This window comes from Psychrobacter sp. NZS113 (assembly GCF_015864825.1).
Lineage (GTDB): Bacteria > Pseudomonadota > Gammaproteobacteria > Pseudomonadales > Moraxellaceae > Psychrobacter.
Genome location: NZ_JADYWL010000010.1, coordinates 1 through 97,045, shown reverse-complemented (window position 1 = coordinate 97,045; position 97,045 = coordinate 1). Strand labels below are relative to the sequence as shown.

Below are 97,045 nucleotides of genomic sequence, written 5' to 3'. Positions count from 1 at the left end.
CGACAATAGCGCGATGGCACCACCTGATCCCTTCCCGAACTCAGAAGTGAAACATCGTAGCGCCAATGGTAGTGTGGGTCCGCCCATGTGAGAGTAGGTCATCGTCAGCTCTCTATTCTAGATAAACCCCCTTTCGCTAACGCGAAAGGGGGTTTTCTTTTGCCTGGGGTTTGAGGGAATAGGCTGTTTTCCTGTTTTTAATGACTAAATGAGGCTAGATGCTTGGTTTGAACCTAATATATTTAATGGTCATACTAGGGAGTGTCATCAATATCAATAAATACTCATATAAATCTAATAAAAACTGCCAAATTTTGCTAAACAACTGAGGAATATTTCAATATTATTTGTACTATTTTCCCTTTCTAACTACAATTTATTTGATTTTTATCATGGAGATACGTTTTATTTTTAGGATTTTTAGTTCAGATAAGTATATGTATCATTATTGAATATATTACTGGTACTAATATCCTAAAATGATTTGACTTATATCATTATAGCTGCTAATTTTAATTGGTATTTTTATTACAGATTTGTAAAAATAACGTTTTAACTTTGTAGATAACTCGTTATTTTTTAATTTGAAGTAATGAATATAAGCTTTACTCCTACTCTTATAATTATCAAAAGGAATTGATAATGAAGTTAGCTCCTCTTTTTTCAATTGGTGCCTTAGCGGCTGCCAGTCTTTTAGGTTGTTCTAACCAATCTGCTGATACAACTGATGGCTCATCAGCAAACTCTCAAGAAACGACGGTCTTACGCTTCTCACATTTCTGGCCAGCAACCTCATCTATTAGCACAGAGGTCTTTGAACCTTGGGCTAAAAAAATAGAGGCAGATTCTGACGGGCGTCTAAAAATAGAATTGTATCCTTCCGCCGGTCTTGCTAAAGCAGATGTTACTTATGAATCTGCAGCAAAAGGCACGATAGATATTGGCTCACAAGCACATGGCTATACTAACGGTCGTTTCCCATTAACTCAAATTACTGAGCTTCCTGGTTTGTCCAATTCAGCAAGTCAAATGGGCTGTATGCTACAGACCCTTTATGACGATGGTACGCTTGCTAGTGAGTACGAAGATACTCATTTACTGTTTATGTACGGTGGAGGGCCTGGCGCGCTTCATACAACAGACAAGTTAATTCGAACGCCTGCAGACATGAAGGGTATGCGTATCCGCCGTCCTTCTGCAGTAGCAGGCGACATTATAGAAAGTGCTGGCGCTTCACCAGTAGGTTTACCTGCGAACGATATGTATACCTCTCTACAGCGCGGTGTCGTTGATGGTTTGAGTTTCCCTTGGGAAGCGGTAACGGCATTCAAGATTGACGAGATTACTAAATATCATACTAATATTCCTTTTTATAGTTCGGCGCTGATGGTGACTATGAATAAGGACAAGTACGACAATTTGCCTGATGACTTGAAGAAAGTCTTGGATGAAAACTCAGGAATGGCGCTTGCTAGTAAAGTTGGTGAAGTATTCGATAAGCACGATCAGATGGCCATTCAAGCTGCTAAAGACAAAGGTGATGAAATCATCGAAATTCCTGATCCACTAAATGATCCAGACTGGAAAGGACCGCTCGAAAAAGGAACGCAAAAATATCTAAGTGATGTCAAAGCTTTGGGGCTAGATGCCGATGGTATCTACGAAAAAGCAAAAGCCGCCAGTGCAGCCTGTAAGGTCTAATTCATTGGAGGTATCACATGGCATTTTTAGTAAAAATCAGCACCTTTATTTCTAGGCTATGCCAGTTCATCGGTGGCATTAGTCTTATCATTCTTGTTCTTGTAACTATGTTGGATGTGACAGCTCGTTATGTTTTTAAGCTCACTGGTGGTGAGTTTGGATTTACGGTCAAAGGTAGCGTGGAAATTGTGTCTTATTTCATGCTATTTGCTTTACTTGCTGCCTTTGCTGCTTTTGTGGAACGCTCACAAATCATTGTCGATGTCTTCACTCAAAAAATGTCAAAAGCTGTTAAAGGCTACATGATGGGCACTTTTATGATGGGTTTCTTCATCATCGGTATTGTGTTCACATGGGGACTTTATGAGAGTGCTTTTGATGCGATAGAGTATGGCAAAGTCACTCAAGATCTTCGAATATCTATGATGCCCATTTACGCTATCAGTGCCTTTTTAAGCATACTACTTGCCATTCGATCATTAATCGAATCCATTAATATCTTTAAAACAGGCGAGTTCTTTGACGCTGAGGAGACAGGGGCATGAGTCCAGAAATTATTGGCGCCATTGGTTTGTTGTGCATGATTGCGATGGTCATGCTGCGTGTTCCTGTTGCGCTCGCTATGTTAGGTGTTGGTTTGGTTGGCTTCGGTGCGGTGACAGCACCGATTGGTGCAGTGCAAATGCTTAAGGATTTACCGGTCGATGTTTTAGCAAAATATGATTTTAGTGCCATTCCTTTATTCATACTTATGGGTGTCTTTGCTTCTCATTCGGGTATGGCAGGAAAGCTGTTTGATGCGACTCGCACGATATTTGGTGGCGTGAGGGGTAGTCTAGGTATTGCTGGTATTGGCTCGTCCGGTATCTTTGCTTCAATCTCAGGGTCATCATTGGCGACTGCATCTACCATGACCAAGGTTGCATTGCCACAAATGGAAAAGTACGGTTATCAACCTGGTTTTGCTTGTGGTATTTTAGCAGCAGGTGGCACACTAGGTATCATGATTCCACCCAGCATTGCGTTACTGGTCTATGCAATCTTAACTCAGCAGTCTGTCGGTGATATGTTTATTGCTGGCTTTTTACCTGGTATGTTAGGGATGGTTATGTACTCAATCACTGTCATGGTTATGGTACGCTGGAAGCCGCATTTAGCGCGTCGCGGTGAGCCTACTTCGTTAAAAGCCAAGTTGCTATCGTTAACGGGACTCATACCATTTAGCTTTATTTTCATTGTGATTATCGCTGGTATTTTCTTTGGGTTATTTACCCCAACAGAAGGAGCAGCAGTCGGTGCGTTTGTTTCTTGGGCTTATGCTTTTGTCAAAGGTATGCGTCTAGATGGTTTAAAGCAGTCCCTGATTGAGACGCTCGCATTGTCAGCAGTGGTATTTTTTATGCTACTGGGTGCAGAAGCTTTGGGTTACTTTATTTCCGTCTCACGCTTGTCCTATACACTAGCAACTTGGATTGGTACGTTAGATGTCAGCCCAATGATCGTACTGATCTGTATCTTAATCATGTACTTCCTCTTAGGGTTGTTCATGGATGCTTTAGCAATGTTAGTAATCACTATTCCAGTGGTATATCCAATCATTGTGGCATTAGGGTTTGATCCAGTGTGGTTTGGTATTATCGCTGTATTGACAGTAGAGCTGGGACTTATTACACCACCGATGGGGATGAACATCTTTGTGATTAAAGCAATGGCACCACATATTAAGCTATCTGATATGTTCCGCGGAGTCGCGCCATTCATTGTCTCTGATCTGATTCGGCTGGTTATTTTAGTCGCTTTTCCAGCGATATCCTTAGTATTGTTAAGCTAACTCACACATAAAATAACATAGACGCACTGTTATAGATTATGTATAACGATAGAATAATTATAAGACAGAGTTTTACAGTAGTACTTTTACGATAATCCTGTCTTACAATAATTATTTTAAAATCATATGGATGCGAGAAATATTATGACTATTGCTAAAAATATTGAGATCAGCAGTACTTCTGAAACCAGTTTTGAAGATGCTATTCAACAAGGTATCGCGAGAATCTCTAAGACGGTTAAAAATGTTGAAGGTGCTTGGATAAAAGAACAAAAAGTGGGCGTCACTGATGGAAAAATTAGTAAGTATCATGTCATTATGATTGTAAGCTTTGTTATTGATGACGGTACTGACATCAGCTAAATGTTGATCAAAAATTAAAGAAAAGACTGCGATAGCAGTCTTTTTTTTGTCATAACAAATATATATTAACGTTTTTTCATTACTATGAGTAGCTACACGGCTAACCTATACATGTAGTAAAATAAATTCTATAACTTCCAATACTTATCATAGAAGCACACATTTATGGCTGTCGATTTTAGTAATACGCTCATTGTCGCAATTTCTGCAACCGCGCTTTTTGATTTAACTGAATCAGAAAATTATTTATTAGAATTATTAGAGCAGCGACCGACAAGTGCTATCAAAGAGTTTCGTGACTACATGACAGAGCGTGAAAATGATCCTTTAAATATTGGTGCTGGCTATCCACTAATTAAAGCATTGCTGAGTCTCAATCATTATTGTAATAACGACCAAATTCAAGATATAGAGACCGATGCTCCTTTAGTTGAAGTGGTCATTGTCTCAAAAAGCAGCCCAGACACTGGTATTCAGGTGCTCAATGCCATTCTTGCAGATGGTATTAATATTTCACGTTCAGCATTTATTTCAGGTAGCCCCGTTGCTCCTTATATCAAAGATTTCAATGTTGATTTATTTCTGACCACCAATCGTGATGATGCGCAGCAAGTTGCCGATGCCAATATTTGTGCTTGCGCAATCCTTGATGCGACACCTGTTAATACTTATGAGTTGGATACCGATCAATTACGTATTGCCTTCGATGGCGATGCAGTGCTGTTTGATGATTCAGGAGAATTGCTCTATAAACAAAAAGGCCTGCGTGCTTTTCATGATCGTGAAGTGCAAATGCGCGACTTACCTATTGAAAAAGGGCCTTATGCTGAGCTGTTAATCAAGTTATCGAGCCTGCAAGAGCGTCTGCCAGCTGGTCTGAAACTGTCTCCAATAAAAATTGCCTTAGTCACTGCTCGTAATGCACCTGCTGACCTGCGTGCTATTAAAACTCTGAGAAAGTGGGGTGTAAACGTCGATATGGCGTTCTTCTTAGGAGGGTTGGAAAAGACTGCAGTCTTGAGAACGTTTGCACCACATATCTTTTTTGATGATTCAATCAAGCATATTGATGCGGCACGTAGCTTCATTCCTACTGCGCTAGTTCCTTATCATTCGACATCCCTATTACATGGTGATAGCTACTTAACGGCTGATAAAGATGCTGCATTATTGTCATTCAAACCAGTAGAGCACCCACTATTTGCTGTAAACCCATAAGAAATGCTTGAAGAAATTAACTCAAAGGATAAAAAACAATATGAACTGGCAGCAATTATCTACCTTGTTCGTAGCTCGAATCAAGCAAGTTTTTGGTTTATATGCTTTTGTACTAATACCCATGTGGGGAATGTTTTTTCTGAATGAAGTGGCATTATTTGGACTGTGGAATATTTTTGGTATTGTGCCACGTGCCTTAGATGTGGGTAGCATGATAGGCGTTTTTGCTTCATGGACGATGCATGGTAATTATTCACATTTAATTGGCAACACGGTAACGTTATTACAAATTTTATTTTTATTCGGATTGTTTGAAAAAAACGCCTATCGAACCATACTTAAATTGATAGTGGCTTCTGGGTTAGTTACTTGGGTTATCGGTTCGCCATCCTCCATCCATATTGGTGCATCAGGGTTATGCTTTGCGATGCTCGGTTACATGATAGGAGGGGCTGTATTCGCACGGCGTTGGGGTTATTTGATTGCTTGCATCGTTATGGGGGCGGGGTATTGGCTCACTATCAAAGAGGGCTTGATGCCGCAAGAAGGTATTTCCTTTGCCGCGCATTTCGGTGGTTTGTGTGCAGGGCTATTGCTAGGTGCCAACTCTAAACATACTTATGCGGCAACGTCTCGTTAGTATCATCAATAAAAAAAGTGAATAAATAAGGCGGTATCTTAGATTTTTATTCATCTAAAATACCGCCTTATCCTCATACGTCTTTTTGAAAAATTTAATGCTAATGGATTTTCTGTCTTAACTGTCTTTTAATTCGTTAGCTTTGTTTATCAGTGCAAATTTTGATAAATAGGGGATCATCTGTGGCTAAATCTCGCCATGCAGTCGTTTGCTTTACATGCTCGTCAATTGATAGTGTATTGCCTTTTTCAGGTATAACGTAATCTGCACGCGCAGGAACACTACAATCGATAACTTGAGGGACTTTCTCTATACTTCTTCGTCTTTCAAATAAATACAAATTGAATAAGTGTATATCTGGGTTGTCTACTTGCACACTAGCATTTCCGATATCGGCAGCGATAAAACGTAATATTTGCGGCTTAGCGTAAGACCATGGGCGGAACCACTCCGAGCTTTCTGCTGTTTTGACGACTTCGACGCCTTCAGGTAGCTTTTCGACTTGTTGGCCATACCAGCTGTACTCCTGGTTTATCTGAAATGCAAACATACCAATAGCAGCAAATAAGGGAATCAGCCATTTAGGGGCACGTTTGCCTGCCAGTTTGCTGAGGTGAGTTATGATAAGTGCTAATCCAGCCATACCAAATGCGGCAGCGATGGTAGCGATAAACTCAAAAAGCATAAAATATTCCTTAATGCGTTAGATATGTTTAATTGAACCTATTAGATAAAGTGAAAATCTAAAATTTAGTTATTATAGCGATAGGATAAAAAAATCACCCACAAGCAATTACTGCCTGTGAGTGATATATAGTAACAGAAGATATATCCTCAGTTGTGAGCTTAGTGGTCGACTGCACCGCCAGCGCCACGTGGAGAACGTACGCTCTCAACCAGCTCTTGAATATGTGCTGGTGGTGGCGCAGTAGCATAAGATACAGCGAATGCTACGATGAAGTTAAGCAATGCACCAACCGCACCAAATGATAACGGTGAGATACCAAATAACCAGTACTCTTCAGTATCAGGGAAGTTGGCAGTACCACTGATGAAGAACCAACCTTTGAACATAAAGATATAGACAAGAACGACTGTTAAACCAGTCAACATACCTGCAATAGCGCCAAGATTGTTGATGCGTTTAGAGAAAATACCCATCATCAATACAGGGAACAATGAAGAGGCAGCAATACCGAAGGCCAGTGCTACGACCTGTGCGGCAAACCCTGGCGGATTCATCCCTAAGTAAGTCGCTATTACAATCGCCACACCCATAGTGATACGAGCATACTTCAACTCTTGTGCATCGGTAATATTTGGGTTTAAGTTACCTTTAATTAAATCATGACTAATGGCTGATGAAATTGCGAGCAGTAGGCCGGCAGCTGTTGATAGTGCTGCTGCCAAACCACCTGCAGCGATAAGACCAATAACCCATGGTGGAAGCTGTGCAATCTCTGGATTCGCCAGAACTAAGATATCAGCGTTAACATCAAGCTCGTTACCTGCCCATCCAGCGTCAGCAAAACGACCATCAAGCTCTGCATCATGTGCAATACGAGCAGTTTCTACTGCTGCAGTTGCTGCAGCAACATCGCCACCGTCAGCTTGAGCAGTATTAAGGGCGATCTGAGCGGCACCAAGTCCACTGTCGCTATATAACTGGATACGACCATCATTATTTAGATCGTTATATTTAATAAGACCTGTCTCTTCCCAAGTTTTCATCCAATCAGGACGTTCACTATTAAGAATAGGTTGATTCTCAACACCTTGTGGATAGATAGTATCTACTAAGTTTAAGCGCGCCATAGCACCTACTGCTGGAGCTGTGAAGTACAATAGTGAGATAAATACTAACGTCCAACCAGCAGTCCAACGAGCATCAGCCACTTTAGGTACAGTGAAAAAGCGAATAATAACGTGTGGTAGACCTGCTGTACCAATCATGAGCGTCAAGGTAAATAGCACCATGTTTAGCTTGTTAGGCACATCAGCAGTATATGAAGCAAAACCTAAGTCAGTCACAATTTGGTTAAGCTTAGTCAAAATAGGGACACCTGATTCGACATGGTTTGAGAACAAACCAAGACCTGGGATCGGGTTACCAGTTAATTCGAGTGAAATAAAGACAGCAGGAATAGTATAGGCAATCATCAGAACCACATACTGTGCAACCTGCGTATAGGTAATCCCTTTCATACCACCAAGTACGGCATAGAAAAAGACAACAATAGCAGCGATAATAAGACCAGTACTACTCTCAACTTCTAAGAAGCGCGAGAATGCAACACCAGCACCGGTCATCTGACCGATAACGTAAGTGGTCGATGCGGTAATCAAACAGACCACAGCAATCATAGCAGCCGTTTTTGAGTAAAAGCGATCGCCGATAAAGTCAGGAACCGTGAACTTACCGAACTTACGTAAATAAGGTGCTAAAAGCATCGCTAGTAGAACGTAACCACCAGTCCAACCCATCAAATAGGTAGAAGCGCCATAACCACTAGCAGCAATCAGACCTGCCATTGAGATAAATGACGCCGCACTCATCCAGTCAGCAGCGGTTGCCATACCGTTAACGACCGGATGGACACCACCACCAGCAACATAAAATTCACTGGTTGAACCAGCACGAGCCCAAATCGCGATACCGAAGTACAGTGCGAATGATAGACCCACAAAAATAAGATTAATTACAAATTGACTCATGGGGCTATTCCTCGTCTACGCCATATTGTTTATCTAATTTATTCATACGCCAAGCGTAAAAGAAAATTAGGATGATAAAAATACCAATAGATCCTTGCTGAGCAAACCAAAAGCCCAGATCAGTACCACCGATTTTGATACCAGCTAACAATGGACGAAACAAGATACCAAAGCCGTACGAGCATAGCGCCCAAATGACAAGGCAGCCTTGAATGAGACGAATATTGGCCTTCCAATATCCAGATGAATCGCTGTGGTTCTCCATAGGACAACTCCTTTTGTCTTACCTAAAATGTTATTGTCGGTCTCATTTTACTAAATCGTGATGGCTTCACATTTATCGATTACCGCGATATTATATCTATGGCAAAATTTGCTTGATAGACTGCGAATCCCAAATGATTTAATAGTGTTACTAAAAAGTACCAACAACGTGAGAAAGGTTTTGGCTATTTTTTATCACTCAAATGGTCATAAAAAATAGATACGTACTGTGTCAAACAGTGGGAAACGCAATACGTAACAGCATATTTTTACTGAAAGCTGATTGCCAAAAGTGATAAACGAATGCTTCAGTATTGCATTGGTCACTTTTATCAAAAATGTTGTATAGGAATAATAGGACTTATCGAGGAAGAGAAAGGGGGTAGGACAATCCACTGTCTTTTTTGCAATCTTGTCTTCCTGACAAGGGCCTGAACATTTTTAATGTTCCAAAAATTCATATCGATCAATAAATATTACATCAACATAAATGTCTAAAATGCATTTTGCCTATACTAAATAGAAGTAATGGCAATAATTGAGTGTGCATTTCAGCTATCTGTATAGCATCTAATACTATTATATATCCTGTTAACGGTTAAAATCGCAGGAAAATACGACAATAGTTAATAAGTGCTGTTAAATTGTTACTCAATACATTCTATATTATATCAAGTGTAAGTAACATTTATTTAATAAATATATTATCAGAATTAATAACCAAATGTGATAATTGTTAATCACTCAATACTATATCATGCACATGATATTTTGGTATCGAATATTTTGAACAAGATTTCTAAAGTCTTGCATCAGTCAAAATATGATATCGATACAACTCTTAGAGAAAATCTATAAAGTATTAATCGTTAATGAGGAGTCCGTATGAATGACGGAATAGCAGGTTGGTTTAATAGCATCGTAAACTATGGTGTCAGTATTATTTGGGGTAACAATGATTGGCTGATTGCCAGTAACCCTTGGTATGGATTGTTAGTGTTCGTACTGATTGGCGCAGGTCTTTACTTTACCATTATTACACGCTTTATTCAGTTTCGTCATTTTGGCCATATGTGGAAGCTATTACGCGTTTCTAATCAAGGGCGTAAAGATGGCGGTATTAGCTCGTTTGAAGCATTGATGACATCATTAGCAGCTCGTGTCGGCACAGGTAACTTGGCAGGGGTAGCCATTGCTATTTATCTTGGTGGTCCAGGCGCTGTGTTTTGGATGTGGATGACCGCAATCGTCGGTATGTCGACGAGCTTCATCGAATCAACGTTGGCTCAAGCATACAAAGTACCGCACAATGACAATGTCTATCGTGGTGGACCGGCTTACTATATCGAAAAAGGTCTGGGTAAGCGTTGGTTGGCGATATTTTTCTCATTATGTTTGCTTGTTGCTTTCGGCTTGGCGTTCAACGGCGTACAGTCAAATACCATCGCACAGGCAACGCATGAAGCCTTTGGTATTCCAACGTGGATGACAGGCTTGATACTAGTAGTCTTAGTAGCGCCAGTCGTATTCGGTGGCTTGCGTTCGGTTGCTCGTATTGCGGGTAAAATCGTACCAGTCATGGCTATTTTATATGTGTTATTGGCTTTATATATTATCGTTACCAACTTTAGCCAGTTCCCAGCAGCGATTGCTTTGATTGTAAAATCAGCATTTGGTTTTGAGCAAGCAGCAGGTGGTGTGATTGGTTATGGTATTGCTCAGGCAATGATCAATGGTATCAAACGTGGCTTATTCTCTAACGAAGCAGGTATGGGTTCAGCGCCTAATGCTGCGGCAACTGCAAAAAGCCATCCTGATCATCCCGCAGTGCAAGGGTTTATGCAAATGCTGGGTGTATTCATGGATACGCTCATTATTTGTACAGCAACAGCGTCGATTATCATATTGTCTGGTGTGGTCGATCCGAATGTTGAGCAAGAAGGTATTCAGTTGACACAGCTAGCATTATCACAGTATGTGGGTGACCTAGGCGTGATATTCGTTGCGATTGCTATTTTCTTCTTTTCGTTCACTTCTATCATTGCTAACTATAGCTATGGTGAGTCGAACCTTGAGTTTATCTCTGGTGCCAAAAACGCCAAGGTAATGATAATGGTTTTCCGATTTATGGTATTGGGCATGGTATTCATTGGTGCCGTTGCTAGCTTACCTGCTATTTGGAATTTCGCCGATTTATCAATGGGTCTGATGGCATTGGTCAACTTGGTGGCTATTGTCATGCTATCTCCAGTTGCGCTTAGAATTTTACGTGATTATGAACGTCAAATAAAAGAGGGTAAAACAGGGGATCAAATCAAGTTTAACCCTGATGATTTCGTGAAGCTGAAAGATGAAGCCAATCGTGATGCCTGGACAGATTAATTTCGATGATTAAATGAAATCTGTCAGTACAAAAAACCGCCCTTTCTATATGAGAAAGGGCGGTTTTTTATTGAACTGCTATAACGCTATAGTCGATTCAATTTAAAAGTAGTACAAGGCAACCGAGTGTAGATGTATATGTAATACTTCAAGCGAGGTTAACGCTGTAATACTTTTATAGTGGAATGACTATATAGGAGCAATAACTGCGTCAATCATCGATTACATATTTGGATAGTTAGGGCCACCGCCACCTTCGGGCGTTACCCAAGTGATGTTTTGCGAAGGATCTTTGATATCGCACGTTTTACAATGTACACAGTTTTGTGCATTGATAACAAACTTAGCACCTTCAGCATTTTTAACCACTTCATAGACACCGGCTGGGCAGTATAAACGCGCAGGCTCTGCATATAAAGGTAAGTTGATTGAGACAGGAACCGTTGGATCGGTCAGTTTCAAATGCGTCGGCTGATCTTCAGCATGGTTGGTATTAGAAATAAATACCGATGACAATTTATCAAAGACCAGTTTGCCATCAGGCTTGAGATAAGTTGGCTGATAAGCCTGACTAGCACGCTCTAGCTGATCGTAATCTGGTAGGTTGTCATGTAAGGTAAATGGCATTTTACCTTTTAATAGATTGTGCTCAATAAAGGTGAACGCACCGCCCATAAACAGACCCATGCGATGTATCGCAGGCGAGAAGTTACGTGACTCATAGTTGTCTTGATACAACCATGACTCTTTATACATGGTTGTATAAGCAACGACTTCGTCATGCTGACGATCAGCTTGTAAGGCTTCAAAGATAGCTTCAGCAGCCAACATACCGGACTTCATCGAAGTATGAGTACCCTTGATTTTGGCAGGGTTCAAGAAGCCAGCATCATCACCGACCAAAACACCACCTGGGAAGGTAAATTTCGGTAGTGAGTTAAGACCACCTTTGGTCAATGCACGTGCGCCGTAAGAAATACGTTTGCCGCCTTCTAGGACGTTTTTAATGACAGGGTGCGTCTTTAAGCGTTGCATCTCATCAAATGGCGACATATATGGGTTGTGGTAAGACAAGTCAGCGACAAGACCAAAACTGACTTGGTTGTTTTCATCAAAGTACAACCACCAGCCACCAGTAGAACCAGTTTCGGTCAATGGCCAGCCAAGACCGTGCATGACTACGCCTTGCTCATGCTTTTCAGGCACGACGTCCCACAGCTCTTTCAATCCAAGACCATAATGCTGAGGATCTGAATCTTTATCAAGATCAAAACGGCTGATCAAGCGTTTACCTAGGTGACCGCGGCTACCTTCAGCAAAGATAGTATATTTGGCAAGCAGCTCGTAACCAGGCTCAAAGCTTGGCTTAGCTTCGCCATCAGCAGCTACACCCATATCACCCGTTAAGACACCGCGTACAGAGCCATCGTCATTATATAAGATGTCATCGGCAGGAAAGCCTGGGAACATCATGACTTCTAGCTCTTCTGCTTGTACAGCCAACCAACGAACCACATTACCCAAGGAGACAATATAGTTACCGTCATTGTGCATCGGCCCTGGAATTAGAGAGTCAGGCACTTTAGTAGAGCGTGTGGCTGAGTTTAGATAATAAAAGCGATCTTCGGTCGCTGGCACGTTAAGCGGTGCGCCTTTTTCTTTCCAGTCTGGAATTAGCTCGTTCAAAGCACGTGGTTCGATGACGGCACCAGATAAGGTGTGCGCGCCAAATTCAGAGCCTTTTTCGACCACACATACCATAAACTCATCATTACCAGCTGCAATAGCAAGTTGGCGGAGACGAATAGCAGCAGAGAGACCAGCAGGTCCGCCACCAACGATGATGACATCGAACTCCATTGATTCACGTTCGATTTCAGGCTCTGCCGCCACAGGTTCTACGACTGGCTCTGGTGCTTTTTCGATAATAACTTCTTCAGCAAGTTGCTCTTCCACTGCGACTTCTCCGATTGGCACTTCTTCGACTGCCACTTCTTGTGTTGCAACTTCTGGCTCTGCTTTGTTCAGATTTGCTGTTTCTGGCTTATCAGTGTTCACAGTATTACCGTCGATGACTGCTTCTTGATTGTTTGGCTCTTGCATACCTACTCCTAAACTTTTAGTGGCTTATCTCAGGGCATCATTAGCTTAACAATTGAATAATAGAGTTGCGGCGCTAACGTTACTCAGACATATGGCTGCCCGATAAAAACTGTCTTTGCGGCATCAATTGATCACGCTGCTATTGAGATCAATTTACTTAAAGATATCAACACATAACGTAAAATGTGTCATTGACACAATAGCCACTTGATCGTTTTTATAAAAATAAAAAATCGTTACTCATTATAAAAGAAAAGTCCTATAAACACGATACGCATTTATGAGTATAGGTGTTAAGGTAATATCGAGCTAATGAGTGGTTTATGATGACATGGTCTCATCATACCCGAAACTAAAATTTATAGTAATAATAGATTTGCCAAACTTTGAATACTAGGTAAAGGATTATACAATGAATAACGATAATAATAGTGCTGCTAGTAATCGTAAAAATGGTGCTGAAGTCAATAACGACGTGTCACCTGACCTAAATAATATGGATGCGCTTAGCCTTTATTTAAAGTCTACTGCAGGGTCACGTAAGAGTCGCGCGATACCACCACTAGAGAACTGGCATCCTGAAAATGTGGCCGATATGGATTTGGTCATAAAGGCAAATGGCGAGTGGTGGCATGAAGGTGGGGAAATGACTAGAGAGTCATTAGTCAGCTTGTTTGCGACTATATTATGGAAAGAAGAAAACGAGGGCCTCATCGAGTACTTTTTGAAGACACCTGTGCAAAAAATCCGCATTCAAGTTGAAGATGCGCCACTGCTCATCAATGATGTCGGTATCGTCAATGAGGACAATAAAAGTTGGTTAGAGTTCACGACCACAACAGGCGATGTGGTGCGTTTAGATGATGAGCATCAAATCACATTAAAGGCGTATAATGCTAAAGATCGAAATATAACTGACCATACAACGTCTGATGTAGAGGTGGATGCTGATAGTTATCAGGGAAAAATATCCGAAACGCAAATACGTCCTTATATGCCTGTTAGGAACGGTTTGACAGCACTGATCGGTCGCAATACCTTTTATCATTTGACAGAAATTGGCGAGTTGAAAGAGCAAGATGGTGAGGTGATATTGACCTTACAAAGTGGTGGCAACTCCTATCAACTATCGATGCCAGCCGATTAACATTGCTGGTGAATTACGCTACACTTAATAGATAGAATGATTTTTACTCACTAAAAGATAGATAGCGGTATGATATAGGCGATTCAATTTAAAAGTAGTACAAAGCAACCGAGTGTAGATGTTTAATACTTCAAGCGAGGTTAACGCCGTAATACTTTTAAGATGAAATGACTATATTTAAATAAATTCTCGATTGAATAAGTAGTACAAAGATGACGATATGTGTATAAAAATGGCAGTAATTTAACTATGGATATTGCCGCACGTAATACCCCCAATACAACCAAATTACGCTCAGATGGCCTCAGTAGTAATGGCACTGAACGTATATCTAATGCTGCTATTATTAAAACTGGCATTAATACTACTGCGCATAATAGAAGTCGAAATGCGCCAATTGGACTGTTCGACTCTGGTCTCGGAGGACTGTCTGTCTATCTACACTTAGCGAAGCAGTTACCTACTGAGTGTTATGTTTATTATGCTGATACGCTGAATGTACCCTACGGCAATCGTGACAGTGCAGATATCGAAGCGCTAACGTTGACAGCGGTAGAGTGGCTGTATCAGCAAGGCTGTAAGCTTATCGTTATTGCGTGCAACAGTGCTTCAGCTTATGCATTGGAGACAGCAAGGCGTTATTATCCGCAGCTACCTATTGTTGGTTTGGTTCCTGCCTTAAAGCCAGCAGTAGTAGCCAGCAAAAGTGGCCGTGTTGCAGTATTGGCGACCAAAGCGACTTTGAATGGTACGTTGCTTAATGATGTTATTCATAACGTTGCCAAACCTAACCGTACAATAGTGACCAAGTATTTTGATCCACAATTGGTGCCTTGGGTAGAGGCTGGGATGCCAGAAGAGAGTGATACCGCAGTAGGTTTACGCCAGCAGCTACAAGTGTTTGCGAACGATGGTATTGATCAATTGGTGCTAGGCTGTACGCATTATCCGTTTTTTAGAGCATTCTTATTAGATGAAATTGCTCAGCAGCAGTTATCGATGCAGGTGGTCGACTCTGGACAAGCAATCGCTGAGCGTGTCAAACAACTATTGGTCGCAAACCAGCTGTCAGCATTGATTGAAGATGAACCAAATGGTCTCTCTGCTGTTGATAGCCCAGATACTGATATTCGACCACCATTGGTTTTTTATGCAACTAAATATGATAATAAAATGGATATTTTGATCACGCAGTTGCTTGGCAGCGAAGTCGTATTACAATACTATATTAAGTAAAGGTGACTGATACTGTCCATATGAAGCCCATAATCATACTTATATCATTAAAATAAATTGAGCCCAATTTTTATAAGACTGTGCTAGTCTGTGCAAAACAAAATATTTGTGCTCTATTTTATATCATATTCTTTTATATCATGACCTGATTTTAGAGGTGATTGTGCCAAACCGTCGCTACCATATTCATATCATATGCGCTGATAATGACCAGTTATTGGTCTTAGACAGCTTAGCGATATTTTTTCAGCCGTTTGCATTTTTGACTTATGATGTGTCGAGCCAATTACCGTCAGCCTCTTTATATGGTCGACAATGTATCGATTCCTGCGATTATGTGGCGATGATCGTTGGAGACAGCTACGGTACGGTACAAAGAACTGGTGTTAGTCAAATGCATTTGAGCTACTTGAATGCTAAAGCCAAAAGCAAACCCTTATTTGTGTTAGTCAAAAACCATCCCCAAGATGCGCTTATCAGCCGTCAACTACAAGAATTCATTAAGTTGGTGACTAGACAAGACAATCAATTATATTATTATGATACAGAAGCTGATATCGAAAAACTGATCGGAGAAGCTTACGACAATATTATGGTCAATCATAAGGTAACTGGTGGTTGGGTAAGGGCTAATGAGGAAACCATCAAATTTAGCAATCAATCAGTGGCTGAAAGGTTTGCGGATATATTATCTACCAATAAAACTGTTAAGAAAGAAAGTCCTGTTGTTGATGATTTTGTGGCGGATAGCGTAAGCCAACCAATTGTATTGACAGAGGTGATCGAAGTTAAGTATAGCGCCCAAGCTTATGAGGGTGGTAATTTAACAGATGTGATCAGACCGCTGGCATTAACGTGGGAAGAGATACTAATCTCACTAATGAAAATTCCATCGACCTTTTCTATCTATGGCCTGCAAAACACCATGAACCGCCTCATAGCATCAAAAGCTGAGCAAGATGTCAAACAAGACATGCCAAACGTCCACGCGGTCTCACGCTGCCAAATTTCTCAAAATGATTTAAATAAATTGCAGCGTCAACTGGTTGGGGCAAACTGGATACAGCTAACCACCTACGGTACACGAGCTTCACAAGAGCTTTGGAAGCTGACCTTTTATGCAAAGAATCTATGGAAAAATTCAGATTCTCAGCCACAATAATTAACCTGCTCTCCTATTAACACTTATTATTAGCTCTTCTTTTTGTTCGCCCTTCTTAGCAGTATTCATATTTCCTCAGTTCCAAAATATTCATTACGATAGGCGTTGTCAGTAATACATATAATTCTATGAATACGTTTTGTAATACAAAGCATACGAGCCAATGGTTGTGAATCCGCTCAAGACTGGTGATAATAAGACTGATTAGATGTTCATGATGAACACATTGCTTATATTAAAATTACAAACATATAGAACGTACAATAATATTGACCAATTAAGGAGAGCATGTAATGAGTAACTCTAAAAATGACGAATTGAGAAAAGAGCTGGATGGCTTAGAAAAAACGATGCATGATTCTGAACAGTTTCATACATTAGAAGAGCAAATAGCAGATATGAAACGCCGTGGTATCGATCCTAGCCAAGCTTATAAAGAATTGGATAGAAAAGAACAAGACGAAGATTGGGGCGATGCGACTTGGAAAGAGAATGGTAAGTGGGAACCGAAAACGCCTGCTGATTTAGATGATAAAGCGCGTGAAAACTGGAATGGTGATAACGGTAAGCCAAATCCACCACCTATCGTTTAAGTTGCTATTCTAGCCTTCAAAAAATATGACTTTCTGAAAAAACATAAAAAGGCCACGCTAATAATAGCGTGGCCTTTTTGTGTGCTCAAGATAAGATTATTTAACCCTACGAACCTTCGTCAACACGGACGAGCTTTACGACGCCATTAGCATCAGTAACGCGGCCATAGCGTGTGTTGCCAGATGTTGATGGTTGAGCAGCAGGCTGCGTCGAGTAAGTATTAGGCGTCGTCGTTTGCTGTTGAATTAGCTGTCCCATACGATCAGCAGGGGCAGGGTTTAAAGGTCTACTATTCGCAGGCTGGCCATATTGAGTTTGATTTGGCGTTGCATTGGCAACGATTGCACGATAGAATTTTTGCCCTGCACGACCATCTGCTGGAAAAATACCTTTGCTCGTCTGATACTGTTGAATAGCGGTACGGGTATTGTCACCGATGATGCCATCCACACCGCCAATATCGTAGCCAGCATTTAATAATGCTTGCTGAATTTCTTTAGATTGTTGGCGGCTGATACCAGGGTCATCTGTCGGCCACGCCGTAACAAAGTCAGTTTTTCTACTGTCTTCGCGGGTGATGAGATCTGATAAATGAGCGATGGCCAATGCATAGTTTTCTGACGCATTATATGAATAAAACGTGTCGAAGTTTTTACCGACCAAAAATGCAGGGCCTTCAATACCAGCGGGCAGTAATAGACCTGCGCTGCTCAAATCAGATGGTAGAGAGCCACCATTCGCGAGTGTTATGCCCTGATTGCTCCAATAGCTTATCGACTTTTTGTTCTTACGGTCAGACGCAGCCCAGAAACCACTTGGTAGTTTGACTTCATAACCCCAAGGCTCGCCTGAGCGGTAGCCGCGCTTACTCAAAAAGTTTGCGGTAGAGGCCAATGCATCAGGTACATTGTTGACTAAATCACGGCGTCCGTCACCATCAAAGTCGACAGCCAGCTCTAAAAAAGTACTCGGCATAAACTGCGTCTGTCCAAAAGCACCTGCCCAAGAGCCGGTCATGTCATTTGGCGCAATATCACCATTTTGGACAATTTTTAAGGCATTGGCATATTCACCTTGAAAGTAACTTTGGCGACGATCAAAGCAAGATAAAGTAGCTAAGGATTCAAACAGTGGTTTTGTACCGAGCGTTTGACCAAAGTTAGACTCAACGCCCCACACACCGAGTACATGTTCAGCTTTTACACCATAACGTGACTCTATTTGGCGTAGCGTGTCGCTCCATTGGCGCTTGGCGCGGATACCGTCTTCTACACGCTCTTTGTCCACTAGTACTGATAGATAATCCCAAACGTCCTTTTGGAACTCTGGCTGATAATTGAGTGATTGAATCACGCTAGGATCAGGCTGGGTAGGGCGGTAGTTATTAAAGGTGAAACTGTCTACACCGCTGAATTTGCTAGAGTTTTTTAGCCCATCTAGACATTGTTGAAATTCAGCATTGGATAAATCAGGTGCATCTGGTCTGGCAGCTTGGGCAGTGCTAGCAAAACTCAGCCCAACAGCGATGCTAAGCAGCGATAAAGTAGAAAACGGAGTCAAACGCATGAAAATATCCTATAAACATCGAAACAGTCATTGAAAAATAGAACAAAGTAGATAAAAGCAGTATTGACCTAGAGTAACCAATCTAAACAGTAAAGAAAAGGTATCGAAGGACTAAGATTGTGAATGGTTACTATAAATTGACGGTGGCGCAAGATTAGAAGAGGGTTTCTGATAAAAATTTTGAGATGAATAAAGTGATAAAGTCAGTACTGCTTCAGTCATTCATACTCTATTCAAACCTAGCTAATTCCCCAAAACCTTATCCAGCTCTTCAATAAAGCTATGAATACGTGCCGCATTTTTACCTAGGTCACTTTTGCCAATCCGTGACTTACTGCGGATATCAACCAAGCGTTCGCTATCATTGTCAGTCACACGTACTACTACATCATCTTTAAAACCGAACCAAGCAGTCGTCTCTGTCGCTTCAACGATGCCTTTATCTGCATCAGTATTAACAAGCTCCCAACCTAAATTCTCAACGGCTTGTCTGGATGCTTCAACCAATTCAGACTCAGATTGAGAGTAGGTCAATGTCTGTAGATCAGGATAGGCCGTGCGTTGTTGTTCAGCCGCTTCTGTACCTGCGTACTCTACTGGATTGGGTGCATCTGCACGTAGTGGCGCAATCGCGACAAACTCAGGTGGATTCATTAAATCAGTTGAAATGTCGTGAATCGGTGGTACGTTTTTGGCAGTAGTCATCATGCCGAGTGGAAGAGCGATAGCAATCGTAGAAAATATAACGGCTATTGCTGCGCTAGCTATGCTAACTGTCTTACGTTTAAATATAACTTGGATTACCAAGAGTACGAGCGCCGCGATACCAACAACCAGGCCAAATTTAAATCCTGTAAAGGCAGTGCCTAACTCTACAACCCCAAATCTATAAAGCGGTGCTGGCAGTGCAACCAGCAAAAATGCGATTAAACTTATGATACTGACTAAAACTTTCATGAGAACGCTCCGTTATTTTTAATAGCTGCTCAATCGCTGTGCTTAGCATTTTATTTGTTATTTAACAGCCAGACATGCTCTTTCACCGTTAAATCAGGTGTCGATCCTATAGAAGTAGGTTCGCCAGTCAGTTCGGTGATTTGATAATGCTGGCCATAATACTGTTGTACTTGTTCATCGTTAATTGAGAAGGGCGGCCCGTTTCTTTGACTCTGATCATAATTGAGCGTGATTAATAATTGCGGTGCACATCCTTTACCAGCAGTATCGCTAAGCTGCCGAACTTGCTCGCTATACTTCGCACGCATATCGGCTGGCAGGGCAATCAATGCAGCCTTGTCATATACGGCATCGATGTGGCCAATGTCTTTAGCTGTCAGTGCAAAAATATCAGCAACCCATAAAGTAATGGTTTGTCCCGACAACTGACCTCGATAATATTTGAGAGTAGGGCTATTTGTATACTTATGCACGGTGGGCACGATATTTTGTTCAGCAAAGAATTCTTGTACGGCTGTTTCTACTAATTCAACACCCACCACATCATAGCCTTGCGCTGCTAGCCATACCATATCTATCGACTTGCCGCATAAAGGTACAAAAATACAACCGCCTGCTGGTACGTTTAAATGGCTCATGTATTTTACTAATAATGGATTCACTGCAGACTGATTAAAACCGATGCGTTTTTCTTGCCAGCGTGTTTGCCAAAATTCATGGTTCATATGGTTATTCCTAAGATATCACTGTCATATATCATTGGTCACTATCATACCGCTAAATGCAATAAAAAAGCCAAGCGTATAAACCCTTGGCTTCTAAAGTAAATAGGACGACTTTCAGTGTTTAACTCACCATATACTGGCTGAATTCTTTACGTAATTTCGCAAGCTTTGGCGGAATTGCAAAGTTGCAATAGCCTTGTCCTGGGTTTCTATTAAAGAAGTCCTGATGTGCCTCTTCAGCTTTATAGAAATCAACGGCAGGATGTACTTCTGTGACCACGCTGACGCCCATATCGCGCAATTTATTAATGGTACGATCGACGGTTGGTTTTTGATCTGCGTCAGTGTAAAACACCACACTGCGGTATTGGCTACCGACATCATTACCTTGACGATCCATCGTAGTGGGATCATGAGTCGCAAAGAAAGCATCTAAGATGACCTCTAATGGCACGATAGTGTCATCAAACTCGACCTTAATCACTTCAACGTGTCCTGTGGTGCCGCTACAAACATCTTCGTAATTTGCAGATACGGCATCACCGCCCATATAGCCTGATACGACAGATTGCACGCCTTTCACTGATAAAAATACGGATTCGGTGCACCAAAAGCAACCGCCGCCTAATATGATGGTTTGCATAGTTTTTCCTATTATTATAGATATGAGTTAAGTGCTGTATTTGGTTGTGATGATTTCATTTTTCAATGTTTCTTTTTAATGTCTCACAGCCTTTAGCGCTACTTAATCAGCTTAGCAGGCGAGCCAAACGCGATAAGTAACAAACAGTAATGTTATAATGGGTTTTTGCTATAGGACATTCACCATAAACAAGTGACAGCGTTAACCTCGCATGCAATATTGCCGATACATCTGCACTCGGTTGCTTTGTACCTTTGTTAAATTGAATGAGCTATACGTTGCTTTGTCTCGCTTCATAATGACGAGCAACATCGCCAAATATTTCCTAATGTAAGTTCTATTATCCAAAAACGAGTCGCACCATGAGCCAATCTCAGACTACTATCAAACATGACACCTTATTTGACAAACCGTTTACCACACCGCTGGATAAAGCGTCGCGCTTTTCATTTGATGAGCAGGTAGTGGCTTGTTTTCCCGATATGATACGTCGCAGTGTACCCGGTTATGGTCAGGTGCTGGCGATGCTCCCTATATTTGCCCGTCGTCATTGCAAGTATCGTCAGCAAGGTAATAATGCTCAACGTGTCAGCCGTATTTATGATTTGGGTTGCTCACTTGGCGGGGCTACAATGGCGCTAGCAGGCGAATTTGAGGCGCAAGACTTGCAGATTAAGGCGATTGATATCTCACCGGCGATGACGACAGAGGCGACCACATTACTGAGTGAAAATTATTCTGAACACGATATCGAAGTGATTACCGCTGATATTAGAGATGTTGCGCTTGAACCATGCGATATGGTCATTTTAAATTTAACCTTACAGTTTTTACCAGCTGCCGATAGAGTCGCGGTATTAGAGAAGATTTATGCGGCATTAAGTGAAGGCGGCATATTAGTACTGACTGAAAAAACTCATGCATTTGATGAGCAGTATGATGCGTGGTTGGTTGAGCGTTATTATGATTTTAAACGTGCCAATGGTTATACCGAAATGGAAATTAGCGGTAAACGTAATGCATTAGAAAATGTCCTTATTACGGATACTTTAGATGAGCATCATGCACGTTTGGCACAAGTTGGTTTCAAACGTCATTTGACATGGTTCCAGTTTTTGAATTTTGTTTCTGTGGTGGCGTTTAAATAATCCTTACTTTTCACACAGTTATTTCTCAATCAACACGGTAACCTGCTTTTATGCTCAACGACACTATCATCAACGCTGAACGCGAATTGTATTTAACCTTGCTAGAGCTGGCACAGCAGCAGCCGATCGCTTATGAATGGCTTAAGCAATTACCAACATGGTTAAATGCTATCAAAGACAAAGCCAATTATGCACACGCACCTGCCTACCAAGCGTCAGTCGCTCGTTTGCCAACATTAACCGTCAATAATGTCGATCTAAACAGCGATACATTGACGATTGACGCCAGTCTTAATGAGTCTGAGCGTAAACAAGCAACGGCACTGTTAAAGCAGCTGATGCCATGGCGTAAAGGGCCCTTTCAGATTGGCGGTCAAATCGGCAGTCAGATCGGCAATGATGAATCAGTTATTAAGATTGATACCGAGTGGCACAGTGACTGGAAGTGGCAACGCGTTGCACCGCATTTGGGTGAATTAAAAGGTCGCCGAGTATTAGATGTGGGCGGTGGTTCAGGTTATCACGGTTGGCGTATGGCAGGGGCAGGGGCGGATACGGTCATTATCGTTGATCCATCATGCTTGTTTTACCATCAGTTTATGGCGATTCGTCATTTCGTTGGTGCGGCAGATGCTCATACTTATGCTCATGCTAAGGACAGGGGCCGCTACCGTACACATTACATCCCCGTACCGCTAGAAGCATTACCTGCGCACAGTCAGTTGTTTGACACCGTATTTAGTATGGGTGTGCTTTATCATCGCCAGTCACCTTTTGAGCATCTGCAACAGCTCAGAGGACAATTGGTCAAAGGTGGTGAATTGGTGCTTGAGACATTGGTCGTTGAAGGCGATGCCAATACCGTACTGGTGCCACATAACCGTTATGCGCAGATGAACAACGTGTATTTCTTACCATCAGTCGCAGCGTTAACTGGCTGGCTAGAAAAAGCTGGATTCTCAGATGTGCGCTGCGTCGATGTAGCAGTGACTTCGACGGAAGAGCAGCGCAAAACAGAATGGATGACTTATCATTCGCTAGCAGACTTCTTGGACCCTAATGACTCGACTAAAACCATGGAAGGATATCCTGCCCCGATGCGCGCGACATTAATTGCCAAAAGATAGTTTTTTAGGGTAGTAGAAATGCCATCAGTCAACATAAATAGTCGCTATAACAGACCCTAACACAAGGAAGAAGAATTGTGAAACTAGTAATGGCTTTGATGACGTTCAGTTTATTTTCGCTACCTGCTGTAGCATCAGATGCGTATGGTGATCCATTTGAAGGTTGGGGCTTTGTTAAAGACGATTGGCAAGTGGTCTGTGATAACACTTTGACTTGCCGCGCAGCGGGCTACGCTGAAGAAAGTGCTAATAGCGATCCAGTCTCAATATTAATAGTTGTAGAGCCGAAGAAAGCCTTGCCAAAAGTATATGTAGACTTTATATATTCAGATGATGAGTTTTACCAGTCATCATCTGATGACAGCTCGAATACTGTTATTGGTACTGAATCTAGCCATACTGAGTTATGGCTAAATGACAAAAATTACGGCGCTATCAATAGTAGAAGTGATGATGATTCTAGGCATATGCTAGATGAAAATCAAACCAAGCAATTGCTTCGTCACGCTCGCCTGAATACAAAAATAGAAGTAAGAGTAGGTAGTGATCGCTGGACGATTAGTGACAAAGGTATGGGAGCGGTGTTGCTTAAACTTGATGAAGTACAAGGCAGAGTGGGTACGTCAATAGCATTGGTGAGTAAGAATCATGCTAGTAAGCAAACACCAAAATCTGCTAAGCCAACACCTGTGATAAAAAAAGCATTCGCTTATTCAGAAAAAGACAATAAGACACTATCCGCATCAAAACAGGCTTACTTTCAGGCCAATATAAACAAGTGGGTAAATATTAATGACCCTCTTTTAGTAGGTTCAGAAGAGAAAATGGGAGATTGTGAACTGGTCAACCCGAAAACTGAGGCATATCAACAGATGGCTGAGTATGGTTCTAGTATGCTTGATTGGGAGTTTATCCCTATTGATGCTACTCATACTTTAGCTGTCCATAGCTGTTGGATGGGTGCTTACAACGCAGCTAGTGGATATTGGCTTATAGATAATGCAAAACCTCGTAACCCTCAGCTAATTACCACCGCAGGCAATGATTATTCTGATGGTGAGATTTGGGCAGTACATAAAGATCGAGGATTGGGTGACTGCTGGAATCGTCTAGTTTGGGTTTGGGATGGTCAAACTTTTGCCAAATCAGAAGATTCTAGCTCAGGAATGTGCCGAGGCTTTGCGGGTGGTGCATGGGATTTACCAACCTATGTCAGCGAGGTTATAAAATAGGCAAGGTTATAAAAAGTGACTAACGCTGATTAGATTAACCACTTTTTGAAAGCGACTTCCATGACAATCTTGATGATGAAGCCAACACAGCCTGCGCCAAGCGCTACGAAAATCCAAAATGTACCGGCGCGTCCAGCTTGAGATTCTTTAGAGATATCCCACATAATAAAAAACAAGAAAGCGATAAAGATTGGCAATAAAAGGTACAATCCCCAACTAGTAACAGTACTGGCAGCAATAGCAAACATGGCATGATCCTATAAGAAAATAGTAACGCCTCTTATATATCTGAGAAGAGTCGTACGAACCATTATTATAACGTGGAAGCAGGCAGGTATAAACGACTGCCCAGTATCAAGCAACAGTAACGCTACAATCAATAAGGCTGATATCTCAGTGGTAATCCATTAAGTAGTTACTTTGAGTATCGGCTGTTACACGGCTTTCTCATGTTTTATAGTTAGTAAAAGTATAAATTACGTCTTTCATCTCTATCAACTATTAGAGCTGACTGTCTTAACCGTAAGATTTTAGTACTAATTTCGGTGCAAATGGTGCAATAAAGCGTAAAGATTGTTATATTTACAGGTTACTTATCTTTTTGTATTATTTTATCCCCTGCAATGTCGGTCGCTATTATAATGAGCAGTTATTAACTGCTTGCACTCGTCACATTTTCACATCGTTTTTGTTGTTTATTTAATTGAGTTCAAATCCCTATGTCACAAGCCCAAATTGATACACTTGCATCACTATTCAACGATGCTATTCATACCTTGCAAGCCGACGGCACACTGCCTACTGACTGGCAAAACAATAGCCAAATCACCCGTACTAAAGACCTTAGTCATGGCGATTTTGCCAGTAATATCGCGTTGACTGCTGCCAAAGCTGCCAAGGCCAACCCACGCCAGCTTGCCGAACAAATCGTCAATGCGCTACCTGAAAACCAAGACATCCGCCAAGTAGAAATCGCAGGGCCAGGGTTTATCAATGTCTTTTTAAACGCTGAAGCCAAATTTGCGGTATTGGACGATATTTTTACCTTACAAGATCGTTTTGGTTTAAGTGATCAGTTTGAAGGGCAAAAAATCCAAGTTGAGTTCGTCTCTGCCAATCCAACATCTAGCTTGCATGTCGGTCACGGACGCGGTGCTGCATTTGGCATGAGCGTGTCTAATCTGCTAGAAGCGATTGGTTATGACGTCACGCGTGAATATTATGTCAACGACGCTGGTCGTCAAATGGACATTCTAGCGACCAGTACGTATTTGCGTTATTTAGAAACCAATGGCGAGCAAGTGACGTTTCCTGTCAATGCCTATCAAGGCGACTATGTCAGTGATATTGCACAGACTTTAAAGACGCAACATGCTGATAGCTATGTGCATAGCTTTGCAGACATTGCCAAAGACGTGCCTGCCGACGCTCAGTTTGAGATAAATGCAGACGGCGAAAAAGTTCTATTATCAGGCGACAAAGAAGCGCATATTGATGGGCTAATTGCCAATAGCAAATCATTGCTTGGTGAGGGATATGAGCTGTTCTTGAATGCAGCATTGAGCAGTATTTTGGCTGATATCAAAGACGACTTAAATGACTTTGGTGTTAGCTATGAGTGCTGGTTTAGCGAGCGCTCTATCGATAGTGAGATTGAGCCAGTTCTACAGATATTAGATGACAAAGGTTACTTGTACGAAAAAGACGGCAATATCTGGTTTAAATCGACCGATTTTGGTGATGAAAAAGACCGTGTGGTACGCCGTGCTAATGGTCAGTCAACGTATTTTGCCTCTGATATTGCGTATCATAAGAATAAATTTGATCGTGGTTTTGACAAAGTCATTAACGTTTGGGGCGCAGACCACCATGGTTATGTCCCACGTGTAAAAGCAGCATTAACAGCACTGGGTATCGATGCAGAACGTTTAGACGTGGTACTCGTACAGTTTGTCGCATTATGGCGTGGCAGTGAAAAAGTACAAATGTCATCACGTTCAGGTCAGTTCGTCACTTTGCGCGAGCTGCGTGCAGAAGTCGGCAATGACGCAGCACGCTTTTACTATGTCGCACGTAAGCCTGAAGTGCATGTTGATTTTGACTTAGAGCTTGCCAAGTCGCAAAGCAAAGACAATCAAGTATATTACATTCAATATGCGCATGCGCGTGTTTGCCGTGTACTAGAAAAACTGGCAACCTATGATTTAACTGTAGATGATGCTGTTGGCTTAGCGCATCAGAATCTGCTCAGCGCACCTAATGAAGACGAGCTGATTAAACTACTAGCAGGATATCCAGCGACACTATTACGTGCAGCGACAGGTTATGAGCCGCATGTATTGACTAACTACCTAAAAGAGTTGGCAGCGCTGTTTCATGGTTGGTATGACAGCAACCGTATTTTGCCAGTGAGCTTGACCTCAGGTGAGACACCTAGTCAAGAAGAGATGGATTTGATGCAAGCACGTCTGCGTTTATCTAAAGCAGTGCGACAGGTATTGTCCAATGGGCTTAGTTTGTTAGGATTGTCTGCACCGTCTAGCATGTAGTCGCTTGCTAATAAGTAGTCAGCTGCTAACATGTAGTAACTTTATAATATGTAGTATTATGAGTATAGACGATTGATAGCAATAATTTGATAATGATAGATAGATTCAGTAGGGAGAACCAGATCCATGCTAGCCAAAAAACCTAAAGGTGCGACTGAAAAGCGCAAAACAAGTAGCGTATCAGGCTTGTTATGGATGTTTGTCGGAGCAGTACTGACATTGATGATCGGGGTATTTATATACCTCTCACCATTATTTAACTTCAGTCCTGCTGATAGCAGTGCCGACAATGATCCTGATCGTCAGGTACAGCCGCGAGTCGAGACTGATACCGATAATGGCGATTATGAGTTTTATGATATTTTACCCAATCAAGAGATGGCGACTATCCCTGATGAAGATTTTGGTGAAATAAACAATGATCGCATCGGTGGTATCGAGGCCTTTGAGCCTGATATCGTGGTCACTCAGCCAAATGATGCTTCAGCGACTAGCAACGAAGATACAGGCAATTTTGGCATTACTGAAAACACCGTGATCGAACCTAGCCGTGGCAACGCTGCGAGTGATGATATCGTGATCGTTGAAGAAGATGCGACCTATGATGGCTCAGCACCGACCAATAGCACCAGTAGTGCAACCAATCGCGCAAGTGGTGCAGGTACTGCCAGTGTTCAGGCTGCCAAGCCTGCTGCGACTTACATTTTGCAGATAAACAGCTTTGGCGATGCAGATGAAGCGGATCGTCGCCGTGCACAGGTATTGATGGCTGGTGTCGATGCTAGAGTCGCCAAGAATACAACGGGTAATGGTGAGCCTATTTATCAAGTAATCTCACGGCCAATGAGTAATCGTCAAGCAGTGACGACTGCTCAGCAGCGCTTACAGAATAATGGTATTGACTCCATCATCGTTGAGCAGCGCCGTTAGATTGAGTTGCTGTATTAGTTCTAATGGTTTATTTATAAAAAAGCGTCGTAATGACGCTTTTTTTGTCTCTTATTTTTAGTAACGCTATTTTACCTTGTGTTTTTATTATATCTTATCATTACTTCCTCAACGAGTATGGCTATGACTGTATCTGACTCAACACCTGCATCTACTGGCGTTATCAAATCTTTTTTTCAGAAGTATTTTATCGATGCTTTTACTGGTATGGCTCTAGGTCTCTTTGTCACATTGATAGCGGGTCTTATCATCTCACAAATTGGTGGCTGGTTAGATCTGCCTGCGTTGGTTGCAGTCGGTAAGCTAGCATCAATATTGATGGGGGCGGGTATCGGTGTAGGCATTGCCTACTACCTAAAAGCACCAACGCTTGTCATGCTAAGTTGCTTGGTAGCAGGTATGCTGGGCGCACATTCTGAAGCTTTGATGGCAGGGACGCTTTTTACCCCGCAAGTAGGCGGGCCTGCGACATTTGTAGCATTACCTGGCAATCCGATAGGAGCATATTTAACCTCCGTATTTGCTTATCGTGCTGGTACTTGGGTCGCTGGCAAGACTAAGTTGGATATTTTATTAATTCCTTTATTGGTCTGTGCCGTCGCATTAGCCGTTTGTGCGCTACTGAATCCACCGGTCGTTGCTGCTGTCGCGGCTATTGGTCAAGGTATTCAAGCAGCCACTGAGTTACAGCCTTTATTAATGGGTGTTGTCATCGCAGTCGTGGTCGGTATCTTGCTGACCATGCCCACTTCAAGCGCGGCTATCTGTATTGCTATTGGGCTGGGCGGTGTGGCTGGCGGTGCGGCAGTAGTCGGCTGTGCAGCACATATGATTGGCTTTGCGATTGCCAGTTTCAAAGACAACGGTGTAAGTGGCGTGATATCTCAAGGTTTGGGCACTAGTATGTTGCAAATCCCCAATGTGCTAAAAAAGCCATTGATTCTACTGCCCGCCGTTGTCGCCAGTGCTATCGTCGGCCCTATCGCTACAGTAGGGTTCGGGCTTGCCTGTACTGCTACAGGGGCAGGTATGGGCACTGCTGGTTTGGTTGGTGTGTTTGGGGTCATTGAAGCGTCGCAAGAAATCATGAGTACAGGTCAGCTGTGGACAGCGATTGTTTTATTGATGTTTGTATTACCTGCAGTGATTGCTGGCATGGTTGCTTACATGATGCGCCGTATGGGTTGGTTGTTAGATGGTGATATGAAATTGCCATAAGATAGTCCAATCCATATCAATCCGCTACATAGTCATCCTCGCTAAGCATACTAATGTATAACTTGCACTCGGTTTCCTTGTATCGAAATCATATGGATTTAACTGTCGTTCTGAGGACTGGTTTTGTGGGATTAACTTGGAGAGCACCAATCTATAGCTAGCGATGGGTTAAAATACTTATAAAAAAAGCGTCTAGCAAACTTTGCTAGACGCTTTTTTGTTGTAATCACTTATTAATCATAATTAGTGATGTTAACGGCACGATAAATTAAGAGATTTCAGGCGTTTTACCTTCATTGATGACGTCTGCATCAACCATAACGGTCTTTGCGTTCTCCATAGAAGGGAGCTCATACATGGTTTCAAGCAATGCATTCTCTACGATAGAACGTAGACCACGTGCACCAGTTTTACGCTCCATGGCTTTTTTGGCGATGGCATCTAGTGCTTCTTGCGTAAAATTAATCTCAGCACCTTCCATATCGAACAAGTACTTATACTGTTTTACCAGTGCGTTCTTAGGTTCAGTTAGGATCTGTACCAATGCTTCTTCATCAAGCTCTTGTAATGCAGCGAGTACAGGTAGACGACCAATCAACTCAGGGATAAGACCAAATTTGATCAAATCTTCTGGCTCAACTTGCTGTAGCAAATCTGAACTACGACGGCTATCATCTTTTGAGCTGACATCGGCGTTGAAACCGATACCGCCTTTTTCAGTACGCTGCTGAATGACCGCATCAAGACCAGCAAATGCACCACCAACGATGATAAGAATATTGCTGGTATCGACTTGAATCAGTTCTTGCTGTGGATGCTTACGACCACCGTGTGGAGGGATAGCAGCCACGGTACCTTCGATAAGCTTGAGCAATGCTTGCTGTACGCCTTCGCCTGACACATCACGGGTAATCGAAGGGTTGTCGCCTTTTTTACTGATTTTGTCGATTTCATCGATATAGATGATACCTTGCTCAGCTTTTGCCACATCATAGTCAGACGCTTGAAGTAACTTTTGCACGATGTTTTCAACGTCTTCACCGACATAACCTGCTTCAGTCAAGGTCGTGGCATCAGCCATAGCAAAAGGCACATCAAGCAGACGCGCTAAGGTTTGTGCCAGTAATGTCTTACCTGAGCCTGTTGGGCCTATAAGCAAGATGTTACTTTTTGCCAGTTCAACCATCGCATCATCAGCGCCAATCTTTGCTTTTTTGCTGTCATTAGCCAATGTTTGGCTAACTTTTAGGCGTTTATAATGGTTATAAACGGCAACAGCCAATGCTTTTTTGGCAGCGTCTTGACCGATGACATATTCATCAAGCTTGGCACGCAGCTCTTTAGGCGTCGGTAATTTTTTATTGACCCAAGAGGTGTCGATTTCGCTATCGTCATCGCCGTTTTCAGCGCTGTCAGCGATTAGATCGGTACATAATTCAATACATTCATTACAGATATTGGCATCATCAGCGGCAATCAGCTGCTGCACATCGCTTTTGGCTTTGCCACAAAACGAGCACTGCGGGGTATTGTCTTCTGCCATAAAAGGCGCTCCTAAAATTTTAAAACTTACAAATATTTTGATTGTTTGCATCAATGCCAAAACGCATCGTGCTCAGGCAGTTGATGCTTATCAAGGCTGTTATAGGCTAATTATAAAGAAGTAGGGCGGCGCTCTAATACTTCGTCAACCAAACCGTATTCTTTTGCTTCGTCTGCATCCAACCAATAATCACGCTCAACGTCTTTTTCGATTTTTTCTACTGGTTGACCAGTACGCTCAGCCAATATCTTGTTCAAACGTGCACGAGTTTTTAAGATTTCACGAGCATTAATTTCGATATCAGTTGCTTGACCTTGCGCGCCACCTGAAGGCTGATGAATCATGACGCGAGCATTGGCAAGTGAATAACGCTTGCCTTTTTGGCCAGCTGCCAACAAGAATGAACCCATGCTGTAAGCACCGCCCATACAAATGGTTGATACTTCAGGCTTGATAAAATTCATCGTGTCAAAGATAGCCAAACCAGCACTCACTGAACCGCCTGGTGAGTTGATATATAGGTGGATATCTTTGTCAGGGTTTTCAGCTTCTAAGAATAGTAACTGTGCGACGATAAGATTGGCCATATTGTCTTCGACCTGACCGGTCAAAAAGATAACGCGCTCACGTAATAGACGTGAAAAAATATCAAACGAGCGTTCACCGCGTGATGATTGTTCAACCACCATAGGCACTAATGCAGCTTGAGGTGCACTTTGGGTATATTGCATGTCATTGTGCGCACTCATCAGCATATCAAAATGCGGGTTGGCAGTGATGCGATCATAATCTGTCATAAAGATGTCCTGTTTATAAGTACATAAAATAAAGGGATTGGGATTAGCGAACGGTTAAGATTTTATGGGTGCTTATCATGATAAATACTACCGCTTGTTGTTAACACTGGCTAGATGCAATGGTACGATCTAGATGTCGCTAAAAATAATTGAGCTAATGGTAACTTTTTTATCGTGGCAATAGTAACTTTTTAATGTGAAAAATAATAAATGACTCCCTATTAATAAGGTGTTTGTATACATTTATCAAGGGGCCTGCCTACAAACCCTTTATAAAGATAGCAGATAGTCTGTCTCAGTATTGAGTACAAGCTACTAACTATTCGTGAATATGATGCTACATCACAGATAAAGATAGTGCTAAAAAACGGTGCATTTGTGATAGCAAATTGTACAATTTTGGTGCAAATTAGAGCATGCTAAGAAAATAAAAATAGTTGATATCTATTTGACGCGTCGTGAAAACGAGGTGGCTGATATGACGGAAAGCTTCAGTGCTCAAAAATCAAGTAATATCATTAATTTGCATAGTATGGATTGTTTACTCTGATAGCCAGTGTCAGTAAGTTGGCATAATGATTGTATATATAGGGTGACGTTGTTTGATATATATATGGCTGCATAAGTTTTTTCATTGTCACTTTTGATATTGTTGCTTTCTCTAATTCTTTATATCAATTGCCTATATAGTCGATTCAATTTAAAAGTAGTACAGGGCAGCCGAGTGTAGATGTATATTTAATACTTCAAGCGAGGTTAACGCAGTAACACTTTTATAGTGGAATGACTATACCACCGGGTTTTGTATGATCGGCTTAATGCTTGACCTCTCAGTATCACAATGGTGTGTTATATTTAACGTTCAATACGCCCTAATTAGTAGATGAGTATATGAAATGAGTTGGGCCTCTTCTTTAGCTTTAGATTTTGACGCCGTAAAACGTACGAATACTATCAAAGGTATAGCCACGGCTGAGTCAAAAACTCGGCTTTATCATCGTAAGCATACGGGCGCTTTGATGGTACAGCGTCCTTTATACCCTGAGCCGCATGTGCAGCAGGGTATTTGTCATATATTGATGCTATATCCTCCAGCAGGTATCGCAGGTGGTGATACCTTGACTATGGACCTGCGTTTAGACAGCGACAGTCATGCTGTCATCACGACACCCGGAGCGGGTAAATGGTATGGCAAAGACAGTGTCAGCCAAAAAAGCAAAACCTCGCATCGACAGTCGCCCAAGCAAAGCGCTTGTGATAAAAAATCGCTAGTAGAACAAGGCATTATGCATAGTGATGATACTGACCACATAAGCTCAGTGCCAAACAACATGGCTGAATATGCTAGCCAAAAGGTATGCGCCACATTAGATACAAATGCTCGCCTAGAATGGTTGCCGCAAGAGAGCATTATTTATAATGAAGCCAATATGCATGCGACGAGTCGTTTTGAACTAAAGGATTCGTCCAGTCTCCTGACATGGGAGATTGGTGTCTTTGGGCGGCAGGCCTATAATGAACAGTTTTTGCAAGGGTATTACCATACAGGATTGAATATCTACCGAGAAGGTAAAGTCATCGTTGCTGAACGTGTGGCCCAGTCTGCCCAAAGTCGCTGGTTTACATCGCATTTAGGGCTAGCAGGACAGCATATCTATGGGTCGTTTTGGGCTGTGCCGAACTTAAATGACGTACACAAAAATCCAATGACGCTGACATCAAAAATAGAAAAATCAACCGCGACTATTGAAGCGACGACCAAGCAAGCCTTAACCCGTTATTTGGACAGTACTATATTGGTATTACGGCAAGCAATTGCTGACGCGGATCTACCTGTCTATTGCACCCATAATTATCAAGCGATTAATATCCGCTACATTGGTTCAGATGTGCGCGGATGTTTTGAAGCGTTCTACCAGCTTAGAGAAGTCTTACGTAAGCACTGGTGGCAGCTTGATCCGTGTCGTCCACGGATTTGGGATACGTGATTTTTGATTAGATACTACTTAATTTGTTATAACGTTAATCTGATAAAAGAAGACGCAATCGCCATTTTTGTTAAGGCATTAAACGTTTGAAGTACGCTACTCTGCGACACAGAGCATTATAAATACAATAAGGAAGTCCCATGCATTTGACCCCAACAGAAAAAGACAAGCTCATGCTATTCACGGCTGGCATGGTGGCTGAACGCCGTAAAAACCGAGGTGTTAAGCTTAACTATCCCGAAGCCATTGCTTATATCAGCATGCTACTGATGGAAGGCGCAAGAGATGGCAAAAGAGTGGCCGAATTAATGAGTGAAGGTGCCACCTATCTGTCGACTGATGATGTGATGGATGGTGTGGCAGAGATGGTGGATGAAGTACAAATCGAGGCGACGTTCCCTGATGGTACCAAACTAGTTACGGTGCATAATCCAATCGTGTAGAACGGTATATAGTCATTCCACTATAAAGTTATTACTGCGTTAACCTCGTTTGAAGTATTAGATATACATCTACGCTCGGTTGCCTTGTACTACTTTTAAATTGAATCGACTATCTTATTAAACTGATAACTATAAAATAAGGCGACTCCCATGCAAGCAGGCGAATACCATATTCAAGATGGCGATATTATCTTAAACCAAGGGCGACAGGTACAGACCATTAGTGTTAGCAATACTGGCGATCGACCTATCCAAATCGGCTCGCATTATCACTTTTACGAAGTCAACGATGCCTTGAGCTTCGAGAGAGAGCAGACGCGTGGTTATCGCCTGAATATTATCCCTGGTACAGCGGTACGCTTTGAGCCGGGGCAGTCACGTGAAGTGGAACTGGTCGCTTATGCTGGTAAGCAAGAAGTATATGGCTTTGCAGGGCGAGTGATGGGTGCAGCTAGCTCAGACGCCGCATCAGATAATACGGATAATAAAACCCCGCCAGTTACCTCGCAGAAGAAAGTCAGTCGGCATATTTATGCTGAGCATTTTGGCCCGACGACAGGTGACAAGGTTCGCCTAGCCGACACGGAGTTGTGGCTACAGGTTGAGGCTGACTTAACGAGCCAATTGAGTACTGATACCGATCAAGCAGATACGCCGCAAAATGGTGAGCAGGCTAGCAAACCTACTGAGATAAAAGGTGAGGAAGTTAAATTCGGTGGTGGTAAAGTCATTCGTGATGGTATGGGTCAAGGGCAACTACTGGGTGCCGACGTTGCCGACACGGTCATTACCAATGCGTTGGTCATGGATTATACGGGCATCTATAAAGCAGATATCGGTATCAAAGACGGTCGCATTAGCGGTATTGGCAAAGCGGGCAACCCTGATATACAACCTGCCATCGATATTGCGATTGGCGGTGCTACTGAAATCATCTCTGGCGAAGGCAAAATTCTCACAGCAGGTGGCGTCGATAGCCATATTCACTTTATCGCGCCCCAGCAGTGCGAGACGGCGCTTATGTCAGGGGTTACGACGATGCTAGGCGGCGGTACAGGGCCTGCTCAAGGTACGCTCGCGACTACTTGTACACCAGGGGCATATCATATTGCCTCAATGCTAAAGTCTACCGACAGTATTCCTATGAATATCGGATTACTGGGCAAAGGTAATGTGAGCGTGCCAGAACCCATCGCTGAGCAAATAGAAGCAGGCGCAGTTGGACTAAAGCTACATGAAGATTGGGGTACCACTCCGCAAGCCATTGATAACTGTTTGAGTGTCGCGGAAGAGTATGATGTGCAAGTAGCTATTCATACTGATACCTTAAACGAAAGTGGTTATCTTGAGAGTACACTAGCAGCGTTCAAGAATCGCTGTATCCATACCTTCCATACCGAAGGCGCAGGCGGTGGTCATGCCCCTGATATCCTCAAAGCGATTGGCGAATCGCATGTTTTGCCATCCTCTACCAATCCAACGCGCCCTTATACCGTCAATACTATTGATGAGCATCTCGATATGCTGATGGTCTGTCATCATTTGAGCCCTGCTATCGCTGAAGACGTGGCCTTCGCTGAAAGCCGTATTCGTCAAGAAACCATCGCCGCAGAAGATATCTTGCATGATTTGGGCGCGATTTCGATGATGAGTAGTGACTCGCAAGCCATGGGGCGGGTAGGCGAGGTTGTTATTCGCACTTGGCAAACCGCGCACAAAATGAAAGTGCAACGCGGACATCTAGCACCTGATGCAACAGCGACCATAGAGGATGAGCAGCAACGTATTACTTTGACGAACTACGACCAAAGCGCGGATAACGATAATTTTCGTATCAAACGCTACATCGCAAAATACACCATCAATCCTGCGATTACTCATGGTATCAGCGATATGGTTGGCTCTATCGAAGTGGGGAAATGGGCCGATATGGTGTTATGGTCGCCCAAATTTTTTGGGGTAAAGCCTGAATGCATCATCAAAGGCGGACTCATCGCTGCTGTGCCGATGGGCGATATTAATGCCTCTATTCCCACCCCGCAACCCGTACATTATCGTCCTATGTTTGCCACGTATCCAAAATCGATCGCCCAGACCAGTATTACTTTTATGTCGCAAGCTGCCATCGATAAGCAAGTGGATAAGCAGCTTGGATTGACCAAAGTTATCGAGCCGGTACATGGTATTCGTAGTATCCGGAAAAGTGACATGCGCTTTAATAGCTACTGCCCTGATATGGATATTAACCCTGAGACTTATGAAGTACGTGCCGATGGCGAGATGCTAACCTGTGAACCTGTCGATGTATTGCCCATGGCACAGCGTTACTTTTTATTCTAAGCACTTTTTATTCTAAACACTTTGTTATTCCAAGTATTTTATTATCCTACGTATTGTGAGTTTTACGCCTTAAAAGTTTGAGCAACAACAGCCAGAGTATAATAATGATGAAGATATTTAATACCCGTTTAAATGCTCCAAATGACACTCAAAGAACACAATTAGCAAAACAGCATCAAACCGATAACTATCTACTTTTAGATTTTGATACTCGCCAGCATTCTAGATTTAAAGCCACTACGGTTGCAGGCGAGAGTGTCGGTATTGACTTACCTCGGACAGGTACTCTCAAAGGTGATGATGTGTTAATCAATGAGGCAGGTGAGTTGATTCAGGTTATCGCTAAGCCTCAGGTCGTCACCAAAGTTACCGCTGATGATGTTTTTACGTTAATGAAAGGGGCGTATCATTTAGGCAATCGGCACGTGCCACTGATGTTTGACCAAAGTTTTGACCACGGTGATGCAGGCTATGCGTTATATTTTGAGAATGACCATGTGCTGGCGCAAATGTTAGAGCGTCTTGGATTGCAAGTTGAAGATGCTTCGGTACCGTTTGAACCTGAAACAGGGGCATATCAGTTAGGACAAGGGCATTCACATGGCCATTCTCACTCTCACTCACATGCTCATTCGGATTCAAATAGTGAATCGCATAGCCATTCGCACAGCGACATACATGGCAATACGCATGGCGCATCAGATAGCCATGAATACAAACATGAAAATAACCACAGCCACAGCCATCATGATGAAATTGTAGGGCAGCCAAAGTGATGGTAGATATCAGTGCCCAGTCTGCCCAGCCGGATCAACTTGGTCAGCTGCTGATGCTGGCATCGAGCAATTTACCCATTGGTAGTTATACCTATTCGCAAGGGGTTGAGTCAGCGATTGAGTCAGGCGTAATCTCTGATGAAGCCAGTACGCTGGTATTTATGCAGGACTATCTAGCGCTTGCTGTTATCGGCTATGAGTTGCCAGTATTAGGGCTAATAATGCTAGCGCTTGGTCAAGGTAATGACGCGCTAGCTGCAAATCTAGCACACGATTATCATGCCAGCCTAGAGAGTAAGGAGTTTGTGCTTGAGTCTCAACAGCTGGCTCAAGCAATGGTATCTTGGCTTAATGAAGTGCTGAGCCTCGGTATACCTGCTGAGATACCTGAAGACGGATACTTGCCACTTTTTGCTCATATTGCACAGCATTGGCAGCTACCATTAGCACAATCAATGACCACGTATGGCTTCGCCCAACTAGAGAACATGGTATTGGCTGCGGTCAAGACGGTACCGTTAGGACAGATGGCAGGCCAGCGTATCCTGTGGCAGTTGCAAAGTGAGTTAGCAGCTCAGATTGATGCTGTTAGCGATAATTTACGACGTACCTTCAATGAGTTGATGACATCGCCAGATTCGCTTGAAGAGCAAGACTGTCAGCAGCTATGCCAAGACCTCTATGAGATGCTCAATATATCGAATAACTTACCCAATTTGGCTATCCTTTCAAGCATGCATGAGGAGCAATACAGTCGGTTGTTTCGCTCATAACTACACCCTTATTTCTATTTATACTTATTAATATACAAACTATTTTAGGAATTCAACATGTCTCTAACCCCGCTCAAACCAAAAAACTCTCAATCTATATCAGACTTACAGACTGATAATGACCGCCAAAATCAGCCCTCTGCTTTATCGTGCCTACGCCTTGGCATTGGTGGCCCTGTTGGTAGTGGTAAGACTGCATTGACGTTGCGCTTGTGCCAAAACATGCGTGACACGGTCAATATGGCAGTAGTGACCAACGACATCTATACCAAAGAAGATTCAGAGTTTTTGACTCGTAATGATGCCATGCCTGCTGAGCGTATTCGTGGCGTAGAAACAGGTGGCTGTCCGCATACAGCTATCCGCGAAGATGCGTCGATCAATCTGACTGCTATTGCCGAACTACAAGCAACTTTCGAAGATTTAGAGATGATTATCATCGAATCAGGTGGCGATAATTTGGCGGCAACGTTTAGCCCAGAACTGTCTGATTTGACCCTATACGTTATTGACGTCTCAGCAGGTGATAAAATACCTCGTAAAGGTGGGCCCGGAATTACCAAGTCTGATCTGTTGATTATTAATAAGACCGATCTTGCACCAATGGTAGGGGCTTCGCTAGAAGTCATGGCAAGAGATGCAAAAAAAATGCGTGGTGACAAACCTTTTATCTTTAGCAACATGAAAACAGGGGATGGATTGAATGAGATTATTGCCTTTATCAAAGAGCAGGGCATGCTTGCTTAGCCAATAGAAGCTCACTAACTATGAACAACAAGCTACGAACAACCAAATTATTAATATTAAGGAGCACTCCCATGACAGCCTCTACCAAGACAAAAACTATAACAAAAACGCATTTTTCACAGGCTCTATCCGCTCGTAGTATAGTGGCTGGCTCAGCGGTGATGATGACTTCATTAATGTTACCGTCACTGGCGCAGGCACATGCAGGGCATATTCATTCAACGACTGCGCACACATCATCGCTGTTAGGCACGTTGCAAGCAGGGTTGATGCATCCGCTGACTGGCTTTGATCATTTGTTTTTGGCAGTTGGTATGGGCATGTTGTTTTATGGATTGCAAAAGCAGCGCTTGGGTATGATGTCGTTGGCAGGAGGACTATCACTGGGAGCGGTATTAGCGACTATCGGTGCTTTGGTAGGTGGTGCTGCGTTTGGTTCGGCCGCTGGCATGGTTGAGATGGCGATACTATTGTCGGTCGCAGTATTGGCATTTGTGTTAATGGGTCAATGGCGCGGAAAAGCTGCATCATTAAATACATCAGTAGCGAGCACGCCAAATACAAGTTACGTCCCATTACTGAGTATGACTTTTGGCGGCTTGGCAGTATTTCATGGTATGGCGCATGCGATAGAATTGCCAGCACAGGTTAGCGCATCAGGTCAGTTAGGTTTTTATGCCGGTATGATGGTTTCTATGTTGGGGCTATATGCAGTGGGTATGGTGATTAATCAGCAGTTGCAACAGCGTTTGGGCGGTCATTTTTGGTTCCAACGTGGGTTGGTTATGCTAGGTTTAGGGGCCGTATTTATTCCTGTTTTAACTTAGGGTTTTATTACTATTTTGACCTAAACTGCTATTTATGTTTACCCATAAAAATACGGCCCCAATCGATGATCGGGGCCGTATTTTTATGAGCTAAGAACATGAGTGCTATCTGAAAGTAGGTATCCTAAAAACAGATAGCGCTCAGTCTAAACTACATGGCTTGCTGCTGTTGTTGCTGAGCAGCTAGCAAGTCTTGGTAGCTCACTTCTTTGTCAGTTACTTTACCTTGCTCGATTAGATAATCAACCACTTGGTCTTCTAGTACAACAGACTCAATGTTAGCGCGCTGTTGCTTATCAGTGGTGTAGTACTCGATCACTTCTGCTGGATCTTCGTAGTTTTCAGCTGCTTCTTTGATGAACGTCTCAACGCGTGCTTGATCTACTTCTAAGCCTTTGGTATCGATAACACGAGCAACGATGATGCCAAGACGGGCAGCACGTAGCGCTTGCTCTTCAAATAGCTCATTTGGTAGCATGTCTTTATCGAAGCTATCAGCATTGGCGCCGAACTGCTGAGAGAAACGTTGCATCATCATGTTGCGTTGACGCTCGATTTCTTGCTCTAGCATAGCGTTTGGTACGTCAAACTCATTCTTTTCTAGCAATGCGTCAAAAGTCGCTTGCTTAACTTGGCTACGCGCAGCGTTTTTGATTTCGCGTTCCATGTTTTTGCGTACGTCGTCTTTTAATTTTTCAACGCCGCCTTCTTTTACGCCGAATAGCTCAAGGAACGCATCGTCGATTTCAGGTAGCTTAGATTTTTCAACCAGTTTTACGTTGATTTTGAACTGAGCTTCTTTACCCGCTAGGTTTTCAGCTTGGTAATCTTCTGGGAAAGTTACTTCGATGATTTTTTCGTCGCCAGCTTTCATGCCTTTGATACCCGCTTCAAAACCAGGAATCATTTGGTTGCTACCGATAACCAATTTGAAGTCTTCAGCAGAGCCACCTTCGAATTTTTCGCCGTCGATAGAACCTTCAAAGTCAAAAGTCACTTGGTTGTCTTTCGCAGCCATGCCTTTTTTCTCAACGAATTCTTCACGTTGCTTTTGTAGGTTTTCGATCATGGTGTCAACGTCAGCTTCATCAACCTTAGCAGTATGACGCTCAACTTCGATTTCATCGATACCTTGTACGTCTACTTCTGGGAAGATTTCAACAGTCGCTTGATAAACCAAGAAATCATCTTCAAGTTTTACGTCGTCGATGTTAGGCATGCCAACAGCGCGGATGTCTTCAGATTTGATTGCTTCAAACACAGTATCACGGATCACATCGTTGATAACTTCTTGTTGAATGCCAGCACCGTACTGAGAGCGGATGTGTGACATAGGGACGTTACCTTTACGGAAACCGTCAATCTTGGCAGTTTTCGCAACTTGGCGAATACGGCCTTCGACTTTGTTTTGAATTTTTTCGACAGGTACTTTAACTGTCAATTGAGTTTCTTTGTTAGATAGCTTGTTGGTTGTGACTTGTAAATCTGTAGCCATGTTAATTACACCTTTAGGATTAGATAGTACTTAAAATTAAGCAGTACTTAGGATTAAATGGTAATAGACAAACCGAGCCTCAAAATACGGGCGTGTACAACGGATTGCCGTTGGAATAAATAGGGGACAATGATAGCCCGCAACGTCCATATCAGTGTCAGTAGCAATCGCTGCCAGCACAAAATATAAAACTGCTGAGGTTGTAAATGCTATCAAATATCAATAATAAACCGTTAATGCACCGCATAATAACGCTTTTTGGTGAATTATACAGACATATAACGGTTTTCGACAAAAATTTTAAAAGTAGAACAGTATAATCTATCTGATTATTAAAGTAAAAATTATCTGTTTGGTGTCATGTTTCCTTATGTTGCTTACCTTTATAGGAGCAATTATAAAGGCAGCTGTGCCAATAGCTGCTGAATGGCCTGACCGCGATGACTGATGCTGTTTTTATCAGCAGCGCTCAAGCTGGCCGCACTGGCTTGCAAGTCAGGTAACCAAAATAATGGGTCATAACCAAAACCACCGTCACCATGCGCTGTCTCTGAAATCTCACCATGCCATAATCCTTGAGCGATAATCGGTAGTGGGTCGTCAGCATGACGCACCATTACCAGTACACAAACAAATAACCCTTTAATAGGCTCGTTAGCGTGCTCAGTACGAATAGGCTGCAAGTCAGCGATGAGCTTTGCATTGTTTTTACTATCGTTACCATGCTCACCAGCATAGCGAGCAGAGTAGATACCCGGGGCGTTACCGAGTGCGGGCACACACAGCCCTGAGTCGTCAGCGATAGCAGGCAGTCCACTGATACGGCTGGCATGACGGGCTTTAATAATGGCGTTTTCGACGAAGCTCAGGCCGTCCTCGATCGCATCTTCGATATCGAGCTGACCTTGCGGGATGATGGTCACCTCTAGATTAGCCTCAGCGAATAACCGTTTAAATTCAGCCAGCTTGCCTTTGTTATTGCTGGCGAGCACCCATTGGGTACTTGGTGCTGATTGTGTCGAGTGTAGGGGAGTGTTGATAGTACTGGTGTTGCTCATAGTGTCTTTCCGTTAAATAATTACGTAGAGTCTGGTTAATCTGGTTTTTGTCTTTTGGCATTCTTTTACTGTTGATATAAACGTATTTACCAGTCATATTTGACTTGTCAGTTATCTTTTTGAAATAGGTTGCAATATCCGCTAATACATAGCCAATGGCTATACTGATTGTACGGTCTATAACATTTGGTAACTGATACTTTTGGTCATTGTTGCTATAATGCACACCAAGCTACAGCGAGTTATATCCTGTAACTTTTGAATATTTAATTAATAAATGCTCATGAAGTCAAACACTTGGCTTTTAAGCAAAGAATAATAGCAAGTAGTAACCGCTAGGTTCATTTTGGATTCATAATAATACGTGATATTGTATTGAGCAGTACCGTGTATCAAGTAATAAGATTCATTTCAAACAATAAACTCAGCCAATTTAGTCCGCTATTTTATAGTGTTTTTTACGGCGTAAAAATAGCGTAAGATTCAGTCTCTATAAGAAGTCTTTATAAACTAACGGCTAAACAGCAAGGATAAAATAACTATGTCAAACATTACATTGCCAGAACTACCATATGCAAAAGACGCACTAGAGCCACATATCAGTGCCGAGACGCTAGAGTATCATCACGATAAGCATCATAATGCGTACGTGACCAAGCTTAACGATTTGCTACCAGGTTCTGGTCTAGAAGACAAAACGTTGCCAGAAATCATCCTAGCGACTGCTAACGATGACAGCAAACAAGGTATGTTCAACCAAGCAGCTCAAGTATGGAACCACACGTTCTACTGGAACTGCATGACGCCAACGAACGGCGGCGGCGAACCTACTGGTGATCTAAAAGCTAAAATCGAAGAAGATTTCGGTAGCTATGACAAGTTCCGTGAAGAGTTCAAAAACGCAGCATTGACTCAGTTCGGTTCAGGTTGGGCATGGTTAGTCGCTGATAAAGTCGGTGGCAAACTGTCTATCGCTAAAACTGCTAACGCTGATACCCCACTTGCACATGACCAAATCGCTGTATTGACTTGTGATGTATGGGAACATGCGTACTATATCGACTATCGTAACCGTCGTCCTGACTACGTAGATACGTTCCTAGACAAGCTAGTGAACTGGGACTACGCAAATGCAAAATATAAAGGTCAAGACGCTGGCGTTGAAGAATAATATTCAACAGCTAAGTATTTGATTGAAAAAAGGACACCGCGAGGTGTCCTTTTTTTGTTTGGTCGTTTTGTTTTAGGTATTAATAGACATACCGTCAATATGATAACGCTATTAAGCGACACCGCCGTTTGCACCGATATTTTGTCCAGTGACCCAAGCCGCTTCTTCACTTACCAAAAATGATACGATACGGGCGATATCAATTGGTTCACCAATACGGTTAAAAGCTGACATGCTGGCGAGTTTTTCAACCGCTTCGTCTGTTTTACCTTGATTGAACAATTCGGTATCTGTTGGTCCAGGCGATACGGCATTGACGGTGATATTGCGTGCCCCAACTTCTTTAGAAAAAACTCTGGTCAGCTGCTCTACTGCGCCTTTAGTCGCGCAATAAGTACCATAAGTGGGTAGCATCATGCGAGTGGTGGTGCTTGAGAGGTTAACAATACGGCCACCATCATTGAGTTTGGTCGCTGCCTCACGCAATGTATTAAAGGTGCCTTTTACATTGATAGAGAAAATACGGTCAAAATCCTCATCGGTCGTCTCTGCAATGGGTTTATTAATCATCATACCTGCGCTATTGACCAAAATGTCTGGTTTGCCAAATTCACTAATGGTGGTCTCGAACAGCGTGGCGACTTGCTCAGTATTACTGACATCTGCTTGCACAGCGATAGCTTCACCGCCTGCCGATTTAATTTGGTTTACGATATCATTGGCTGCTGCGTCATCGTTTGCATAGTTAATAATTGTTTTGGCACCTGCTGCTGCTAGTAATATAGCTATCTGTGCGCCGATGCCTTTTGATGAACCAGTTACAATCGCGACTTTATTTTTTAGTGTTGTCATTATTATTCTCTCTATTGTTGTAGATGAATATCAGCACACCTATATGGCGCTTTGACTGATAATTTTTAACTAACGATATAGACGTTACCAGTGTGCAAAGACAATGAGTAGAGCGGTTACGTATAATTATTTTAGGATAAGCTTATCCATTGTGTCTACGCAGATGTAAAGCATAAAGGTTAATAGACTGACGTTGAAAAGTATTCTTTAGCTATTAAAGGTTTGGATGAGTAAAAAGGACGCTGAGAGGCGTCCTTTTTATTATGTTCGAAAGCTTCAATTCAAATTATATTTCTATAAAAGATCCATTTGATCACCAGATTGTGGAAAGCGCTTTTTAAACATTCTTTTAAATTCAGTAATTGTGTCAGAAATTTTTAATAAAGTTAAAACTTCTCTCATTTGGAGTCTGAGCTTTTCTACACCATACTCTTCTGTCATATGTTGATGAAATCTATTTTTCCTATTTCCTTTATCATCTATCTTTGGGTTTAATTTATCTAATTCTTCTAAAACTGCCCCATTTTCAAGAGGTTCGTAAACATATGACCTAGTAAATTTTGCAAAATGCTGTGGCTTATTGATGACTATAGCTCCAGACTTCCTTGTGGCAGTACTCTGACTACCGTATATTCGGTTTAATTCTCTATAAAACTCATCAGGAAATTCTTTCTGCCACTCTCTTTTTTCTTCTTCTAAATATTGCTGAACAAGTAAGCGCAGTGCATCTGGGCTACGTTCAGTTTGGTATCCTGTAGCCTCGTCAATTAATGCCACGACACCAATTTTGGCAAAAGCATTTAATATAGCTACTGATTGATGGTAAAGATCTTTTTGAGTCGAAGTAAGTTTTCCTGCATCATGTGCGCGCTTAATTGCTTTACAAACTTCTACGAGTACATCAGCCTCATAGGCATGATTTGGATCTGATCTCAAATAATTCAAAAGTATAGGATTTTCAATAGAGTTTTGTAGTCTGTCATCTATTTCAGATCCTAATCCTTTGCGACCTATGGTCCGCATAAATGAATTACCACCATCAGACTTTAAACCAATAGCTTTAGCCATTCCTTTTTTGTTAAACACCCTTCTACCATCTTCAAGTACATAACACTCAAGGTCTATACCACCTATATGCATAACACCTTTATGTGTTGCATTTACTGTTACAGGAGCTTTAGTTTTGGATGTAGACAACACAACACTATCTTTTATTGGTTCAATTACATTGATTTGTTCAGACATTTATCAGTTCCTTCGATGAATTACCTATCTATCATATAAGTTATCTACAGTTATAACGTTAGGCTAGCATGAAGCATAAGCTACGTTGTAAACATTTTTCAAGTGGATTCTTTATTTGCAGCTTATACCACCTCAAATCCAAATTTCCTTAATGACTTTCTAGGGATCGTATGTAATAAGCATGTGTTTTACTCTTGGTCAGCACTAATCCTCATTAATCAAAACCCAGCCGCTATCTATATCTATAGACGACTCATCAAACACTCTCGCAAATCCTTGTTTCACCAATTCAATACGCGATACTTCAGGTTCACCATCAACTTTGATAATGGGTGCATCTATAGGCGTAATAGATTGCCACGGCAACGCTTGTCCTGTTTTATTGGCCAATACAAAACTAAAAAATGCGGTATCACCTGCCATCATACGCAGGTCATCAACGACCAACTGGACGTCTTGTTTGTTCGGTTCAATAGAGTCATCAAGCATCGTTTGAGTTCGGTAGCCTGTCCAATCACCAGAGAACCAATCCAGCCTGTGTGCATAGGGCTGGCTCGCTGTTGGTAAGTTTGCGCGTAGCGTCTGCGAATTATCATACTGCGTCAGATAGCGATACTCAGGTAAGCGACTGTCTAAAACGCTACCGCGCATTTCAATCAATCTATTTTGATCGTCTTCAGCGACCGTACGCCACATCAGGATAGTAGGTAGCACAGGCATAGTTTTGATACGAGCTATATTGTCTATTTTGGCAGCTGCTAAGGTTTGCTCAGCTTTGTCTTGCGCGTAATATTTTAGACCTAACGAAAGCATCAGATACCCACTACTGATAACCAACATCCACATGGCAAGCCGTTGGCAATGGGCTAATATGCCAGTTTTAAAAATACCAAGCTTACTTCCTTTTATCATCCCTATAATCATTGCGATGAGCAGTGGCAACGTATATAGCGGATCGATGATAAAAATTGACGCAATGCTAAAAGGTGTCAGCGATAAAGACTCTTGTAGTGGCCACAGTAATTGCGTGCCATAGACCGTGAAGCTGTCTAAAAGTGGATGGGTCGTGAGCGCCAGCGTTATAGCCGTTGCCAAGCGCGTCGTAGAGTAAGGCAGTGGCATGTTGCGCCATGCATGATAGCGACTAATCAGCAAAGCGCCTACGATGCCAACTGCTGTCAGGACAATTAGTGAATGACTAAAACCACGGTGATAGGTCATATTACTGATGGGATCAGGATAATGTATTAAGACATCCAAATCGGGCAAAGTGCCCAGCATTGCCCCGTATAGATAGGCTTTGCGCCCTTGGTATTTACCCAGTATCGTACCTTGTACACTAGCGCCTAAAACAATCTGACTGAGTGAATCCATGGTTGTCTACTTGTATGGTTTTTTATTTGGTTTCTTGTTTGATTTCTTATTTGAGTGTGAGTAATGACTGACTATCACACAAGACAGTTTCTGGTTCAAAAAATCTCAAAGTGGTGAGCGGATAATGCTTCACGCAGCATCGCAATATTATAATAAGCATGCGCATTGACGGTGTTTTGAAAGAAAATATACAACGTATCAAAGTGCTGACGCTGATTGGCAATCGCTTGCGCCCAGTCCTGCATCTCCGCCTCGCTATAACGATAGTCATGACGGTCAGCTGCGCTCATCGCATCCCACCAGTTTAGATTATTACCATGCATGCGCAGATAGCCAGTGCGTTCAGTGAATATCAACCGTGACGGCGGTAGACCGCTGACTTTGGGGTAATCAACGCTACACCAAATGAGACCTTGCTGTACAAAACTATCGACCACTTGCGGCGTGTGCCAAGCGTTATGACGAAACTCAATGGTGAGTGGGTAGTCTTGAAACCAACTGACAAGCTCTGCTAGATAGAGACGATGCTCACGAGTACGATCAAAACCATGCGGAAACTGGAGTAATAATGGCGCTAAAGCATTTGCTTCGATAAGCGGAGATAAGGCGTTTAGAAATGCTTGTGCATGTTCGGCAGTACCTTTGCGTGCATGAGTAAAGTCTTGATGCAGCTTGACAGCAAATTTTAACTGACTGTCCGTTTGCACGTAGGCTTTATTGACCATACCAGCAAAGGCTTTTTGCCCGATAGGTGCGTAAAAGCTGCTGTTAATCTCGACAGCCCCATATTGCTTGGCATACTCACATAAAAAGTCCGTCTTTTTGGTGCCAGTAGGATACAGCGTACCGAGCATGTCAGTATCGCTATAGCCACCAGTGCCAAGATAAATACGCGGGGTAGGGGAACTGTCCATGTTGACCACTCACTGCCGTTTGGGTAATAAGGTTTGCTACGATATCTTTTATCGTTTGTAATTCGCTAAACTATTTCTTACGCGACCAAAGCCACTCAATCAATGCCAGTAGTGCATCAGTGTTTTGATTGTCGCTAAGCTCACGACTGATTGCCGCGCGTCCGTCATTAAACAGCGATTGCGCATAGCTGGTCGCCTTATCAACGCCCATGAATTTTACATAGGTAGACTTGTCCAGTTTTTCATCGCTACCAGCAGGCTTGCCAAGAGTATCGGTAGAGGTGGTCACATCTAAAATATCGTCTTGAACTTGAAAAGCCAGACCAATGTGTTGGGCGCATTCTTGTAGTGCCATGCGCTGAGGAGCCGTCGCGCCAGCACAGATGCCGCCCATGAGCATGGCCGCTTCAATTAATGCGCCTGTTTTGTCACGGTGAATGGCTTCTAAATCGGTTTGTGAAATGCTATCACTGGCTTCGGCATTGAGATCCAGCATTTGACCAGAGACCATACGTCTGGCACGTGGCGCAAATATAGCGAGCAGTTGGCTTGCGATCGCCGTATCGAATGGCGCAAAGGTAGGCAGCTCTGCGGTCAATACTTCAAAGGCTAATGTCTGTAGCACATCCCCTGCTAGCAGTGCTGTCGCTTCATCAAAGACGATATGAGCCGTCGGCTGACCACGGCGCAGGTCATCATCGTCCATACAGGGCAAGTCATCATGCACCAACGAATAGGTATGTAGCAGCTCTACTGCCAACGCTGCACGGCGCGCCATATCATAATCTGAGTCGTTTTCTAATAGTGACGCTAAGTCATCGCTGATTGCAGTGTTTTTATCAAACTTATTATCACTCTTCTTATCACTATGATCATTCACATTAGCGAAAGCGCTGGCAACCAGCAGTGGACGTACCAATTTACCTTGGCCAGTCATCACATAACGGCAGGCATCCAACAATGGGTTTGGTAGCTCGGCATAAGCAAACAGCACGTCGATATCTTGCGCCAATTGCGCGCGCACAGCACTATGGAATTTCTGGGTGCTGTTATCGGTATTGCTATCGATGCTATTTTCAGAGCGATTAAAAGACTTAAAGCTAGTAGGCATAACGCTTGGCGTAGAAGAAACAGTCATAATCCAACCATTTATCAGAGGAGTAATAAAATTATCGTTAGTGTAGCATGAACGATTATAGTGCTTGTGTGAGACACGCTAACAATCGATGGTTTTTTGCGTTTTTATACCGTGATTTGTCTGAAAGGAAATTAACTTCAGCCGACATATAACAACAAGATTTTGTTACGGACGGATGGTTTTACACACTGGTTGAATATGTTCTGATAAAAGAGCAAGCTAAGCGGAGTACACTAATCGTATCGCATCAACGGTCTATCATCTTTGAGGTGGTAGACATGAAAATAAGTAAGGCGGCATAAATTCAAAATAGTATTTCAGTGTACATTTACTCACTTAAAGCACGTTTGTCACTAGGTAAAGGGTTACTATCGACTTAAGAGTGACTTGCGAGTATGGTATTAGCTTGTGACAGTGAGGGTCATAATCCCCTACACTAATTGGCGTAGAGATAGTCTGATGATGAAAACATGGGTTTTATACCGGTATCTAAACTAAGTGGATAACTCATATAAAACCAAATATCAGTCAGTATTTATAACACCAACACTTGCAACAGCAGTACCTTGAAAGAAATTATATAAATGAAGCGCTGTATTTATTTGTGTTAAAGAAACAATAATGAGCACATAGCCATAAATACACAATGATAAGCGCTAGATAATAAAGACATCTTCACTGGTTAATCTGCCATGCTTTTTGTCATGATGACGTTATTTTTGTTTGTCATGATGAGAGTACAGATCAATCAGTGCTATTACTTACTTTACTAACAATAACCGGCTATTTTTTACAGTCTAAAAAGTAGCTTTATAAGTTATAAACTTTATAAGTCATAAATTTTATTACATCGTTTTTATTACAATAGAAAGGAGTTCCACATGGTATACCAAGGAAATCGCATCACGGTGACAATGCTAGAGGATGGCATCGCCAATATGCAGTACAACGCCGAAAATGAGAGCGTGAACAAATTTGATGCTGAGACCAATAAGCAGTTTGGTGAAGCGGTTAGCGCGCTAGAAAAAGCGGACGACGTAAAAGGTCTTATCGTTACTTCAGCCAAAGGCGTGTTTATCGCTGGTGCTGACATCACAGAATTCGTTGGTTCTTTTAAGAAGTCAGAAAGCGAGATCAAAGAGTGGGTCGTTCATGTCAATGACGCTTTCAATCGTTTTGAAGACCTACCATTCCCTAAAGTTGCTGCTATTAATGGTGCTGCCATGGGCGGTGGTTGTGAGATGACATTGGTTTGTGAATACCGTGTCATGAGCGACAAAGCGATTATCGGTCTACCAGAAACTCAATTGGGTATCTTCCCAGGTTTTGGTGGTACGGTTCGTAGTACGCGTATTATCGGTATCGATAATGCACTTGAGCTTATCGCGACTGGCGCTCCTAAAAAAGCATTGGCAGCATTAAAGCTAGGCTTGGTTGATGCGACGGTCCCTGCCGACGACTTGCAAGATGCAGCGATTGACTTGGTCAAAAAATGTATCTCAGGTGAGCTTGATTGGAAAGCAAAACGTGAAGAAAAACTGGTTCCTGTTAAGCTAAATCAGCTTGAGCAAGCCATGGCATTCAACAGTGCCAAAGGTATGATCTTTGCCAAAGCAAATCCTAAGCAGTACCCAGCACCAGCGCTAGCGATCGCAGCGATTGAGAAGCACGTGAATTTACCACGTGACAAAGCAATCGAAGTAGAAGCGGCTGGTTTTGCTAAAGCGGCTAAAACCCCACAAGCAGAAAGTTTGGTAGGTCTGTTCTTAAACGATCAATTGGTTAAAAAGTTAGCGAAGCAACACAGCAAAAAAGCACATGAAATCAATGAAGCCGCTGTACTAGGCGCTGGTATCATGGGTGGCGGTATTGCCTATCAAGCAGCCAGCAAAGGCTTGCCAATCATCATGAAAGACATCAAGTCTGAGCAATTAGACCTTGGTATGGGTGAAGCCAGCAAATTGCTTGGTAAAATGGTCGATCGCGGCAAAATGACCCCAGCAAAAATGGGCGAAACCTTAAGCCGTATCCGTCCAACGCTTAACTATGGTGATTTTGCTGAAACTGATATCGTTATCGAAGCGGTAGTCGAAAATCCAAACGTGAAGCGTGCGGTACTAAAAGAAGTAGAAGGCTTAGTAAAAGACGACTGTATCCTAGCGTCAAACACCTCAACCATTTCTATTACTTTCTTGGCTGAAGCCCTTGAGCGTCCAGAAAACTTCGTCGGTATGCATTTCTTCAACCCAGTACACCGTATGCCATTGGTTGAAGTTATCCGCGGTGAAAAATCATCTGAAGAAGCCGTTGCGACCACCGTTGCACTAGCGTCTAAAATGGGTAAAGTGCCAGTTGTGGTTAACGATTGCCCAGGTTTCCTCGTAAACCGTGTATTGTTCCCATACTTTGGCGCGTTTGATTTGTTGCTTAAGCAAGGTGCTGACTTTGCTCATGTCGATAAAGTCATGGAAAAATTCGGCTGGCCAATGGGCCCTGCGTATCTAATCGACGTTGTCGGTCTAGATACTGGTGTTCATGGCGCAGAAGTCATGGCAGAGGGTTTCCCTGATCGCATGAAGCCTGATTATAAAGGTGCTATTGAGCTTTTATATGAAAACAAACGCCTAGGTCAGAAAAACGGTGTTGGTTTCTATAAGTATGAAATGGACAAACGCGGCAAGCCAAAGAAAGTCGCTGACGAAGCCACTTATGAGCTGCTAAAAACCACGACAGATAGCGAAAAGCAAGAATTTGACGATCAAGCCATCATTGACCGCACTATGATTGCATTCTGCAACGAGACTGTTCGCTGCTTAGAAGACAACATCGTGAGCACGCCTGCTGAAGCTGATATGGCAATGATCATGGGCGTAGGTTTCCCACCATTCCGCGGTGGCCCTTGCCGTTATGTTGACCAAATGGGTCTAGAGAACTACTTGGCACTGTGTGAAAAATACGCATATCTAGGCAAAGCTTATGAAGCCCCGCAAAAGATTCGCGATATGGCAGCAGCGGGCGAGACCTTTTACGCGACAGCATAATAGGCAGTCACTACTAGGATGAAGTGCAGTACACATGCTCGATAAAATGATTAGTAATTAATTTATTATCAGTAACCTTAACCTTCTAAATTAGATAGGTGAGCATTGCGGTACTGCCACTGACAATAAAAATTGAAAAGGAAGATAGTATGACAATTTTAAGTCCAAAAGACGTGGTCATCGTAGATGGCGTACGCTCAGCGATGGGTAAAACGAAAAACGGTATGTTCCGCCACGTTCGCGCTGATAGCATGTCTGCTGAATTGGTACGTGCATTGGTCGAGCGTAATGACTTTGACCCACGTGACGTTGAAGACATCATTTGGGGTTGTGTCAACCAGACACTAGAGCAAGGCCTAAACATTGGTCGTAACATCGGTCTGCTAGCTGGTATTCCAAAAACTGCTGGTGGCCAAACGGTCAACCGTCTATGTGGCTCTTCTATGCAAGCGCTTCACACTGCTGCGGCGCAAATCATGACTAACCAAGGTGATATCTTTATCATCGGTGGTGTTGAGCATATGGGCCATGTCGGCATGATGCATGGTGTTGATCTAAACCCTGCAGCTTCTAAGCACTATGCAAAAGCCTCAAACATGATGGGCTTGACTGCTGAAATGCTAGGTCGTATGAATAACGTCACTCGCGAAGAGCAAGATGCCTTTGGCCTTGAGTCTCATCGCCGTGCATGGGCTGCGACCACTGAAGGTCGTTTTGACAATGAAATCATCGGCATCGAAGGTCATGATGCTTCTGGTCGCTTGCAACTATGTACTGTTGATGAAGTGATTCGTCCAGATGCGACCATGGAGCAAATGCAAAAGCTACGTCCAGCCTTTGATCCTAAAGGCGGTACGGTTACTGCTGCAACGTCATCTGCATTATCTGACGGTGCGTCTGCAATGCTAGTGATGAGCGCACAAAAAGCCAAGGAGCTAGGTCTAAAGCCTCGTGCCCGTATTCGTAGCATGGCAGTAGCTGGTTGTGATGCCGCTATCATGGGTTACGGTCCTGTACCTGCGACTCAAAAAGCACTTAAGCGTGCTGGCATGAGCATCGATGATATGCAAACCATCGAGCTAAACGAAGCATTCGCAGCGCAAGGCTTATCAGTACTTAAAGCATTGAACTTGACGGACAAGCAAGACATCGTCAACATTAATGGTGGTGCGATTGCACTGGGTCATCCACTAGGGTGTTCTGGCGCTCGTATCACGGTTACGTTGCTAAACGCAATGGAGCAGTCAGATACTGAAATCGGTCTAGCGACGATGTGTATCGGTCTTGGTCAAGGTATCGCTACTATTATTGAGCGTGTTTAATATTGTCTCACTGATGTGAACAGAATTGTTTGAATACTCAATAAGCAGCTATTTGCTAATAAATAAAACCTCTAGTCATCATGGCTGGAGGTTTTTTTATGGGCAACTCAATACTCAGCCAATTAGTGATTTGCGAGGTCAAAAATAACATAGGTATCATGATTAAGAATTATCTCCATTGACGCAATCATGAAACTGTGACTAAATAAGAGTTGGTTCAACAATGATATAACTAAAACGGATTTGAATTATAAACGTCAGTTGTACAAGGAGTGTGCTATGTCTACTATGATTACCGACCGTACCTATCGAATCGCTCGCGAAAACACGCAAGCCATGATTATTGATGTGCAAGAGCGTCTTACCCCGCATATTTATGACCACGAAAGTATCGTCAAAAAAACAGTGACGCTCATCAAAGGTCTGCAAGCGCTGAATGTTCCCATCATGCTCAATGAGCAGTATAAAAAAGGTCTCGGCGATACATTGCCGGAGATACGTGAAATATTAGAAGGTACTAATGCCAAAAGCTTTGAGAAAGTCACGTTTAGCGCTTGCGACAACAATGACTCATGGCACTATCTAGCACAGCAGAATCGCAGCATTGTTCTATTATTTGGGGTAGAAGCGCATGTCTGTGTGCTACAAACCGCACTGGATTTACTCGATAACGGTATGCAACCGGTCATCATTGGAGATGCGGTTGGCTCACGCTTTCCTTATGATAAGAAGCAAGCCATTCGCCGTATCCGCCGAGCAGGTGGCGTGATTACTACGGTCGAAACTATTTTGTTTGAACTGTGCCGTAGTAGTGAAGACCCTGCCTTTAAAACGATTAGCAATTTGATTAAGTAGATTGTGGCATGACGTATAGTTAAGCCGTTAGTATCATGCCTACACTTATAAGTTAGATATATTTGAATGGTTTTTATAAAAATAGCGCTTGATAGAATCAGCGCTATTTTTATTTCTAATATAAGTAAGATAAAGCGCAATCAATCCATAGAAAAACTAGAGAACAGTATGTCAGTAGTTAATCCAGCAGTATCAGCCAAACCTATCTTATTAACCGATTCAACGCACGCTGCAGACATCGAGATAAATGATGTTACGCATTTTTTATTAGAGTTGGATGCGCTCAAACGTGTCAATCGCCGCAGCTATGTGACGGCTACCACGCGCTTAGAAAACTCTGCTGAGCACTCTTGGCATTTGGCTATGGCATGTTGGTCCATCGCTGAGCAGTTTAAACTGGATGTTAATCATGAAAAATTACTAAAGCTAGCACTCGTACATGATTTGGGTGAGATTGATGCTGGTGATACTTTTTTATATGCCAGTACTCGTAGCACTGCACACGTAGAAGAGCGTGAGGGTATTGCTCGGTTACAAGCTGAACGTGGTAATGGTATTGCAAATTTAAGTGAGGTTTGGGAAGAGCAAGAGACGGGCGATAGTAAAGAGACGCAGCTGCTAAAAGTGATTGATCGTTTATTGCCTTTTTTACTTAATCTAAATACTGAAGGAAAAACATGGATTGAGCTGGGTATCACTCGCTCGCAAGTAAGCGGTGCACATGATTTTATTAAAGACAGCTTTCCTAGCATTCATGACTGGTTATCAGAAAATATCAAATACGCAACTCAGCAAGGGTGGTTGATTGATTTGTAAAGGGACAGCGTGATTGTTTAAACATTTTGCAACTTAGCTATCATTTGCACGTGCTACAGTACTGGTGATTGGTTCAACCAAAAAGAGATTGTTAAATGAGATTATCTGTAATTTATAGAACATTATGTACATCACTGGTCTTAGTCAGTGTATTGGGCTTGGCACAAATGGCTCAAGCCGCGACCCCTATCAGTAGTGGTAATAAATTGGCGAACGATGCCAAAAAGCAAATAGGGGTTACCACCAGTTACGATCCTGCTTATCGTAAATTAGAGTTTCCGCGTGGTGATGTGCCGATAGAAAGTGGTGTCTGCACTGATGTCATCATCAGAGCGTATCGTCTGCAAAACATTGATCTACAGCAATTGGTCAATCATGACATGAAGTCTAACTGGTCAAGCTATCCAAAGAATTGGGGACTGAAATCGACAGATAAAAACATCGATCACCGCCGTGTGCCCAATCTCGAAGTGTTTTTTGAGCGTCATGGGCAGACATTGTCGATTACGGACAAGGACAGCTTTCAAGCCGGAGACATCGTGTCATGGCGTTTGCCAAAAGATAATTTGCCGCACATAGGCATTGTCTCGGACAAGGTAGCTGATGATGGCACACCGATGATTATTCATAATATCGGTAGTGGTACGCAAGAGGAAAATATCCTATTTGCTTATCCTATTCATAAGCATTTTCGATATTAAAGTGCTTTGAATATATTTTAATACTGAAGCGCCTTAGTTATGAGTCGTTACTTTTAATAATTAGTAAAAAGTAATCAATAAAAAGCCCCGTTAAGCGTAAATCATAACGCTTAACGGGGCTTTTATTTTTCGCGGCTCTTGTTTTGTGAGTCAGTATTACATTTATTTGGTGTCGGCACTGCCCAATAATTGTCCCATTTGTACAACACTATTGGCCTTCATACTGTCTTGCCAAGCAGCTTTTGCGGCTTTTGGTAGTACGACAATGGCGGTTGAGCCTAAGTAAAAACGGCCCAGCTCATCGCCTTTCTCAAAGCTCATGTCATGGTTGGCTTCTTGGATATCATCAGTACGCGAAATCTTACCTGTCGCTACCGTCTCGATACCAGCGACAATCATCGCTCCGACCATCACCACGGCTGCTTTGCCATACTTAGTATCAAACATACAAACCAAACGCTCATTGCGTGCAAACAAATCAGGTATGTTAGCTGCAGTGGTCGTGTTGACTGAAAACAGCGTGCCAGGTATGTAACGGGTCTTAGTCAAAGTTCCCGCGAATGGCATATGGACACGATGATAGTTACTTGGTGCTAGATAAACCGTCGCAAAGCTACCATCAGCAAAATAATGGCCATCTTCGCTATTAGCAAGTAGCTGCCCGACATCGTAGTAGCGGCCTTTAGCTTGGAGTAATTTGTGGTCGTCAATCTGACCGAGTTGAGAGATAATACCATCCGCAGGGCTGACGATGCCGTCAGCAGTGGTATCGATAGGGCGAGCATCGTCTTTTAGTTCACGAGTGAAAAAATCATTGAAGCTTTCATAAGCATTGAGACTTTGGCGCTCATATTCGTCCAAGCTAACATTGTAAGCCTTAGCAAAACTACGGATAAAAGTACGTTTGACGTAAGGGTGGCGACTTGCGGCTAGACGGCCTGCAACTTTACTTAGCTGCTGCTGCGGGACAAGCTGTTGCAAGGTGGTGAATAAATTCATAATGAGGTTACCAAAATAGAGTTTGATGTAATAATTAATGGGCAAGTTAGTGGCAGCATTTTATCATGGACAGCATGTTATTGTATGAGCATAATCTGTAAGGAGTCAGTAAATGAAAGCACTTATACAACGAGTGAAGGGTGCGAGTGTTACCATCGATGAACATTGTGTCGGTACCATCGAGCAAGGTGTGTTGGCATATATTGGCTTAGGTCATGATGATACGCTACACAGCGCGCAGAGAATGGTCGATAAAATTCTGACTTATCGCATCTTTGAAAATGATGATGACCCTGCCAAATATGGTAAATTAGATAAAAACGTCCAGCAAGTAGCCGGTGGATTGCTATTAGTATCACAGTTCACTTTGATGGCAAAAACTGATAAAGGTCGTCGCCCTGACTTTGGTGGTGCAATGGCACCCGATATGGCACAGGCGTTGTTCGCACAATTGGTTGATTATGCCAAAACTCAACATATGAATGTGGCCACTGGACAGTTTGGCGCTGATATGCAGGTATCGAGCATCAATGACGGGCCGCTGAATTTTTTATTAGAGGTAAAGTAAACAATCGGATTCAATATTAGAGATAAGGCATTTCAAACAAATGTCATTAAGCTGTCATAATTAATCCGTTTAATAGATAAAATATAGCGAGCGCCTATCGCCTTGTTTATAAGTTGAGTTTCGTCATCTAACGCTGAGAATACCGTATGTATAGTGAGCAAATTTTGATTGTTGAAGATGAACCTGCGATTCGTGAGATGATCGTAATGACACTAGAAATGGCTGGGTTTGATAGCTTGCAGGCAGCTGATGTATCAGAGGCGCATCAGCAAGTCGTCGATCATAGGCCAGCGCTTATTTTGTTAGATTGGATGCTGCCCGGAGATAAAAGCGGCGTGGATTTTTGCCGAATGCTCAAAAACGATGAGATGCTCTCTGAGATACCAGTCATTATGCTGACGGCCAAAGGGGAAGAAGATAGCAAAGTTCACGGCCTTGATGCGGGTGCTGATGACTATATGACCAAGCCTTTTTCGACACGCGAATTGATATCAAGAATCAAAGCAGTGTTACGCCGTAGTAGTGCACTCAGTAGTGATAAGCCTATCGAAATAGGCAGTCTGAGCCTAGATACAAAGAGTCAGCGTGTGACAGCCACAGGCAAAGTCATCGAGGTTGGCCCCACTGAGTATCGATTATTAGCGTTCTTTATGAGTCACCCAGAGCGTGCCTATACGCGGACACAACTGCTAGATCAGGTATGGGGTGGCAACGTCTATATTGAGGATAGAACCATTGATGTACATATCAAGCGTTTGCGCACCTTACTACGCCCACATGACTGTGATAAGTTGATACAGACAGTTCGTGGTACAGGCTATCGGTTTTCTAGCTTTATTGAACCCAATTAATTGATAATAAAAGTGCCTTGGCAATCGTGACTCAATATAGCGAATAGTGGTAAGGACAATAGATGAGCAATACTATGCCAATAGAAAATAATCAACAGGGCACATTAGAGCCAACCTCTGAGCAAAATGCAACGGGTCAACTTAAAAAAATCAGCAGCGCCGTACAAGCGCTACGAGATGCGGTGATTTTACTCAATGACGATGATGGTTTAGAGTGGTGGAATCAAGCGGCAGAGGATTTGCTATTATTGCAAGTAATGGATAAAGGCCAAAGCATTTTTGACTTCATCAGCGCCCCCGAATTCCGTCAATATTATCAGTCGATCACGACACCTAATGATGGTGTTCATATAGAATCATGGCGAGATGCTAAGCGCTATCTAAAGTGTGAAATTACACCTTTCGGTGATGAAAAGCTGCTCATTATTTACGACGTGACACGATTGCATAACTTGGAAGAGATGCGCCGTGATTTTGTCGGGAATGTCTCGCATGAATTGCGTACGCCACTGACCGTCATGATGGGGTATTTAGAAAACTTCTCACATCAGCCAGATATGCCGCCGCATTGGCGTCGTGGTTTTGAGTTAATGACTCAGCAGACGGCTCGCATGAATAGAATTGTGAATGACTTGCTCCTGTTATCTCGTATTGAAATCGAAGAAGCTCATGAGCTGACATATATTGATATGACCAAGCTGCTGACTCATGTCTATGATGATGCGCAAGCATATAACCAATCGTATGGTCATACCATTCATTTGCAGATAGATACTTATGACGGGCTGCAAGGCTCAGAGATGTACCTAAATAGCGCGTTGTCCAACTTGGTGATCAATGCCATTAAATATACCCCAAAAGGTGGCAACATATCTATCAGCTGGACCAAGACGTCAGAAGGCTGCAAGTTTGCTGTTGAGGACAATGGTATTGGCATTGCACCGCAGCATATCGCACGTTTGACGGAGCGTTTTTATCGCATTGACAAAGGCCGTAGTCGTGCCACAGGTGGTACGGGTTTGGGCTTAGCGATTGTAAAACATGTCTTGTATCAACATGAGGCCAACTTGCAAATTGATTCGGTAGAAGGGGTTGGCTCCACATTTAGCATGGTATTTCCAACAGCTTACGTTCGATCTGCTCCGACGAGTTAAGACCAGAAATATTACTGACTTATAGACGGATAATATGCCCTAGTTCTTTTGCAAAAATGGATACGGATTCACAGCACTACCATTTATGTATATTCCATAATGGACATGGGGCGGTGTGCCTTTTGCATTGCCACTATCACCAACATAGCCAATGATATCGCCAGCATTTACCCAGTCGTTGGGAGCAATATCGGCATAGTCCTCTAAATGTGCATAGTAGTGTCCTGCGCCTCCAGGTCCAACGATGACCACCACGCGACCACCCAAATTGTTTTCCCCCACTTTTCGGACGATACCTTGCGTTGTCGATTGTATCGGTGTGCCTCGTGCGGCAAAAATATCAATACCTTCATGCGAGCGGCCTTGGCTACGCGCAGCGCCCCAAGTATCCGTTAGATTCTGCTCTGGTAACGGCGAGGGTAGACTGTCTTCTGTGGGCAGTGCTTGCTGCAATAGACTCAACTGCTGCCATTTTGACACAACAAACGACTGTGTTTGTTGACTGATACTTGGCAGTAGTTTGTCTAATATAAACAATAGCATCACCAACACAGCAGCTCTAATGAGTACGCTTAGTACACGGCGTAGGAGTGTGGGCTTGGCTCGCTGATGTTCATTGACAGGTAGCATAGGGCTCTCTTGGTTTTTTTATATTATGGAATACTATATTGTAGAAGTTCTATCCTTCATTTTCTGTATGACCTTGTTATATTTGGCTTTTATCCCAATAATCATAAATGTGACAAGCGTATTGCTATTCATTATGACGTTTCTATCAGGCCATTTCAGCTACTATTGATGACCATATTTTATGATTGATTTTGACACTGCTCTGATTATCGACACCGAAACAGATCAAGGCCGTGATCCACGACCTATTCAAGTTGCGACTATTAATGTGGCGACAGGATTTGAATGGATGAAATACTTTAATAGTGGCCGATCTATATCACCCGTTGTTATCAAGGTACATGGTATTACTGATGAGGATGTGGCTGGTCTTGAACGTTTTGAATTAGATCAATTTGAATTGCCTGAGTATTTGATTGGTCACAACGTACGTTTTGATTGGCGAGTGATTGGTAGTCCTTCTGCCAAACTCATATGTACTGTGCGGCTAGCGCGGGCAGCCTTTCCAGAATGGAGTGCTTATGGTCAGTCCAAGTGTATCGAGCAGCTATTAGGAAAGTCTGAGGCAAGTGTAATGACAGTTGCCGCTCATGATGCATTAGGCGATGCGCGCATGTGTTATTTGCTGTATCAGGCTTGCTGCGAACGTCTAGAGATTGCTCCGACGGATTTTTCGGCGGCGCATGCTATCTCTAATAAAGCGACCCCTGTGAGTAAAATGCCGTTTGGCAAGCATAAGGGCAAGCCAATTAAAGAAGTACCGATCAACTATGTTAAATGGATGATAGGCAATATTCATAACATGCAGCCGTCGCTGTATTCTGCGTTGACCAAGCGTATCAAAGCAGAAGAGAACGAAAATGCGGAAAAGTAAATAGAGCTGATTGAGTTTAAATGGGTTAGTAAAAAATGCTACTGCTTATTCAGCCAATCTACTGCCCTCTGCCATAGTTGTGGCGCTTTGGCATTGGTTTTACTACTAAAATAACGCATGTGGCCGATATGGTTTAGCCCGAAATCTTTGGGTTCTAAAAAGCGCTTTTCTACTGGCATTTTCGTAAATACGCGAATCATATCATCCATGTTTTTGCTATTGGCAATCTCGTCATCGCTAAATCCCAACCAAAGCGCTGGCATGCTCAGTTCATCATAGAAATGCGTGTGTATGCTCTTGCCAAAAGCGGTCTTGATATAGCCTGCGCCATTGCACCAATCACGCCACTGTCGAGCCACACCGCGCGGTAATGGCTCACCCATGCCAATTTTATCCGATGGTGTGTAGCCTAGCGTCAAGTTAGCGAGTGGAATGAATGCATCCATAAAGCCTATTGCCTTGAGTTTATACGGCATGTCCATGTTTTTGATACGCCCTGATGAGCAGGCAACGTTGAATACAGAATTGATAGTCTTATAATTGGGCATCAAACCAATGAGCTGACCGCCTGCACTATGACCAATTAAATGATAAGTCGCATCAGAGAACTCATCTTGTAGGGCATCAAGGACGGCTGGCATGTCATGGCGACCCCAACTAATCAAAGATGCATCACATTTAGATAAGTCAGAAGAAAGCGACTCGCCGATACCTTCGTTATCAAAAGTCAGCACCCCAAAGCCGTGTTCTGCTAAGTAGGTCGCAAAGCTATGGTAAAACTGGCGTTTGATACCAGTGGCTGGTGCTATCATAATCGCTGTTTTTATTGTTTCTGTAGGGCGATAGACAGTCGCTGCCAATACCTTATTACGGTCTGTCATGATGCTTAGAGAGTAAATCTCTGTTTGCGAGTCAGTATCCATTTTATTATTGAGAGTGCTATTGTCCATGGTTTGACCTTAGTGTGTTTTATCATTTTTGTGAGTGCGTTTGATGAGTAAAGAATCGCTAATCGTCTCGGGCATGTAGTTATTGCGTAGTGATAAATCGTTGCTGACATCTGATAGGATTGCTTATGTTAGAATAAATCCTGGTAAGGAAGGCACTCGAAGATGACTTCCAAGTTCTATTTTTTTTATTTTAAATGCTATTATCTATCAAGGTTTTCATAAAAATCTATTATTTGAATAATTAATATACATACACTTTTTAATAACTAAACTTTTAATCAATAGACATTCAATAAAAACAATCGATGTAACATTAAGGAAGCTATATGCAAATGAAGATTAACAACGATACGTATGAAGTTATCACTAGCCAAGACATCACTAATATTGAACAAGCAGTTGATAAGTCTGAATTGACGATGCCATTAGTGGCAGTGTATTGCGGATCACGTCTCGGTAATAAAGAAGTCTACGAGCAAGCAGCACGTGAGTTAGGTCGTGCGTTAGCCGATAATGGTATGGGTCTGGTCTACGGTGGTGCTAGTATTGGGCTGATGGGTGCGGTCGCAGATGAGGTCATTAATGGTGGTGCGCAAGCAGTTGGCGTGATCCCAACCTTTATGCTCAAACATGAGATTGCTCATGAGCAGCTAACTCGTTTGCACCTAACCGATACCATGCACACCCGAAAGACAGTGATGGCAGAGTATGCTGATGCCTTCATTACATTGCCTGGTGGTCTTGGTACATTAGAAGAAATCATGGAGATTGCTACTTGGCGTCAGTTATATCAGCATGAAAAGCCGATGATTATCCTCAATATCAATGGTTTTTATGATCGTATGGTTGAGCATTTAAAATATACTGCTGACCAAGGGTTTATGAAGCAAGAAGATCTTGAGCGTTTGGTGGTGTGCAATACGATTGATGAAGCCATTGACCTATTAAAAACCGTAGTAACCATCGATAGTGCTGTCGATACAGAAAAAATGGCTGGTAACTAAGGCTGGTTTTAAGCAGTATTTGGCTTATAATTGATTCAAGTTAAAAGTAGTACAAGGCAATCGAGTGTAGATCTACATAAAAAAGGAGAGGGTGGCTAATTACAAGCCACTCTCTCCTTTTTTCGTGCAGTTTTTAAAGTAGCTAATAATGAGGCTTAAGACAAGCCTGAAACCATGTCTGATTTATATGAAATGAACTATATAGCGTCTAGGGTCTTCTTAGGAATACTGTGATTCACGCCCGCCATTGCTAGAGGGAAACCACGTTCTTCAGCCAAACCACGAGCGACTCTATCAATAGTCATACTATCGTTATGCATCAGATAAGACCATTCATGAGCATCGCGATTGCGATTCGCAGGCGTGTCGGAATCAACCAAGCCAAGTTTAGTCAATTCGTCAACGATTTGATCGGCAGCGATCAGAGTCGAGGATGCTTTGACATTTTCAGCACGCGCATAACGTATATTGGAATATAAGCTCACATCGGCAACCCGCAAAGTGTCATCTTGCCCAGGTATTTGCTGCCCACCATATAACGCATTACCGACCGTACGCGCGCTATGGAAAGTCGGTACAAACTCAGCCACATAATCAATCGATTGTTGGCTGCGAGCTTGTAACGGGGCTTTGTCCCAACCATCTTCGATATAATGAACATATTGCGGTGGCAATTTCGGCTGTGCACTTTCTTTGCTAGAAGCGACCAGACCATCATCAAATAAAGTGATGAATTTACTCATGCCATGTATTTGAAAGTAGCCACCTGGATAAGGGGTTAGCTGCGCCATGCCTTCTGGTGTACCTCGATTGCCATAAACAATAATCTCTGGTATCTGCCCGCCAGCATTGTCCCAATGCGTAATATAAGAAGACTTAAACTCAACCATACGAGTCACTTTGACACCTACCATATCGTCGATTACACCAGTACGAAAGCCACAGGCATTGATCAAGTAATCTACTTCGATAGACTCAGTTTGAGGCTTTGATTCGAGAGCTGACTCGTGACCAGCAGCTTGTTGGTAGTCGATACGCCATTTGGTGACATGGTGATCCGCGTTTGAGCAGTTCTCGCAGTCGACAGGCATAACTTGCTGTACTTGAGTATCGGTAAAGACATGAGCATGGTCATAATCTGCTAGTGCCAATTGTGCAGAAGCCGCTAGGCGGAAGATATTCCAGCCGTACTCCTGTACAACAATCAATGGAAACTTAACTTTGTTCAGATCCAGATATTTGGCGACTGGTATCATCCATTCGTCAATGGTCGTTGGCACAGCAACTTGCTCACGCTCGGACAGTTCAATCAATTGCTCATGGCTATATAGCTGATAGTAGTCTTCCGGCTCACCCAGTACTTTATTACTGCTATCTTGAGCGATAAGCTCATGATAAGCATCGGTCAATATATTGAGACGAGGAAGCAAGTCCTCGGGCAGACCGCCATCTCGTGTCGGCACGGCAAATACGGTTGGACGTACATCGATGGTATAAGGATAAAGGCGCAAAATATCGATGCATTGTTTCAGTAGGGCAACACAGTCCTCGTCAGGTATCTCTCGATATAGGTTGCCACCTGCATGTAGATGACACATCGGTGGGCCATCAATCAGTGATTTGTTTTTTTCAAATAAATAGGTTTCAAGCCCTAACGCCGCCAGGCGAATAGCAATAGTCGCACCAGCCGTGCCACCACCTAGAATACCGACGCGTTTGGTAGGCTGCGTTTGATTTTTGATAACAGATTGAGTCATTTTCGTTGTTATATCCTTAATAGCATTCACAGCAAATAGTGCTCGATGTATTCATTAACTATCTTGTGTCTAAATAACTTATAACTGTTGATATGCGTGCAAAGTTGCCAAGTTCAATATATATATTGGGCCGCCGTAGAAATATTTCGTATTGTTTAGCAACTCTTAAACTCTATAGGGTTATTTTACGAAAAACTACAACTCATATGATGATAAATAAGTAAGTGAATACATGAGTTTTGTCAACGAGTAGGTAAGCCTGTCTACTCAGTGCGATGGATTTGTTGGCTTGTTCCGTAGGATATAGGCAGTTTTGTAAAGACCTTTCCGTATCAACACAACTGTCTACGTTCACATGCTATATTAAATAGCTTGAAGTCAAGATTGAGTCATTTTTGCTTCTACTTAAATCACAGATACTCAAATCATATGATTATCAGCAAATGCTAAATAAAGCTAACCATGACAAAAACAAGGACGTTATTATGAAACGTATGCTCATATTATCGGCGTTGACAGGTGTTTTGACGCTTACTGGTTGTTCAACGTTAAACAATGTAATGGGGAAAGACGGTTCTGGCATGCATGAAGTGCAGGCTACTAATAACAATACGGCACCCGTTACGAGCAAAAACGGTATGTTGGTCGATGCAAACAATCATATGACTCTATATACTTTTGATAAAGATTCTATGGGGAAATCAGAATGTGGCGCTGCCTGTTTGCTAGTATGGCCAGCATTTCTAGCACCTGACAATGCAAAAGCCTCAGGTCAGTTTGCTGCGTTCCAACGCGAAGACGGTAAGTATCAATGGGCCATGAATGGCAAGCCTTTGTATTTCTATGCCAATGATACTAAAGTGGGTGATAAAGATGGCGATAACAAGTTAGGTGTGTGGCATATCGTTACAATGAAATAAACATACTTAAACTTGAGTCGAAAAAAAGCAGCCATCATCGTGGCTGCTTTTTTATTTGTTGAGAGTAGGTGAGTCTGTTTATCAAACATTTACTAGAGATTCAGTGCCTTCAGCTTCCAACACAGTTTCTTTGGTTGGCTCTTTTCTATACAAAGGGAAAAAATCTGAGCTTAAATCGTTTTCAGTAAACCAACTGTTCGCAATCAATGCTGCGTATTTGGACGAATTGACAACAAGTCTATAGGTCTTAAACAACAGCTCTTGTGAGCTAAATCCTTTTTTGTACTCATACAACGAATCTAGGTTGGAGCCTACGCCACCACCAAGATGGAGCAAATTATAGTTGTTTTCTCTACCCCAGTTACGAGCAATATGAGTAATGAGTTTAGACGGCTGTAGATGTGTGTATGCGTTAAGCGTGCCACCGAGATGGAACTGCATAATGCCTGACTCTCTACAGATCGTGTATATCGATGAACCAATGGCCTTACCATCTTGATAAGCTGTTATTAGCAGTATTCTGTCTTGAAGGTTTTCAAATAAGTTGAAAAAATAGTTGTCATCAAAAAAGTAATATTGGCTGGCATTAACATGTTCCATCGTTTCTTTATAAATGTTCGAGAACACCATGGCACTTTCTTTGGTTAGGCGCTCAATTTTTGTGACAACCTCCATTTTCATGGCTTTTTTGATACCACGACGATGACGGTTTTGAGTCTCGCTCCAGTGTTCTTCTTCAGATTTTTTTAAGTCGGACATCAATGTCAGACCATGAGTGAGTGCTTTCCCAACGGTAGGAAGCCATTCTTTATTGATGATTGGATGCAATCGCATGAATAATGAAACACAGCCTTTTTCAAAGAGAAAGGTTCTTATGCCTTCTAGTACGATATCTAGCTGGGCATCGGTTAGCGTTTTGTCCATTACAGGACCACCGTAGCCATACGTAGAGGTAGCATCCCAATGCTCTGAATCTATCTCTCGTATGATAATAGGTAAAAACACTTTCTTATCTTTATAGTGGGCGACTATACCTTGAGGCATGCCTTTATCAACAACAGCTGATGCCGCAATCCAGCCAGATAAATGGTATATGTCAAAATGATAGTCTGATATTTGTTTGTCCCATTCTTTATCTATATCTATAAAATCAACTTTTACTGTATCCATTTTTCTGCTTCCTCAGTGTTATGTAATATATTCGTAAATTCACATATACGAATATAACAATAAATGTTGAGGTTCACAAGCTTATCAAAAGATTTTATGCGTTTTATTGAATATATTTAAAGAATGATGCAGTTATTTTTATATCAATAAAAAAAGCAGCCATCGAGTGGCTGCTTGTAGCTATTTTGGTACTTATCCTAGTATGCAGATTTAAGTCGAAATCTCATTGTTTGATAGTTTGTGAGAGATAGGTTTTGGTTAAGGCTGCTTTAAATTTAATAAGCCATATAAGAGTAGGGTGCCCATTGTCACGACTGCGGCTGATAGATACAGGCCAGGGTCATAGCTTCCATAAATTTTAACAATATAACCTGTACAGACGGGTGCAATGATTTGAGCCGCACCATACGATAACGTCATTGTCCCCATAAATTTAGCAGGATCACTGGGGAAGAATTTACCAGCCATCGTTAACACCAAGCTCACACAAGCGATGAAAGTACCGCCAAATAACACCGCACTGATTATGACCGTCGGTAAGCTGTCATTGGTTGCAGGCAATATGATGCCGATAATTTGTAAAAAATAAGCGGCAATTAGTGTCCTAAGATAGCCGAATCTTCGTGCAATACGATCCCATATAAGTGCAGCTGGGGTGGCGGCTAAACCAATTAATAAAAAGACAAAACCTCCTTGTCCTTGCAAGCCTTTTACACTCTCTACAATATCGACGATAAAGGTAGAGCTGACCGCATAACCATAACCTGCACAAAAATAGGCCAGCATCATAAGTGACTTAAATATTTTACTTGGTGGATTGTCCTTAACCACTTCTTGATTTTTACTTTCGGTAGAAGGGTGTGGCATCCACAACCACGCGGGCACAGCAAAGATGATCGCCAAAACAGAGAGTGCTAACCACTGCTGTTGCCAATCTGCTGATATTGATTGCATTGCCTCAAACAATAATGAGGTAATCACAATACTCAATCCAGCACCTGCGAAATGAATCCCGAGCTCAGCACGGTGGTTATTTTTTACTAGCCATTTCAATATCAATCCTGAAGCAATAATAAACCCGCCTGAAGCACAGGTTCCAGCGAGGAACCTTAATATCGCCCAAATGGTTATATCTGTCGTCAAAACCATGGCTGCAGAGGTGACTACACTCAAAATAAGATAAACACGATGTAAGTGATATTTATGATTTAGATTACGCATGCTCGCCGCAAGCAAAACGCCAAACATATACCCCATAAAGTTCGTACTGGCTAACCATCCGCCACCTAACTCTGTTAAACCTGCGCCTTCCTGCATGACGGGTAGCAATAGACTATACGAAAATCGAGCAACCCCTACGGTCACTATCAAACTGCAAATTCCAGCAATATATACTTGGACTTTCGTGAGTTCTATAGACATTTTTATTACTTCATATCGGAAAGTTATTAACAAAGAATACGTGACTCTGTTAATCTTAAAAATTGAATTATCTAGAACAAAGTATTCTCATTATAAGAACTATTTGATAAGTGAATAAGGATTTTCACATGGAGATTTTGACGTTAAAGACGTTTAAAGCGGTGGTGGATGAAGACGGGATTAAAGGGGCTGCTGAGAAATTGCATACCGTTCAGTCGAATATTACCAATCGTATTAAAAAACTCGAAAGAGAAATAGATACCAAGCTATTCAATATCATTGGTCGAAAGTTGCAGTTAACCCCGAGTGGGCGACAGCTGTGCGATTACGCCGATCAAATTTTAAAACTAGAGTACCAAGCCACAACGGCTATGTTGCGTAATAAAGACAGTTATGAATTAATAATCGGTATGCCTGAAACATTTGCTGCTGTTCATATGCCATTAGCACTGAAACAACTAAAGTTAAACCACTCTGAGATTCGCGCTAAAATTTATACAGATACTAGCGATAGGTTGGTATTGGCTGTATTAAATAATAAAGTGGACTGTGCGGCAATCGGCAATGCCCCCAAGCATAAAGATCTGGTGGTGATTCCTGTTGTCAGAGAAGAGCTGATGATGGTGACGCCACTGGGCAGTGAGCATGACGCTGTTTTATTCGTACGTGATGAAGGTTGTGGTTATAGGACACAGGCCATTATTTGGCAACAAGAAGCAGGCAGAGGGTGTGATGAGCTAATGCTGATGAGCAGCGCTGATGGTGTCTTAGGATGCGTCGCTGCAGGGTTAGGCTACACCATCATTGGTAAAAATATGGTGGTCGGTAGTCGATATGAAAAATCATTGGTCATGACGCCACTCAGTCATGGGTCAAAACAAGTTCAGCTATCGATTGTTTATCGTAAAGACAGCCCATTGGCATCAGGCGTATTGATGCTAGCCAAACTATTAACTGAATAATATGGCACGCTATGGTCTATTCACTATGTAGCTGCTACGTTATTTAGCTTGCTCGGCATATTAAAGTATAGAGGATTGACTATATCGACTTTTATTGCCTTTGGTACACTATTCTTTTGTGTTCTAGAACTGATTGATCTTTATCGAGATTGTATTGGCATATCATTACAGTCTTAGCACCTGACTGACTTGCATCGGACGTCGAAAACCGTTAAAATCGCGTTTTGATTTTCCCGCTGGGGAAAGGCTAAGTGAGCAGAGGAATGGTGTTGGGTGCTGGAATAAGCCAGTGATGCAGCTGCCATACTTATAAATGTCCTTAGTGCCTCAGTTACGTATGCCATTGCTGATTTGACACATCATTTAAGATGTTGCTCAAAAGCACTATACATACATCGGACATAGAGAGTTTATTATGCGTAAAGATATCCATCCTAATTACCAAGAAGTTTTATTCCACGACACTAACGCTGACGTTTTCTTTTTGACTCGTTCAACTGCTAAAACTAAAGCTACTCGTGAATACGAAGGTACAGAATATCCATACTACCCACTTGATATCTCAAGTGCGTCGCATCCATTCTATACTGGCGAACAACGCAAAACTTCTACTGAAGGCCGTGTTGCTAGCTTTAACAAACGCTTTGGTGCGTTTGGTGGCCGTAAGAAAGCTGCTGATACTGACGCTGCAGAATAATTTACACTTATTGTGTAAATATATTTCGCAAAGCAAGAAAAAACCGCTGATTATTCAGCGGTTTTTTTGTTTGAATTTTAGGGTAGTGTTTCTGAAAGGTGAAATTAAGACAAGCCTTAAGCAGTCGGAGTGTCTAATACTTGCACCATCAAATCTGACAACTGCTGTGCCCAATAGCCATACATTAGGCTGCTAGGATGAAAGCCGTCACTAGCAAACATCACGGCAATATCAATAGGTTTGCCATTAAAGTGCTCTTCTATCATTCGCGGAAAGTCAGTTTCCATGTAAGTAACACTGTCATGCGCGGCACAGACTTGCTGCAGTATCCTATCCAAAGTCGATGCTTTGGCACCAATAAAGTTATTGAGCGGAGTAGGTATTGCAGGCATTTGTGCCATTGGTGGTAGACTTGAAAAAATCAATTCTCGCACACCAAACTTGCGCTGAGCAATAGCAATGATATCTTCAATCTGCTGCTGCCATTTACGCGTAGAGACATTAGCAGTGGTGTCATTCACTCCGACACTCAATACCATGACATCCACCGCTTGGCTAGGAGCAGGTAGGATATATAACCTCCGCAAAATATCAAAGCTAGTGTGTCCAGTGGTTGCTTGCAACGACCATGTCAGCTCATCAAACTGAGTACGAATAGCAGGCTGCTGTTGCAAAGCAGGGATCAGCTTGCCTACTAGTGCTTCTTGCTGTGTCTGACTACCAACACCAGCGGCGGCTGAGTCACCAACGACCATGACGTTTAGCGTTTTTTTGACGGTATCTTTTTGAGTATTAGCAGAAAGGGTATTGGTAGATTGGTTTAATTGGACATGACCATGTCTTTCACCGTGTGGCTCAGGCAAGCGGATGGTATCGCGCTTAATCCTACGACCTTGATAAAGATAAACAGGGGCAAGGAGTACATCTCTTGCCACTGTCGCCATTTTATTGCTATTTATCATATTGCTACCATCCAGCACGCTCTCGAATAGCCGTTAGATTGTCTTCAATTAATAGTTGGCCATCGACATACACATCACGCAGCAGGTTTTCCGCATCGGCAGCTAAGTCATCAGCCTTGATGGTTTTTAGCTGTCCATCAATATTTTGAACTAAAGCCAAACGACCTTTTTTTGAGCGTTTCGAACGGCTAGTAATGGGATCTTTATAGATGTCTTTCCATGTGCCATTAATAGAGATGGAACTGGCTTTCATCGCCCAGCTCATGGTGTCACGGTTGACTTGCTGTAGTAAGCCACCGCCCATACCAAAGGTCACGTTTTCAACGCTAAACCCTGCTTTTAGTATGACATCAATTATCTTGGTTAAGCTTTGTGGACTGATACCATCACCTTGGATGACTCGTACGTAGTCAGGTAGTACTTTATAGCCTTTACTGTTAACGGTCGTTCCAAATTTCACTGCCAAGCGCTCTAACGCCTCGCGGACGACTTTGGTAGGCTCGCCACTGTCTGGTCTAATGACCAATGTGCCGCCCATGTTTTTTACGTCGTCTTTTAGGCTGCCACCCCAGATATTATCGATGGCGTTCCATAAGTCGTAGCTGTCTGAGACCACTGAGAAGCTTTTTCCTTCGCCACCAAACTGTTCAATCATATTGGCAAAGGCTGCTGTCTCACCATCACGGCCCCATGCGGTCATCGTGCTGTGTTCAGCTGCAGGGATAGAAAATGCTGGCATATCTTTATCCATTTGATACCAGCGACTGGCAGCCACTAACGCCGTCATTGAATCAGTGCCCGCAAAGTTTACCAAATGTGCCAAGCTGCCAAGTGCCACAGACTCCTGACTAGATGCACCGCGTGAGCCAAAATCATGCAGTCTGAACGTAAGTGATTCGGTGTTGTCTGCTGACTTTTCTAAAGCTTTACGAATGATGTCTTTGCAATAATGCGAGACGCTAGCAACCGTCGACGGATACCAGATAGCACGTAATAATGCAGTTTCGATATAGCTTGGCAGCCAGTAAAACTCAGGGTCGGTATTGATGACTTGGCAGACTACGTTAGACACTGGCACGATGCTGCCTTCAGGTACGGCTTCGATACGTAGTGGTAGATAACCATTGTGTTTGTCCACCAAATGCTCCCAACCAGCACGATTGAAAGTCAAGCCGTGCGCTTGTACAACCATCTCGGCTTCATCGATATCTTGGTGGGTAATAGGGGTGCTTAGGTATTCTTTGATAAATGCTTGCAAGCCAAAAAATACCACATCATAGTCGCCTTTACGCGCCTCAATGTAGCTTGACAGATATTCGCTACCGCTTGGATATTGCACCCAATGTGAGGTTTTATAGCTGTCGCTGTTAAGAATTAAATTATTTAGATTACTGGTATACATCACAGAACTCCTCTGCTTTGAAATGCCGCAGCTGCTTTGATAAAAAAACAGTTGCAGCGGTAAACCCTTGCCGTCTATCGACTCGGGCGGTGAAACCTTTTATACAAAAATGTGTGAAAAAGTGATAAATCAGGTTTAAAAATAAACAGACTAAGAAAATAAATTATATAGACTATAGTCGATTATAAGGTTGTAAATCATGTACTAGTCGGTCAACGTTATGTAAGTTTATAACCCAACCATCTTGGTAATAATCGCATAGTGGTCTTCGAACATCATGGTGGCATCAAGCTCTGCTAGCGGTAACCAAAAGGCCTTGGCTGCGTCATCGCCACCTTTTACTTTTGGTAGACCTTTTGGGTCATTTTTAAGCTGAAAGTAAAACGCTTGGGTAATCGTACGACCACGTGCCGAGCGATAGGGGTCGTCAAAGGTATGCTGACTGTGACAAGAGCCGCGCAATACTGGCTCAGGAACTTTGAGACGCGTTTCTTCACGCAGCTCACGGATACAAGCATCAAATAAGGTCTCTTTCGGATTTAAGAACCCACCAGGTAATGCCCACAATCCGCGCCCTGGCATGCTGCGGCGCTCTACCAACAGGATATGTCCAGACTGTACAATCAAAGCATCAGCCGTCATAAATGTAGGTGGATAGGGAGCTGACTCCCACTGTCTTTTATACTTATCAATGAAATCTGCTTCTTCATGCAGTTGATGATAGTCGTCAGTTTTTTTGAAGTCATTCAGCACTTTACGGGTGGATTCAGGCGTGCGCTCAGGCGTCGGCGTGGCTCCCATCAGATAGCTATCTCTAATAGGTGTGGCTGATAGATTGTGATAATTGGGTACCGAGACCGAGTCCCAGTTAGGGAATAGCGATAAGTAATACGATGAGCTGTCTTTTGAATGACCAATCAACCCAATATCGCTCTGCAAGTCACCAGTGACAGATTTTACGCCTGCTTGCACATATTGTAGCCAGCGGGTGTCGTTATAGAGGGCATCGTCTAGACCCACGCAGTGAATACGTGCCGCTTCCTCTGCTGAGTAGGCATCTTTAATCATGGCAGCGCGCTCAGCGACGCTAAATGGATTGCGTAAGCTACGTGGCAGGTTGGCTGAGCCAATGAGCATAATCACATCATCCGAGCGTTTTAATGCTTCGTCAATGACAGCTTTATGTCCACGATGGAACGGCTGAAAACGCCCAATGAAAACCAAATAACGATAGTGTTTTTTATCCTGACTATCTGCGCTTTTTTTATCTGAATTTTGCTCTGACAATTCACTCATAGACGCTAGCTTCCTACGACTTATTTTTATTGATTAAAAACTAATGATACCAATACTGACACAGCCTATGACTTGCTGACAAGTGGAAAGATGTTTGGGATGGTATAACTGTCAATGATTATGTGCATTGTGATGTGACGAGGTCAAACAAATGCACTTATGATTTCAATGGGAATGCTTTTCAATCCAAGCCATCACCGTTGGCCAAATTTCTTTGGCAGCGTTACGGCTGATCATAATGCGGCTATGAGTATAGTCGTCTAAATCACCATGGCTGAGCGCGTATTCGCGAAAGACATTGGTAGGATTTTTAAAATTATCAAATAGCAGCTGACAACCATGGGTAGGTGAGATAAAGCTGTCTCCTCTAGCACTGATGGCATAGACAGGTATCGTAATATTGGGCATATATTGTCGATAGTCCAAAGGCTCGTCGTCAGTGGCAGTTGTATCAGTGCTCGCTTGATTAACAATACTTACATTAAATGCACTTTCATTAAAGGTGCTTTGTTTTATGAAACTACTTTTAAAGTTTTTTTGTAGATTCCAGTCGTACCACTGACTCATCGTATAGTAGCTTTCGTCACAAGCGCCCATCTTTAATTTTCTGGCAGGAATACTGCCAAGCATTCGCGTAAATATCTTGGCTGCAATAATTTTCGCATGACTGATAGGCTTTGACGCTGCACCATAAGCTTGGCAGGCGAACATACTGATGCTGTTTATTTTATCGATGTAGCGTGGGTTTTGAACTAAAAACATAACCAAACCAATACCGCCGCCACTGTGAGTAATACAATGCAAATTATCGAATGTTAATTCGTCAAAAAAATAGCGGAAAGTCGCTTCATAGTCGTAAGTAGCCACCGTCTCAAAATTGAATTTTTCTTTTGGCATTGAGCTGTCACCATGACCGCGCCACTCCATGATATAGCAGTGATGTCCAAGGCCAGCGAGATATTCAGCAATTTTTAAGCAAGTTTGTTTGTCCGAAAAGGTCCCGTGAGTCAAAAATATATTTTGAGGTTTTATAATAGGCAAGCTATTTTCTAACGGGTTGGCTATCGTACTGTTTTCTATAGTATCAACTACTTTCCAAACGGCAATTTTCTCATCATCCTTGGTAGTTATTAGGTGCAACGTCCGTGTCATCATAAAAATCATCCTATCCGAAATATACGTAATATTTATACAAGGCAATCAAAAGTTACCATGCTCATAAAGCCAGTGCATAAAGTTATTCAAACTATCAATACTACGTCAAAACTAAATGACTTGCTCAGACGAGATGTGAACGGTATTGCATAGCGAAAATGCTGAGGATGCTTGATAAATGGTATAGCTGTCTTTATATAGAGAGTAGCTTGATATAGAGAATAGCTTGGCAGCCAACACAACTATTAAGCATGTTTATTTTTCATTGTTTAAATATTGAGTTACTTTGCCAGTAGGTAGCATCATTAAAAAAACCAATGACAACCATTTACAGTGGCCACCGTTCAATTCACAGTAGCGTGGTCGGAATTGATGCTTGATTCAGGTATAATGAGTGCTATAGACGAATTAAACTTTATACTCATGGCGGGCAGCGTCATATAATAATAAATCTCAAATATTGCTAGCCTGCACGTTTTATACAAGCCGTAAAATTTTAAACATTCAAATTCACGACACAGTAGCCATAATAGATATAGCGTTTGTGTCATAACGCATAGGAAACATTATGAGTGAGCATGACCAAGTTGATAGCCCAGTAGCGCCATCAGCAGACTATGAATCAGCGCTAGATACTGATCAGACTGAAGCAAAAAGTAATATTACTATTACTGAATCAGCCCAAGGGTACTTAGCGGATTTGTTATCTAAGCAAGATACAGACGGTATCGGCGTACGTATTTTCGTTGAGCATCCAGGCACCCCTCGTGCAGAATGCTGTATGGCATACAACCAGCCAGGCGAAGAAGACAGCGCTGATTTGCGTTTTACTTATGACAGCTTCTCTGCATTTATCGAAGCGGCATCAGTCCCTTATCTAGAAGATGCCGTTATCGATTACAATAAAGACCGTTTCGGTGGTCAGCTGACCTTCCGTGCACCAAACTCTAAAGTACCTAAAGTGGGTGCGGATGCCAGTGTGGAAGAGCGCATCAACTACGTATTGCAGTCAGAGATTAATCCAGGTCTAGCAGCGCATGGTGGTGATGTACAGTTGCTTGAACTGATTGATGAAGAAGGCGTTGGTCTTACAGCCGTATTAAAATTCGGCGGTGGTTGCCAAGGGTGCTCAGCAGTCGACATGACCTTGCGTCAAGGCGTTGAAGTACAGCTTAAGCAGCAAATACCAGAGTTGACCCAAGTCATTGATGAGACGGATCATACCCGTACTGAAAACGCTTATTACAAATAAAAGTCTAGCTGCAATTTGCAGACTTAAGTGCTAGCGAAGAGTTATTTTAATTAAAAAGCCAAGTTTTGATGAACTTGGCTTTTTTTATTGCTATGATTTGGTAGATTGTTTTTTAGCTGAATTTTCAGTGGTAGATTATTGATTAATAACTTTTATCGAAATAAAGGAATATATAATGAGTGATGCACAAGCAGACCAGCAAGCAGCCCAAAAATCAGAGACCCCTCAACGTCTTGAAACCTTAGCAATTCATGCCGGTTATAGCGTTGAACCCACCACCAAAGCCGTCGCAGTGCCTATCTATCATACCAGCTCGTATGCCTTTGATAATACTCAGCATGGCGCAGACCTGTTTGATTTAAAGGTCGCAGGTAATATTTATACCCGTATCATGAATCCAACCAACGCGGTGTTAGAAGAGCGCGTCGCAGCGCTTGAAGGTGGTATCGGTGCGCTTGCAGTGGCATCTGGTATGGCTGCCATCACTTATGCAATTCAAACCATCTGTGAAGCGGGTGACAATATCGTTGCTGTGTCGACCTTGTATGGTGGTACTTACAATTTATTTGCCCATGCATTGCCGCGTCAAGGCATCGAAGTACGCTTCTTTGACCACAAAAACCCTGAAGCGATTCGTGATTTAATCGATGATAAGACTAAAATGGTCTTTGCAGAAAGTATCGGTAACCCATTGGGTAATATCGTGGATATTCAGGCACTAAGTGATATTGCTCACGAATATGGCGTGCCAGTTGTAATTGATAGTACGGTTGCGACACCTGCGCTATGTCGTCCGTTTGAGTTTGGTGCTGATATTGTCATTCATTCATTGACCAAGTACATGAGTGGTACGGGGACGTCGATTGGTGGCGCAATTGTCGATAGTGGTAAATTCGCATGGGGTGATTATCCTGAGCGTTTTCCATTATTAAACACGCCAGATCACAGTTATCACGGTGTGAACTTTGTCAAAGACGTGGGCGCAGCGGCATTTATCGCTCGTGCTCGTGTGGCACCGCTGCGTAATACTGGCGCGGCACTTAGCCCATTGAATGCTTTTAGTATTTTACAAGGCTTGCAGACACTGGGTTTACGTATGGAGCGACATGTACAGAATGCGCAAGCAGTCGCTGAATATCTACGTGACCATGATAAAGTCGCTTGGGTGAAATATGCGGGTTTACCGGATCATCCTGAGCATGAGCTTGCTAAGAAGTACATGAAAGGCACGCCTTCTGCTATTTTGACCTTTGGGGTTAAAGGTGGTTTGGAAGCAGGTGCGCGCTTTATCGATGCGCTGCAACTGATTACGCGTTTGGTCAATATCGGTGATGCCAAATCATTGGCGTGTCATCCAGCGACGACCACGCATCGTCAGTTGAATGAGCAAGAGTTAGAGAATGCTGGTGTCAGCACTGATATGGTACGACTGTCGATTGGTATCGAACACATTGAAGATATCAAAGCAGATTTAGAGCAGGCACTAGCTTCAGCTTAATACTCGAAGGCTCTCATTGAACTGAGTAACTTGCTTATTGGGTGACAAACAAAAAGCCCATAGCGAATTCGCTATGGGCTTTTCTTATTAGCATCAAAAACGTCTATTTATATCATGCTGATAATACACGCTGAGCAATATCTCTATAATCTTGTGAATCTAATCTTGGTCCAAATTGCTGGATAACTTGTGCTGATATTTCGCTGGCAAGTCGACCACATTCTGGCAAGCTATAATGCTGCGATAACGCATACAAGAATGCACCCGAATAGTTATCACCTGCACCATTGGTATCTATAACGTTTGCTACCACAGGTGTAGCAACTTCATAAATTTCAATCTCTGATTTGTCATTAAGTTTATGGGCGATAGTCGCACCATTAGGGCCATCTGTCACTACTGCTGTGTGACAGTACTCAAGTAGCGCACGTGCGGCGGCTTTGACTTGTTTTTTATCCGTAAATAGCTTGGCTTCTTCGCTATTACAGAATATTACTTCAACTTTATTGCCTAGCATATTGAGTAAGCCATCTTTGGCAAACTGCACCACCGCAGGATCAGCAAAGCTCACCGCGATTTTCGCATTATGAATACCGGCTTGTTGACGTAATTGAGTCATCGCGGGTTGGATGCTCTCAGACATCGCCAGATAGCCTTCTAGATATAGCCAGTCTGCTTGCGTCAACGCATCAAAATCGACATTGTTGGCGACAATCTCACTTGAGGTACCAAGATAAGTCTGCATGGTACGCTCGCCATCTTCGGTGACGGCAACTACGCATGAGCCGGTCACACCGCCTGCATGGATAGATTTATCAGAGGTTGCGACGCCTGCTTCGTGTAAGTCTCTGAGGTAAAACGCTCCTTGATCATCATCACCGACACGGCACGCATAAAAAGGCTTACCACCTAGGCTGGCAAAGGTATACATCGCATTAGCAGCTGAGCCACCGCCTGCTTGTTTTGACGGGTCAATGTTAGCAAGTTTGAAATATGCGAGTAATTGTTGTTGTTCTTCGATACCAGCCAGCGTCATATGACCTTTGGTCAGCTCCGTCTCAGCTAATGCTGCATCAGACAGCACATATTCGTGATCAACCAACGCATTCCCTATCGCCATTACATCGTACATTGCTTACTTCTCCTCAATTAAGTGATAAACACACATTTTTATATTTAAAAGTTATTCAGCCTGTAGTTCAAGTAGGCGTTGATATAACGCATTCTTTTTGACGCCTGTGATATCAGAGCCCAATGCAGCGGCTTTTTTGACCGATAAATCCTCTAACAGTCTTTGCAGTAATTTGTCATGGATAGTGATATCGTCTGAATCCTGAGCTACATTCACGCCAGCGACCACTACGACTATTTCACCGCGTTGTTGATTGTCATCTGCTTTGACAAACTCAACCAACTCGCCAAGTGTACTCTTACGTACTGTCTCAAAGGTTTTGGTTAATTCACGGCAAAAAGCGACTTCGCGATCTGCACCAAATATCGTTGCCATATCTTCTAAGCTGGTGATAATACGATGCGGTGCTTCATAAAATATCAACGTCTCAGTACGTGAGTTTAGGGCAGCGAGCTGTTTTTGGCGACCATGTGTTTTTGCTGGCAAAAAACCAATAAAGCTAAAGCGATCTGATGGCAATCCTGCGACTGACAGTGCAGCGATGGCAGCAGAGGCACCAACGATAGGGGATACGGCGACGCCAGCAGCATGTGCTGCTTGTACCAATTGATAACCCGGGTCGCTGACTAATGGCGTCCCAGCATCACTAATCAAAGCGACTGAATGACCTTGCTCAATCATCTCAATAATCTTCGGTGTTTGAATCGCGCTATTATGCTCATGATACGCCCACAGCTTATTGTGGCCTTTTTGCTTTGAGGTGGTATCCGTATCTTCGGCACCACTGTTTTCATTATGACTAGATGTAGTTTTTGTATCGTCGGTTTTACTGCCTTTGGTATCAATACCAAAGTGTGATAATAGCTTGCCTGAGGTACGGGTGTCTTCACAGGCAATGATGGCGACTTGCTTTAGGACGTCAATCGCATGCGGCGTCATGTCGCTAAGATTACCAATCGGCGTGGCAACGATATATAGACAAGCTGGCATCGCGGTAGGGGTAGACATGAAAACCTCGGATCGTTAAAAAGAATATGGCACGGTTGCCCATATCATCATCTATTGTATTTTTCAGTCAAATAATGAGTGAGTAAATATCTGTCAATGACATAGCTAGGGCGTGCGAAAGTGGTTAGTTTAGCATGATGTGCTATGATAATTCTGAAATGTTAACCAGACCAATCGACATCATGGCGAACCATAAACCTTTGACACTCACTTCACCAAAACAGCGCCAAGGCAGCCTGTTTGAGCAGCACGCGTGTGAGTTTTTACTGGCACAAGGATTAAGGCTGATTACGCAAAATTGGCAGCAGCCAAAAGTGGGCGAGCTAGATTTGGTCATGATGGAAATAGGACAGGCGTGGTCAACGTTGGTATTCATCGAAGTTCGCCAACGCAAGCAGTCAGAATTTGGCGATGCAGCCATTAGCGTGACAGCGAGTAAGCAACGCAAAGTTATCAATACCGCTCGCTATTTTTTGCAGCAGCATCCTGAATATAGCGATTATGAATGCCGGTTTGATGTGATTGCTTATAATACGGCTAGCAATGTAAGCCAAACAAGCCAGCAGGTAGACATTCAACCAGAATGGTTTCAGGGTGCCTTCGTAGCAGATGCATGGTGACCATATATAGAAGCGGTCTAGCTAAACAATGGATAGACCCAATGAAACAGCACATAGAATTTGGTATCAAGCTATCGTTACTAAAAACATAACCGCCACCAGCAAAAATTCAGTAAAGTAGCTATGTTATAAGTAGCTGTATTACAAGTTGTTATAAGTAGCTATGTTAGAGCGTGTCATCAATTAGCGGATTAATACATTTAGTGGTCTTAAAATGGCTAAATTTTGCTAAACATCGTTAGAAATTTTGCCAATATGTACATATTCACGGCAATTTCTTCCTTGTTTATCTACAATTTTTCTCATTTTAAGCCTCACAATCTAATTGATGACACGCCCTAAAAGCCGTTAGATTGAAATTGCTCAACCCATTAAATTTATATAATTGTCACAATCATGTTCTAAGAGGTAAATCATGACACGGATGCATCTGCGCACTGCTATTTTTGGCTCATCACATCGTACAGCGATTGGCATGATATTACTGTCTAGTATCGCTGTTACTGGCTGTACGACCAACTACCTGACCAATAGCACAGAAGGCACGTACGGTGTGCCGATGACAGAGCGCACTATTCCGCAACGTCTGCTTGATCGCAGTATCGAACACACTGCCAAAATCAATGTCTATGGATTACAAGAAAACCTGCAACAAACCAGCCGTATGGACATTGATAGCTTTAACAGTGAAGTGCTATTGACAGGTGAAGTGCCTACTGAAGCCATCAAAACAGAAATAGAAAAAGTCGTCAGCTCTATGCCTGATGTACGCCGCGTTTATAACGAATTGAACGTCAGTGCCTCAAAAGGTTATAGCTCTACCGTGCAGGATGGTTATATTACTTCCAAACTGTTAGCAAAAGTGGCCGCTAGTGATGGTGTTAGTTCTTCACAGATTAAGGCAGTGAGCGATAACGGTGTGGTTTATATTATGGGACGTATGACACCCACTCAACAGAGTAATCTCATTGATATTGCCAACACGACGGTCGGTGTGACGGAACTGGTATTGCTTACGACGGTTGTAGACGATAGAGGGGTGAAGATAAACGAAGACGATATTATGACTGACAACAATTTGGGCAATGCTGATTCAACACCAGTCGTTGAAGGCGCTGTTGCTAACATTGATAGTACTCGTACAGCAACGCCAGTTATAGTGACAGAAGAGGGCACAACAGGTGAGCAGCCACAATCGAGTCCTTATATCGATCTGTATCAGGGACAGTAGTAGCCATCGCCATTATTTACGAATCAGAATTTACGAATCAGATAGATAAGTGATGGCTGTTAAGTGATTGGATTTTAATGACAAGAAGACTAAACAGTACTAACAGGAAAAACACGATAAATCCTTAGTGAACCAGTAGTATATAGACAGTCAGCAATAGAACAGCCCGCCAAATAATAAATGGTACTCTTAATAAATAATGGTAATTTTAGTGAATGGCATTTTATAAAGAGGCTGTAATAGTGCTTATCATTGTTTATGAATATAAGAGGGATACTGGTAAATGAAGAATTTCGAGAAACACGCACAACAGAGCGCAAACAGCCATAGCAATACATTCAATGAACAAGCCTCTAATAGCAAAGCGTCCTATAAAAAGCCACGCACGCTCAAATTTACAGGTGCGGGATTAACCGCAGTGCTAGCAATAGGTGGTATCGCGCTAGCATCACAGAGTGCACAAGCTGTATCCCCGCTAGCTATCGTCAATGGCATTACATCGAGTGGCGGTGTTGGCGTTAGTAAAGACATCCTCTACGGTGATGAGCCCTCACAAGATTTAGATGTTTATTATCCCAAGCCTTTGGCACAAGCAATGAAAGCTCAAACCGCGATTAACGATACTTATCCGATGGTCGTGTTCGTCTATGGTGGCTCATGGGAAAACGGTACCAAAGAAGACTATGCTTTCGTCGGTAAGAGTCTGGCAAAAGCAGGCTACGTGACCGCAGTGATTAACTATCGAAAGGCACCCGAACACCCATATCCTGATTATGTAAAAGACACGGCAAAAGCGATTGCATGGAGCTATGACAATGCCAAAAGTTTGCATGCAGATCCTCAGCGAATGGCTGTCATGGGACAATCGGCTGGTGCGTTTAATGCTGTAGCAGCAGTGTCTAACGAAGATTTCTTAGCACCTTATGGTATCAAACCAAAAGATATCAAAGCGGTGGTTGGTATCGCAGGTCCTTATAGCTATGACTTTAGGAAGTTTGATAGCGCTATTGCTTTTCCTGCCGATGCAACTCCTGACCAAGTCATGCCCGACAGACAGTTAAAGGGTGAGCAGCCGCCTTATCTATTATTGACTGCTGAAAATGACAAGATTGTCTATGATACCAATACCATTAATATGACCAAAGCACTTAAAGATTATGGTGCAAGAGTTGAAAACGGTGTTATCGAAGGCGCAAGCCATGCCACTAGTATCGGTGCGATGGCACCACCATTGCGTTGGTTGAACGATGTGCGCTCGCAAGTGCTGACCTATCTAGATAAAGAGCTGAAGTAGTTTCAAGTACTGATTACTAAGTCATGGCTGCTTTCATTGCTATGTAGGTATTGTATATATAGTTCAGATTTTCTTATGCACAGACAGTGCTGTAAGATGTTCAAACTCTTGTTATAATACCTGCATTCAAAATAAAACCCTTTTTTACCGCTATCAACAGGATATTCTATGAGCATGAACGCTGACGATCTGATTGCCTTTTTACAAACACACTTCCCAGACGCTTTTATTCAAGCTGCCAATCAAGGTAATAAGTTTGATGTACGTGTGGTTGATGCCAGTTTTGAGGGCAAGCGTGCCGTTCAACGTCAACAAGCGATTTATGCATTGGTCAATGATAAGATTGCGAGTGGCGATATTCATGCGCTCAATATTCAAGCATTAACGCCTACTGAGTGGGATATCCAGTCAAAAGGCTAAACTGTTCTATATATGATTGAACATTTTAAACCAACCATTTAGGTGGTTGGTTATAAGTTTAATTTTCACCATTTTTTACACTCATCGCTAGGTTGTCACTTCTATGGATCAATTTTTAATCACTGGTAGTAGTCGTATCGCAGGGGAAGTTACTATCTCAGGCGCCAAAAATGCCGCGTTGCCGTTACTTGCGGCTATGATATTAGCCGAGACTCCAACGACATTACACAATGTGCCATCGCTACAAGATGTGCGCACATTGATTGAATTGATTGGCGGCATGGGTATCAAAATCCAAAAACAGGGCGATACTGTTACGTGCGATACCAAAGATATCGATAATTTTTATGCACCGTATGATTTGGTTAAAACCATGCGTGCCTCAATTTTGGTATTAGGCCCATTGCTGGCACGTTTTGGCGAAGCAGAAGTGTCATTGCCAGGCGGTTGTGCCATTGGTTCACGCCCTGTTGATCAGCATCTCAAAGCCTTTGAAGCGATGGGTGCTACGATTAGCGTAGAGAATGGTTATGTCATAGCACAGGCACCAAAAGGTGGCAGGCTAATAGGCTGTAACTTCTCATTTGATATGATTACCGTGGGCGGTACTGAAAACGTAATCATGGCAGCAGCACTTGCTAAAGGCACGACTGTTTTAGGTAACTGTGCTCTAGAGCCAGAAGTGGTTGATTTGGCCAATATGCTGGTCGCGATGGGCGCTAAAATAAGCGGTATCGGTACATCAGTCATGACTATCGAAGGCGTTGAACGCTTGCATGGTTGTGAGTATTCAGTTGTACCAGATCGTATTGAGACAGGTTCTTACCTTGCTGGCGCGTTGATGACTCGCGGTGATGTATTGACCAAAAATACATCTGCACTATTATTAACGCCAGTGTTAGAAAAATTTGAAGCCATGGGCGCCGTGATTACCACTGGTGATGATTGGATTCGTGCGCAGATGAAAGGCCGTCCATTGGCTGTTGATATTCGCACCCAACCACATCCAGGTTTTCCGACTGATATGCAGGCGCAATTGATGGCGATTAGCTGTCTTGCGGATGGCACGAGTACTTTTATCGAAAATATCTTTGAAAATCGTTATATGCATGTCCCTGAGCTTAATCGTTTAGGCGCTTCTATTCAGGTTGATGGTCATACTGCTGTGGTCAAAGGTGTTGAAAAATTTACTGCTGCACCAGTAATGGCGACTGATTTGCGTGCTTCTATGTCATTGGTCATGGCGGCGGCGACGGCTGAAGGCGAAAGCTTGATCGACCGTATTTACCATATTGATCGTGGCTACGAAGACGTCGAAAACAAGCTGCGCGCGCTAGGTGTGAATATCGAACGTATTAATACCAACGATTAATATTAACTGGCTTATCCAGCATCAGTCCATCCATTACGGATGTGATTGGTGTTATCACGAAAAGCTTATTAATATACAACTAAAAGCCCCTTTCAGTGGGGCTGTCAACTGTACATGGATACGATGTCATTATGACTGAAGCAACCAAAGCCTTACCAACTAGCGGTGTATTAAACGAAGTAAATGATGAGTTTTCAGGCTTAACATTGGCATTATCAAAAGGCCGTATTCTAGAAGAAACCATGCCACTGCTACGCGCAGCTGGCGTTGAGCTATTAGAAGACCCTGAAGCCTCACGCAAGCTTATTTTCCCAACCTCAAATCCCAATGTGCGTGTATTGATTTTGCGTGCCAGCGATGTGCCGACCTATGTAGAACACGGTGCAGCTGATTTTGGTGTGGCAGGTAAAGACGTTTTGCTTGAGCATGGTGCCAATCATGTTTATGAATTGTTGGATTTGCAAATTGCTCAATGTAAGCTGATGACTGCTGGCGTAAAAGACGCGCCATTGCCAAATCGTCGCCTACGTATCGCCACCAAATATGTCAATGTGGCACGTGCCTACTTTGCTAGCCAAGGTCAGCAAGTAGATGTCATTAAGCTGTACGGCTCGATGGAACTTGCCCCATTGGTCGGCCTAGGCGATTTGATTGTGGATGTGGTCGATACTGGCAATACCTTACGTGCGAATGGGCTTGAAGCTCGTGATCACATTTGTGATGTCTCATCTCGTCTTATCGTCAATCAAGTCAGCTATAAGCGTAAATTCGCGCTACTTGAGCCGATTTTAGATAGCTTTAAAAACAGTATTGCTAGTGCATCGTAAGTCACTGGCAATCATTGGTAATATAAAGCATGGTTATGCAAATTTTTAAACCAGTTTAGTGCTCTATGATAGATATAGCGTGCTAAACTGGTTTTTTCATCTTTGCTTGTCAGAGAATAAAAGCCCAGTATAATCTGATGTATAAGGCATCAAATTATTGTTAATATTCAATACACGCTACCATTACATTATTAATTTCAGCCATAGGATTAGGTCATGCGCCAACTAAGTACTCAAGATGCCGATTTTGACAGTCAATTAACAGAGCTGCTTGCTTTTGAAACCGTTAATGATGCCGACTTGTTAAAGACCGTTGATGACATCATCGCGCAAGTACGCCATGAGGGCGATAGTGTGGTGCTAGCCTTGACTCAGCAATTTGATCAGCATCCAGCGACGACGATGCAAGAGCTAGAGCTATCCAAAGAATCACTTGCTGAGGCATTTGCCAATCTTGATGAGACCGTCAAGACGGCATTGACGACAGCGGCAACACGGGTACAGACATTTCATGAGCGCCAAGTACAAGAGACGTGGCAATATGAAGATGAGCTAGGCAATCGTCTAGGTCAAAAAGTCACACCGCTTGATCGTGTAGGTATTTATGTCCCTGGTGGTCTGGCCTCTTATCCATCGTCAGTATTGATGAACGCCATTCCTGCTAAAGTAGCAGGCGTCGCCGAAGTCATCATGGTGGTGCCAGCACCCAAAGGTGTACTAAACCCATTGGTATTGGCAGCAGCGCATTTGGCACAGGTTGATCGTGTCTTTACTATTGGTGGTGCACAAGCTGTGGCCGCATTGGCTTATGGTACCGCGACGATTCCAGCAGTGGATAAAATTACGGGGCCGGGAAACAAGTATGTGGCGGCTGCCAAACGTGCAGTATTCGGTCAAGTCGGCATCGATATGATTGCAGGTCCCTCTGAAGTATTGGTTTATGCAGAAGGTGAAGCGCAAGACCGTGCAGATTGGTTGGCGATGGATTTATTGTCACAAGCTGAGCACGACCGTATTGCCCAAGCTATTTTTGTGACGACCAGTGAGCAGCAGCTAGCTGAGGTCGCTGATGAGATTGAAAAAGCATTGGCAGAATTGCCAAAAGCTGATATCGCTCGTGATTCTTTGCAAAACCGTGGCGCGCTTATTCTAGTTAAAGACCGTCAAGAGGGCATTGCAGTGATCAATCGGGTGGCACCTGAGCATTTGGAGTTGTCAGTAGACAATCCTGATGAACTGCTCAATGATATTCGTCACGCTGGTGCCATCTTTATGGGCCGTCATACACCAGAGGCCATTGGTGACTACTGTGCAGGTCCTAACCATGTGTTGCCAACTTCTGGTACCGCGCGTTTTTCTTCACCACTAGGTGTCTATGACTTCCAAAAGAAATCATCTATTATCTATTGTAGTGAATCGGGTAGTAAACCGTTGGCCGAAACGGCAGATATTTTAGCGCAGCGTGAGGACTTAGATGCCCATGCGCGCTCAGCTCGTTATCGTTATCAGTAATATATTTTGAATACTGTACAATTTAATTTTGTCATTTATTTTGACATATTTTTTAATAATTTTTGTGGCTAATAGTAGGATAACTTATGAGTGAATTAAAGATAGACACGAGACTTTGGTCATCTAAAGCACGCAATTTGTCACCTTATACACCAGGTGAGCAGCCGCAACACGACAATTTATGCAAATTAAACACCAATGAAAACCCATTTCCACCTTCTCCAAAAGTAGGGCAAGCCATCGCTAAAGTGTTGGAACGCCAAGCAGATGATTTGCGCTTATATCCAGCACCTGAGTCTGATGAGTTGCGTAGTGCACTAGCAGGGTTATACAACCTCGATGTCAATCAGGTATTTGTCGGTAATGGTTCAGATGAAGTATTGGCATTAGTGTTTGCCAGCTTTTTCTTAAAAGAGCGCCCTGTTTTAGCACCTGATATTAGCTATAGTTTCTATCCAGTATATGCGCACACCTTTGGTATCGAACTGGTACAAATCGCCTTAGAAGCTGACTTCAGTCTCAGCCCAGATGCGTATCGTCAGCCTTGTAGTGGTATCATTATTGCCAATCCTAATGCACCAACTGGACTGCTACTATCGCTTGCAGATATCAGTAAGTTGGCTAGTGAGCACTCTAATTCAGTGATCGTGATTGATGAAGCTTATATCGATTTTGCACAGATAGAAGCGGATAGCTCAGGTACTACTGTCTCAGCGATAAGCTTAATCAATGATTATGACAATATTCTTGTGACGCAGACCTTTTCAAAGTCACGCTCGCTCGCTGGATTACGTGTCGGTATGGCCTTCGGTAACGCATCATTAATCGAAGCATTGACCCGTATGAAGAACAGCTTTAATAGCTATCCATTAGACAAGTTAGCGCAAGCGGGTGCGACGGCCAGTGTCTTAGATGTTGAATATTTTGAGAAAACGCGTCAGCAGGTTATTGACTTGCGTGAGTCACTCACAGCGGATCTAGTAGCCTTGGATTATAAAGTGCTGCCGTCACATGCCAACTTTGTATTTGTACGTCCAAAAGAGGGCAATGCAAGTGCTGTGGCCAGTGCGTTACGTGAGCAAGGCATTATCGTTCGCCATTTTGACAAACCGCGTATCAATGAGTATTTGCGTATTACGGTTGGTACAGCAGAGCAGAATGAGCGTTTAATAGATGCCTTAACAACCTTACATGCTGATACTGAAGTTACTGCTGACTAACGAATCGTCCTTGTTGTATTAATACTGATTAAAAAAAGCCTGCCAACATTGTGTTGAGCAGGCTCTATTTTTATGTATTTCTTAAAACAATATCTATAGTCAAAGAAGTCTAAAATGGATACAAGGCAGCCGACCGCAGATTGTACATATCGTACCTCTAGGGAGGGTAATGCTGTAGCCATTTAGTGGTTCTCTGACTATAATCCTATTTGCTCAGATTATCTTGGGCGAGTACCGACAGTAGATTACCTACTTTATCTAAACACTCTTGGTATTCAGCATCGCAATCAGACGCAACTGTAATACCACCTCCAGCCCATAAACTGACATGTTTTTCTCTATTCAAGTCATTATTTGATGAAGTGTTGGCTTGCAGCGTACGAATCAGTACATTCCATTGACCACTACCATCAAAATTCATATAACCCATAGTGCCGCAATAGGCACCACGTGGTGCGGTTTCTAGTTCAGATATAATCTCAACGGCACGTTTTTTTGGTGTGCCAGTAATAGATCCAGCGGGCAAACTGCCAAACAATACTGCCAACGGATGGGTATTTTCTTTGAGCTCAGCGGTGATGGTGCTGACCATATGATGTACATTGCTAAAGCTTTCTATTGCAAATAGCTGTGGTACTTTTACGCTACCAGTTTTGGCATATTTGCCCAAATCGTTACGCAATAAATCGACAATCATCACATTTTCAGCACGATCCTTTTCACTATCGCTTAGTTGGTTTTTATAGCGGTTATCTTGTTCACTCGTTGCACCACGCGGCATCGTACCTTTAATAGGTTTAGTAATGATGTGATGTTTGCCAGTGTTGGCATCTTTTTTGAAGGTAAAAAACAACTCAGGTGAGCAGCTTAATAATTCAAACGGATTCGTGGGTATATCAGGAGTGATTGTACTGTCATGCCTGCTATTAACTGACAGATATCCTGCAAAGGGCGCCTGTGTATTACGATATAGCGTAGGTAAATAATCAATCAGATTGGATATTGATCGGATATTGCTTGTTTTATGAGAGAGAAGACCACGCCATTCTTGCGTCAGATTGATTTGATAGCAGTCGCCTTGTTGTAAGTAGTCTTGAGTACGGTCAAATGCTTGTTGATAATCACGTTTGTGCCATCGTGCTTGTAATATTAAAGGAGCAGGTGTTGATGACTCAAGGTGTTTTTGACTCAGGCATGTGTCAGACAACGTTTTATCTAGTCTGTCTAGATATGAGATAAGCGCTACGACAGCTTTGTCACTACACTCATCATCAATAGTTTTGCCTGAGCTGTTAGCCGTTGTATTAACGGTTAACTGCCAACCAGTTTTGTTGGTTGCTTTAGGTGACAGGTAAATATCGTAATGACCCAATACCGCACAAGGCTGTGCTTCCAGTTCAATATTGGCAGCTGGACTTAGCTCATGAGCCGCAATGTCATAGCCGATAAACCCTATTAGACCATGATGATAATTGGGATTTTCAGTAATATCAGTTGTCGATGTTCCGTCATCAGTTTCAGTCTCATAAGCTTGGCTATAAGTCGTTAAGCTATTTTGCCATTCCTCATAGCTCATATAGGCCGTTGTGATGGCATTGCTATTATCGGCATTGTTAGTCGTTTCAACATCACGGCAATGTCGAATAACTTTATAATTAGCTGATTGCTCATCAGGTGACTGATTCTCAGCAGTATTAAAATAGACAGACCAGCTTACCTTAGGAAGTAAGCCGATTACGGGCCGTCCATCGTTATTCAGCCAAACCAGCTGCCAATTTGCTTTAGCATCTTGTGCTAGCAGATAGCGCTGTAAATGTGGCATTAATTCTGCAGCAGGCAGCTCACCAAAACGCCAGCTAGGATTAGTAGCTGGCGATAAGGCAGAATCTGTCTGCTCAGTAGTCTTATGGTTTTTTGCGTGCATCGGTTACGCGTCGAACTTTTTGATGATTAGCGTTGCGTTCGTACCACCAAAGCCAAAGCTGTTACTCATGAGTGTCTCAAGCTTAGTTTCACGCATTTGGGCGACGATATCAAAGCCTTCAGCAGCAGGGTCTAATTCTTCGATATTGATACTTGGTGCGATAAAGCCTTCTTGCAGCATTAGTAAGCAATATATTAATTCTTGAGCACCTACCGCACCTAAGCTATGACCAGTCATAGACTTGGTTGAGCTAAGAGCAGGTACTTTACTGACATCATTACCGAACACTTTAGCAATCGCTTTAAGCTCAGTGATGTCACCTAACGGTGTGCTAGTACCATGAGTGTTAATATAATCAACGCTCTCCAGACCAGCTTCGGCTAATGCTTGCTGCATGCAACGTACAGCGCCTTCACCGCTTGGCGCAACCATTTCAGCACCATCAGAACTGGCACCATAACCAACGATTTCAGCCAAAATATTGGCACCACGTGCTTGTGCATGCTCCAAACTCTCTACGACGACCATCGCGCCACCCGCTGCAATTACAAAACCATCACGGTCTTTGTCATACGCGCGCGAGGATTGTTTAGGCGTGTCATTATATTGAGTACTCATTGCACCCATTGCATCAAACATGCATGATTGAGTCCAATGCTCAGCTTCACTACCACCTGCTAGAACAACATCGGCTTTGCCTAGTTGAATAAGCTCGGCAGCATGACCGATACAATGCGTAGAAGTCGCACATGCAGACGAGATAGAGTAGGAGATACCGTGGATTTTTAGACCTGTTGCGAGCGCTGCTGATACTGAGCTGCCCATAGTCTTAGGTACTGCCATTGCGCCGACACCGCGTAGACCTTTCTCACGCATGGCGTCGACAGCAGCGACTACATTTTCTGTTGAAGCGCCGCCAGAGCTGGCAACCACACCGACACGTGGGTTTTGGCTGATGACATCAAGTGATAATCCAGATTGTTTGATGGCATCCAACGCACTAACATAAGCATAGAGACTGGCATCACTAAAAAACCTTTTAAGCTTACGGTCGATAGCAGACGTGTCTAGTACTGATTTATCAATACTACCACTTACCTGTGACTTAAACTCATGCTCAGCATAAGAGTCATTGAACGTAATACCAGACTGTCCTTGCTTAAGAGCAGCGGTAACAGTGGCTAAATCATGTCCGATACAAGAGACAATCCCTGCTCCAGTGATAACAACGCGGCGCATATTCTATTCCTTATAAATAACGATTTTTTGATAATTACTGTTAATAAATTATTGCTAATAACCGTTTTTAATATCTACTTCTATTGTTTGATCTCAAACGTACCACTCTCTTATAACCACAATGTGTTAAAGAAAGAGTATTTTTGAATATCAAATGCTTCTGTTGCAGCTATAATTGCTGTCATAATTAAATGATGTATGGTCTACATATACTGTCTAGACGTACTCTATAAAGGGTATTTCATAAATCCGAGTACAACTGTACTGTGAATTATGGCATATGATAACGTATCAAGCGTCCAAAATCTTTGTACAAGTGCAAAATAACGACAAAATAGCATTTAAGGTTAAAGGTTATCCAAAAACTAAATATATAAAAGGTAGTATGAAGAGGGCAGTCGTCGATACATCGACCACAAAGATATAAGGCTGTGCTTGAATATAACTAAACAAATAAACTTTAACATGGCATCAATTATCGATTCAGTTATACTTTTAGATACAAAGTTTGTAATGGCGATAACATTGTTCTCACTGACACTGAATACAGTCATTCGATAAGATAGCATATCAATTATAAGTAAAAATCTATTATTATAAAATCAATCACCACATTAAGGACATCACGATGGCAAAGCGTAGCATTCTTTCTAAAAGCATTAAGACAGTTGGTTCTCTGACCCGTAATAATTTAGAACGTATGGGTGCAATCATTGACGGTGTCAATGCTAAGACAAGCAAGCCGCGTCAATATAAAGCGGTTAACTTGGGCGACGAAGATTATCAGCAAGACTTGTTTCGTGAGCAAACACTAAAAGCAACTCAGCAATTACTAGGGCCACGTTTCGCTACTTATGGTAAATATGCCAAAAAAGTAGTGCCAAACAGTTTTTTTCAGACAACTGTTGATGGGGCTTTTGCGCAAATAGCAAAGCTTGCGTCTAACTGGAGTCAGATTGATTTGCCTAGTGAGCATCGTTTTGCAAATATTGCCAATTTAGATGACGAGGAGCGTTATGCGCTAGCCACGGATATTGCCAATCAAAACCGCGCACTTGCGACCATAGGTGGTTTGACAGGATTGGCGGGTCTGCCCGGATTGTTGGCTGATACGTTGTGGCTATTACTAGTATCATTACGTACCGTTTATCAATTGGCTGCAGTTTACAATAAACCACTGACAGGCAGTCAAGGTGTCAAAATGGCTTATGAGTTGCTATCAAATGCAGATCTAAGCAAGATGCAAGAAAAACAAGCGTTGCTTGCTGGTATCGGTATCGGCAAAGGCTTGCTTGATAATGCACAAAATAGTGGTTTGCATAACGAGCTAAAAAACCTAGGCCTAAAAAACAAAAACGTTAATTTCTATGCAGAACAGATTGATAATGTTGCCAGTCAGGTTGGCATTGATTTGGATCAAATCAACTTGTCATGGGTACGCCGTTTCCTACCAGCCACAGCTGTCGCCATTGGTATGCACTATAACAGTCAGTTAATTGATGAAGTCATTGGTGTGGCTCAAGCGACTTTCGCACCAGAAGCCAAACTGGCAAATCGTGCAATTACGGATGACAGCAGCAGCGAAGCAAAAGTAGATAAAGCTGCTAGCAACGATGAGCAAGAAAGTACTGGTAGTAATACCGAAGATAGCAATACCAAAAATAAAGAGGGCGTAGATGAATCGTCTGATAGCCAGTCAAGCGATGAAGCAGATAAGTCTGCTAATAAGCAAAGTAAATAAAGCTAATTTGAATATCTATCTATTTTTTAGTTTTCTGTATAAGGTTGTGCTTATAAGTCATTATAGGCCAATCGCTAATTATTAATATTGGTGGTATTATCTTTTAACTCTTGAAAATTTAGATAATATCGCCATTTACTTATCATAGATGTCTACTTATCATCAAACATCTTATTCAGACCATATGTGATATTGTTTTTATGCCAAGTTTAGTGACTTATTTTCTAGTTGGCTTTTAATTAAAAGCAGCTAAGTGGGTACAGCAACAGGCTGAATGCATATCTATCAAATGTTGTAAAGTACAATCACTCATAAGTGGTTGAAATAGCAGCAACAACTCTTTATAATACACTGTCCTAAAAATGGGTGCTCCGAAAATCTGTCATTAACGTCAGATGGATGGTGCATTACCCCATTTTTTTGTTTTATACCAAACGGGAGAAGGATGCCTCATGGCAACAACTAACCAATTGATTCGTAAAGGTCGCAAAACCATCAAGGAAAAGTCAAAAGTTCCTGCGTTGGAAGCGTGCCCACAGCGTCGCGGCGTATGCACTCGTGTATATACTACGACTCCTAAAAAACCTAACTCAGCCATGCGTAAAGTATGTCGTGTACGTTTGACTTCAGGCTATGAAGTATCAAGCTACATCGGCGGCGAAGGTCATAACTTACAAGAGCACAGTGTTGTTCTTATCCGTGGTGGTCGTGTAAAAGATCTGCCAGGTGTACGTTATCACACCGTTCGTGGTGCATTAGATTGCGCAGGCGTAAAAGACCGTAAGCAAGGTCGTTCTAAATATGGTGCTAAGAAGCCTAAAGTTTAATAACTAATCGTTATTAGATAAGCTTTTTATACCAAACATTAACTGTGCATGGGTCTGGTGTTGACAGTATTATTATATTAGTAATTCACTGTTAAAACATACCGCCGTGCAGTAAGGCTGACTGACAACTCGATATAACGCCACCTGATTAATAACTGGTGCGAGATTGTGAATGTCAGACACTCCTGAAGACAAGGAAATTTATTATGCCAAGACGTCGCGTCGTTGCTACCCGTGAGATCCTACCGGATCCTAAGTTTGGTAGCCAAACTGTTGCAAAATTCATCAACCATGTAATGAGTCATGGTAAAAAATCTACTGCTGAGCGTATCGTTTACGGTGCACTTGAAACAGTAAGCGAAAAACGTAAAATCGAAGATCCAGTATCTTTCTTCGAAGACGTTTTAGAAAATGTACGCCCAATGGTAGAAGTGAAAGCTCGCCGCGTTGGTGGTGCAACCTACCAAGTACCAATGGAAGTACGCCCCTCCCGTCGTACTGCCTTGGCTATGCGTTGGATAGCTGAAGCTGCTGCTAAGCGTTCTGAGAAATCAATGGCTTTGCGTTTAGCAGGCGAATTGAATGATGCTGCTGATGGCAAAGGCGCTGCTATGAAAAAGCGTGACGAAGTTCACCGCATGGCAGATGCTAACAAAGCATTCTCTCATTACCGCTTCTAAGCTACTGTTTACTAGTAGCTTTAGACTGGTTGGCTAAAGTCAGCCAGTCTTACACTGTTATTTATTCTATTGATTGCCGCCATCATTTATTTAGTTGCTAATAGCCAAAAGCTATTTATAACTGAGATGGCGGATATCTATCAAGATACTTCTCTAAAAAGACACTATTTAACTAATAACTAGGTTTAACGAGAGAGTATCCCAAATTTGATGCCACACTATTCTTAGTATTTGCTCTTTTTTTGTCCGTATTAGGCTTAATAATCAGTAAGTAATATTACGAAGTTGATTGCTTTGTCATGAAGCTGACCGCTTTGTCATAGAGTATGAGGTAGTGACACAATACATTATTATATACACGACTTTTCCTAGGAAAACACTATGGCTCGTAAAACTCCCCTAAAACGCTATCGCAATATTGGTATCTCAGCGCACATCGATGCTGGTAAGACAACCACTACCGAACGTGTTTTATTCTATACCGGTGTTAGCCACAAAATTGGCGAAGTACATGATGGCGCAGCCACCATGGACTGGATGGAGCAAGAACAAGAGCGTGGTATTACTATCACCTCAGCGGCAACTACTTGCTTCTGGTCAGGTATGGCAAAACAGTTTGATGAACATCGTATCAATATCATTGACACCCCAGGTCACGTTGACTTCACGATCGAAGTTGAACGTTCTATGCGTGTACTTGATGGCGCTTGCATGGTTTACTGTGCAGTAGGCGGCGTTCAGCCACAGTCTGAGACTGTTTGGCGTCAGGCTAACAAATACAAAGTTCCACGTCTTGCATTCGTAAACAAAATGGATCGCGTTGGTGCTGATTTTTATCGTGTAATCGAGCAAATCAAAACTCGTCTTGGCGGCAAGCCAGTACCATTGGTTATCCCAATTGGTAAAGAAGAAGATTTTGAAGGTGTTATCGATCTAGTAACCATGAAAGCTATCTATTGGGACGAAGCGTCTCAAGGCATGGAATACGACGAGCGCGATATTCCAACTGAACTACAAGACAAAGCGGAAGAGTATCGCGAGTATCTAGTAGAAAGTGCTGCTGAAGCAAACGAAGAGCTCATGAATGAGTATCTAGAAAACGGCGAATTGACTGTAGATCAAATTAACAGCGCTATCCGTGAGTTGACTATTGATAACCAAATCATCCCATTGCTTTGTGGTACTGCTTTTAAAAACAAAGGTGTACAGAAGATGTTGGATGCGGTTATTCAGTATCTTCCAGCACCAATGGATGTACCTGCTATCCGCGGTATTCTTGATGACAAAGATGAGTCAGAAGGCTTCCGTGAAGCATCTGATGATGTACCGTTCTCAGCACTAGCATTCAAAATCATGAATGACAAATTCGTTGGTAACTTAACCTTCGTTCGTGTTTATTCAGGTGTTTTGACTCAGGGCAGCAGTGTATATAACCCAGTTAAGATGAAGCGTGAGCGCGTTGGCCGTATCGTACAGATGATGGCTAACTCTCAAGAAGAGTTACAAGAAATCCGTACTGGTGACATCGCTGCATTGGTTGGTATGAAAGACGTAACAACTGGTGATACGCTATGTGATGAGCAAAATGTTATCACGCTTGAGCGCATGGAATTTCCAGATCCAGTTATCAGCCTAGCGGTTGAACCTAAGACTAAAGCTGACCAAGAAAGAATGTCAATCGCTTTAGGTCGTTTGGCTAAAGAAGATCCATCGTTCCGTGTACATACTGACGAAGAATCTGGTCAGACAATCATCAGTGGTATGGGTGAGCTGCATTTAGAAATTCTTGTTGACCGTATGAAGCGTGAATTCAACGTTGAAGCTAACATCGGTGCACCACAGGTTGCTTATCGTGAAACGATTCGTAACACTGTTGAACAAGAAGGCAAATTCGTACGTCAAACAGGTGGTCGTGGTAAGTTTGGTCATGTTTGGTTACGTCTTGAGCCACTTGATCCAGCTGGCGATACTGAGTATGAATTCGCTGAAGAAGTTGTTGGTGGTACTGTACCAAAAGAATTCCATGGTGCCGTTGATAAAGGTATCCAAGAGCGCATGAAAAACGGCGTACTTGCTGGTTACCCAGTAGTTGGCGTAAAAGCGACCTTATATGATGGTTCTTATCATGATGTCGATTCTGATGAATTGTCATTCAAGATGGCTGGTTCTATGGCCTTCAGAAAAGGTTTCATGGCAGCTGACCCAGCACTACTTGAGCCAGTAATGAAAGTAGAAGTTGAAACGCCTGAAGATTATATGGGCGACATCATGGGCGATCTTAGCCGTCGTCGTGGTTTAGTACAGGGTATGGAAGACTTACCTGGCGGTACTAAACAGATTCGTGCTGAAGTACCATTAGCGGAAATGTTTGGTTATGCCACACAAATGCGCTCAATGTCACAAGGCCGTGCTACTTATTCAATGGAATTCCAAAAGTACGCTGAGATTCCAAAATCAGTTGCTGCTGAAATCATCTCTAAGTTCAACAATAAAGATGATGACGAGTAAGTAAAAATTTATTAAAGACGGCAATATAGCTAATATCATTATATTGTCATCGAAAAATACGCCAATAACTTGTTAAAAGACTTGTTATTGGCTGTTATTTTCTTATAATATCTGCACATTAGTATGTGTGATTTTTTAACAATTATCTTAATGAGGTCAAGATTGCCTTAGTTGTCGTATTTATACGAGCCAAGCATTTGATCCCAAAAAAAGAGGAAATACCCATGGCAAAGGCCAAGTTTGAACGTCTAAAACCGCATGTCAACGTTGGTACCATCGGAC

At 42.6% G+C, this 97,045-nt stretch carries 84 protein-coding genes and 1 rRNA gene; 53 read left to right on the top strand and 32 right to left on the bottom strand.

Annotated features, from left to right (window positions below; genetic code table 11):
• The 7 genes from rrf to I6E61_RS13475 form a co-directional block, all read left to right on the top strand.
• A 5S ribosomal RNA gene (gene rrf, locus I6E61_RS13505) occupies nucleotides 1–110 on the top strand; the annotation flags it as partial.
• A gap of 532 nt (nucleotides 111–642) precedes the next feature.
• Nucleotides 643–1,701, top strand: coding sequence for a TRAP transporter substrate-binding protein (locus I6E61_RS13500; protein ID WP_197135221.1), 1,059 nt, complete (start codon nucleotides 643–645; stop codon nucleotides 1,699–1,701).
• A 17-nt stretch (nucleotides 1,702–1,718) separates the two neighbouring features.
• Nucleotides 1,719–2,246, top strand: coding sequence for a TRAP transporter small permease (locus tag I6E61_RS13495; protein ID WP_197135220.1), 528 nt, complete (start codon nucleotides 1,719–1,721; stop codon nucleotides 2,244–2,246).
• The gene (locus I6E61_RS13490) at nucleotides 2,243–3,532 is read left to right on the top strand and encodes a TRAP transporter large permease (RefSeq protein WP_197135219.1); all 1,290 of its coding nucleotides are present in this window, start codon (nucleotides 2,243–2,245) and stop codon (nucleotides 3,530–3,532) included. Before I6E61_RS13495 ends, I6E61_RS13490 begins: the two co-directional genes overlap by 4 nt.
• Nucleotides 3,533–3,676: 144 nt before the next feature.
• Entirely contained in the window at nucleotides 3,677–3,895 is a 219-nt protein-coding gene (locus I6E61_RS13485) for a dodecin family protein (RefSeq protein ID WP_057761866.1), read from the top strand.
• Between the two features lie 165 nt (nucleotides 3,896–4,060).
• Complete coding sequence (locus tag I6E61_RS13480; protein ID WP_197135218.1) at nucleotides 4,061–5,113, top strand: 5'-nucleotidase; 1,053 nt, start codon at nucleotides 4,061–4,063, stop codon at nucleotides 5,111–5,113.
• A gap of 40 nt (nucleotides 5,114–5,153) precedes the next feature.
• Entirely contained in the window at nucleotides 5,154–5,753 is a 600-nt protein-coding gene (locus I6E61_RS13475) for a rhomboid family intramembrane serine protease (RefSeq protein ID WP_197135217.1), read from the top strand.
• A 136-nt stretch (nucleotides 5,754–5,889) separates the two neighbouring features.
• Here I6E61_RS13475 and I6E61_RS13470 read toward each other — a convergent pair whose 3' ends face one another.
• The 3 genes from I6E61_RS13470 to I6E61_RS13460 form a co-directional block, all read right to left on the bottom strand.
• Nucleotides 5,890–6,438 (bottom strand): hypothetical protein, encoded by a 549-nt coding sequence (locus I6E61_RS13470; RefSeq protein WP_197135216.1) that lies wholly within the window; start codon nucleotides 6,436–6,438, stop codon nucleotides 5,890–5,892.
• A 161-nt stretch (nucleotides 6,439–6,599) separates the two neighbouring features.
• Entirely contained in the window at nucleotides 6,600–8,468 is a 1,869-nt protein-coding gene (locus I6E61_RS13465; protein ID WP_197135215.1) for a sodium:solute symporter family protein, read from the bottom strand.
• Nucleotides 8,469–8,472: 4 nt separating this feature from the next.
• Nucleotides 8,473–8,733: a DUF4212 domain-containing protein gene (locus I6E61_RS13460; protein ID WP_197135214.1), complete on the bottom strand. Its 261-nt coding sequence runs from the start codon at nucleotides 8,731–8,733 to the stop codon at nucleotides 8,473–8,475.
• 884 nt (nucleotides 8,734–9,617) lie between these two features.
• Here I6E61_RS13460 and I6E61_RS13455 point away from each other — a divergent pair.
• A complete protein-coding gene (locus I6E61_RS13455; RefSeq protein WP_197135213.1) occupies nucleotides 9,618–11,114 on the top strand; it encodes a sodium:alanine symporter family protein in 1,497 nt (498 codons plus the stop codon).
• A gap of 222 nt (nucleotides 11,115–11,336) precedes the next feature.
• Here I6E61_RS13455 and I6E61_RS13450 read toward each other — a convergent pair whose 3' ends face one another.
• Nucleotides 11,337–12,974: an electron transfer flavoprotein-ubiquinone oxidoreductase gene (locus tag I6E61_RS13450; RefSeq protein ID WP_197135229.1), complete on the bottom strand. Its 1,638-nt coding sequence runs from the start codon at nucleotides 12,972–12,974 to the stop codon at nucleotides 11,337–11,339.
• A 655-nt stretch (nucleotides 12,975–13,629) separates the two neighbouring features.
• On the opposite strand from I6E61_RS13450, the gene I6E61_RS13445 reads away from it, so the two are divergent.
• The 4 genes from I6E61_RS13445 to I6E61_RS13430 all read left to right on the top strand — a co-directional run bounded on the left by I6E61_RS13445 (nucleotide 13,630) and on the right by I6E61_RS13430 (nucleotide 17,355).
• Entirely contained in the window at nucleotides 13,630–14,364 is a 735-nt protein-coding gene (locus I6E61_RS13445) for a DUF1285 domain-containing protein (protein WP_197135212.1), read from the top strand.
• A 249-nt stretch (nucleotides 14,365–14,613) separates the two neighbouring features.
• Nucleotides 14,614–15,600 (top strand): glutamate racemase, encoded by a 987-nt coding sequence (gene murI / locus I6E61_RS13440; RefSeq protein WP_197135211.1) that lies wholly within the window; start codon nucleotides 14,614–14,616, stop codon nucleotides 15,598–15,600.
• A 163-nt stretch (nucleotides 15,601–15,763) separates the two neighbouring features.
• Nucleotides 15,764–16,762 (top strand): DUF4062 domain-containing protein, encoded by a 999-nt coding sequence (locus tag I6E61_RS13435; RefSeq protein ID WP_197135210.1) that lies wholly within the window; start codon nucleotides 15,764–15,766, stop codon nucleotides 16,760–16,762.
• A gap of 293 nt (nucleotides 16,763–17,055) precedes the next feature.
• On the top strand, nucleotides 17,056–17,355 hold the full coding sequence (locus I6E61_RS13430) for a hypothetical protein (protein ID WP_197135209.1): 300 nt from the start codon (nucleotides 17,056–17,058) through the stop codon (nucleotides 17,353–17,355).
• A gap of 106 nt (nucleotides 17,356–17,461) precedes the next feature.
• Here I6E61_RS13430 and I6E61_RS13425 read toward each other — a convergent pair whose 3' ends face one another.
• The 4 genes from I6E61_RS13425 to msrA form a co-directional block, all read right to left on the bottom strand.
• Complete coding sequence (locus I6E61_RS13425; RefSeq protein ID WP_197135208.1) at nucleotides 17,462–18,922, bottom strand: lytic murein transglycosylase; 1,461 nt, start codon at nucleotides 18,920–18,922, stop codon at nucleotides 17,462–17,464.
• A 243-nt stretch (nucleotides 18,923–19,165) separates the two neighbouring features.
• The gene (locus I6E61_RS13420; protein WP_197135207.1) at nucleotides 19,166–19,879 is read right to left on the bottom strand and encodes a DUF1499 domain-containing protein; all 714 of its coding nucleotides are present in this window, start codon (nucleotides 19,877–19,879) and stop codon (nucleotides 19,166–19,168) included.
• A gap of 50 nt (nucleotides 19,880–19,929) precedes the next feature.
• Complete coding sequence (gene tmpT, locus I6E61_RS13415; protein ID WP_194198216.1) at nucleotides 19,930–20,604, bottom strand: thiopurine S-methyltransferase; 675 nt, start codon at nucleotides 20,602–20,604, stop codon at nucleotides 19,930–19,932.
• A 121-nt stretch (nucleotides 20,605–20,725) separates the two neighbouring features.
• A complete protein-coding gene (msrA, locus tag I6E61_RS13410; protein ID WP_194198217.1) occupies nucleotides 20,726–21,247 on the bottom strand; it encodes a peptide-methionine (S)-S-oxide reductase MsrA in 522 nt (173 codons plus the stop codon).
• Nucleotides 21,248–21,609: 362 nt separating this feature from the next.
• On the opposite strand from msrA, the gene cmoA reads away from it, so the two are divergent.
• The 3 genes from cmoA (at nucleotide 21,610) to I6E61_RS13395 (ending at nucleotide 24,754) form a co-directional block, all read left to right on the top strand.
• Complete coding sequence (gene cmoA / locus I6E61_RS13405; RefSeq protein WP_197135206.1) at nucleotides 21,610–22,395, top strand: carboxy-S-adenosyl-L-methionine synthase CmoA; 786 nt, start codon at nucleotides 21,610–21,612, stop codon at nucleotides 22,393–22,395.
• A 50-nt stretch (nucleotides 22,396–22,445) separates the two neighbouring features.
• Nucleotides 22,446–23,522, top strand: coding sequence for a tRNA 5-methoxyuridine(34)/uridine 5-oxyacetic acid(34) synthase CmoB (gene cmoB / locus I6E61_RS13400; RefSeq protein WP_197135205.1), 1,077 nt, complete (start codon nucleotides 22,446–22,448; stop codon nucleotides 23,520–23,522).
• 77 nt (nucleotides 23,523–23,599) lie between these two features.
• Entirely contained in the window at nucleotides 23,600–24,754 is a 1,155-nt protein-coding gene (locus tag I6E61_RS13395) for a DUF1176 domain-containing protein (RefSeq protein WP_320158595.1), read from the top strand.
• Between the two features lie 29 nt (nucleotides 24,755–24,783).
• On the opposite strand, the gene I6E61_RS13390 is transcribed toward I6E61_RS13395, so the two are convergent.
• Nucleotides 24,784–25,002, bottom strand: a complete 219-nt coding sequence (locus I6E61_RS13390; protein ID WP_197135204.1) for a DUF2788 domain-containing protein — start codon at nucleotides 25,000–25,002, stop codon at nucleotides 24,784–24,786.
• Between the two features lie 471 nt (nucleotides 25,003–25,473).
• On the opposite strand from I6E61_RS13390, the gene argS reads away from it, so the two are divergent.
• From argS to I6E61_RS13375, 3 genes are all read left to right on the top strand, one after another.
• Entirely contained in the window at nucleotides 25,474–27,303 is a 1,830-nt protein-coding gene (gene argS, locus I6E61_RS13385) for an arginine--tRNA ligase (RefSeq protein ID WP_197135203.1), read from the top strand.
• Between the two features lie 126 nt (nucleotides 27,304–27,429).
• Nucleotides 27,430–28,233, top strand: coding sequence for an SPOR domain-containing protein (locus I6E61_RS13380; protein ID WP_197135202.1), 804 nt, complete (start codon nucleotides 27,430–27,432; stop codon nucleotides 28,231–28,233).
• Between the two features lie 141 nt (nucleotides 28,234–28,374).
• Complete coding sequence (locus tag I6E61_RS13375) at nucleotides 28,375–29,469, top strand: PTS transporter subunit IIC (RefSeq protein WP_197135201.1); 1,095 nt, start codon at nucleotides 28,375–28,377, stop codon at nucleotides 29,467–29,469.
• 268 nt (nucleotides 29,470–29,737) lie between these two features.
• Here I6E61_RS13375 and clpX read toward each other — a convergent pair whose 3' ends face one another.
• Nucleotides 29,738–31,012, bottom strand: coding sequence for an ATP-dependent protease ATP-binding subunit ClpX (gene clpX / locus I6E61_RS13370; RefSeq protein ID WP_197135200.1), 1,275 nt, complete (start codon nucleotides 31,010–31,012; stop codon nucleotides 29,738–29,740).
• A gap of 110 nt (nucleotides 31,013–31,122) precedes the next feature.
• Nucleotides 31,123–31,761, bottom strand: a complete 639-nt coding sequence (gene clpP, locus I6E61_RS13365; RefSeq protein WP_110924211.1) for an ATP-dependent Clp endopeptidase proteolytic subunit ClpP — start codon at nucleotides 31,759–31,761, stop codon at nucleotides 31,123–31,125.
• Nucleotides 31,762–32,705: 944 nt separating this feature from the next.
• On the opposite strand from clpP, the gene I6E61_RS13360 reads away from it, so the two are divergent.
• The 7 genes from I6E61_RS13360 (at nucleotide 32,706) to I6E61_RS13330 (ending at nucleotide 39,703) form a co-directional block, all read left to right on the top strand.
• On the top strand, nucleotides 32,706–33,797 hold the full coding sequence (locus I6E61_RS13360) for an urease accessory protein UreD (protein WP_197135199.1): 1,092 nt from the start codon (nucleotides 32,706–32,708) through the stop codon (nucleotides 33,795–33,797).
• 140 nt (nucleotides 33,798–33,937) lie between these two features.
• The gene (gene ureA, locus I6E61_RS13355; protein WP_194198228.1) at nucleotides 33,938–34,240 is read left to right on the top strand and encodes an urease subunit gamma; all 303 of its coding nucleotides are present in this window, start codon (nucleotides 33,938–33,940) and stop codon (nucleotides 34,238–34,240) included.
• Nucleotides 34,241–34,390: 150 nt separating this feature from the next.
• The gene (gene ureC / locus I6E61_RS13350) at nucleotides 34,391–36,580 is read left to right on the top strand and encodes an urease subunit alpha (RefSeq protein WP_197135198.1); all 2,190 of its coding nucleotides are present in this window, start codon (nucleotides 34,391–34,393) and stop codon (nucleotides 36,578–36,580) included.
• 104 nt (nucleotides 36,581–36,684) lie between these two features.
• Nucleotides 36,685–37,356, top strand: coding sequence for an urease accessory protein UreE (gene ureE / locus I6E61_RS13345; protein ID WP_227685939.1), 672 nt, complete (start codon nucleotides 36,685–36,687; stop codon nucleotides 37,354–37,356).
• Nucleotides 37,356–38,129, top strand: a complete 774-nt coding sequence (locus tag I6E61_RS13340) for an urease accessory protein UreF (RefSeq protein ID WP_197135197.1) — start codon at nucleotides 37,356–37,358, stop codon at nucleotides 38,127–38,129. The genes ureE and I6E61_RS13340 overlap by 1 nt, the downstream gene beginning before the upstream one ends.
• Before the next feature lie 57 nt (nucleotides 38,130–38,186).
• Nucleotides 38,187–38,876, top strand: a complete 690-nt coding sequence (gene ureG, locus I6E61_RS13335) for an urease accessory protein UreG (protein ID WP_197135196.1) — start codon at nucleotides 38,187–38,189, stop codon at nucleotides 38,874–38,876.
• Between the two features lie 71 nt (nucleotides 38,877–38,947).
• A complete protein-coding gene (locus tag I6E61_RS13330; RefSeq protein ID WP_197135195.1) occupies nucleotides 38,948–39,703 on the top strand; it encodes a HupE/UreJ family protein in 756 nt (251 codons plus the stop codon).
• A gap of 151 nt (nucleotides 39,704–39,854) precedes the next feature.
• Here I6E61_RS13330 and tig read toward each other — a convergent pair whose 3' ends face one another.
• On the bottom strand, nucleotides 39,855–41,198 hold the full coding sequence (tig, locus tag I6E61_RS13325; RefSeq protein WP_110924162.1) for a trigger factor: 1,344 nt from the start codon (nucleotides 41,196–41,198) through the stop codon (nucleotides 39,855–39,857).
• A gap of 395 nt (nucleotides 41,199–41,593) precedes the next feature.
• Entirely contained in the window at nucleotides 41,594–42,256 is a 663-nt protein-coding gene (gene rdgB, locus I6E61_RS13320; RefSeq protein WP_227685936.1) for an RdgB/HAM1 family non-canonical purine NTP pyrophosphatase, read from the bottom strand.
• 541 nt (nucleotides 42,257–42,797) lie between these two features.
• Here rdgB and I6E61_RS13315 point away from each other — a divergent pair.
• A complete protein-coding gene (locus I6E61_RS13315) occupies nucleotides 42,798–43,427 on the top strand; it encodes a superoxide dismutase (protein ID WP_197135194.1) in 630 nt (209 codons plus the stop codon).
• Nucleotides 43,428–43,538: 111 nt separating this feature from the next.
• Here the strand turns inward: I6E61_RS13315 and I6E61_RS13310 are convergent, their stop codons facing one another.
• The 5 genes from I6E61_RS13310 to I6E61_RS13290 form a co-directional block, all read right to left on the bottom strand.
• On the bottom strand, nucleotides 43,539–44,279 hold the full coding sequence (locus tag I6E61_RS13310) for an SDR family oxidoreductase (protein ID WP_197135193.1): 741 nt from the start codon (nucleotides 44,277–44,279) through the stop codon (nucleotides 43,539–43,541).
• A 294-nt stretch (nucleotides 44,280–44,573) separates the two neighbouring features.
• Nucleotides 44,574–45,524 carry a P63C domain-containing protein gene (locus tag I6E61_RS13305; protein ID WP_197135192.1) on the bottom strand — a complete coding sequence of 317 codons (951 nt, stop codon included), beginning with the start codon at nucleotides 45,522–45,524 and terminating at the stop codon, nucleotides 44,574–44,576.
• A 204-nt stretch (nucleotides 45,525–45,728) separates the two neighbouring features.
• A complete protein-coding gene (locus tag I6E61_RS13300; RefSeq protein WP_197135191.1) occupies nucleotides 45,729–46,898 on the bottom strand; it encodes a metal-dependent hydrolase in 1,170 nt (389 codons plus the stop codon).
• A 95-nt stretch (nucleotides 46,899–46,993) separates the two neighbouring features.
• Complete coding sequence (locus I6E61_RS13295) at nucleotides 46,994–47,812, bottom strand: DUF72 domain-containing protein (protein WP_197135190.1); 819 nt, start codon at nucleotides 47,810–47,812, stop codon at nucleotides 46,994–46,996.
• A 70-nt stretch (nucleotides 47,813–47,882) separates the two neighbouring features.
• On the bottom strand, nucleotides 47,883–48,950 hold the full coding sequence (locus I6E61_RS13290; RefSeq protein WP_197135189.1) for a polyprenyl synthetase family protein: 1,068 nt from the start codon (nucleotides 48,948–48,950) through the stop codon (nucleotides 47,883–47,885).
• Between the two features lie 881 nt (nucleotides 48,951–49,831).
• Between I6E61_RS13290 and fadB the strand changes: the two genes are divergently transcribed.
• The 5 genes from fadB (at nucleotide 49,832) to I6E61_RS13265 (ending at nucleotide 55,685) form a co-directional block, all read left to right on the top strand.
• The gene (gene fadB / locus I6E61_RS13285; RefSeq protein WP_197135188.1) at nucleotides 49,832–51,991 is read left to right on the top strand and encodes a fatty acid oxidation complex subunit alpha FadB; all 2,160 of its coding nucleotides are present in this window, start codon (nucleotides 49,832–49,834) and stop codon (nucleotides 51,989–51,991) included.
• A 149-nt stretch (nucleotides 51,992–52,140) separates the two neighbouring features.
• Nucleotides 52,141–53,313: an acetyl-CoA C-acyltransferase FadA gene (fadA, locus tag I6E61_RS13280; RefSeq protein WP_197135187.1), complete on the top strand. Its 1,173-nt coding sequence runs from the start codon at nucleotides 52,141–52,143 to the stop codon at nucleotides 53,311–53,313.
• Nucleotides 53,314–53,592: 279 nt separating this feature from the next.
• Nucleotides 53,593–54,168 (top strand): isochorismatase family protein, encoded by a 576-nt coding sequence (locus I6E61_RS13275; protein WP_197135186.1) that lies wholly within the window; start codon nucleotides 53,593–53,595, stop codon nucleotides 54,166–54,168.
• A gap of 168 nt (nucleotides 54,169–54,336) precedes the next feature.
• Nucleotides 54,337–54,984 carry an HD family hydrolase gene (locus I6E61_RS13270; RefSeq protein WP_197135185.1) on the top strand — a complete coding sequence of 216 codons (648 nt, stop codon included), beginning with the start codon at nucleotides 54,337–54,339 and terminating at the stop codon, nucleotides 54,982–54,984.
• Between the two features lie 95 nt (nucleotides 54,985–55,079).
• A complete protein-coding gene (locus I6E61_RS13265; protein WP_197135184.1) occupies nucleotides 55,080–55,685 on the top strand; it encodes a DUF1287 domain-containing protein in 606 nt (201 codons plus the stop codon).
• 162 nt (nucleotides 55,686–55,847) lie between these two features.
• Here the strand turns inward: I6E61_RS13265 and asd are convergent, their stop codons facing one another.
• Nucleotides 55,848–56,684, bottom strand: a complete 837-nt coding sequence (gene asd, locus I6E61_RS13260) for an archaetidylserine decarboxylase (RefSeq protein ID WP_197135183.1) — start codon at nucleotides 56,682–56,684, stop codon at nucleotides 55,848–55,850.
• A gap of 112 nt (nucleotides 56,685–56,796) precedes the next feature.
• Here asd and dtd point away from each other — a divergent pair, with 112 nt between their 5' ends.
• The 3 genes from dtd (at nucleotide 56,797) to phoR (ending at nucleotide 59,257) form a co-directional block, all read left to right on the top strand.
• Nucleotides 56,797–57,252: a D-aminoacyl-tRNA deacylase gene (gene dtd / locus I6E61_RS13255; RefSeq protein WP_197135182.1), complete on the top strand. Its 456-nt coding sequence runs from the start codon at nucleotides 56,797–56,799 to the stop codon at nucleotides 57,250–57,252.
• Nucleotides 57,253–57,398: 146 nt separating this feature from the next.
• Nucleotides 57,399–58,103: a phosphate regulon transcriptional regulator PhoB gene (gene phoB / locus I6E61_RS13250; protein ID WP_194198244.1), complete on the top strand. Its 705-nt coding sequence runs from the start codon at nucleotides 57,399–57,401 to the stop codon at nucleotides 58,101–58,103.
• 62 nt (nucleotides 58,104–58,165) lie between these two features.
• Entirely contained in the window at nucleotides 58,166–59,257 is a 1,092-nt protein-coding gene (gene phoR / locus I6E61_RS13245; protein WP_227685934.1) for a phosphate regulon sensor histidine kinase PhoR, read from the top strand.
• Between the two features lie 39 nt (nucleotides 59,258–59,296).
• Here phoR and I6E61_RS13240 read toward each other — a convergent pair whose 3' ends face one another.
• On the bottom strand, nucleotides 59,297–59,887 hold the full coding sequence (locus tag I6E61_RS13240; protein WP_197135181.1) for a M23 family metallopeptidase: 591 nt from the start codon (nucleotides 59,885–59,887) through the stop codon (nucleotides 59,297–59,299).
• A 181-nt stretch (nucleotides 59,888–60,068) separates the two neighbouring features.
• Here I6E61_RS13240 and I6E61_RS13235 point away from each other — a divergent pair, with 181 nt between their 5' ends.
• Nucleotides 60,069–60,761: a DUF3820 family protein gene (locus I6E61_RS13235; protein WP_197135180.1), complete on the top strand. Its 693-nt coding sequence runs from the start codon at nucleotides 60,069–60,071 to the stop codon at nucleotides 60,759–60,761.
• A gap of 38 nt (nucleotides 60,762–60,799) precedes the next feature.
• Here I6E61_RS13235 and I6E61_RS13230 read toward each other — a convergent pair whose 3' ends face one another.
• The gene (locus I6E61_RS13230; RefSeq protein ID WP_227685932.1) at nucleotides 60,800–61,711 is read right to left on the bottom strand and encodes an alpha/beta fold hydrolase; all 912 of its coding nucleotides are present in this window, start codon (nucleotides 61,709–61,711) and stop codon (nucleotides 60,800–60,802) included.
• Nucleotides 61,712–62,037: 326 nt separating this feature from the next.
• Here I6E61_RS13230 and I6E61_RS13225 point away from each other — a divergent pair, with 326 nt between their 5' ends.
• Nucleotides 62,038–62,715: a TIGR00730 family Rossman fold protein gene (locus I6E61_RS13225; protein WP_197135179.1), complete on the top strand. Its 678-nt coding sequence runs from the start codon at nucleotides 62,038–62,040 to the stop codon at nucleotides 62,713–62,715.
• Between the two features lie 197 nt (nucleotides 62,716–62,912).
• Here I6E61_RS13225 and I6E61_RS13220 read toward each other — a convergent pair whose 3' ends face one another.
• Nucleotides 62,913–64,472: an FAD-dependent oxidoreductase gene (locus I6E61_RS13220; RefSeq protein WP_197135178.1), complete on the bottom strand. Its 1,560-nt coding sequence runs from the start codon at nucleotides 64,470–64,472 to the stop codon at nucleotides 62,913–62,915.
• Nucleotides 64,473–64,957: 485 nt separating this feature from the next.
• Here I6E61_RS13220 and I6E61_RS13215 point away from each other — a divergent pair, with 485 nt between their 5' ends.
• Nucleotides 64,958–65,392, top strand: a complete 435-nt coding sequence (locus I6E61_RS13215; RefSeq protein ID WP_197135177.1) for a hypothetical protein — start codon at nucleotides 64,958–64,960, stop codon at nucleotides 65,390–65,392.
• 81 nt (nucleotides 65,393–65,473) lie between these two features.
• On the opposite strand, the gene I6E61_RS13210 is transcribed toward I6E61_RS13215, so the two are convergent.
• Both I6E61_RS13210 and I6E61_RS13205 read right to left on the bottom strand, forming a co-directional pair.
• The gene (locus I6E61_RS13210) at nucleotides 65,474–66,562 is read right to left on the bottom strand and encodes a peptidoglycan bridge formation glycyltransferase FemA/FemB family protein (protein WP_197135176.1); all 1,089 of its coding nucleotides are present in this window, start codon (nucleotides 66,560–66,562) and stop codon (nucleotides 65,474–65,476) included.
• A 258-nt stretch (nucleotides 66,563–66,820) separates the two neighbouring features.
• The gene (locus I6E61_RS13205; protein WP_197135175.1) at nucleotides 66,821–67,984 is read right to left on the bottom strand and encodes a YbfB/YjiJ family MFS transporter; all 1,164 of its coding nucleotides are present in this window, start codon (nucleotides 67,982–67,984) and stop codon (nucleotides 66,821–66,823) included.
• 128 nt (nucleotides 67,985–68,112) lie between these two features.
• Here I6E61_RS13205 and I6E61_RS13200 point away from each other — a divergent pair, with 128 nt between their 5' ends.
• Together I6E61_RS13200 and I6E61_RS13195 are read left to right on the top strand one after the other, a co-directional pair.
• Nucleotides 68,113–68,946: a LysR family transcriptional regulator gene (locus tag I6E61_RS13200; protein WP_197135174.1), complete on the top strand. Its 834-nt coding sequence runs from the start codon at nucleotides 68,113–68,115 to the stop codon at nucleotides 68,944–68,946.
• A 415-nt stretch (nucleotides 68,947–69,361) separates the two neighbouring features.
• A complete protein-coding gene (locus I6E61_RS13195; RefSeq protein WP_110924187.1) occupies nucleotides 69,362–69,643 on the top strand; it encodes a type B 50S ribosomal protein L31 in 282 nt (93 codons plus the stop codon).
• Nucleotides 69,644–69,759: 116 nt separating this feature from the next.
• On the opposite strand, the gene I6E61_RS13190 is transcribed toward I6E61_RS13195, so the two are convergent.
• From I6E61_RS13190 to I6E61_RS13175, 4 genes are all read right to left on the bottom strand, one after another.
• Nucleotides 69,760–70,605, bottom strand: coding sequence for an SGNH/GDSL hydrolase family protein (locus I6E61_RS13190; RefSeq protein WP_227685923.1), 846 nt, complete (start codon nucleotides 70,603–70,605; stop codon nucleotides 69,760–69,762).
• Between the two features lie 4 nt (nucleotides 70,606–70,609).
• A complete protein-coding gene (locus I6E61_RS13185; RefSeq protein WP_197135173.1) occupies nucleotides 70,610–72,007 on the bottom strand; it encodes a nicotinate phosphoribosyltransferase in 1,398 nt (465 codons plus the stop codon).
• Between the two features lie 228 nt (nucleotides 72,008–72,235).
• A complete protein-coding gene (locus I6E61_RS13180; RefSeq protein ID WP_197135172.1) occupies nucleotides 72,236–73,303 on the bottom strand; it encodes a bifunctional nicotinamide-nucleotide adenylyltransferase/Nudix hydroxylase in 1,068 nt (355 codons plus the stop codon).
• Nucleotides 73,304–73,468: 165 nt separating this feature from the next.
• Nucleotides 73,469–74,458, bottom strand: a complete 990-nt coding sequence (locus I6E61_RS13175) for an alpha/beta fold hydrolase (RefSeq protein WP_197135171.1) — start codon at nucleotides 74,456–74,458, stop codon at nucleotides 73,469–73,471.
• Between the two features lie 568 nt (nucleotides 74,459–75,026).
• Between I6E61_RS13175 and nfuA the strand changes: the two genes are divergently transcribed.
• Both nfuA and I6E61_RS13165 read left to right on the top strand, forming a co-directional pair.
• A complete protein-coding gene (gene nfuA, locus I6E61_RS13170) occupies nucleotides 75,027–75,710 on the top strand; it encodes a Fe-S biogenesis protein NfuA (protein WP_110924191.1) in 684 nt (227 codons plus the stop codon).
• A 175-nt stretch (nucleotides 75,711–75,885) separates the two neighbouring features.
• On the top strand, nucleotides 75,886–77,208 hold the full coding sequence (locus I6E61_RS13165; protein ID WP_197135170.1) for an O-acetylhomoserine aminocarboxypropyltransferase/cysteine synthase family protein: 1,323 nt from the start codon (nucleotides 75,886–75,888) through the stop codon (nucleotides 77,206–77,208).
• A gap of 112 nt (nucleotides 77,209–77,320) precedes the next feature.
• Here I6E61_RS13165 and I6E61_RS13160 read toward each other — a convergent pair whose 3' ends face one another.
• Complete coding sequence (locus I6E61_RS13160) at nucleotides 77,321–78,340, bottom strand: adenosine kinase (RefSeq protein WP_197135169.1); 1,020 nt, start codon at nucleotides 78,338–78,340, stop codon at nucleotides 77,321–77,323.
• A gap of 51 nt (nucleotides 78,341–78,391) precedes the next feature.
• Entirely contained in the window at nucleotides 78,392–79,348 is a 957-nt protein-coding gene (gene rsmI, locus I6E61_RS13155) for a 16S rRNA (cytidine(1402)-2'-O)-methyltransferase (RefSeq protein ID WP_197135168.1), read from the bottom strand.
• A 134-nt stretch (nucleotides 79,349–79,482) separates the two neighbouring features.
• Here rsmI and I6E61_RS13150 point away from each other — a divergent pair, with 134 nt between their 5' ends.
• From I6E61_RS13150 to hisC, 8 genes are all read left to right on the top strand, one after another.
• On the top strand, nucleotides 79,483–79,968 hold the full coding sequence (locus I6E61_RS13150) for a YraN family protein (RefSeq protein ID WP_197135167.1): 486 nt from the start codon (nucleotides 79,483–79,485) through the stop codon (nucleotides 79,966–79,968).
• Between the two features lie 415 nt (nucleotides 79,969–80,383).
• A complete protein-coding gene (locus I6E61_RS13145; protein ID WP_197135166.1) occupies nucleotides 80,384–81,199 on the top strand; it encodes a BON domain-containing protein in 816 nt (271 codons plus the stop codon).
• Between the two features lie 283 nt (nucleotides 81,200–81,482).
• On the top strand, nucleotides 81,483–82,493 hold the full coding sequence (locus I6E61_RS13140) for an alpha/beta hydrolase (protein WP_197135165.1): 1,011 nt from the start codon (nucleotides 81,483–81,485) through the stop codon (nucleotides 82,491–82,493).
• A 168-nt stretch (nucleotides 82,494–82,661) separates the two neighbouring features.
• Nucleotides 82,662–82,913, top strand: coding sequence for a BolA/IbaG family iron-sulfur metabolism protein (locus I6E61_RS13135; protein ID WP_320158594.1), 252 nt, complete (start codon nucleotides 82,662–82,664; stop codon nucleotides 82,911–82,913).
• Nucleotides 82,914–83,016: 103 nt separating this feature from the next.
• Complete coding sequence (gene murA / locus I6E61_RS13130) at nucleotides 83,017–84,285, top strand: UDP-N-acetylglucosamine 1-carboxyvinyltransferase (protein ID WP_197102461.1); 1,269 nt, start codon at nucleotides 83,017–83,019, stop codon at nucleotides 84,283–84,285.
• 131 nt (nucleotides 84,286–84,416) lie between these two features.
• Nucleotides 84,417–85,112, top strand: a complete 696-nt coding sequence (hisG, locus tag I6E61_RS13125) for an ATP phosphoribosyltransferase (RefSeq protein ID WP_197102459.1) — start codon at nucleotides 84,417–84,419, stop codon at nucleotides 85,110–85,112.
• 216 nt (nucleotides 85,113–85,328) lie between these two features.
• Nucleotides 85,329–86,624 (top strand): histidinol dehydrogenase, encoded by a 1,296-nt coding sequence (hisD, locus tag I6E61_RS13120; RefSeq protein WP_197135164.1) that lies wholly within the window; start codon nucleotides 85,329–85,331, stop codon nucleotides 86,622–86,624.
• Between the two features lie 86 nt (nucleotides 86,625–86,710).
• Nucleotides 86,711–87,844 carry a histidinol-phosphate transaminase gene (gene hisC, locus I6E61_RS13115; protein WP_197135163.1) on the top strand — a complete coding sequence of 378 codons (1,134 nt, stop codon included), beginning with the start codon at nucleotides 86,711–86,713 and terminating at the stop codon, nucleotides 87,842–87,844.
• A gap of 205 nt (nucleotides 87,845–88,049) precedes the next feature.
• Here hisC and I6E61_RS13110 read toward each other — a convergent pair whose 3' ends face one another.
• A complete protein-coding gene (locus tag I6E61_RS13110) occupies nucleotides 88,050–89,768 on the bottom strand; it encodes an anthranilate synthase component I family protein (protein ID WP_197135162.1) in 1,719 nt (572 codons plus the stop codon).
• 3 nt (nucleotides 89,769–89,771) lie between these two features.
• Nucleotides 89,772–91,007 (bottom strand): beta-ketoacyl-ACP synthase II, encoded by a 1,236-nt coding sequence (locus I6E61_RS13105; protein WP_197135161.1) that lies wholly within the window; start codon nucleotides 91,005–91,007, stop codon nucleotides 89,772–89,774.
• A 628-nt stretch (nucleotides 91,008–91,635) separates the two neighbouring features.
• On the opposite strand from I6E61_RS13105, the gene I6E61_RS13100 reads away from it, so the two are divergent.
• The 4 genes from I6E61_RS13100 (at nucleotide 91,636) to fusA (ending at nucleotide 96,763) form a co-directional block, all read left to right on the top strand.
• The gene (locus I6E61_RS13100) at nucleotides 91,636–92,748 is read left to right on the top strand and encodes an EcsC family protein (protein ID WP_197135160.1); all 1,113 of its coding nucleotides are present in this window, start codon (nucleotides 91,636–91,638) and stop codon (nucleotides 92,746–92,748) included.
• A gap of 452 nt (nucleotides 92,749–93,200) precedes the next feature.
• Entirely contained in the window at nucleotides 93,201–93,575 is a 375-nt protein-coding gene (rpsL, locus tag I6E61_RS13095; RefSeq protein WP_011281154.1) for a 30S ribosomal protein S12, read from the top strand.
• Between the two features lie 206 nt (nucleotides 93,576–93,781).
• Nucleotides 93,782–94,255, top strand: coding sequence for a 30S ribosomal protein S7 (rpsG, locus tag I6E61_RS13090; protein ID WP_110924207.1), 474 nt, complete (start codon nucleotides 93,782–93,784; stop codon nucleotides 94,253–94,255).
• Between the two features lie 381 nt (nucleotides 94,256–94,636).
• Complete coding sequence (gene fusA / locus I6E61_RS13085) at nucleotides 94,637–96,763, top strand: elongation factor G (RefSeq protein ID WP_197102445.1); 2,127 nt, start codon at nucleotides 94,637–94,639, stop codon at nucleotides 96,761–96,763.
• Nucleotides 96,764–97,045: the final 282 nt, after the last annotated feature.

Bases quoted from the DNA above. Each gene is read 5' to 3' on its own strand.
- I6E61_RS13500 (WP_197135221.1), top strand. From the start codon at position 643: ATGAAGTTAGCTCCTCTTTTTTCAATTGGTGCCTTAGCGGCTGCCAGT.
- I6E61_RS13495 (WP_197135220.1), top strand. From the start codon at position 1,719: ATGGCATTTTTAGTAAAAATCAGCACCTTTATTTCTAGGCTATGCCAG.
- I6E61_RS13490 (WP_197135219.1), top strand. From the start codon at position 2,243: ATGAGTCCAGAAATTATTGGCGCCATTGGTTTGTTGTGCATGATTGCG.
- I6E61_RS13485 (WP_057761866.1), top strand. From the start codon at position 3,677: ATGACTATTGCTAAAAATATTGAGATCAGCAGTACTTCTGAAACCAGT.
- I6E61_RS13480 (WP_197135218.1), top strand. From the start codon at position 4,061: ATGGCTGTCGATTTTAGTAATACGCTCATTGTCGCAATTTCTGCAACC.
- I6E61_RS13475 (WP_197135217.1), top strand. From the start codon at position 5,154: ATGAACTGGCAGCAATTATCTACCTTGTTCGTAGCTCGAATCAAGCAA.
- I6E61_RS13470 (WP_197135216.1), bottom strand. From the start codon at position 6,438: ATGCTTTTTGAGTTTATCGCTACCATCGCTGCCGCATTTGGTATGGCT.
- I6E61_RS13465 (WP_197135215.1), bottom strand. From the start codon at position 8,468: ATGAGTCAATTTGTAATTAATCTTATTTTTGTGGGTCTATCATTCGCA.
- I6E61_RS13460 (WP_197135214.1), bottom strand. From the start codon at position 8,733: ATGGAGAACCACAGCGATTCATCTGGATATTGGAAGGCCAATATTCGT.
- I6E61_RS13455 (WP_197135213.1), top strand. From the start codon at position 9,618: ATGAATGACGGAATAGCAGGTTGGTTTAATAGCATCGTAAACTATGGT.
- I6E61_RS13450 (WP_197135229.1), bottom strand. From the start codon at position 12,974: ATGGAGTTCGATGTCATCATCGTTGGTGGCGGACCTGCTGGTCTCTCT.
- I6E61_RS13445 (WP_197135212.1), top strand. From the start codon at position 13,630: ATGAATAACGATAATAATAGTGCTGCTAGTAATCGTAAAAATGGTGCT.
- murI (WP_197135211.1), top strand. From the start codon at position 14,614: ATGGATATTGCCGCACGTAATACCCCCAATACAACCAAATTACGCTCA.
- I6E61_RS13430 (WP_197135209.1), top strand. From the start codon at position 17,056: ATGAGTAACTCTAAAAATGACGAATTGAGAAAAGAGCTGGATGGCTTA.
- I6E61_RS13425 (WP_197135208.1), bottom strand. From the start codon at position 18,922: ATGCGTTTGACTCCGTTTTCTACTTTATCGCTGCTTAGCATCGCTGTT.
- I6E61_RS13420 (WP_197135207.1), bottom strand. From the start codon at position 19,879: ATGAAAGTTTTAGTCAGTATCATAAGTTTAATCGCATTTTTGCTGGTT.
- tmpT (WP_194198216.1), bottom strand. From the start codon at position 20,604: ATGAACCATGAATTTTGGCAAACACGCTGGCAAGAAAAACGCATCGGT.
- msrA (WP_194198217.1), bottom strand. From the start codon at position 21,247: ATGCAAACCATCATATTAGGCGGCGGTTGCTTTTGGTGCACCGAATCC.
- cmoA (WP_197135206.1), top strand. From the start codon at position 21,610: ATGAGCCAATCTCAGACTACTATCAAACATGACACCTTATTTGACAAA.
- cmoB (WP_197135205.1), top strand. From the start codon at position 22,446: ATGCTCAACGACACTATCATCAACGCTGAACGCGAATTGTATTTAACC.
- I6E61_RS13390 (WP_197135204.1), bottom strand. From the start codon at position 25,002: ATGTTTGCTATTGCTGCCAGTACTGTTACTAGTTGGGGATTGTACCTT.
- argS (WP_197135203.1), top strand. From the start codon at position 25,474: ATGTCACAAGCCCAAATTGATACACTTGCATCACTATTCAACGATGCT.
- I6E61_RS13380 (WP_197135202.1), top strand. From the start codon at position 27,430: ATGCTAGCCAAAAAACCTAAAGGTGCGACTGAAAAGCGCAAAACAAGT.
- I6E61_RS13375 (WP_197135201.1), top strand. From the start codon at position 28,375: ATGACTGTATCTGACTCAACACCTGCATCTACTGGCGTTATCAAATCT.
- clpX (WP_197135200.1), bottom strand. From the start codon at position 31,012: ATGGCAGAAGACAATACCCCGCAGTGCTCGTTTTGTGGCAAAGCCAAA.
- clpP (WP_110924211.1), bottom strand. From the start codon at position 31,761: ATGAGTGCGCACAATGACATGCAATATACCCAAAGTGCACCTCAAGCT.
- I6E61_RS13360 (WP_197135199.1), top strand. From the start codon at position 32,706: ATGAGTTGGGCCTCTTCTTTAGCTTTAGATTTTGACGCCGTAAAACGT.
- ureA (WP_194198228.1), top strand. From the start codon at position 33,938: ATGCATTTGACCCCAACAGAAAAAGACAAGCTCATGCTATTCACGGCT.
- ureC (WP_197135198.1), top strand. From the start codon at position 34,391: ATGCAAGCAGGCGAATACCATATTCAAGATGGCGATATTATCTTAAAC.
- ureE (WP_227685939.1), top strand. From the start codon at position 36,685: ATGATGAAGATATTTAATACCCGTTTAAATGCTCCAAATGACACTCAA.
- I6E61_RS13340 (WP_197135197.1), top strand. From the start codon at position 37,356: ATGGTAGATATCAGTGCCCAGTCTGCCCAGCCGGATCAACTTGGTCAG.
- ureG (WP_197135196.1), top strand. From the start codon at position 38,187: ATGTCTCTAACCCCGCTCAAACCAAAAAACTCTCAATCTATATCAGAC.
- I6E61_RS13330 (WP_197135195.1), top strand. From the start codon at position 38,948: ATGACAGCCTCTACCAAGACAAAAACTATAACAAAAACGCATTTTTCA.
- tig (WP_110924162.1), bottom strand. From the start codon at position 41,198: ATGGCTACAGATTTACAAGTCACAACCAACAAGCTATCTAACAAAGAA.
- rdgB (WP_227685936.1), bottom strand. From the start codon at position 42,256: ATGAGCAACACCAGTACTATCAACACTCCCCTACACTCGACACAATCA.
- I6E61_RS13315 (WP_197135194.1), top strand. From the start codon at position 42,798: ATGTCAAACATTACATTGCCAGAACTACCATATGCAAAAGACGCACTA.
- I6E61_RS13310 (WP_197135193.1), bottom strand. From the start codon at position 44,279: ATGACAACACTAAAAAATAAAGTCGCGATTGTAACTGGTTCATCAAAA.
- I6E61_RS13305 (WP_197135192.1), bottom strand. From the start codon at position 45,524: ATGTCTGAACAAATCAATGTAATTGAACCAATAAAAGATAGTGTTGTG.
- I6E61_RS13300 (WP_197135191.1), bottom strand. From the start codon at position 46,898: ATGGATTCACTCAGTCAGATTGTTTTAGGCGCTAGTGTACAAGGTACG.
- I6E61_RS13295 (WP_197135190.1), bottom strand. From the start codon at position 47,812: ATGGACAGTTCCCCTACCCCGCGTATTTATCTTGGCACTGGTGGCTAT.
- I6E61_RS13290 (WP_197135189.1), bottom strand. From the start codon at position 48,950: ATGACTGTTTCTTCTACGCCAAGCGTTATGCCTACTAGCTTTAAGTCT.
- fadB (WP_197135188.1), top strand. From the start codon at position 49,832: ATGGTATACCAAGGAAATCGCATCACGGTGACAATGCTAGAGGATGGC.
- fadA (WP_197135187.1), top strand. From the start codon at position 52,141: ATGACAATTTTAAGTCCAAAAGACGTGGTCATCGTAGATGGCGTACGC.
- I6E61_RS13275 (WP_197135186.1), top strand. From the start codon at position 53,593: ATGTCTACTATGATTACCGACCGTACCTATCGAATCGCTCGCGAAAAC.
- I6E61_RS13270 (WP_197135185.1), top strand. From the start codon at position 54,337: ATGTCAGTAGTTAATCCAGCAGTATCAGCCAAACCTATCTTATTAACC.
- I6E61_RS13265 (WP_197135184.1), top strand. From the start codon at position 55,080: ATGAGATTATCTGTAATTTATAGAACATTATGTACATCACTGGTCTTA.
- asd (WP_197135183.1), bottom strand. From the start codon at position 56,684: ATGAATTTATTCACCACCTTGCAACAGCTTGTCCCGCAGCAGCAGCTA.
- dtd (WP_197135182.1), top strand. From the start codon at position 56,797: ATGAAAGCACTTATACAACGAGTGAAGGGTGCGAGTGTTACCATCGAT.
- phoB (WP_194198244.1), top strand. From the start codon at position 57,399: ATGTATAGTGAGCAAATTTTGATTGTTGAAGATGAACCTGCGATTCGT.
- phoR (WP_227685934.1), top strand. From the start codon at position 58,166: ATGAGCAATACTATGCCAATAGAAAATAATCAACAGGGCACATTAGAG.
- I6E61_RS13240 (WP_197135181.1), bottom strand. From the start codon at position 59,887: ATGCTACCTGTCAATGAACATCAGCGAGCCAAGCCCACACTCCTACGC.
- I6E61_RS13235 (WP_197135180.1), top strand. From the start codon at position 60,069: ATGATTGATTTTGACACTGCTCTGATTATCGACACCGAAACAGATCAA.
- I6E61_RS13230 (WP_227685932.1), bottom strand. From the start codon at position 61,711: ATGGACAATAGCACTCTCAATAATAAAATGGATACTGACTCGCAAACA.
- I6E61_RS13225 (WP_197135179.1), top strand. From the start codon at position 62,038: ATGCAAATGAAGATTAACAACGATACGTATGAAGTTATCACTAGCCAA.
- I6E61_RS13220 (WP_197135178.1), bottom strand. From the start codon at position 64,472: ATGACTCAATCTGTTATCAAAAATCAAACGCAGCCTACCAAACGCGTC.
- I6E61_RS13215 (WP_197135177.1), top strand. From the start codon at position 64,958: ATGAAACGTATGCTCATATTATCGGCGTTGACAGGTGTTTTGACGCTT.
- I6E61_RS13210 (WP_197135176.1), bottom strand. From the start codon at position 66,562: ATGGATACAGTAAAAGTTGATTTTATAGATATAGATAAAGAATGGGAC.
- I6E61_RS13205 (WP_197135175.1), bottom strand. From the start codon at position 67,984: ATGTCTATAGAACTCACGAAAGTCCAAGTATATATTGCTGGAATTTGC.
- I6E61_RS13200 (WP_197135174.1), top strand. From the start codon at position 68,113: ATGGAGATTTTGACGTTAAAGACGTTTAAAGCGGTGGTGGATGAAGAC.
- I6E61_RS13195 (WP_110924187.1), top strand. From the start codon at position 69,362: ATGCGTAAAGATATCCATCCTAATTACCAAGAAGTTTTATTCCACGAC.
- I6E61_RS13190 (WP_227685923.1), bottom strand. From the start codon at position 70,605: ATGATAAATAGCAATAAAATGGCGACAGTGGCAAGAGATGTACTCCTT.
- I6E61_RS13185 (WP_197135173.1), bottom strand. From the start codon at position 72,007: ATGTATACCAGTAATCTAAATAATTTAATTCTTAACAGCGACAGCTAT.
- I6E61_RS13180 (WP_197135172.1), bottom strand. From the start codon at position 73,303: ATGAGTGAATTGTCAGAGCAAAATTCAGATAAAAAAAGCGCAGATAGT.
- I6E61_RS13175 (WP_197135171.1), bottom strand. From the start codon at position 74,458: ATGATGACACGGACGTTGCACCTAATAACTACCAAGGATGATGAGAAA.
- nfuA (WP_110924191.1), top strand. From the start codon at position 75,027: ATGAGTGAGCATGACCAAGTTGATAGCCCAGTAGCGCCATCAGCAGAC.
- I6E61_RS13165 (WP_197135170.1), top strand. From the start codon at position 75,886: ATGAGTGATGCACAAGCAGACCAGCAAGCAGCCCAAAAATCAGAGACC.
- I6E61_RS13160 (WP_197135169.1), bottom strand. From the start codon at position 78,340: ATGTACGATGTAATGGCGATAGGGAATGCGTTGGTTGATCACGAATAT.
- rsmI (WP_197135168.1), bottom strand. From the start codon at position 79,348: ATGTCTACCCCTACCGCGATGCCAGCTTGTCTATATATCGTTGCCACG.
- I6E61_RS13150 (WP_197135167.1), top strand. From the start codon at position 79,483: ATGATGTGCTATGATAATTCTGAAATGTTAACCAGACCAATCGACATC.
- I6E61_RS13145 (WP_197135166.1), top strand. From the start codon at position 80,384: ATGACACGGATGCATCTGCGCACTGCTATTTTTGGCTCATCACATCGT.
- I6E61_RS13140 (WP_197135165.1), top strand. From the start codon at position 81,483: ATGAAGAATTTCGAGAAACACGCACAACAGAGCGCAAACAGCCATAGC.
- I6E61_RS13135 (WP_320158594.1), top strand. From the start codon at position 82,662: ATGAGCATGAACGCTGACGATCTGATTGCCTTTTTACAAACACACTTC.
- murA (WP_197102461.1), top strand. From the start codon at position 83,017: ATGGATCAATTTTTAATCACTGGTAGTAGTCGTATCGCAGGGGAAGTT.
- hisG (WP_197102459.1), top strand. From the start codon at position 84,417: ATGACTGAAGCAACCAAAGCCTTACCAACTAGCGGTGTATTAAACGAA.
- hisD (WP_197135164.1), top strand. From the start codon at position 85,329: ATGCGCCAACTAAGTACTCAAGATGCCGATTTTGACAGTCAATTAACA.
- hisC (WP_197135163.1), top strand. From the start codon at position 86,711: ATGAGTGAATTAAAGATAGACACGAGACTTTGGTCATCTAAAGCACGC.
- I6E61_RS13110 (WP_197135162.1), bottom strand. From the start codon at position 89,768: ATGCACGCAAAAAACCATAAGACTACTGAGCAGACAGATTCTGCCTTA.
- I6E61_RS13105 (WP_197135161.1), bottom strand. From the start codon at position 91,007: ATGCGCCGCGTTGTTATCACTGGAGCAGGGATTGTCTCTTGTATCGGA.
- I6E61_RS13100 (WP_197135160.1), top strand. From the start codon at position 91,636: ATGGCAAAGCGTAGCATTCTTTCTAAAAGCATTAAGACAGTTGGTTCT.
- rpsL (WP_011281154.1), top strand. From the start codon at position 93,201: ATGGCAACAACTAACCAATTGATTCGTAAAGGTCGCAAAACCATCAAG.
- rpsG (WP_110924207.1), top strand. From the start codon at position 93,782: ATGCCAAGACGTCGCGTCGTTGCTACCCGTGAGATCCTACCGGATCCT.
- fusA (WP_197102445.1), top strand. From the start codon at position 94,637: ATGGCTCGTAAAACTCCCCTAAAACGCTATCGCAATATTGGTATCTCA.